The 113,214-nt window shown below is 64.9% G+C and carries 105 protein-coding genes and 1 pseudogene (2 of these 106 cut by a window edge); 52 read left to right on the top strand and 54 right to left on the bottom strand.

The annotated features are described in order from the left end of the window. From QO014_RS09115 to olsB, 3 genes are all read left to right on the top strand, one after another. Positions 1–78, top strand: the 3' portion of a protein-coding gene (locus QO014_RS09115; RefSeq protein ID WP_266348368.1) for a YifB family Mg chelatase-like AAA ATPase. Its footprint begins 1,455 nt before the window's first position; only the last 78 of its 1,533 coding nucleotides appear in the window; its start codon lies off the left edge, out of view; it ends in the stop codon at positions 76–78. Positions 79–317: 239 nt separating this feature from the next. Beyond that, complete coding sequence (locus QO014_RS09110) at positions 318–2,264, top strand: hybrid sensor histidine kinase/response regulator (protein WP_266348367.1); 1,947 nt, start codon at positions 318–320, stop codon at positions 2,262–2,264. 164 nt (positions 2,265–2,428) lie between these two features. Continuing rightward, complete coding sequence (gene olsB, locus QO014_RS09105) at positions 2,429–3,289, top strand: l-ornithine N(alpha)-acyltransferase (RefSeq protein ID WP_266348617.1); 861 nt, start codon at positions 2,429–2,431, stop codon at positions 3,287–3,289. Positions 3,290–3,319: 30 nt separating this feature from the next. Here the strand turns inward: olsB and QO014_RS09100 are convergent, their stop codons facing one another. The 10 genes from QO014_RS09100 to hisB all read right to left on the bottom strand — a co-directional run bounded on the left by QO014_RS09100 (position 3,320) and on the right by hisB (position 10,354). Next, positions 3,320–3,958 carry a trimeric intracellular cation channel family protein gene (locus QO014_RS09100; RefSeq protein WP_266348366.1) on the bottom strand — a complete coding sequence of 213 codons (639 nt, stop codon included), beginning with the start codon at positions 3,956–3,958 and terminating at the stop codon, positions 3,320–3,322. A 14-nt stretch (positions 3,959–3,972) separates the two neighbouring features. Next, positions 3,973–4,590, bottom strand: coding sequence for a nucleotide exchange factor GrpE (grpE, locus tag QO014_RS09095; protein ID WP_266348365.1), 618 nt, complete (start codon positions 4,588–4,590; stop codon positions 3,973–3,975). A gap of 146 nt (positions 4,591–4,736) precedes the next feature. Beyond that, complete coding sequence (locus QO014_RS09090) at positions 4,737–5,636, bottom strand: cation diffusion facilitator family transporter (RefSeq protein WP_266348364.1); 900 nt, start codon at positions 5,634–5,636, stop codon at positions 4,737–4,739. A 127-nt stretch (positions 5,637–5,763) separates the two neighbouring features. Continuing rightward, complete coding sequence (coaA, locus tag QO014_RS09085; RefSeq protein WP_266348363.1) at positions 5,764–6,717, bottom strand: type I pantothenate kinase; 954 nt, start codon at positions 6,715–6,717, stop codon at positions 5,764–5,766. 25 nt (positions 6,718–6,742) lie between these two features. Beyond that, on the bottom strand, positions 6,743–7,066 hold the full coding sequence (locus QO014_RS09080) for a phosphoribosyl-ATP diphosphatase (protein WP_266348362.1): 324 nt from the start codon (positions 7,064–7,066) through the stop codon (positions 6,743–6,745). 10 nt (positions 7,067–7,076) lie between these two features. Further along, positions 7,077–7,865 (bottom strand): imidazole glycerol phosphate synthase subunit HisF, encoded by a 789-nt coding sequence (hisF, locus tag QO014_RS09075; RefSeq protein WP_266348361.1) that lies wholly within the window; start codon positions 7,863–7,865, stop codon positions 7,077–7,079. Then, complete coding sequence (gene hisA / locus QO014_RS09070) at positions 7,865–8,605, bottom strand: 1-(5-phosphoribosyl)-5-[(5-phosphoribosylamino)methylideneamino]imidazole-4-carboxamide isomerase (RefSeq protein ID WP_266348360.1); 741 nt, start codon at positions 8,603–8,605, stop codon at positions 7,865–7,867. Before hisA ends, hisF begins: the two co-directional genes overlap by 1 nt. Further along, complete coding sequence (gene hisH, locus QO014_RS09065; RefSeq protein ID WP_266348359.1) at positions 8,605–9,255, bottom strand: imidazole glycerol phosphate synthase subunit HisH; 651 nt, start codon at positions 9,253–9,255, stop codon at positions 8,605–8,607. The genes hisA and hisH overlap by 1 nt, the downstream gene beginning before the upstream one ends. Further along, positions 9,252–9,752 (bottom strand): DUF2628 domain-containing protein, encoded by a 501-nt coding sequence (locus QO014_RS09060; RefSeq protein WP_266348358.1) that lies wholly within the window; start codon positions 9,750–9,752, stop codon positions 9,252–9,254. The genes hisH and QO014_RS09060 overlap by 4 nt, the downstream gene beginning before the upstream one ends. An 8-nt stretch (positions 9,753–9,760) precedes the next feature. Beyond that, positions 9,761–10,354, bottom strand: a complete 594-nt coding sequence (gene hisB / locus QO014_RS09055; RefSeq protein ID WP_266348357.1) for an imidazoleglycerol-phosphate dehydratase HisB — start codon at positions 10,352–10,354, stop codon at positions 9,761–9,763. Between the two features lie 195 nt (positions 10,355–10,549). On the opposite strand from hisB, the gene hslV reads away from it, so the two are divergent. From hslV to QO014_RS09035, 4 genes are all read left to right on the top strand, one after another. Continuing rightward, positions 10,550–11,116, top strand: a complete 567-nt coding sequence (gene hslV / locus QO014_RS09050) for an ATP-dependent protease subunit HslV (protein ID WP_266348356.1) — start codon at positions 10,550–10,552, stop codon at positions 11,114–11,116. After that, positions 11,106–11,624: a GNAT family N-acetyltransferase gene (locus tag QO014_RS09045; RefSeq protein WP_266348355.1), complete on the top strand. Its 519-nt coding sequence runs from the start codon at positions 11,106–11,108 to the stop codon at positions 11,622–11,624. The genes hslV and QO014_RS09045 overlap by 11 nt, the downstream gene beginning before the upstream one ends. After that, positions 11,621–12,925, top strand: a complete 1,305-nt coding sequence (hslU, locus tag QO014_RS09040; RefSeq protein WP_266348354.1) for an ATP-dependent protease ATPase subunit HslU — start codon at positions 11,621–11,623, stop codon at positions 12,923–12,925. The genes QO014_RS09045 and hslU overlap by 4 nt, the downstream gene beginning before the upstream one ends. 147 nt (positions 12,926–13,072) lie before the next feature. After that, positions 13,073–14,080, top strand: coding sequence for a DUF1402 family protein (locus QO014_RS09035; protein ID WP_370877120.1), 1,008 nt, complete (start codon positions 13,073–13,075; stop codon positions 14,078–14,080). Between the two features lie 80 nt (positions 14,081–14,160). On the opposite strand, the gene QO014_RS09030 is transcribed toward QO014_RS09035, so the two are convergent. From QO014_RS09030 to QO014_RS09015, 4 genes are read right to left on the bottom strand one after another with little or no spacing between them, the layout of a single operon-like run. After that, positions 14,161–14,535, bottom strand: coding sequence for a helix-turn-helix domain-containing protein (locus QO014_RS09030; RefSeq protein WP_266348352.1), 375 nt, complete (start codon positions 14,533–14,535; stop codon positions 14,161–14,163). Next, complete coding sequence (locus QO014_RS09025; protein ID WP_266348351.1) at positions 14,532–15,140, bottom strand: Smr/MutS family protein; 609 nt, start codon at positions 15,138–15,140, stop codon at positions 14,532–14,534. The genes QO014_RS09030 and QO014_RS09025 overlap by 4 nt, the downstream gene beginning before the upstream one ends. Continuing rightward, positions 15,137–16,234 carry a murein transglycosylase A gene (gene mltA, locus QO014_RS09020; RefSeq protein WP_266348350.1) on the bottom strand — a complete coding sequence of 366 codons (1,098 nt, stop codon included), beginning with the start codon at positions 16,232–16,234 and terminating at the stop codon, positions 15,137–15,139. The genes QO014_RS09025 and mltA overlap by 4 nt, the downstream gene beginning before the upstream one ends. Positions 16,235–16,249: 15 nt before the next feature. After that, positions 16,250–17,002 carry a Tim44/TimA family putative adaptor protein gene (locus tag QO014_RS09015; RefSeq protein ID WP_266348349.1) on the bottom strand — a complete coding sequence of 251 codons (753 nt, stop codon included), beginning with the start codon at positions 17,000–17,002 and terminating at the stop codon, positions 16,250–16,252. Between the two features lie 264 nt (positions 17,003–17,266). Here QO014_RS09015 and secB point away from each other — a divergent pair, with 264 nt between their 5' ends. Next, positions 17,267–17,749 carry a protein-export chaperone SecB gene (secB, locus tag QO014_RS09010; protein WP_266348348.1) on the top strand — a complete coding sequence of 161 codons (483 nt, stop codon included), beginning with the start codon at positions 17,267–17,269 and terminating at the stop codon, positions 17,747–17,749. 2 nt (positions 17,750–17,751) lie between these two features. On the opposite strand, the gene dnaQ is transcribed toward secB, so the two are convergent. From dnaQ to QO014_RS08985, 5 genes are all read right to left on the bottom strand, one after another. Then, positions 17,752–18,465, bottom strand: a complete 714-nt coding sequence (gene dnaQ, locus QO014_RS09005; protein WP_266348347.1) for a DNA polymerase III subunit epsilon — start codon at positions 18,463–18,465, stop codon at positions 17,752–17,754. Between the two features lie 98 nt (positions 18,466–18,563). Then, a complete protein-coding gene (gene coaE / locus QO014_RS09000) occupies positions 18,564–19,157 on the bottom strand; it encodes a dephospho-CoA kinase (RefSeq protein WP_266348346.1) in 594 nt (197 codons plus the stop codon). After that, the gene (locus QO014_RS08995; protein WP_266348345.1) at positions 19,154–20,002 is read right to left on the bottom strand and encodes a shikimate dehydrogenase; all 849 of its coding nucleotides are present in this window, start codon (positions 20,000–20,002) and stop codon (positions 19,154–19,156) included. Before QO014_RS08995 ends, coaE begins: the two co-directional genes overlap by 4 nt. A gap of 10 nt (positions 20,003–20,012) precedes the next feature. Next, positions 20,013–20,606, bottom strand: coding sequence for a Maf family protein (locus QO014_RS08990; protein ID WP_266348344.1), 594 nt, complete (start codon positions 20,604–20,606; stop codon positions 20,013–20,015). Then, positions 20,603–21,448 carry a pyruvate, water dikinase regulatory protein gene (locus QO014_RS08985; protein WP_266348343.1) on the bottom strand — a complete coding sequence of 282 codons (846 nt, stop codon included), beginning with the start codon at positions 21,446–21,448 and terminating at the stop codon, positions 20,603–20,605. The genes QO014_RS08990 and QO014_RS08985 overlap by 4 nt, the downstream gene beginning before the upstream one ends. A gap of 415 nt (positions 21,449–21,863) precedes the next feature. Between QO014_RS08985 and hemE the strand changes: the two genes are divergently transcribed. From hemE to rho, 3 genes are all read left to right on the top strand, one after another. After that, positions 21,864–22,910, top strand: a complete 1,047-nt coding sequence (hemE, locus tag QO014_RS08980) for a uroporphyrinogen decarboxylase (protein WP_266348342.1) — start codon at positions 21,864–21,866, stop codon at positions 22,908–22,910. Between the two features lie 13 nt (positions 22,911–22,923). Further along, positions 22,924–23,352: a protoporphyrinogen oxidase HemJ gene (gene hemJ / locus QO014_RS08975; protein ID WP_266348341.1), complete on the top strand. Its 429-nt coding sequence runs from the start codon at positions 22,924–22,926 to the stop codon at positions 23,350–23,352. A gap of 229 nt (positions 23,353–23,581) precedes the next feature. Next, entirely contained in the window at positions 23,582–24,847 is a 1,266-nt protein-coding gene (gene rho / locus QO014_RS08970; RefSeq protein WP_266348340.1) for a transcription termination factor Rho, read from the top strand. A gap of 76 nt (positions 24,848–24,923) precedes the next feature. On the opposite strand, the gene QO014_RS08965 is transcribed toward rho, so the two are convergent. Next, on the bottom strand, positions 24,924–26,966 hold the full coding sequence (locus QO014_RS08965; RefSeq protein ID WP_266348339.1) for a thioredoxin domain-containing protein: 2,043 nt from the start codon (positions 26,964–26,966) through the stop codon (positions 24,924–24,926). Between the two features lie 81 nt (positions 26,967–27,047). Between QO014_RS08965 and mnmE the strand changes: the two genes are divergently transcribed. The 5 genes from mnmE (at position 27,048) to QO014_RS08940 (ending at position 32,769) form a co-directional block, all read left to right on the top strand. Further along, positions 27,048–28,358 (top strand): tRNA uridine-5-carboxymethylaminomethyl(34) synthesis GTPase MnmE, encoded by a 1,311-nt coding sequence (gene mnmE, locus QO014_RS08960; protein ID WP_266348338.1) that lies wholly within the window; start codon positions 27,048–27,050, stop codon positions 28,356–28,358. Between the two features lie 90 nt (positions 28,359–28,448). Further along, the gene (gene mnmG / locus QO014_RS08955; protein WP_266348337.1) at positions 28,449–30,359 is read left to right on the top strand and encodes a tRNA uridine-5-carboxymethylaminomethyl(34) synthesis enzyme MnmG; all 1,911 of its coding nucleotides are present in this window, start codon (positions 28,449–28,451) and stop codon (positions 30,357–30,359) included. Then, positions 30,356–30,991, top strand: coding sequence for a 16S rRNA (guanine(527)-N(7))-methyltransferase RsmG (gene rsmG, locus QO014_RS08950; protein WP_266348336.1), 636 nt, complete (start codon positions 30,356–30,358; stop codon positions 30,989–30,991). Before mnmG ends, rsmG begins: the two co-directional genes overlap by 4 nt. A gap of 24 nt (positions 30,992–31,015) precedes the next feature. Further along, complete coding sequence (locus QO014_RS08945; protein ID WP_307257884.1) at positions 31,016–31,864, top strand: ParA family protein; 849 nt, start codon at positions 31,016–31,018, stop codon at positions 31,862–31,864. A 29-nt stretch (positions 31,865–31,893) separates the two neighbouring features. Further along, positions 31,894–32,769: a ParB/RepB/Spo0J family partition protein gene (locus QO014_RS08940; protein ID WP_266348335.1), complete on the top strand. Its 876-nt coding sequence runs from the start codon at positions 31,894–31,896 to the stop codon at positions 32,767–32,769. Between the two features lie 46 nt (positions 32,770–32,815). Here QO014_RS08940 and QO014_RS08935 read toward each other — a convergent pair whose 3' ends face one another. Then, entirely contained in the window at positions 32,816–33,544 is a 729-nt protein-coding gene (locus QO014_RS08935; protein ID WP_266348334.1) for a FadR/GntR family transcriptional regulator, read from the bottom strand. Positions 33,545–33,981: 437 nt separating this feature from the next. Here QO014_RS08935 and QO014_RS08930 point away from each other — a divergent pair, with 437 nt between their 5' ends. The 4 genes from QO014_RS08930 (at position 33,982) to arfA (ending at position 38,639) form a co-directional block, all read left to right on the top strand. Then, positions 33,982–35,259 (top strand): ABC transporter substrate-binding protein, encoded by a 1,278-nt coding sequence (locus tag QO014_RS08930; protein ID WP_266348333.1) that lies wholly within the window; start codon positions 33,982–33,984, stop codon positions 35,257–35,259. A 74-nt stretch (positions 35,260–35,333) separates the two neighbouring features. Continuing rightward, positions 35,334–36,212 carry a carbohydrate ABC transporter permease gene (locus tag QO014_RS08925; RefSeq protein ID WP_266348332.1) on the top strand — a complete coding sequence of 293 codons (879 nt, stop codon included), beginning with the start codon at positions 35,334–35,336 and terminating at the stop codon, positions 36,210–36,212. Further along, on the top strand, positions 36,209–37,036 hold the full coding sequence (locus QO014_RS08920) for a carbohydrate ABC transporter permease (protein WP_266348331.1): 828 nt from the start codon (positions 36,209–36,211) through the stop codon (positions 37,034–37,036). The genes QO014_RS08925 and QO014_RS08920 overlap by 4 nt, the downstream gene beginning before the upstream one ends. A gap of 82 nt (positions 37,037–37,118) precedes the next feature. Beyond that, positions 37,119–38,639: an arabinosylfuranosidase ArfA gene (arfA, locus tag QO014_RS08915; RefSeq protein WP_266348615.1), complete on the top strand. Its 1,521-nt coding sequence runs from the start codon at positions 37,119–37,121 to the stop codon at positions 38,637–38,639. A gap of 75 nt (positions 38,640–38,714) precedes the next feature. Here arfA and QO014_RS08910 read toward each other — a convergent pair whose 3' ends face one another. Next, entirely contained in the window at positions 38,715–39,095 is a 381-nt protein-coding gene (locus QO014_RS08910; protein ID WP_266348330.1) for a winged helix-turn-helix transcriptional regulator, read from the bottom strand. A gap of 169 nt (positions 39,096–39,264) precedes the next feature. Between QO014_RS08910 and QO014_RS08905 the strand changes: the two genes are divergently transcribed. The 4 genes from QO014_RS08905 to QO014_RS08890 all read left to right on the top strand — a co-directional run bounded on the left by QO014_RS08905 (position 39,265) and on the right by QO014_RS08890 (position 41,652). Further along, positions 39,265–40,023 (top strand): SDR family oxidoreductase, encoded by a 759-nt coding sequence (locus QO014_RS08905; RefSeq protein ID WP_266348329.1) that lies wholly within the window; start codon positions 39,265–39,267, stop codon positions 40,021–40,023. A 62-nt stretch (positions 40,024–40,085) separates the two neighbouring features. Further along, positions 40,086–40,829, top strand: coding sequence for a heme ABC transporter permease (locus tag QO014_RS08900; RefSeq protein ID WP_266348328.1), 744 nt, complete (start codon positions 40,086–40,088; stop codon positions 40,827–40,829). Next, entirely contained in the window at positions 40,826–41,008 is a 183-nt protein-coding gene (ccmD, locus tag QO014_RS08895) for a heme exporter protein CcmD (protein WP_370877113.1), read from the top strand. Before QO014_RS08900 ends, ccmD begins: the two co-directional genes overlap by 4 nt. Then, positions 41,005–41,652, top strand: coding sequence for a DsbE family thiol:disulfide interchange protein (locus tag QO014_RS08890; protein WP_266348327.1), 648 nt, complete (start codon positions 41,005–41,007; stop codon positions 41,650–41,652). The genes ccmD and QO014_RS08890 overlap by 4 nt, the downstream gene beginning before the upstream one ends. A 48-nt stretch (positions 41,653–41,700) precedes the next feature. On the opposite strand, the gene QO014_RS08885 is transcribed toward QO014_RS08890, so the two are convergent. The 4 genes from QO014_RS08885 to dapF form a co-directional block, all read right to left on the bottom strand. After that, a complete protein-coding gene (locus tag QO014_RS08885; RefSeq protein ID WP_266348326.1) occupies positions 41,701–42,300 on the bottom strand; it encodes a septation protein A in 600 nt (199 codons plus the stop codon). Positions 42,301–42,364: 64 nt separating this feature from the next. Next, the gene (gene ftsY, locus QO014_RS08880) at positions 42,365–43,486 is read right to left on the bottom strand and encodes a signal recognition particle-docking protein FtsY (RefSeq protein ID WP_266348325.1); all 1,122 of its coding nucleotides are present in this window, start codon (positions 43,484–43,486) and stop codon (positions 42,365–42,367) included. Further along, on the bottom strand, positions 43,486–44,751 hold the full coding sequence (gene mtaB / locus QO014_RS08875) for a tRNA (N(6)-L-threonylcarbamoyladenosine(37)-C(2))-methylthiotransferase MtaB (RefSeq protein ID WP_266348324.1): 1,266 nt from the start codon (positions 44,749–44,751) through the stop codon (positions 43,486–43,488). Before mtaB ends, ftsY begins: the two co-directional genes overlap by 1 nt. Positions 44,752–44,832: 81 nt before the next feature. Then, positions 44,833–45,717 carry a diaminopimelate epimerase gene (gene dapF / locus QO014_RS08870; protein ID WP_266348323.1) on the bottom strand — a complete coding sequence of 295 codons (885 nt, stop codon included), beginning with the start codon at positions 45,715–45,717 and terminating at the stop codon, positions 44,833–44,835. A 134-nt stretch (positions 45,718–45,851) separates the two neighbouring features. Between dapF and QO014_RS08865 the strand changes: the two genes are divergently transcribed. From QO014_RS08865 to QO014_RS08855, 3 genes are all read left to right on the top strand, one after another. Further along, complete coding sequence (locus tag QO014_RS08865) at positions 45,852–46,067, top strand: alkylphosphonate utilization protein (protein WP_266348322.1); 216 nt, start codon at positions 45,852–45,854, stop codon at positions 46,065–46,067. 256 nt (positions 46,068–46,323) lie between these two features. After that, a complete protein-coding gene (pncB, locus tag QO014_RS08860) occupies positions 46,324–47,640 on the top strand; it encodes a nicotinate phosphoribosyltransferase (protein WP_266348321.1) in 1,317 nt (438 codons plus the stop codon). Positions 47,641–47,727: 87 nt separating this feature from the next. Continuing rightward, positions 47,728–49,341, top strand: coding sequence for a GMC family oxidoreductase (locus QO014_RS08855; RefSeq protein ID WP_266348320.1), 1,614 nt, complete (start codon positions 47,728–47,730; stop codon positions 49,339–49,341). On the opposite strand, the gene QO014_RS08850 is transcribed toward QO014_RS08855, so the two are convergent. After that, positions 49,338–50,603: a glucoamylase family protein gene (locus tag QO014_RS08850; protein ID WP_266348319.1), complete on the bottom strand. Its 1,266-nt coding sequence runs from the start codon at positions 50,601–50,603 to the stop codon at positions 49,338–49,340. The genes QO014_RS08855 and QO014_RS08850 overlap by 4 nt on opposite strands. After that, positions 50,600–52,420 carry an ABC transporter ATP-binding protein/permease gene (locus QO014_RS08845; RefSeq protein ID WP_266348318.1) on the bottom strand — a complete coding sequence of 607 codons (1,821 nt, stop codon included), beginning with the start codon at positions 52,418–52,420 and terminating at the stop codon, positions 50,600–50,602. Before QO014_RS08845 ends, QO014_RS08850 begins: the two co-directional genes overlap by 4 nt. Positions 52,421–52,620: 200 nt before the next feature. On the opposite strand from QO014_RS08845, the gene glpD reads away from it, so the two are divergent. The 5 genes from glpD to QO014_RS08820 all read left to right on the top strand — a co-directional run bounded on the left by glpD (position 52,621) and on the right by QO014_RS08820 (position 60,061). Continuing rightward, positions 52,621–54,141 carry a glycerol-3-phosphate dehydrogenase gene (gene glpD / locus QO014_RS08840; protein WP_266348317.1) on the top strand — a complete coding sequence of 507 codons (1,521 nt, stop codon included), beginning with the start codon at positions 52,621–52,623 and terminating at the stop codon, positions 54,139–54,141. A 25-nt stretch (positions 54,142–54,166) separates the two neighbouring features. Further along, a complete protein-coding gene (gene glpK / locus QO014_RS08835) occupies positions 54,167–55,654 on the top strand; it encodes a glycerol kinase GlpK (protein ID WP_266348316.1) in 1,488 nt (495 codons plus the stop codon). A 181-nt stretch (positions 55,655–55,835) separates the two neighbouring features. Then, positions 55,836–56,990 (top strand): patatin-like phospholipase family protein, encoded by a 1,155-nt coding sequence (locus QO014_RS08830; RefSeq protein ID WP_266348315.1) that lies wholly within the window; start codon positions 55,836–55,838, stop codon positions 56,988–56,990. Positions 56,991–57,163: 173 nt separating this feature from the next. Next, positions 57,164–57,475 (top strand): hypothetical protein, encoded by a 312-nt coding sequence (locus tag QO014_RS08825; protein WP_266348314.1) that lies wholly within the window; start codon positions 57,164–57,166, stop codon positions 57,473–57,475. A 171-nt stretch (positions 57,476–57,646) separates the two neighbouring features. Then, entirely contained in the window at positions 57,647–60,061 is a 2,415-nt protein-coding gene (locus QO014_RS08820) for a carbohydrate-binding family V/XII (RefSeq protein WP_266348313.1), read from the top strand. A 173-nt stretch (positions 60,062–60,234) separates the two neighbouring features. Here the strand turns inward: QO014_RS08820 and QO014_RS08815 are convergent, their stop codons facing one another. Together QO014_RS08815 and QO014_RS08810 are read right to left on the bottom strand one after the other, a co-directional pair. Then, on the bottom strand, positions 60,235–60,711 hold the full coding sequence (locus tag QO014_RS08815) for a cyclic nucleotide-binding domain-containing protein (RefSeq protein ID WP_266348312.1): 477 nt from the start codon (positions 60,709–60,711) through the stop codon (positions 60,235–60,237). A 10-nt stretch (positions 60,712–60,721) separates the two neighbouring features. Then, on the bottom strand, positions 60,722–61,405 hold the full coding sequence (locus QO014_RS08810; RefSeq protein WP_266348311.1) for a response regulator transcription factor: 684 nt from the start codon (positions 61,403–61,405) through the stop codon (positions 60,722–60,724). A 140-nt stretch (positions 61,406–61,545) separates the two neighbouring features. Between QO014_RS08810 and QO014_RS08805 the strand changes: the two genes are divergently transcribed. Further along, positions 61,546–62,061, top strand: coding sequence for a L,D-transpeptidase family protein (locus QO014_RS08805; RefSeq protein WP_370877112.1), 516 nt, complete (start codon positions 61,546–61,548; stop codon positions 62,059–62,061). On the opposite strand, the gene QO014_RS08800 is transcribed toward QO014_RS08805, so the two are convergent. After that, positions 62,062–62,739, bottom strand: coding sequence for a YggS family pyridoxal phosphate-dependent enzyme (locus QO014_RS08800; RefSeq protein WP_266348309.1), 678 nt, complete (start codon positions 62,737–62,739; stop codon positions 62,062–62,064). It abuts the gene before it with no gap. Between the two features lie 165 nt (positions 62,740–62,904). Here QO014_RS08800 and leuS point away from each other — a divergent pair, with 165 nt between their 5' ends. The 3 genes from leuS to holA are packed head-to-tail and all read left to right on the top strand — an operon-like array spanning position 62,905 to position 67,132. Then, entirely contained in the window at positions 62,905–65,529 is a 2,625-nt protein-coding gene (leuS, locus tag QO014_RS08795) for a leucine--tRNA ligase (RefSeq protein ID WP_266348308.1), read from the top strand. Continuing rightward, on the top strand, positions 65,516–66,076 hold the full coding sequence (gene lptE / locus QO014_RS08790) for an LPS assembly lipoprotein LptE (RefSeq protein ID WP_266348307.1): 561 nt from the start codon (positions 65,516–65,518) through the stop codon (positions 66,074–66,076). The genes leuS and lptE overlap by 14 nt, the downstream gene beginning before the upstream one ends. A gap of 21 nt (positions 66,077–66,097) precedes the next feature. Beyond that, entirely contained in the window at positions 66,098–67,132 is a 1,035-nt protein-coding gene (gene holA / locus QO014_RS08785; protein WP_266348306.1) for a DNA polymerase III subunit delta, read from the top strand. A gap of 203 nt (positions 67,133–67,335) precedes the next feature. On the opposite strand, the gene QO014_RS08780 is transcribed toward holA, so the two are convergent. From QO014_RS08780 to QO014_RS08770, 3 genes are read right to left on the bottom strand one after another with little or no spacing between them, the layout of a single operon-like run. After that, positions 67,336–67,980 carry a ThuA domain-containing protein gene (locus QO014_RS08780; RefSeq protein ID WP_266348305.1) on the bottom strand — a complete coding sequence of 215 codons (645 nt, stop codon included), beginning with the start codon at positions 67,978–67,980 and terminating at the stop codon, positions 67,336–67,338. Between the two features lie 28 nt (positions 67,981–68,008). Beyond that, positions 68,009–69,109, bottom strand: coding sequence for a Gfo/Idh/MocA family protein (locus tag QO014_RS08775; protein WP_266348304.1), 1,101 nt, complete (start codon positions 69,107–69,109; stop codon positions 68,009–68,011). 37 nt (positions 69,110–69,146) lie between these two features. Then, positions 69,147–70,364 (bottom strand): ROK family transcriptional regulator, encoded by a 1,218-nt coding sequence (locus QO014_RS08770; protein ID WP_266348303.1) that lies wholly within the window; start codon positions 70,362–70,364, stop codon positions 69,147–69,149. A gap of 202 nt (positions 70,365–70,566) precedes the next feature. Between QO014_RS08770 and QO014_RS08765 the strand changes: the two genes are divergently transcribed. From QO014_RS08765 to QO014_RS08755, 3 genes are all read left to right on the top strand, one after another. Continuing rightward, positions 70,567–71,835, top strand: a complete 1,269-nt coding sequence (locus tag QO014_RS08765) for an ABC transporter substrate-binding protein (RefSeq protein ID WP_266348302.1) — start codon at positions 70,567–70,569, stop codon at positions 71,833–71,835. A gap of 91 nt (positions 71,836–71,926) precedes the next feature. Beyond that, entirely contained in the window at positions 71,927–72,820 is an 894-nt protein-coding gene (locus QO014_RS08760; protein WP_266348301.1) for a carbohydrate ABC transporter permease, read from the top strand. A 103-nt stretch (positions 72,821–72,923) separates the two neighbouring features. After that, positions 72,924–73,745 (top strand): carbohydrate ABC transporter permease, encoded by an 822-nt coding sequence (locus tag QO014_RS08755; protein ID WP_266348613.1) that lies wholly within the window; start codon positions 72,924–72,926, stop codon positions 73,743–73,745. Between the two features lie 49 nt (positions 73,746–73,794). Here QO014_RS08755 and QO014_RS08750 read toward each other — a convergent pair whose 3' ends face one another. The 6 genes and pseudogenes from QO014_RS08750 to QO014_RS08725 all read right to left on the bottom strand — a co-directional run bounded on the left by QO014_RS08750 (position 73,795) and on the right by QO014_RS08725 (position 80,607). Beyond that, entirely contained in the window at positions 73,795–74,631 is an 837-nt protein-coding gene (locus QO014_RS08750; protein WP_266348300.1) for a carbohydrate ABC transporter permease, read from the bottom strand. Then, the gene (locus QO014_RS08745) at positions 74,628–75,491 is read right to left on the bottom strand and encodes a carbohydrate ABC transporter permease (protein WP_266348299.1); all 864 of its coding nucleotides are present in this window, start codon (positions 75,489–75,491) and stop codon (positions 74,628–74,630) included. The genes QO014_RS08750 and QO014_RS08745 overlap by 4 nt, the downstream gene beginning before the upstream one ends. A gap of 194 nt (positions 75,492–75,685) precedes the next feature. Further along, a complete protein-coding gene (locus QO014_RS08740; protein WP_266348298.1) occupies positions 75,686–76,996 on the bottom strand; it encodes an extracellular solute-binding protein in 1,311 nt (436 codons plus the stop codon). A gap of 5 nt (positions 76,997–77,001) precedes the next feature. Next, a pseudogene (locus QO014_RS08735) lies at positions 77,002–78,557 on the bottom strand (putative N-acetylmannosamine-6-phosphate 2-epimerase). A 99-nt stretch (positions 78,558–78,656) separates the two neighbouring features. After that, positions 78,657–79,439: a GntR family transcriptional regulator gene (locus QO014_RS08730; RefSeq protein ID WP_266348296.1), complete on the bottom strand. Its 783-nt coding sequence runs from the start codon at positions 79,437–79,439 to the stop codon at positions 78,657–78,659. Between the two features lie 112 nt (positions 79,440–79,551). Beyond that, on the bottom strand, positions 79,552–80,607 hold the full coding sequence (locus tag QO014_RS08725; RefSeq protein WP_266348295.1) for a LacI family DNA-binding transcriptional regulator: 1,056 nt from the start codon (positions 80,605–80,607) through the stop codon (positions 79,552–79,554). 279 nt (positions 80,608–80,886) lie between these two features. On the opposite strand from QO014_RS08725, the gene QO014_RS08720 reads away from it, so the two are divergent. The 5 genes from QO014_RS08720 to QO014_RS08700 all read left to right on the top strand — a co-directional run bounded on the left by QO014_RS08720 (position 80,887) and on the right by QO014_RS08700 (position 87,782). After that, on the top strand, positions 80,887–83,232 hold the full coding sequence (locus QO014_RS08720) for a family 78 glycoside hydrolase catalytic domain (protein WP_442358273.1): 2,346 nt from the start codon (positions 80,887–80,889) through the stop codon (positions 83,230–83,232). Between the two features lie 205 nt (positions 83,233–83,437). Further along, entirely contained in the window at positions 83,438–84,736 is a 1,299-nt protein-coding gene (locus tag QO014_RS08715; RefSeq protein ID WP_266348293.1) for an ABC transporter substrate-binding protein, read from the top strand. A gap of 76 nt (positions 84,737–84,812) precedes the next feature. Continuing rightward, positions 84,813–85,724 (top strand): carbohydrate ABC transporter permease, encoded by a 912-nt coding sequence (locus tag QO014_RS08710; protein ID WP_266348292.1) that lies wholly within the window; start codon positions 84,813–84,815, stop codon positions 85,722–85,724. After that, positions 85,721–86,548: a carbohydrate ABC transporter permease gene (locus tag QO014_RS08705; RefSeq protein ID WP_266348291.1), complete on the top strand. Its 828-nt coding sequence runs from the start codon at positions 85,721–85,723 to the stop codon at positions 86,546–86,548. Before QO014_RS08710 ends, QO014_RS08705 begins: the two co-directional genes overlap by 4 nt. Positions 86,549–86,798: 250 nt before the next feature. Further along, positions 86,799–87,782 carry a formylglycine-generating enzyme family protein gene (locus QO014_RS08700; protein ID WP_266348290.1) on the top strand — a complete coding sequence of 328 codons (984 nt, stop codon included), beginning with the start codon at positions 86,799–86,801 and terminating at the stop codon, positions 87,780–87,782. Positions 87,783–87,827: 45 nt separating this feature from the next. Here the strand turns inward: QO014_RS08700 and QO014_RS08695 are convergent, their stop codons facing one another. From QO014_RS08695 to QO014_RS08655, 9 genes are all read right to left on the bottom strand, one after another. Further along, the gene (locus QO014_RS08695; RefSeq protein WP_266348289.1) at positions 87,828–89,492 is read right to left on the bottom strand and encodes a GH32 C-terminal domain-containing protein; all 1,665 of its coding nucleotides are present in this window, start codon (positions 89,490–89,492) and stop codon (positions 87,828–87,830) included. Positions 89,493–89,513: 21 nt separating this feature from the next. Beyond that, positions 89,514–90,401, bottom strand: coding sequence for a carbohydrate ABC transporter permease (locus QO014_RS08690; RefSeq protein ID WP_266348288.1), 888 nt, complete (start codon positions 90,399–90,401; stop codon positions 89,514–89,516). Further along, on the bottom strand, positions 90,398–91,333 hold the full coding sequence (locus tag QO014_RS08685; protein ID WP_266348287.1) for a carbohydrate ABC transporter permease: 936 nt from the start codon (positions 91,331–91,333) through the stop codon (positions 90,398–90,400). The genes QO014_RS08690 and QO014_RS08685 overlap by 4 nt, the downstream gene beginning before the upstream one ends. Positions 91,334–91,408: 75 nt before the next feature. Next, complete coding sequence (locus QO014_RS08680; protein WP_266348611.1) at positions 91,409–92,707, bottom strand: ABC transporter substrate-binding protein; 1,299 nt, start codon at positions 92,705–92,707, stop codon at positions 91,409–91,411. 47 nt (positions 92,708–92,754) lie between these two features. Next, a complete protein-coding gene (locus QO014_RS08675) occupies positions 92,755–93,771 on the bottom strand; it encodes a LacI family DNA-binding transcriptional regulator (RefSeq protein WP_266348286.1) in 1,017 nt (338 codons plus the stop codon). A 59-nt stretch (positions 93,772–93,830) separates the two neighbouring features. Beyond that, the gene (locus QO014_RS08670) at positions 93,831–97,028 is read right to left on the bottom strand and encodes an efflux RND transporter permease subunit (protein WP_266348285.1); all 3,198 of its coding nucleotides are present in this window, start codon (positions 97,026–97,028) and stop codon (positions 93,831–93,833) included. Next, on the bottom strand, positions 97,025–97,993 hold the full coding sequence (locus QO014_RS08665; protein WP_266348284.1) for an efflux RND transporter periplasmic adaptor subunit: 969 nt from the start codon (positions 97,991–97,993) through the stop codon (positions 97,025–97,027). Before QO014_RS08665 ends, QO014_RS08670 begins: the two co-directional genes overlap by 4 nt. A 77-nt stretch (positions 97,994–98,070) precedes the next feature. After that, entirely contained in the window at positions 98,071–98,397 is a 327-nt protein-coding gene (locus QO014_RS08660; RefSeq protein WP_266348283.1) for a rhodanese-like domain-containing protein, read from the bottom strand. Between the two features lie 4 nt (positions 98,398–98,401). Further along, positions 98,402–98,719 carry an ArsR/SmtB family transcription factor gene (locus tag QO014_RS08655; protein ID WP_266348282.1) on the bottom strand — a complete coding sequence of 106 codons (318 nt, stop codon included), beginning with the start codon at positions 98,717–98,719 and terminating at the stop codon, positions 98,402–98,404. A 110-nt stretch (positions 98,720–98,829) separates the two neighbouring features. Between QO014_RS08655 and QO014_RS08650 the strand changes: the two genes are divergently transcribed. Together QO014_RS08650 and QO014_RS08645 are read left to right on the top strand one after the other, a co-directional pair. Further along, positions 98,830–99,273, top strand: coding sequence for a thioredoxin family protein (locus QO014_RS08650; RefSeq protein ID WP_266348281.1), 444 nt, complete (start codon positions 98,830–98,832; stop codon positions 99,271–99,273). 30 nt (positions 99,274–99,303) lie between these two features. Beyond that, on the top strand, positions 99,304–99,507 hold the full coding sequence (locus QO014_RS08645) for a YgaP family membrane protein (RefSeq protein WP_266348280.1): 204 nt from the start codon (positions 99,304–99,306) through the stop codon (positions 99,505–99,507). 11 nt (positions 99,508–99,518) lie between these two features. Here the strand turns inward: QO014_RS08645 and QO014_RS08640 are convergent, their stop codons facing one another. Both QO014_RS08640 and QO014_RS08635 read right to left on the bottom strand, forming a co-directional pair. Then, a complete protein-coding gene (locus tag QO014_RS08640) occupies positions 99,519–99,839 on the bottom strand; it encodes a plasmid stabilization protein (protein WP_266348279.1) in 321 nt (106 codons plus the stop codon). A 146-nt stretch (positions 99,840–99,985) separates the two neighbouring features. Next, entirely contained in the window at positions 99,986–100,369 is a 384-nt protein-coding gene (locus QO014_RS08635) for a hypothetical protein (RefSeq protein ID WP_266348278.1), read from the bottom strand. Here QO014_RS08635 and QO014_RS08630 point away from each other — a divergent pair, their 5' ends adjacent. Together QO014_RS08630 and QO014_RS08625 are read left to right on the top strand one after the other, a co-directional pair. Continuing rightward, a complete protein-coding gene (locus tag QO014_RS08630; protein ID WP_266348277.1) occupies positions 100,370–102,019 on the top strand; it encodes an alpha-amylase family glycosyl hydrolase in 1,650 nt (549 codons plus the stop codon). A 161-nt stretch (positions 102,020–102,180) separates the two neighbouring features. Beyond that, entirely contained in the window at positions 102,181–102,987 is an 807-nt protein-coding gene (locus QO014_RS08625) for a metallophosphoesterase family protein (protein ID WP_266348276.1), read from the top strand. On the opposite strand, the gene QO014_RS08620 is transcribed toward QO014_RS08625, so the two are convergent. Together QO014_RS08620 and QO014_RS08615 are read right to left on the bottom strand one after the other, a co-directional pair. Next, complete coding sequence (locus tag QO014_RS08620; RefSeq protein WP_266348275.1) at positions 102,947–103,432, bottom strand: Crp/Fnr family transcriptional regulator; 486 nt, start codon at positions 103,430–103,432, stop codon at positions 102,947–102,949. The two genes, QO014_RS08625 and QO014_RS08620, sit on opposite strands and share 41 nt — an antisense overlap. A 123-nt stretch (positions 103,433–103,555) precedes the next feature. Next, entirely contained in the window at positions 103,556–104,761 is a 1,206-nt protein-coding gene (locus tag QO014_RS08615; RefSeq protein ID WP_266348274.1) for an MFS transporter, read from the bottom strand. A gap of 309 nt (positions 104,762–105,070) precedes the next feature. Here QO014_RS08615 and QO014_RS08610 point away from each other — a divergent pair, with 309 nt between their 5' ends. The 4 genes from QO014_RS08610 to QO014_RS08595 all read left to right on the top strand — a co-directional run bounded on the left by QO014_RS08610 (position 105,071) and on the right by QO014_RS08595 (position 111,132). Next, positions 105,071–106,000: an aldo/keto reductase gene (locus QO014_RS08610; RefSeq protein WP_266348273.1), complete on the top strand. Its 930-nt coding sequence runs from the start codon at positions 105,071–105,073 to the stop codon at positions 105,998–106,000. Between the two features lie 355 nt (positions 106,001–106,355). After that, positions 106,356–107,648 carry an ABC transporter substrate-binding protein gene (locus QO014_RS08605; RefSeq protein WP_266348272.1) on the top strand — a complete coding sequence of 431 codons (1,293 nt, stop codon included), beginning with the start codon at positions 106,356–106,358 and terminating at the stop codon, positions 107,646–107,648. A gap of 264 nt (positions 107,649–107,912) precedes the next feature. Continuing rightward, entirely contained in the window at positions 107,913–109,964 is a 2,052-nt protein-coding gene (locus tag QO014_RS08600) for a beta-galactosidase trimerization domain-containing protein (protein WP_266348271.1), read from the top strand. A 118-nt stretch (positions 109,965–110,082) separates the two neighbouring features. Further along, complete coding sequence (locus QO014_RS08595; RefSeq protein WP_266348270.1) at positions 110,083–111,132, top strand: LacI family DNA-binding transcriptional regulator; 1,050 nt, start codon at positions 110,083–110,085, stop codon at positions 111,130–111,132. 19 nt (positions 111,133–111,151) lie between these two features. Here the strand turns inward: QO014_RS08595 and QO014_RS08590 are convergent, their stop codons facing one another. Next, positions 111,152–113,214 carry the 3' portion of a glycoside hydrolase family 95 protein gene (locus QO014_RS08590; RefSeq protein ID WP_266348269.1) on the bottom strand. The gene runs 169 nt beyond the window's last position, so only the last 2,063 of its 2,232 coding nucleotides appear in the window; the start codon falls outside the window, past its right edge — the gene reads right to left on this strand; its stop codon occupies positions 111,152–111,154.

The following is a 113,214-nucleotide window of genomic DNA, read 5'->3' as shown; positions in this document are numbered from 1 at the left end:
GAAACGGTCGGCCGGCTGCACCTCGCCGAGGCGCTGAGCTATCGCACGAGCGGCGACCGGCTGAGCGCGGCAGCCTGAACGCCGGCGACAGGCTCGCCCGCTTCGACAGAGACCGGGCAGGATGGATAGGCCGGTCGCCCTGATTCGGTTGGGAACCACCGAAGCGGTTCAGCGCCATCGGGCGCCGGCCATCCACGCGACCGCCACGCGCGCAAGCATTTCGCAATCAAGATCGGGCATGATCGGCTGGCTTCGCGCCACCGACCCTTGCAGCCCTCGAGCCTTGCAGTCCTCGACCCGCCGATCAGGAAATCCGAATGTCGATCGACCCGGTCCAGCCGTCATCAGGCGCCTTGCGCCCGCCCCGGCGCGTCCGGGGCATGGCGCTCGGCATTGACGAGGGCTGGCTCGCAACGGCCGAAGGACGACGCTTCCGCCTGCACGCGGTCATCATCATTCTTCTCGCCGGCCTGCCGATCGCCGCGCTCCTTGCCGGCGCCATTGTCCGGCCCGGCTTTGCGGCTGCCGCGCTCTCGCTGGCGCTCGCGCTGATGGCGCTGGCGGTTGCGGCGGTGCTCACCCTGCGCCTGCGCGCGCTGCGTCGCGCGGCGTCCGAGCGGCTGGAAGCGCTGCAGGATGCCGTCTGGGAGCAGCATGATCGCCAGCGCGCCGACGCCAGCGCCGAGGCGGCGCGACACGAACTCGCGGCACTGCCGATCGCAACCGTCAGCCATGAGATGCGGGCGCCGCTGCATGGCATGCTCGGCCTCGCCGACCTCCTGGCCGAAACGCCGCTCTCGGCCGAGCAACTCACCTATGTCCGGGCGCTGCACGATTCCGGCGCCGCACTGGCGCGCCTCGTCGAGGACCTGCTCGATGCATCGCGGATCGCCGCCGGCCGCTTCGCGCTCGAACCCGCACCCATCGACATCGAGCCCCTCATCGAGCAGATCGCCGAATTGCTGGCGCCGCGGGCGCACGCCAAGCGCATTGGCCTCGCGACACGCGCGACCGAAGGGCTGCCGCGCGTCCTGGTCGACGAGGTTCGCCTGCGCCAGATCCTGATCAATCTGCTGAGCAATGCGATCGCCTTTACCGAGAGGGGCGCTGTCGTGCTCGCGGTCGAGGCGGCCGGGCCGCCGGTGAACCAGTCCGTCACGCTGGCCTTCACCGTCAGCGATAGCGGCCCGGGCGTGGCCCCGACCGACCGAGCGCGCATCTTCGGCGATTTCGAGCGTGCCTCGACGATGCGCGGCGGCGCCGGTCTCGGGCTCGCCATTTCGCGCCGCATCGTCGAGCGCATGGGTGGGCTGCTCACGCTCGATTCACGGCCGGGCGGCGGCTCGATTTTCGGCTTCGCGCTCGACCTACCCATCATCGAATGGAGCACCGAACAGCCCACCGCCGAGCGCCTGCCGGGGCGGAGCATGCTGATCATCGCCGAGCCGTCGCTGGAACTGGACGCGACGGCCTCCCTGCTCGAAGCGGCCGAGGCGCGTATCGCGCGCGCGGCCGATATCGCCAGCGCGGTTCGCCGCCTGGAAACCGCACGCGCCGCCAACCAGGCCTTCGACGCGGTGCTGCTCGATGCACGCATCGCCGGCGACAGGCGCGCGACTGTGGAAGCACTGCGCGAGGCGGCGGGCTTCGCGGTGCCGATCATCATCCTGATCGAGCCGGCGGCACGCGGCCAGGTCGACCAGATGCGCGGCGAAGGGCTCGACGCCTATCTGATCCGCCCCATCCGCCGGGCGTCGCTGATGCGGATCGTGGCCGAGACGATCGACAGCCGCGATGCGTTTCATGCCGATCCGCTCGATCGGGCGCGCATCCATGCCGATCGCCCCCATGAGGGCAGGCCGCTCGCCGTCCTGCTGGCCGAGGACGATCCGGTCAATGCGCTGCTCATGCGCGCGTTGCTCGAGCGGCTCGGCCATGCCGTCACCACCGCCAGCAATGCGGCGGCGGCACATGCGGCGGTCGCGCAATCGAACTTCGATCTCGTCCTCGCCGATATTCATCTGGAAGCCGATGACGGCATCGCGCTGATTCGCTCGTTGCGGCAGGATCACGATCAGCTTCCCCGGCTTACTATCGCCGGGATGAGCGCCGCCGCCGAGGGCGCGATCCGGGACGCAGCCCTTGCCGCCGGCGCGGATTTCTTTCTCGAAAAGCCCGTTTCGCCTGCCTTTCTCAGGCAGGCCGTGGACGAGGCGATCCGGCGCCGCGACGTAACCGAGTCCCTTCGTCACCAAACTGTATGATTCGCGTGGTTTACCTGTGCGATGGTAGTTTGGCCTCGCATTCCCCGAGGGGATGTGGCGCATGAGGGGATCATGTTATGATCAAGCGCGGTGGCAGTTCGGTTTTTGAACGCGGCATTCAGATGCCCGCACCCATCGCGGCGTTGCCGGATCTGTCCCGGCGCATGCTTCAGGGGTTCAGGCTGCCCATGCCGAAAGGTCTTCGTCCGGTCTCGATCCCGCCCGAACCGCTCGGCCGGATCGGTGCGCTGGAGGTGCGCCTTGCGACGACACCCCGCGAAGTGAAGAAGGCGCAGAAGCTGCGCTACAAGGTCTTCTACGAGGAAATGTCGGCGATTGCCGATATCCAGACCCAGATGTCGCGCCGCGATCGCGACGCCTTCGACGCGATCTGCGATCACCTGCTGGTCATCGACCATGATACGCGGACCAAATCGGGCGAGGCGGCCATTGTCGGCACCTATCGCCTGCTGCGCCAGGACGTCGCCGACCGCTATTCCGGCTTCTATACCGCGAACGAATTCGATGTCGGCCCGCTGGTCGCGCGCCATAACGGGCTGCGCTTCCTGGAGCTCGGCCGTTCCTGCGTGCTGCCGCCCTATCGCACCAAGCGCACGGTCGAACTGCTCTGGCACGGCATCTGGTCCTATGTCCGCGCCCACCGCATCGACGTGATGATCGGCTGTGCCTCGCTGGAGGGCACCAATCCGGATGCGCTCGCCCTGCAGCTTTCCTTCCTGCACCATCACGCGCGCGCGCCATCCGACTGGTCGGTCGGCGCCCTGCCCGGCCGCCATGTGGCGATGGACCGCCTGCCGCCGGAGGCGATCGACATGAAGAAGGCGCTGCACGCGCTGCCGCCGCTGATCAAGGGCTATCTGCGGCTCGGCGCCTATGTCGGCGAGGGCGCGGTGATCGACCGCCAGTTCGGAACGACGGATGTGCTGATCGTCATGCCCGTCGCCGCGATCAACGAGCGCTACGTCAATCATTACGGCGTCGACGCGACCCGCTACGCGGCCTGAGGCACGGCCAAGCGAACGGCGCGGGCCGGCTCAGCGCGGCGGAAATTCGCGCCCGGGGCGGGAGCGGTAGGTCGGCAGTGTCCAGCCGAAATAAAGCGCGCCGGCGCGCACGATGAAGGCCGCGATTGCGCCGAGGAAGGCCGCCGGCCAGAAGCCGAGGCCGAGCATATGGCCGCCGACGAAGAGCGCCGCGCCGACCATCGTCGCCGTCACATAGATTTCCTTGCGCAGGATGACCGAGGGTTCGCCCGCAATGATATCGCGGATGATGCCGCCGAAGGACGCCGTCATCACGCCCATCACCACTGCGCCGAACGGGCTCGCCCCGGCATCGAGCGCCCGCGCGGCGCCCATGACGCAATAGCCCGATATGCCGACCGCGTCGGCCCAGAGCAGCAGGCGATAGCGATATTCGACGAAAGGCGCGACGAAATAGACGGCGACCGCCGCGACGACGCAGAGGATGACGGGCCCGGGCTCGCGAATCCAGAACACCGGCGTCGCGCCGAGAATGACGTCGCGCAACGTGCCGCCACCGACGCCCGTGATCGCCGCGAGAAAGGCGAACCCGACCAGGTCGAGTTCCTTGCGCGAGGCGGCGAGGGCGCCGGTGATGGCGAAGACGGCGACACCGACCAGATCCAGGGCGTGGAGGAGCACTGGATCCAATCACGCCTCCTTGATCAGCTGGCCGAACCGTCCGTCGATTCGGTCTCGGGCTTGGCGGTGGGCTTCGGCTTCGGCGCGCCCTTGGCGACGCCGACCATGGCCGGGCGCAGCACGCGCTCGCCAATGACATAGCCCGACTGCATCACCTGCATGACCGTGCCGGCCGGCTTCTCCTCGGTCGGAACCTCGAAGATCGCCTGGTGCAGGTTCGGATCGAACTTCTGGCCGACCGGATCGAGCTTGCGCACGCCGTGCTTCTCGAGCGACTTCTGCAGGTCGCGTTCGGTCATCTCGACGCCATCGATCAGCGCCGTCAGCGCCTCGTTGCCGGCACGCGCGCCTTCCGGCACGGCCTCGATGGTGCGGGCCAGATTGTCGCCGGCGGTCAGCATGTCGCGGGCAAAGGCGGCGATCGCATACTGGCGCGCATCGGCGACTTCGCGCTCGGTGCGGCGGCGGAGATTCTCCATCTCGGCCATGGTGCGCAGGACGCGATCCTTGAGCTCCGTCGTCTCGGCTTCGAGCGCTGCGATGCGCGCCTCAGCTCCGCCGGCCGCCTCGCCCGCGGCGGCTGCCGACTGCGCCTCGGCAGGCGTTTCGGAACCGGGCGTGGACTGCGTATCGTTGGACATTGCGAACTCTCGCTTTTTTCTCAGGATAAGGGGTTGCGCCCGATATCGAGATTTCCGAGCGGAAAATCAAGCTTGGCGGCGCCTAAAGCGCTTTCAAGCGAAGTGGCACGCGGTTCGCGTGAAGAAAACGCGACCAGATAGATAGGCTAGAGCACCAGAACGCCGTGATGGAGCGCTTCGGCCTCCGGCTCCACATGGATCAGAACCTCGGCGCCCTCGACCGATTTTTGCAGCGCCGCCTCGAGCCGGTCGCAGATCGCATGCGCTGCCGCAACCGTCATCGAGCCGGGCACGACCAGATGGAACTCGATGAAGATAGCGCGGCCGGCGCTCCGCGTCCGCAACTCGTGCACCTCGATCGCGCCTTCCGCTTCCAGCGAGATCGTGGTGCGGATCTCGCTTTCCACGGCGGTCGAAACCGCATGATCCATCAGCCCGCCGACGGAATCGCGGATGACGCGCCAGCCCGACCAGAGAATGTTGAGGGCGACCAGCACGGCCATGGCGGGATCGAGGACGGTCCAGCCGGTGACATAGACGAGGACCAGGCCGATCAGGACTCCGGCCGAGCTGACCACGTCGCTCGTCAGGTGCCACGCCTCGGCGATGAAGGCGGGCGAGCGGCGCTGGCGGCCGAAGCGGAAGAGATAGAGCGCCCAGAGCCCGTTAATGCCGGTCGCGCCGATATTGAGCGCCATGCCGAAGCCGACATTCTCCAGTTCGCGCCGATCGGAAAAGGCGAACCAGGCCTCGCGCATGATCAGCATGGCGGCGAGCACGATCAGCACGCCTTCGAGCACGGCGGAGAAATACTCCGCCTTGTGGTGTCCGAACTGGTGGTCGCTGTCGGCCGGCTTGTTGCTGACGCGGATCGCCCAGAGGGCGGCGAGCGCCGTGATCAGGTTGACGACGCTTTCGAGCGCATCCGAATAGAGCGCGACGCTGCCCGTCTGGAGATAGGCCACATATTTGAGGGCCATCACGACGACCGCGATCACGATCGAGCCGAGCGCGACAAGCGTCCTCTTATCCGTCCAGCTCTTCATGATCGACCTTCCCGTGGCGAAGCGTCCGGGCGACCTAACACCCGCGCGGGCGCGCTTCAACGCCTATCTTCGCAACTGCGAACGAGTGGCAATCCAAGGCGGGAAAACCGCGCCGCGCCTCGCTTTCTCAGATGCGGCGCAGCGCGACTTCCTCGATGAGGTGGCGGTGGCCCTTGCGCAGGATCAGATCGGCGCGCGGCCGGGTCGGCAGGATGTTGTCGCGCAGATTGACGAGGTTGATCCGCGACCAGAGCCGCTCGGCGATCGCCAGCGCATCCTCGTCGGAAATCATCGCATAACGATGGAAATAGGAGTTGGGGTCGCGGAACGCCGTCTCGCGCAGGCGCTGGAAGCGATTGACATACCAGCGGTGAATGTCCGCCTCGGCGGCATCGATATAGATCGAGAAATCGAAGAAATCCGAGACGAAGGGCACCGCCTTGCCGTCGCGCGGCAGGCGCGGCGCCTGCAGCACGTTGAGCCCCTCGACGATCAGTATGTCCGGCCGGTCGATGATGACGCGCTCGTTCGGCACGATGTCATAGACGAGGTGGGAATAGACCGGCGCCGAGGCCTTCTCGGCGCCCGCCTTGATGTCGGACAGGAAATCGAGGAGGGCCGGGAGATCATAGCTCTCGGGGAAGCCCTTGCGTTCCATCAGCCCTTCGCGCTCGAGCACGGCGTTGGGATAGAGGAAACCATCCGTGGTGATCAGCGCCACCTTCGGCGTATTGGGCCAGCGGGTGAGCAACGCGCGCAGCACGCGGGCCGTGGTGGATTTTCCGACCGCGACCGAGCCGCCAATCCCGATGATGAAGGGCGTCTTGCCCTCGGCCGAGCCGAGAAAGGTGCGCGTCGCGTTATAGAGGCCTTGCGTCGCGGCGACGTAGAGGCTGAGCAGGCGCGACAGCGGCAGGTAGATGCTGATCACGTCACTGATCGAGATCGGGTCGTTCAGGCTTCTGAGCCGCGCCAGATCGTCTTCATCCAGCGTCAGCGGCGTGTCGGCCCTGAGGCTCGCCCATTCCTCCCGCGTGAAATAACGATGAGGGGCGTGCTCGGGGCGCGATTGCGTATCCATCAGCGACGTTCCTGCGAGCGACCGGCTATTCCGGCGGCCGCGATGCCTTTTCCTCGAGCCCGGTACGGCCGGTGCGGCCGGCGAGCTCATTCATGACGGCGTCGAGCGGTACGTCGCTCGCTTCCAGAACCACCAGCAGATGGTAGAGCACATCTGCCGCCTCTGACGTCAAGGCGGCCCTGTCCTTCTCGGCGGCGGCAATGGCGAGTTCCACCGCCTCCTCGCCGAATTTCTTCGCGGCCCGGCTCGCGCCCCTGGCGACGAGCTTGGCCGTATAGGAGCCGGGATCGCCGGAATGGGCGCGCGTCTTGATGATCGCGGCGAGGTCGGCGAGCGTGAATGAAGACAAGCTGTTCTCCTCAGCCATCGAGCCGCATCGGAATGCCGGCCGCCGCCATATGGGCCTTGACCTCGCCGATCGTGAACTGCCCGAAATGGAACACGGACGCGGCGAGCACCGCGCTCGCATGGCCGAGACGCACGCCGTCGACGAAATGATCCAGCGCGCCGACACCGCCCGACGCGACGACCGGCACGGTAACCGCATCGGCAATGGTGCGCGTCAGCGCGAGGTCGAACCCGTCGCGCGTGCCGTCGCGATCCATCGAGGTCAGCAGAATCTCGCCCGCGCCGAGCGAAGCGACCTCGATCGCATATTCGACCGCGTCGATGCCGGTCGGCTTGCGGCCGCCATGGGTGAAGATCTCCCAGCGGTCGTGATGGTCGCCGTTGAAACCGCGCCGCGCGGTCTGCTTGGCGTCGATCGCCACCACGATCGCCTGCGCGCCGAACTTCTCCGCCGCTTTCGCGACGATGGTCCGGTCAGCCACGGCAGCGCTGTTGATCGCCACCTTGTCGGCGCCGGCCAGCATCAGCGCGCGGATATCCTCCACAGCGCGCACGCCGCCGCCGACGGTGACCGGCATGAAGCAGGCCTCGGCGACACGGGCGACGACATCGAGGATCGTGCCGCGATTTTCATGCGTCGCGGTGATGTCGAGAAAGCAGAGCTCGTCGGCGCCGGCGGCGTCATAGGCCTTGGCGGCCTCGACCGGATCGCCGGCATCGATGATATCGACAAACTGCACGCCCTTGACGACACGGCCGTCCTTGACGTCGAGGCAGGGAATGACACGGGTCTTCAGCATCAGGCGAGCTCCCGCGCCCGGCGAATCAGCGCCAGCGCTTCCCTGGGGTCGAGGCGGCCATCATAGAGGGCGCGGCCGGAGATCGCGCCCTCGAGTATCGCACAGTCGGGCTCGAGCAGCCGGCGGACATCGTCGAGGGAAGCGAGGCCGCCCGAGGCGATGACGGGGATCGAGACAGCATTGGCGAGCGCCAGCGTGGACTCGATGTTGAGGCCCTTCAGCACGCCGTCGCGGTCGATATCGGTGAAGACGATCGCAGCGACGCCGGCATCCTCGAAGCGGCGGGCGAGTTCCACCGTCGAAAGTTCGGAAGTCTCCGCCCAGCCCTCGACCGCGACCTTGCCGCCGCGCGCATCGATGCCGACCGCGACGCGGCCGGGATGCGCCTTGCAGGCGGCGCGGACGAGATCGGGATCGCGCACCGCGATCGTGCCGAGGATGACACGGGCAATGCCCTTTTCGAGCCAGGCCTCGACACCGGCCATGTCCCTTATGCCGCCGCCGAGCTGCACCGGCATCTTGACCGCGCCGAGGATCGCCTCGACCGCCGCGCCATTGACCGGCTTGCCGGCAAAGGCGCCGTTCAGGTCGACGACGTGGAGATAGTCAAAGCCCTGCGCCTCGAAATCGCGCGCCTGGGCGGCCGGATCGGCGTTGAAGACCGTGGCCTGATCCATGTCGCCGAGCTTCAAGCGGACGCACTGGCCGTCCTTCAGGTCGATGGCGGGAAAGAGGATCATCAGGGCTTCCACTTCAGGAAGTTGGCGAGAAGGGCGAGACCGAGCTTCTGGCTCTTCTCGGGATGGAACTGCGTACCGGCAATATTGCCCGTCGTCACGATCGCCGTGACCGGGCCGCCATAGTCGGCGGTCGCGACGATATCGGCCGGATCATCGGCATAGAGCTGGTAGCTGTGCAGGAAATAAGCGTGCCAGCCCTGCTCGCCCAGCGGAATGCCCTCGAGCAGCGCGTGGCCGGAGGCTGCGTTCAGCGTGTTCCAGCCCATATGCGGGACCTTCAGGTGTGGATCCGTCGGGTGGATCTCACGGACCTCGCCGGCAATGCGGTCGAGCCCTTTGGTCACGCCATATTCGATGCCGCGCGTCGCGAGCAGCTGCATGCCGACGCAGATGCCGAGGAACGGGCGGCCGCGACCGTCGATCGTCTCGTTGATCGCCTCGATCATGCCGGGAACAGAATCGAGGTTGGTCCTGCAATCGGCAAAGGCGCCGTCGCCCGGCAGGATGACATGGTCGGCCTTGGCGACGAAATCCGGCTCGGAGGTGATGATGACGGCTTCCGGCCGGCCGATCTGGACGCTGGCGAGTTCCAGCGCCTTGCCGACCGAGTGAAGATTGCCGGCGCCGTAATCGATGATCGCGATCGTCATGTTTGTGTCCCTGCGGTCGGAAACAGGCCGACGATACCCGTCGGCGTTTCACGCAGCGTCGTGATGGGCAGTGTCCGGGCGGCCGGGCCTGGTGTCGGCTGTTGCGGCGCGGCGGCATGTCCGCCGACCCAGCGCGTGAAGAAGCGGATTTCCGCATCGTCGCGCCGCCGGCCTTCGGCCACGCCTTCAAGCGTGTAGCCGCGCCGGTCGAGGCTCCAACCGCGCAGCGCATTGCCCTCGAAGCCGAGCACGAAGGGCGTCAGCACGCCGAGCGCCATGGAGACCGGGGCGAGCTCGGACCCGGCCAGAAGCGCCATCGCGACGGCGGCGAGGCAATAGAAGGCGAGCACGATCCACAGGCGCCGATAGAGCATCCAGGGCAGCGGGATCAGGAACGCCGCCCAGCTGAAGCTCTCCCGGACGAAGACGAAATGCTCGGGCGAGGCCGCGCCGCCGGTCGGGGGAGCGGGCGGGGCATAGACCTTGTAGACTGCCATGATCGCCCTCAGTCGCCCAGCTTGCCCTTGGTCGACGGCACACGGTCCGCCTGGCGGGGATCGATCGCCACCGCTGCCCGCAGCGTGCGCGCGAGCGCCTTGAAGCAGGTCTCGGCGATATGGTGATTGTTCTCGCCATAGAGGTTTTCGATATGGAGCGTGATCCCGGCATTCTGCGCGAAGGCCTGGAAGAACTCCTTGAAGAGCTCCGTATCGAAATCGCCGACCTTGGGACGCGAGAATTCGACCTTCCAGACCAGATAGGGCCGGCCGGACACGTCGATGGCGCAGCGGGTCAGCGCCTCGTCCATGGCGAGATGCGTATCGGCATAGCGCGTGATGCCACGGAAATCGCCGAGCGCCTTACGGAGCGCAAGGCCGATCGCGATGCCGACATCCTCGACGGTGTGGTGCTGGTCGATATGGAGATCGCCCTTGGCCACCACCTTCAGGTCGATGAGACCGTGGCGGCCGAGCTGATCGAGCATATGATCGAAGAAGCCGATGCCCGTGGAAATCTCGGACAGGCCGGTGCCGTCGAGATCGAGCGTGACCGCGATCTCGGTTTCCTTCGTCTTGCGCTCGACCGTGGCGCTGCGCATATCAGCTTCCTTCTCACCGAAGACAGGCGGGCTTTTAGCAGGCGTTCCCTTGGAATGCCACAAGAGACCTCTCAAGCGAGGCCCCGGCTTGAGCAAGCCTTTGCAGGATGCAGCCAGGCTCCTACATATGAGCCTCGAACCAGGGATCGCCGCGGGGCCTTTCGGGACCAAGGCGATCTGCCACGAAAGCACGATATGACCCATTCCGAAAATGACAGCCCCTATGGCCCTTGGCACGGCACGACCATCATCACCGTCCGCAAGGGCGGCAAGGTGGTGATCGCCGGCGACGGCCAGGTCTCGCTCGGCCAGACGATCATCAAGGGCAATGCCCGAAAGGTGCGCCCGCTCGGCAAGGGCGGTGTGATCGCCGGTTTCGCCGGCTCGACGGCCGATGCCTTCACGCTGCTGGAGCGCCTCGAAGCCAAGCTCGAGCAATATCCCGGACAGTTGACGCGCGCCTGCGTCGAACTCGCCAAGGACTGGCGCACCGATCGTTACCTGCGCCGGCTCGAAGCCATGATGCTCGTCGCCGACAGGACGACCAGCCTGGTATTGACCGGCACCGGCGACGTGCTGGAGCCGGAAGGCGGCGTGATGGGCATCGGCTCGGGCGGCAATTACGCGCTCGCCGCCGCGCGCGCGCTGATCGATACCGACCAGAGCGCGGAGCAGATCGCCCGCAAGGCGATGGCGATCGCCGCCGATATCTGCGTCTACACCAATACGAGCGTGACGCTCGAACAGCTCGATGCCGCCTGAACCCGCCTTTCATTACGCTTTCCGGCCGATGATTTTCGCCGATCTTGACTGGATCGCGAAATGGCTGGCGAACCCGCATGTCGCGGCATGGTGGAACGACGACGTCGAGGAAGAGGTGGAGAACATCGCGGCCCATATCGGCAGCGCCTCGGTGAAGCCCTACATGCTCGAGATCGATGGCCGGACCGCCGGCTACATCCAGAGCTACGACCCGCATGCCGAGGCGGGCCACCCCTACCAGGACCAGCCGCCCGGCACGCTCGGCATCGACCAGATGATCGGCGAGCCCGATCTCGTCGGGCTCGGCCACGGGCCACGGATGATCATGGAATTTGCGCGCCTGCGCTTCGATGAAGGCGTGCCGCGCCTCATCATCGACCCGGATCCCGACAACCACCGTGCGATCCGCGCCTACACCAAGGCCGGCTTCACCATTTTCGACCGGCGCACAACGATTTACGGTCCCGCGCTCATGATGAGGCGCGACCTTGAGGACAAGACGGTATGACCAATTTCTCACCCCGCGAGATCGTGTCCGAACTCGACCGCTTCATCATCGGCCAGAATGATGCGAAGCGCGCCGTCGCGATCGCGCTGCGCAATCGCTGGCGCCGCCAGCAGCTCGAAGGCGCGATGCGCGAAGAGGTGCTGCCGAAGAACATCCTGATGATCGGGCCGACCGGCGTCGGCAAGACCGAGATCTCGCGCCGCCTGGCCAAGCTCGCCGGCGCGCCCTTCCTGAAGGTCGAGGCGACCAAGTTCACCGAGGTCGGCTATGTCGGCCGTGACGTGGAGCAGATCATCCGCGATCTCGTCGAAGTCGGCATCGGGCTGACGCGCGAGAAGAAGCGCAAGGATGTCGAGGCCAAGGCGCATCTCTCGGCCGAGGAGCGCGTGCTGAACGCGCTGGTCGGCGAATCATCGAGCCCGGCGACGCGCGAGAGCTTCCGCAAGAAGCTGCGGGCGAACGAGCTCGACGACAAGGAAATCGAGATCCAGGTCCGCGACCAGTCGAACGGCATGCCGCAATTCGAGGTTCCCGGCATGCCCGGCGCCTCGATCGGCGTGATGAATATCGGCGACATGCTGGGCAAGGCGTTCGGCGGCAAGACCAAGACGCGCCGCGTCACGGTCAAGGATTCCTACAAGGTTCTCATCGACGAGGAATCCGACAAGCTGCTCGATGACGAACAGGTCACGGCCGAGGCCATTTCGGTGGTCGAGAATGACGGCATCGTCTTCATCGACGAGATCGACAAGATCTGCGCCCGTGACGGCCGCTCCGGCGACGTCTCGCGCGAGGGCGTGCAGCGCGACCTGCTGCCGCTGATCGAGGGCACGACGGTCGCGACCAAATACGGGCCGGTGAAGACGGACCACATCCTCTTCATCGCCTCGGGCGCGTTCCATATCGCCAAGCCGTCCGACCTGCTGCCGGAACTGCAGGGCCGCCTGCCGATCCGCGTCGAGCTTTCCGCGCTGACGCAATCGGAGTTCCGCCAGATCCTGACGGAGACGGAGGCGAGCCTGATCAAGCAATATGTCGCGCTGATGCTCACCGAAGGCGTGACCCTGGAGATCACCGACGACGCGATCGATTCGATTGCGCGCATCGCGGTCGAGATCAATTCCTCGATCGAGAACATCGGCGCGCGAAGGTTGCAGACCGTTATGGAACGCATCCTGGACGAGATTTCGTTCGCGGCACCCGATCGCTCCGGCGAAACCGTGACGGTGGACGCGGCCTATATCGAGGCCCATATCGGCGATCTCTCGCGCAACATGGACCTGTCGCGCTACATCCTCTGACGACGAGGCCAACCCTTCGAAAGGCCCGGCTGCCCGTTCAGGCGGCCGGGCTTTTTCATGCCCCTATGCCGAAGGCGGCAGACACCATCGCGTGATCGTCGTCACACTTCGTTAACGATGCCATGTTGCAGGCCACATTCCGATGCTATAAGCGCCGCCTGTCGCGCCGGGCTCGCCGGTAGCATCTATCTGACCTTCCGGCGGACCGCATCAATGCGTCTACTGCGCAGCACAGCCCTTCTCCTGGCCCTTTCGATCAGCCCGGCGCTGGCCGTGGTCAACGATCCGCCCGGCAATCGTTCCAAGACGCAGCCGCCGATCGACATGAGTTCGATCAAGCGCGTCGGCGAGACGAAGGAGAGCTTCGAGGGCAAGTACCAGAAGATCTACGCCCTGCTGAAGCGCGACAAGAACCTCATCCGATCGATCAAGAAGTCCGCCGCCCAGTACGGCATCGACCCGATCCACATGATCGGCGCGATCGTGGGCGAGCACACCTACAATGTCGGCGGCCTCGACAGCGCCCAGGCCTATTATGTGAAGGGACTCGCCTATCTCGGCACCAAGGACCTCGCCTTCGGCTATGCCGGCATATCGATCGCCAGTTTCGTGGCGCGGCCGGAATTCGCCGACTGCAACGATCTCACCACCAATTACGACCTGTGGACCTGCCGCGAGAATGTCTGGGACTCGACGTTCCGTGGCAAGAGGGTCGACGGCGTCTCCTATCCGCGCGACCGCTTCTCCAAGGTGTTCTTCCAGCCGCTCTTCGCCGGCCAGACCTTCGGCCTCGGCCAGATCAATCCGCTGACGGCGCTGACCGTCACCGATATCGTGCACAGGAAGAGCGGCCTGCCGCTGCTCGACATGGACAAGGCGCCTGAGGTCTACCAGGCAATCATGGACCCGGACATTTCGCTCGACTACATGGCGGCGATCATCCGCCTGTCGATCGATGTCTATCGCGATACGGCCGGCGTCGACATTTCCGACAATCCCGGCATCACCGCGACGCTCTACAATATCGGCGACGTGAAGGTGCGCGCCCGGACGCTCGCGGCGGCGCGCAAGCGCAACAAGGCGGCCTGGCCGGAAGAGAACTATTACGGTTGGCTGATCAATGAGCGCGAGGACGAGCTGCGCAAGCTGCTCTGACGCGTTTCGCCCGGAAACGCGCTCGATCATAGTTCGCGTTTCCTTCACGCGAACCGGTGTCCACTTCGCTCGGAAACGCTCTAGGCAGCACCGTCGCGGCGCGCGGCGTCCAGCACCGCCTTCTTGATGTCGCGCAGCGATTTCGGACCGAGACGGCCGATCTTGTCGGCGATGAGATGCGCGAGCTCGGTCGCGGCGGGATCGAGCCCGGCCGTATCGACCACCACGCGCGGATGCGAGCGCTCGGCGAGGCGCTGCAACTCCTCCGCATCGTCCCAGATCACATTGAAATAGGCGATGATCCTCTGCAGCGTCAGCCAGCTCGGCGTGCCACGCCGACCATGTTCGAGCGCCGAGAGATAGGAGCTCGATACGCCGATCTCGTCGGCCATCGTCTTCAGCGACACCTTCCGCTCGGCGCGAAGCTGGCGCATGCGCTGGCCGAAGGGCGTCATGGCTCGTCGACTCCGTGGCCCCGCCGCCGACGGATGCGGACATAGAGCGCGCCGCCGCCGCCATGAGTCTGGTGGGCCTCCTCGAAACCGATGACGATCGAGCGCAGGCCCGGTTCGGCGAGCCATTGCGGCACGCGCCGGCGCAGCACGCCGCGCTCGGCGAACTCGCCATAATGCGGATCGCCGCCGGCCTTGCCCTTGCCGGTGATGACGAGAACGAGCCTGGCGCCCTGGGCCTGCGCACTGAAGAGGAAGCCGCGCAGCCGATCATGCGCGTCGAGCTGGGTCAGGCCGTGCAGGTCGATCCGCGCATCGATGCCGACCGTGCCGCGCGCGACGCGGGTCAGCGTGCGGCGCTCGATCGGATGGAGCGGGGGATGGGCGGGCGGTTGTGGCGGCGGAACCGGCCTGGGCGGCGCGGTATCCGCGCCTTTGCCGCGCAGCTTCTTGACGGGTGCGACGACCGGCGGCGGAGCGGGTTCAGGTTCCGGCTCGGGCGGCGGCTCGACGACCGCATCCTCGACACGCAGAGGCTCGACGGTACGCGCCACGGCGGCCCAGAGCGTGCGCTCTTCCCGCGAAAGGCCGCGACGACGCCGGCTCAACCGAGCCTCCGCGGCGCGAGCACCACGAACCCGCCTTTCGCCTGCGTGCGGCCGGCCACCCGGCCCGCCGCATCGCCGGAGCCGAAGAAGATGTCGCCACGTGCGGCGCCCAGAATGGCCGAGCCCGTATCCTGCGCCACCAGCAGATGGCGGAACGGCGCGCCGCCCTCCTCGGCCGGCAGCGTCGTCTCGATCCAGACCGGCATGTGGAAGGTGTGCAGCGTGCGATCGACGGCGAGGCTGCGGCCGGGCGTCAGCGGCACCTTGGCGGCGGCGATCGGCCCGAGGGAGGGATCCTGCACCGCCGCCTCGCGGAAAAAGATGAAGGAGCGGTTTTCCCACATCATGGCGCGGGCCTCGGCCGGATGGGCGCCGAGCCAGGCCCGGATGGTCTGCATCGTCACGCCACCTTTCTGCAGCGCGCCGTGCTCGATCATCACGCGGCCGATCGGCGTATAGGCATGGCCGGATTTCGCGGCATAGGTGACGCGGAGCAGGCCGCCATCGGCGAGACGCAGCCGCGCGGCGCCCTGGATGTGAATGAAGAACGCATCGACCGGATCAGCGAGAAAAGCGAGTTCCAGCCCACGGCCGGCCAGCGCGCCGCGCTCGATCTCGCCGCGCTCGAAGAACGGCTCGAACCCCGTATAGGTCTTGCGCGCAAAGCGCATGCCGGGCTCGAGGCCGGGCGGCGGATTGTGCTCGTCGATCTCGACCAGTTCGGGCGGCGCGCGATAGAGCGGCACGTCGAAGCCGGCGCCAGGGACGAGCGCAGCCTCCGCCTCGGGCTCGTAGAAGCCGGTGAAGAAGCCCTCGCCTTCATCGGGCTCGACGCGCACCGGCTGGAAATGCGTTTCGAAGAAGCGCCGCGCCGCATCGCGGTCGAGAATGACCGGCTCGGCCATGGCGGCACGCGCGATCGCGGAAAGCGCCGCGCCATCGAAACCGAGCGCGCGCGTCTTGGGCGGATGATCTGCAATATGCGCCGCGCTCAGGCGAAAGGCGCTCCAGGCGGCGGCGTGATCATCATCCGGCCAGCCGGCGAGATCGCTGAAATCAAGGGGAACGAGCCGCGCGCGCGGTGCCGTCGACACGGCGCTCTCCCCGCCTCACTCGACGGTTTCGGTCGCGACGAGCGTCCAGTTCGGGTCACGGGAATTGACGTCGCGCGCAAAGGTCCAGATGTCGGTGACATCGGCGACATGGACGGGATCGCCATCCACCACCTCGCCGGCCTTGTTGCGCGTCGCCGATACGATCTTGGAGACGAAGCGCGCCGTGATCTGCGCCGTGCCGCCCTTCTGGGTGGCTTCGGTGATTTCGGCCTTGTCGATGCCGACGAAATTGAACTCGACCGTCTCGCCGCGCTGTTCGCGCTCGCTGATCGCGGCCGCGAAACCGTCGAAGACCTCACGGCCGAGCAGCGGCTTCAGCGCCTTGCGGTCGCCGCGCGCAAAGGCGCTGACGATCATCTCGTAAGCCGTGCGGGCGCCGTCGATGAACTGCTTGGGATCGAATGTCCGATCGGCGGCCATGATCGCGACCAGACCGGCGGCGAGGGGCGAATCCGGCGGCGCGATGGCGGCGATGCGTTCATCGGCGACGGTGATCGGAGCCGGCGTCGCAGCAATGGCGGCATCGTCGCGCCGGGGCAGGCTCACAACCTTGCCGCCATTGGCGTCGGCGCCCTTGGCATCGGTACCCTTGGCATCGGTATCGTTCGCGGCCGTACGGCGCGAGAAGGGATCAAAGGGACGGCGTTCGCTGCCGGTGCGCTGGCCGAGCACGCTGCGCAGCTTGAAGAAGATCACCACCGCGAGGACGAGGAAGATCAGCGTGTAGATATCGACGAAGCCGGTCATGCCGAAGGCGTCCTGTCCTAATTCCTGCGGCCATGAGGCCAATTGCTGCCAACCAAACCACTATAGCATGTGGTCATGGTCGGTTGCCGATCCAAGGGCGTCAAGCGTTCAAGCCCGATCCCCGCCCGATCTGTCAAGGGGCACGGCCTTCCACACACGCTTCCCGGAGGCCCGCGCGCGGCTTGTATCACGCGATGGGAAGTGTTAGCGAGCCAACCGTCTGATCGGCCAGGAGCTGCCGATCGCGCAAGGGAGCGCCGCTTGATGGCCGAAAACAACGAAGACGCCCGCTCGCTGGGCCAGCCGAACCTCACGGTCCTGTTGCAGTACGTCAAGGACCTGTCGTTCGAGAACCCGGACGCGCCGCGCTCTCTGGGCCCGCGCCGGACTGCGCCGAATATCAATATCGGCATCAACGTCCAGGCCAATCCGCTCGATGCGGAGGATTTCGAGATCGAGCTCCGGCTCGAAGGCCGCGCCACCGACGGTGACCAGACGCTCTTCGTCGCCGAGCTGGTCTATGCCGGCGTGTTCCGCATCTCCAATGTGCCGAGCGAGAACCTGCCGCCGCTGCTGATGATCGAGTGCCCGCGCCTGCTGTTCCCCTTCGCGCGCCAGATCCTCGCCGACATGACCCGCAATGGCGGCTTCCCGCCGCTGCTGATCGACCCGGTCGATTTCACCGCGCTCTATCGCCAGCGCCTGATGGAATTCGCCCAGAACCAGCCGAGCGGTCGCCCGAGCTAGGACTATTCAGCGCCCTCGGCGGCATAGCTCCGCCAGAGGGCGCTTTCGCCCATCTTCGCGATGAACTGCCCATGCGCCGCGCGCTCCGCGTCGGTCACGCGCGGGGGCAGAAGCACCGAACGCGGCACGACCAACGCCGCCGCCGCCGTGAACTCGGCTTCCGCGGCCGCGACCGCTTCGTCGGTGACGAGAACCAGATCCGGCTGCCGGCCGCCGATCAGTTCGAGATAGACTTCAGCCAGCAGCTCCGAATCGACCAGGCCGCCATGGACGGTACGCTTGGCCGTATCGATGCCGTAGCGCGCGCAGAGCGCATCGAGCGAATTCGGCCCCATCGGATGCTTGCGCCGCGCGAGCACCAGCGTGTCGATGACACGCGCCGGCGCGACGGGCGGCTTGCCCAGCCGCGCGAATTCCGCATTGATGAAATTGATGTCGAAGGTGGCGTTGTGGGCAATCAGCATCGCATCGCCGATGAACGCCTCGAATTCATCGACCACCGCGCTGAAGACCGGCTTGTCGGCAAGGAACTCGTCGGAGAGGCCGTGGACGCGGAATGCCTCGGCCGGCATGGAGCGTTCCGGGTTGATATAGACGTGGTAGGTCTGCCCGGTCGGCAAATGGTTGACCAGCTCGACGCAGCCGATTTCGACCAGCCGATCGCCCTTCAAGGGATCGAGGCCCGTCGTTTCCGTATCGAAGACGATTTCGCGCACTGTCAGTTTCCGATCACATCAAGCCCGAAATATCAGGCGCTCATGGTGGGCATGGCGCGGGCGAGCCGCAAGGTCCGCCGCGCTTATCCACGATCCGTTCATGCCGCGGCGCGGGCCGCGAGCGCGCGGACGATCCCGGCCACGGTTTCCGCCGTCGCTTCGAAGCGGCCGCTGGTATCGACCACGAAATGCGCCCGCCGCCGCTTTTCGGCATCCGGCATCTGGCGGCCGAGAATCCTCTCGAACTTTTCCACCGTCATCCCCGTTCGCCGCAGCACGCGCTCGCGCTGCAATTCGGCAGCCGCCGAGGCGACCACCACGACATCGACACGGCTTTCGCCGCCGGTTTCGAGCAGCAGCGGAATATCGAGGACGATCATGCGACGCCCGGCAGCGCGGGCCTGCGCGATGCGCTCGATCTCCGCTTCATGCACCAGCGGATGGACGACTGCCTCCAATCGCTTCAGCGCGCCGGGATCGGCAGCGAGCAGGGCAGTCAGCTTGGTGCGGTCAATGGCGCCATCGACCACGGCCTCGGGGAACAGAGCGCCGACGGGCTCGACGGCCTTGCCGCGATAGAGCGCGTGCACCACGGCATCCGCATCATGGATCACGGCGCCTTCGGCCGCAAAGAACCGCGCCACGGTTGATTTGCCCATGCCGATCGAGCCGGTCAGGCCGATCCTGATCATGCGACTTGACCGATATCGGCGAGGATCAGCGCGCGCAGTTCATCCGTCACCACCGGGCGCTGGCCGAACCAATGTTCGAAGCCCGGCACCGCCTGGTGCAGAAGCATGCCGAGGCCATCGACGGTCCTGAGACCGCGCGCCTTCGCAGCCGCCAGAAGCGGCGTTTCGAGCGGGATATAGACGATATCCGTCACCAGCAGCCGATCATCGGCCGGGCCGAGGTCGATCTCGAGTGGCGGCTCGCCCTGCATGCCGAGCGAGGTCGTGTTGACGAGCAGCGCCGCATGCGGAAGCAGGGCCGGCAGGTCCTCGAAGCTCGCCGCCTCGATGCCGGGGCCGAAGCGTTCCGCCAGAGCCTCGGCGCGGGCGCGCGTGCGATTGACGACATGAACCGGCGCGAAGCCACGTGCCTTCAACGCCCAGATGACGGCGCGCGCCGCACCGCCGGCACCCAGCACGATCGCCGGGCCACCGGCGCTGTCGAAGCCCGGCGCCAACTGGTCGAGATTGGCGAGAAAGCCCGGCGCATCCGTATTGGCGCCGACAAGCGCGCCCTCTTCCAGCCAGACCGTATTGACCGCGCCGAGCGCGGTTGCGACCGCGTCGGCACGACTGACGGCGGCGAACGCTGCTTCCTTGTGCGGCACGGTGACATTGGCGCCGATGAACGGCCCCTTCGCGAAATCGCGAAAGAACGCCCCAACATCCTCCGGCGCCACGGCATGGCGGACATAGTCGCCGGCAATCCCCAATTGCTGCAGCCAGTAGCGATGAATGATCGGCGAACGGGAATGCTTGATCGGCCAGCCGATGACGCAGGCGGTCGGAATAGAAGGCGTGGTCATTGAACTCGTCTCAGTTCGAAATCGCGTCGAGGTCGCGCAGCGCGCCGAGAAGCGGCAGCAGCGGCAGGCCGAGAATGCTGAAATAGTCGCCTTCGATCGCCGAGAACAGCTGAATTCCGACGCCCTCCAGCATGTAGCCGCCAACCGACCAGAGAATGTCGTCACCCGCCGCGGCGAGATAGCGCTCGATTGCGGCCTGGTCGAGCGGGCGCATCGTCAGCGTCGCCGTATCGAGATGACGCCAGAGCACGACGCCGTCGCGCGCCAGCGTCACGGCGCTGCGCAGATGATGCGGGCGGCCGGCAAGGCGCGCGATCTGGCGGCCGGCATCGGCGAGATCGACCGGCTTCACGAACCGCTCACCATCGAGATCGAGCACCTGATCCGACCCGATCACCAGCGCACCCGGACTATGTACCGATACGCCGAGCGCCTTCGCATCGGCAAGAGCCTGGGCGATCTCCGACGGCGGCACGCCGGCTTCCAGTAGCGGCGCTTCCACGGCGCGCTCGTCGATCGGGGAGGCGACCGCCTCGAAGGCGATCCCCGCATTGGCGAGCAGCGCACGACGCGCCTTGCTCGTCGAGGCCAGAATAATCGTCATCGCGGCTGGCCTTCCTTGAGCGCGGCATTGCCCCGCCGCAATGCGAGGATTGCCGTCGCCGTCTCCTCGATCGAACGCCGCGTCACATCGATCACCGGCCAGCCATTCCGCGCGCAGATCCGGCGCGTGGTGGCGATCTCGTTGGCGACGGCGGCGCGATCGACATAGGGATCGTCGGCCGCGAAACTCGACAGCGCGAGCACGCGATTTTCGCGCATCTGCACGATGCGGTCCGCCGTCGCCACCAGCCCGACGATCAACGGCCGGCGCGCCGCCTCGAGCTGTTCGGGCAGCGGCACGCCGGGCACGATCGGTATGTTGGCGGTGCGCACGCCGCGATTGGCGAGATAGATGCTCGTCGGGGTCTTTGACGTCCGGCTGACGCCGATGATGACGATCTCGGCAAGGTCGAGTTCTTCCGGCAATTGGCCGTCGTCATGCATCATGGTGAAGGTCAGCGCCTCGATGCGGCGGAAATAGTCGCCATCGAGCGTATGTTGCGCGCCGGCCCGCCCCTCGCGCGACGCGCCGAGATAGGATTGAAACACCTGCAGCACGGGATCGAGCACGGAAAAGCAGGGAACCGCGATCTCCCGGCATCCCGCCTCGAGCGGATCGGCAATGGTTCGATCGACCAGCGTGAACAGCACGATGCCCGGTTCGCGCTCTATATCGCCCAGTATATGCTCGATCTGTTTCGGCGAGCGCACCATGGCGTGAAGGTGCTCGATGACGGTCACGCTCGGATATTGCGCCGAAGCCGCCTTGGCGGTCGTCAGCAGCGTCTCGCCGGTCGCATCGGAAACCAGATGCAGATGGAGGTGCCGCGCCTCGCTCTTCAAACTTACCCCCAGCCCTGTGGATGATGACGGGACAATGACGGTCCCGGGCGCCGATCGGGCGAACTGTCCGCGATCGCATCAAAATGATCAACAGCGGCTGAGGCTGGGGATAGAAATGTCCCCCTGTCGGCATCAGTGAGAATAAGGCCGCCTTCGCCACAATTATTAACGAGGTATTAACAACCTGGCCCGGATCGCTCAAATTTTAACGACCGTGAAAGAACTCGCCTGAATCAAGGTGCTAGCGCGGACGACCTCCGGTTTTTCCCCAGAGCCCGTTTGCGGGCCCAAAACCGTCCTTTCGCGATGGTGGCTTCGGGGTCGCATTGTGGATGAAGAGGAATGACGGTAATTCCCCCCTCAAGAAGAAGAAGAATCCAAGAATCCTCTTTCTCTTTTTATTGAGGTGGCGACGGTGCATAACGATCCGACGACACGGAAGCCGGAACAGCGCTTCCTGCGCGTTCTGGGCGGCGAAGCCCTCGCTTCCCCGCCGATCTGGCTGATGCGTCAGGCTGGGCGCTATCTTCCCGAGTATCGGGAACTGAGGGCCAGGGCCGGTTCGTTCCTCGATCTCTGCTTCTCGCCGGAGCTTGCCGCCGAGGTGACGATGCAGCCGATCCGCCGCTTCGGCTTTGATGCGGCGATCCTGTTTTCCGACATTCTCGTCATCCCGCATGCGCTCGGCCGCTCCGTTCGCTTCGTCGAAGGCGAGGGGCCGCGACTGGACCCGATCACACCCGGAGAGATCGACGGACTCGTCGTCGAAGGCGTCGCCGATCGGCTGCGGCTGGTCATGGAGACTGTAGAGCGTGTTCGGGCGGAGCTGGCCCCTGACAAGGCCCTGATCGGCTTCTGTGGCGCTCCCTGGACGGTTGCGACCTACATGATCGCCGGACGCGGAACCACGGACCAGGCGCCGGCCCGCCTTTTTGCCGCCCGCGATCCCGAGATGTTCGACCGTCTGATCGACCGTCTGGTCGCGGCGTCGACGGATTACCTCCTGGCGCAGCTGCGGGCGGGCGCCGATGCGGTCCAGATCTTCGACAGCTGGGCTGGTGTCCTGTCGCCCGAAGCCTTTGCGCGCTGGTCCTCCGGTCCGATCGCGCGTATCGTCGCCGGCATCAGGGCCGAGATTCCCGACGCGCGGATCATCGGCTTTCCCAAGGGCGCTGATCGGCAGATTTCCGCTTTCGTCGCCGAGACCGGTGTGGACGGGATCGGGGTCGACTGGACGGTTCCACTTGGAGCCATCCGCCAGGAGACAGGGGGGCGCGTCGCGCTGCAGGGCAATCTCGATCCGATGATCCTGGTCGCCGGCGGCGCCCGGCTCGATGCCGCGGTCGACGCCATACTGGCGGCGATGGAAGGCGGGCGGCTGATCTTCAATCTCGGCCATGGCATCGTGCCGGAAACGCCGATCGCGCATGTCGAACAACTCGTCGCCCGCGTGCGGCGCTGAAAGGCACGGGACGATGGCCTATTATGATTGGCTGAAAGCGCTGCACGTCATCGCGGTGATAGCGTGGATGGCGGGGATCTTCTATCTGCCGCGCCTCTTCGTCTATCACAGCCGCGCCGCGGTCGGTTCGGCGGAATCCGAGACGTTCAAGGTGATGGAGCGCAAGCTCCTGCGGCTGATCATGAACCCGGCCATGATCGTGACCTGGGTGGCCGGTCTCGCCATCGCCTATCTCGGCGGCTGGACGCAGCAGGGCTGGTTCGTCGCGAAATTCATTCTTGTGATCGCGATGAGCGCTTTCCATATGTGGCTGAGCGCGAAGCGGCGTGCCTTCGAGGCGGACCGCAACCAGCTGTCCGAGCGGACCTACAGGCTGGCGAACGAGATTCCGACCATCCTCATGATCCTCATCGTGATTTTAGTCGTGGTGAAGCCTTTCTGAGGTTTTCCAGCGATTATTGGCAGATGGCAGCGCTTGAGGCGCTTGCCGTCAGTCATTTGACCGATTATGCTGCGCCATCTTGTCGAAGCAGACGGGCGCCGATCGTTCCGCCAGGAATGAGAGATGCGTCGTGCCGGCGGCCCTTGGTCCAGCCAGGCTTAAGTTCTGCGCAATCCCCACGATTGATCCATTCGTCTTCCGTGAATCCAAACGAGATTCAAAAAAACACATGCGTGAAATGAAACTGCAGGACCTCAAGGCCAAGTCTCCCACGGAGCTGCTGGCCTTTGCCGAAGAGCTTGAGGTCGAGAATGCGAGCACGCTGCGCAAGCAGGAGCTGATGTTCGCGATCCTGAAACAGCTTGCCGACAATGATGTCGAGATCGTCGGCGAGGGTGTCGTCGAGGTTCTCCAGGACGGCTTCGGCTTTCTGCGTTCGCCGGATGCGAACTATCTCGCTGGTCCCGACGACATCTACGTCTCGCCCTCCCAGATCCGGCGCTTCTCGCTCCGCACGGGCGACACGGTCGAGGGCCACATCCGCAGCCCCAAGGATGGCGAGCGCTACTTCGCCCTCCTCAAGGTCAACACGATCAATTTCGAAGACCCCGACAAGGCGCGCCACAAGGTCCATTTCGACAATCTGACGCCGCTCTATCCCAATGAGCGCTTCAAGATGGAGCTGGACGTTCCGGCCTCGAAGGACATGACGCCACGGATCATCGATCTGGTGGCGCCGCTCGGCAAGGGCCAGCGCGCGCTGGTGACCGCGCCGCCGCGCACCGGCAAGACCGTGTTCCTGCAGAACATCGCGTCCTCGATCGCCGTCAATCACCCGGAATGCTATCTGATCGTGCTGCTCATCGACGAGCGGCCGGAAGAAGTCACCGACATGCAGCGTTCGGTGAAGGGCGAGGTCATCTCCTCGACCTTCGACGAACCGGCGACACGCCATGTCGCCGTCGCCGAGATGGTGATCGAGAAGGCCAAGCGCCTCGTCGAGCATGGCCGCGACGTCGTCATCCTGCTCGATTCGATCACCCGCCTCGGCCGCGCCTACAACACCGTCGTGCCGTCATCCGGCAAGGTGCTGACCGGTGGTGTCGACGCCAATGCGCTGCAGCGCCCGAAGCGCTTCTTTGGCGCCGCGCGTAATATCGAGGAAGGCGGCTCGCTGACGATCATCGCCACCGCGCTGATCGATACCGGCAGCCGCATGGACGAAGTCATCTTCGAAGAGTTCAAGGGCACGGGTAACTCCGAAATCATCCTCGACCGCAAGGTCGCGGACAAGCGCACCTTCCCGGCGATCGACATCACCCGCTCGGGCACGCGCAAGGAGGAACTGCTGGTTCCGCCGGACGTGCTCAAGAAGATGTATGTGCTCCGCCGCATCCTCATGCCGATGGGCACGGTCGACGCGATCGAGTTCCTGCTCGACAAGCTGCGCCAGACCAAGAGCAATGCCGATTTCTTCGATCAGATGAACACCTGATCCACCGACCAGGGCGAGGAGACCACAAGGACCCCTCGCCTTTTCCCTGCCAGGATCTTCGATCCCGCAGGATGGTTCACGCCGGCGACCAGACGGTCCCGGCCCGGCCTTCGAGCAGCGCGGCGAGATCCGCGGCCTCAGTGACCGGCAGCGAACAACGCCCCTCCTGACAGACATAGGCCGTCGCCCGGCTCTCGATCGCGCTCTTGCCGAAGGCCGGATGAGCGGGTGAGAGCAGATCGCCGTCATCGCGGAGATCGAGCACGATATCCGATCGCCAATGCGCATCGACGACGGCGCGCAGTTCACGGCCGGTCGTGCCGGGCGGTACGATGATGACGACCGTGCGGACGCGCAGGCGCAGATCGAGCGCGCCGAGCAGGCTCGCCGTGCCGAACACATTGGCCACGATATTGGCGGCGGAGCCAGCGAGGATCGCATCCGCCCGGGCGCGGAAACGGTCATCGCCGGAATAGGCCCAGAGGCGGATCAGCGTGTCGGCGGCGAGGCCGTGCGGATTGGGCGTCGCATCATCCGTCCGGTCGCTCTTCCTGATGATCACCGCCTCGCCGTCATCGGCCGTGAGATGATAGCCGCCATCGGCGGTGCGGTGATGCGCGTCGAGATCATCGAGGAAGCGAATCGCATCGGCGACATAGCGCGCGCGCTGCGTCGCCTGGTGCAGGGCGAAGGCCGCATGCGCCATGGTGGCGAGATCGGATGAGAAGCCCGGATGGACCATCTTGCCGGCGCGGAGCGCATGGCCAAGCCGACCATCCCGCGCGACCGATTCGGTTATGAAACGATAGGCCGTCTCGGCGTGGGCGACCCAGAGCGGCTCGCCCAGCAACTGCCCGGCGAGCGCTAGGCCGGCAATGGCATAGCCGTTCCAGTCGACCAGGATCTTGTCGTCGAGCGCCGGTCTCGGACGCTGGTCGCGTGCCACGCGCAGTTCGGCCAGGATCCGGCGCCGGCGGAGATCATCGGCAGCGCCGAGGCTCTCCGGCGTCGCGAGGCGGTTCGGGATCGAGACGTGCTCCCAATTGCCGGCCGGCGTGATGTCATAGAGCGCGGCGATGAAGGCGGCGTCGTCCGGCCCGAGCAGCGCGTCGAACTCGGCACGGCGCCAAACATAGAAGCGCCCCTCGCCGCCTCCGGAATCCGCGTCGAGGCTCGCCGCGAAGGCGCCGCCCTCGAGCTGCATCTCGCGCAGCAGCCAGCCGATCGTGGTTTCGATTCGGTCGCGAAACAGATCGGCGCGGGGCGAGATCCGGGTCGCGAGCGCGAGGCGTTCGAGCAGCAGGCCATTATCGCTCAGCATCTTCTCGAAATGCGGCACCAGCCATTCGGCATCGACGGAGTAGCGGGCGAAGCCGCCGCCGACATGATCGAAGATGCCGCCCTGGCTCATCCCGGCCAGCGTGGTGTCGACGATCGCGGCGAGATCGGCGCGGCCGGTGCGTTCATGGCAGCGCGCGAGAAAATCGAGTACCGGCGTGTTGGGAAATTTCGGCGCGCCGCGCGTGCCGCCCTTCTCGCGGTCCATGATGTTCAGGATGGCGTCGCCGGCGCGGTCGAGCAGTTCCTCGTCGAGCGGCACCGAGCCTGCGTCAGGACGCGGCTTGGCGAGATGGGCGGTGATGCTGTCGGCCTGGGCGAGGATGGCGTCACGGTCTTCGGCGTAGAGCCTGGCGATCTCGGTCAGCACCTGGCGGAAGGACGGCTTGCCATAGCGCGCCTCGTTCGGAAAATAGGTGCCGCCCCAGATTGGGCGTGCCGTCGGCGTCAGGAACATGGTCAGCGGCCAGCCACCCTGATCGCCGAGCGCGTGCAGCGCGGCCATGTAGATCTGGTCGATATCGGGCCGCTCCTCGCGGTCGACCTTGATGTTGACGAAGAGACGGTTCATGAGAGCCGCCGTCGCCTCGTCCTCGAACGATTCATGTGCCATGACATGGCACCAATGGCAGGCGGCATAGCCGATCGAGAGCAGGACCGGGCGATCGAGCTGCCGGGCCTCCGCGAAGGCGGCTTCGTTCCAGCCACGCCAATGAACGGGATTATCCCGATGCTGCAGCAGATAGGGGCTGGTCTCGTATTGGAGCAGATTGCCGGACATCGCGCCCTCGCTGGTCAATGAGCAGGAACCGTGGGGCGGGAACCGTAGCGCGGGTGATCGAGGGGGCAAGGGGAACGAGCCATGGATGACACGATTTTCGCGCTATCGAGCGGCGCGCCGCCCGTCGGCGTTGCGGTCATCCGCCTGAGCGGGCCGCGCGTTCGATTCGGACTCGAAATGATATTGGGCGCGGTGCCTGAGCCGCGCATCGCGACGCTGCGGGTCTTGCGCGATCCGGCCTCCGGCGAGGCGCTCGATCGCGGCCTCGTGCTGTTCTTCGCCGGACCGTCGAGCTTCACCGGCGAGGATGTGGCCGAGTTTCAGGTCCATGGCGGCCGCGCCGTCGTGGCTTCGATCCTCGCAATGCTGGCCGCCCTGCCCGGCTATCGACCGGCCGAGGCCGGCGAATTCACGCGGCGGGCCTTCGCCAATGGACGAGCGGACCTGACCGAGATTGAAGGCCTCGCCGATCTGGTGGCGGCCGAGACCGAGATGCAGCGCCGGCTGGCCTTGCGGCAGGCCGAGGGCGGGCTGCGCCGTCTCTATGATGACTGGCGCACCCGGCTGATCCGCGCCCGCGCGCTGATCGAGGCGGATCTCGATTTCAGCGACGAGGAGGATGTCCCCGACGATGTCGCCGCGCCGGCCTGGGCGTCGGCGGCCGAGGTTGCAGCGGAGATTGGCCGCCATCTCGATGATTCGCATTTCGGCGAGCGGGTGCGCTCCGGCTTTGAAGTGGTCCTGCTCGGCGCGCCGAATGTCGGCAAGTCCAGCCTTCTGAATGCCTTGATCCGGCGCGAGGCGGCGATCGTGACCGCTGAACCCGGCACGACGCGCGACCTGATCGAGGTCGCGCTCGATCTCAGGGGCCATGCCGTGACGCTGATCGATACGGCCGGGCTGCGCGAGGCGGATAATCTGGTTGAGCGTGAAGGCATACGCCGGGCACGCAAGCGCGCCGATGCCGCGGATCTGATCCTCGTCCTGACGGATGGTGGATCTGTCCCGGACGACCTGCCGGCCGACGTGCCGCGCCTGCTAGTCCGAACCAAGGCCGACCTGCTCGATTCGGACTCGAAACGAATCGATCCCGAGGCTGGTCTGCTGGTGTCATCGCAGACCGGAGCCGGTCTCGATCGGCTCGAAACCGCCATCGCGGCAGCGTTGAAGCTGGATCGTCCGATGCCGAGCGCCATGGTGACGCGAGCGCGGCAACGGCACGGACTCGAAGAGGCGCGACAGGCGCTTGCCGATATCGAGCAGGCGCATGGCATCGAGGTGAAAGCCGAAATGCTGCGACGCGCGGCTGACGCGATTGGACGGATCACCGGGCGGATCGATGTGGAGGATCTGCTCGATGTCATCTTCAGCGAATTCTGCATCGGCAAATGAGCGGCCGATGTTTCACGTGAAACAGTGTTGGGCTTTGACGTGGCGCGGCGAAGCGACTAGATCAGCGCCATCAGAATGACGAGCATCCCCATGAATGAACGGCATGATTCTTCCGGCGTCCCGGGTTCTTTCGACGTCATCGTGATCGGCGGCGGCCATGCTGGAACAGAGGCGGCCGCAGCGGCCGCCCGTCTCGGCGCGCGCACCGCGCTGGTCACGCATCAGCGCGCGACCATCGGTGTCATGTCCTGCAACCCCGCAATAGGCGGTCTCGGCAAAGGTCATCTGGTGCGCGAGGTCGATGCGCTGGATGGGCTGATGGGTCGGGTTGCTGACGCGGCCGGCATCCAGTTCCGCCTGCTCAATCGTCGCAAGGGCCCCGCCGTGCGTGGGCCGCGGGCCCAAGCCGATCGCAAGCTCTATCGCGCCGCGATGCAGGACGCGATTGCCGCAACCGATGGCCCGACTGTGGTCGAGGGCGAGGCGGATGATCTGGTGGTCGAGAATGGCCGGATCGTCGGCGTCGTGATGGCCGATGGACGGCGCATCGATTGCGGCGCGGTCGTCATCACGACGGGCACCTTCCTGCGCGGCCTGATCCATATTGGCGAGGCCAAGATTCCGGCCGGCCGAGTTGGAGAGCAGCCAGCCATGGGCCTGTCGCGGGCGCTGGAGCGGCTGTCGCTCCGCCTTGCGCGGCTGAAAACCGGCACCCCGCCGCGCCTTGATGGCCGGACCATTGATTGGTCGTCGCTGGAGCGACAGGCCGGTGACGAGCAGCCCGAGCCTTTCTCGACCCTGACGGCGGCGATCACGCGGCCCCAGGTCGATTGCTTCATTACGCGCACCACGGCCGCGACCCACGCCGTCATCCGCGCCAATCTCGCGCGCTCGCCCATGTATTCCGGCCAGATCGAAAGCCGTGGGCCGCGTTATTGCCCGAGCATTGAGGACAAGGTCGTTCGTTTCGGTGAGCGCGATGGGCACCAGATTTTCCTGGAGCCGGAGGGTCTCGACGATCCGACCGTCTATCCGAACGGCATCTCGACCTCACTGCCCGAGGATGTCCAGGCGGCGATCGTCGCCTCGATCCCGGGCCTTGAACAGGCACGGATCATTCGGCCGGGCTATGCAATCGAGTATGATCATGTCGATCCGCGTGAGCTGTCGCCGGCGCTCGAGGTGAAGCGCGTTTCGGGCCTGTTCCTGGCCGGGCAGATCAACGGCACGACGGGCTATGAAGAAGCGGCGGCGCAAGGCGTGGTCGCCGGTATCAACGCTGCGCGGCGCGCCGACGGGCAGGATGGTTTCGTCTTCAGCCGCTCAGAGAGCTATATCGGCGTGATGATCGACGATCTGGTGACGCGCGGCGTGACCGAGCCCTATCGCATGTTCACCTCTCGTGCCGAGTACAGGCTGTCCTTGCGAGCCGACAATGCCGACCAGCGGCTGACGCCGGTCGGCCTTCGCCTCGGTGTCGTCGGCGCCGAGCGCGGCGCAGCCTTTGCCTTCAAGCTTGATCAGCTGGCGGCGGCACGGGCCCGGTTCCAGGCGTTGGCGATGACGCCGAACGAGGCGAACCGGCGCGGACTTTCGGTCAATCAGGATGGCGTGCGGCGAACGGCGTTCGATCTGCTGGCCTATCCCGATATCGACCCGCTGCGCCTGATCGGCCTCTGGCCGGAGCTGGGTGGCTTCCCGCAGGCGATCCTCGACCAGATCGAGGCCGATGCGAAATATGCGGTTTATCTCGATCGGCAGCAAAGCGACATTGATTCGATCCGCCGCGATGAGGCGGTCGCGCTGGACAGCGCGCTCGACTATGCCGGGATCGCCGGCCTGTCGAACGAGCTGCGGCAGCGTTTGGCCCTGGTCCAGCCGGCAACGCTGGGCCAGGCCAGCCGTATCGAGGGCATGACGCCGGCGGCTCTGGCCTTGCTGTTGACGGCGGTTCGGCGGGGGCGGCAAGGGGCCGGGCGCCAGGAGCGAGCAAGCGCATGAGCGAGAGCATTGCGGCCGTCGAGGCCATTCTCCCTGTTTCACGTGAAACAGCGGATCGCCTGTCGCGCTATGTCGCGCTGCTGAAGCGCTGGCAGCCGGCCCAGAATTTGATCTCGCCCAAGACGCTCGATCAGATCTGGTCGCGCCATATCGCTGATTCGGCCCAGCTCGTCGCGCTCTTCCCCGGCGCATTGCGCTGGCTCGATATTGGCAGTGGCGGTGGCTTGCCCGGCATGGTCACGGCGATCCTGCTCGCCGAACGGGGCGACGGCGTCGTGCATTGCGTCGAGAGCAATCAGCGCAAATGTGCCTTCCTCCGCACGGCGATTCGCGAGACCGGCGCGCGCGCCGTCGTGCATGAGGGACGAATCGAATCGGTTCTGAAACAATGGGCGGAACCGGTCGATTTCATCAGTGCGCGCGCCCTGGCGAGCCTCGATGATCTGCTTGATCTCTCCGCGCCCGTTCTGGCGCAGGGCGCGGCGGCGGCATTTCACAAAGGTGAAGATTTCGATGTGGAATTGGCAGAAGCCTCTAAATCTTGGTCACTCGATCTGGTAAGACACAAGAGCATGATCGACGAACGCAGTTCGATCGTCGAAATTCGCCGGGCGGAGCGCCGTTCGGCGTAATCCGCGCGTTGGAAGAGGCTTCCGATGACCTATACCGACAGCTTTTCGCCCCCCTCGCTGCTGCCGCCCCTGCCGCGCGTCATCGCGCTGGCCAACCAGAAGGGTGGCGTCGGCAAGACGACGACGGCGATCAATCTCGGTACGGCGCTGGCGGCCATTGGCGAGGAAGTGCTGATCGTCGATCTCGACCCGCAGGGCAACGCCTCCACGGGCCTCGGCATCGATCGGCGCAGCCGCCTGCGCTCGACCTATGATCTGCTGGTCGGCGAATCCAATCTGGCCGAGATCGTCATGGAAACGGCCGTGCCGCGGCTGTCGGTCGCGCCGTCGACCATGGATCTGCTCGGTGTCGAGCTGGAGATCGCCGGCCGCTCCGATCGTGCCTTCCGTCTGCGGCGCGCCCTGGCGAACCATTCGCAGCGGGCGGATTCGATTCGTATCCGAAACTACAGCTATGTGCTGGTCGATTGCCCGCCTTCGCTCAACCTGCTCACGATCAATGCGCTCTCGGCGGCGCATTCGATCCTCGTGCCGCTGCAATGCGAATTCTTCGCGCTCGAGGGCCTGAGCCAGCTCTTGCAGACGGTCGACCAGGTCAAGCATGCGCTGAACCCGGAACTGTCGATCCATGGCATCGTGCTGACCATGTTCGACAGCCGCAACAATCTCGCCGGCCAGGTCGTGGCCGATGTGCGCGCCCATATGGGCGACGCAGTCTATGACACGGTGATCCCGCGCAATGTCCGGATCTCCGAGGCGCCGTCGCATGGCAAGCCGGTCCTGCTCTATGATTTCAAGAGCACGGGCAGCCAGGCCTATCTGCGGCTCGCCTCCGAGATCATCCAGCGCGAAAAGCGCCTCCGGGCGGCCTGATCGCCGACGCGTATTGAGGAGTGGTTTCGATGAGCATGGAAGACGGATCGCGCAAGCGCCTCGGCCGCGGACTGGCGGCACTGATCGGCGACGTGGATACGGAGGCGGTCGTCCATGAGCGCTCGCGCCTGTCGCGCCGCGTCCCGATCGAATATTTGCGGCCCAATCCGCGCAATCCGCGCAAATCCTTCGAGGAGGCCGATCTCGCCGACCTGACGGCCTCGATCCGCGAGAAGGGCATCGTGCAGCCGATCCTGGTCCGCACCGTGCCGGGACCGACCGAGGCCTATGAGATCATCGCCGGCGAGCGGCGCTGGCGGGCGGCGCAGCGCGCCGGGCTGCATGACGTGCCGGTGCTGGTCCACAATGTCTCGGACCAGGAAGCGCTCGAACTCGCCATCATCGAGAATGTGCAGCGCGCCGATCTGAACGTGCTCGAGGAAGCGCTCGGCTACCAGCAGCTGATCGACGAATTCTCCTATACGCAGACTGCGCTCGCCGACGTCATCGGCAAGAGCCGGCCGCATGTCGCCAATACGCTGCGGCTGCTGAAGCTGCCCGAACCCGTGCTCGGCTATCTGCGCGAGGGCAAGCTGACGGCCGGCCATGCGCGCGCGCTCGTCACGGTCGATGATCCGTCGGCGGTTGCTGCGCGCATCGTCGAGGGTGGGCTGACGGTGCGTGATGCCGAGGCGCTGACGCAGCAGGAGCCGAAGCGTGGCGGTCCCCGCCCTGCCCGGCCGGACAAGGATGCCGACACGCGCGCGCTCGAAAAGCTGCTCACCGACAGCCTCGGCCTGATCGTCCAGATCGATCACAAGACGAACGGCGCCGGCGCGGTGCAGATTCGTTATCGCACGCTCGAGCAGCTCGACGAGCTCTGCCGGCTGCTGAAGCGCGACTGAGCGATACGGGACCGGCGTCCGCGACCTGATCGCTTGACGGACGTCGCTATTCGGCGGCGTCGACCGTCAGCGGCAGGAGGCGTTCGCGCGAGGCGGCGAGGAGATATTCCATCGCGCTCGCGGCTTCTTTCGGCTTCCGCGCCACGATGGCGGTACGGACCGCATCATGCAGCGCGACATCCTCGCTCGGCCGCGTCGCGTGGCGCTGGAGCATTTCCGACGAGACGCGCAGCGCCGATTTGACCGCGCTGCCAATCGTCACGAACAGCCCGTTATGCGACGCGTTGATGATGGCGAGGTGAAATTCCAGCGCCGATTCGGAGATTGTCTTGACCGGCATGCCCTGCTCATGGGCGGCGACCAGCTCGCGAAAATGCTGCTCGATCAGCGCGTGATCCTCGGCCGTGCCGTCGCGCGCCGCGAGGAACGAAGCGCGCGGCTCGAAGCAGAGGCGCATCTCGAAGATATCCTCGACGATCTTGCCGTCGAACTGCGCCTGCAGCCGCCAGGCCAGGACTTCGCGGTCGAGCAGGTTCCATTCGGAAAAGGGCAGGACGCGCGTTCCGATCTTGGGCGAAACCTCGACCAGCCGCTTGCCGGCCAGGCTCTTCACGGCCTCGCGCACCGTGGTGCGGCTGACGCCGTAGAATTCGCACAGCTCGCTTTCGATCGGCAGGGCCGAGCCCGGCAGGAATTCACCCGAAACGATGCGCGCGCCAACGTGATTGGCGACCTGCGCACTCATTGTCCCGACTGATAATTCGCGCTCCAGCATCCCGCGCTCTCCCGACACGTGTCATCCCCTACGCGGTTTTTCTTGGATCGGCCACTGCAAACGGCAAGCCACCTGACGAGGGCGGCAAGAGGCCGTTGACAAAGGTGTCGATCAAAATCATGATCGCCGCATATGATAATACCATTGGAGCGGTGTTGGGGAGAGGGGCTTCGCGGAAATTGCGTCGGTCAGCCGATCACCGTGACATTTCACCCCGCCCCTGATCCAATTCAAGATCCATGACGCCTCTCACGCATCCGTAAGTGGATGTCATGGAACGATATGCGGTCTGCGCCCGTCGAGGAGGATAGGCGCATTCGGCAGGTGGGTCGCGCAGCGTCTCCGTAATGGGCGGTGCGCGCCGATAAGAGAATGTCGCCGGAGGACGGGTCTTGTTGGGAGATCCGAAGGTGCGACCGAAGACGGAGGAAACGACGATGCGTGGATTCATGAAGAAGGCGCTCGCGACCGCGGCGCTGCTGGCGATGACCGCCGGCGCCCAGGCCAAGGAAACCGTGGTCTGGTGGGACTTCCTGTCGGGTGGCGACGGCGTGCGCATGAAGGCGCTGCTCGACCAGTTCAACAAGGAAAACCCCGATATCGAGATCCAGGCGACGACGCTGGAATGGGGCGTGCCTTTCTACACCAAGGTGCAGACCTCGGCCGCTGTCGGCGAAGGCCCCGATGTCATGACGTACCATCTCTCGCGCCTGCCGCTCGGCGTCTCGACGGGCACGCTGCGCGAACTGACCCCGGACGAGCTGAAGGCAGCCGGCTTCTCCGGCGACAATTATGCGCCGGCTAACTGGAAGGCCGCGCAGGTCGATGGCAAGCAATACGCCATCCCCTTCGATATCCACTCGATCATCCTCTATTACAACAAGGACCTCCTGAAGAAGGCCGGCCTTCTCGGCGATGACGGCCTGCCCAAGGGCCTCGACGGCGCCGCCAATTTCGAGGCCGCGCTGAAGACGCTGACGACCGGGCCGGATCAGGTCGGCCTGTCGATCCCGACCGCCGATAACGGCACGACCTGGCGCGTCTTCTATACGCTGCTCGCCCAGCAGGGCGGCTCGTTCATCAATGACGGCAAGGTCCTGGACGGCGACAATGCCGACAAGGCCACCAAGGCGCTCGCCGAGATGGCCAAGTGGACCACCGAGGGCTGGGTGCCGAAGCAGACGGAATATCCCGCTTCGATCGCGCTCTTCACCTCGGGCAAGGCCGCGATGCACATCAACGGCGTCTGGGAAGTCCCGACGATGACCGACCTCGCCAAGAGCGGCAAGCTCGGCTTCGAATGGGGCGCGATCCAGATCCCCGTGCTGTTCGACCAGCCCGCGACCTGGGCCGATTCGCACTCCTTCGCCGTGCCGAACCGTAAGGGCAAGGAAATCAGCCCGGAGAAGCTCAAGGCCGTCCTCACCGTCATCAAGTGGATGAACGAGCACAGCATCTTCTGGGCGACCGCTGGCCACATCCCGGCCTATTTGCCGGTCACCGACAGCGACGAATTCAAGAAGATGCTGCCGAACGCGATCTATTCGACGCTCGCCAAGACCGCCACCTTCGATCCGTCCTCGACGATCGCCGGTGTCGCTTCGCCGATCTATGAAGCCGCTTCGAATTACTTCATGCCGGCCTTCAATGGCGATGGCGCGCCCGCCGACGCCATCTCCGCCGCCAAGGACGAGTTGCAGGGCCTCCTGCAGTAAGTCTCTGATCGAAAGGATCGCCCGGCCATCTCGGCCGGGCGGTTCCGCCTCCGAAGCGCGGCAAGGACAATTTCATGAAGCTCGGACGCAATCAGGCCACGGCGGCCTTCATTCTCGTCGCGCCGTTCGTGATCGCCTATCTCGTTCTGTTCATCTATCCGACCTACAAGATGGTGCAGCTGAGCTTCACCGATGCCCCGCTGATCGGCGAGGGCAACTGGATCGGCTGGGCGAACTACATCAAGCTTGCCAGCGACAAGCAGTTCTTCGCCGCGGCGCTCCATACCGGCTATTTCGTCCTGCTGACGGTGATCCCGACGACGCTGCTCGGCCTGGTGATCGCGCTGATGGTGACGCGCCTCAAGGGCTGGCTTCAGAGCCTCGTGCTCGCCGCCTTCTTCCTGCCCTACATCCTGCCGGTCACGGTGGTGTTCCTGATCTGGCAGTGGATGCTCGATCTGCAGTTCGGCATCGCCCAATATGCGATCGAGCTCTTCAACGGCTCGCGCGTCGCCGTCTTCCGCGACAAATACTGGGCGATGCCGAGCGTCGCCTTCATCACGATCTGGTGGACCAACGGCTTCAACGTGCTGCTGTTCATCGCGGGCCTGCGCAACATCTCGCAGGATCTCTATGACGCCGCGTCGCTCGACAATGCCAGCTCCTGGCAGCAGTTCCGTCATCTGACCTGGCCGCTGATCTGGCCGGTGACGGCGCTGGTGCTGACGATCCAGCTGATCCTGCAATTGAAGATCTTCGACCAGATCTACCTGTTCACGCAGGGCGGGCCGTTCAACTCGACCTATGTGATGGTCCAGTACATCTACAAATTCGCCTTCCAGCTCAATCGCGGCGGCTATGCGGCTGCCGTCGCCGTCATCCTGTTCCTGGTGATCGTGGTGGTTTCCGTGTTGCAGTATCAGGTGCTTCGGGTGCGGGGAGCGCGGTCATGAAACGTCTCAATGTCGCCTCCGGGATCATTACGGTCATCACGATCGGGTTTGCCATGCTTTGGGCGTTCCCGCTCTACTGGGCCGTGATCACGACGCTGAAGCCCGAATATGAAGTGGTCGAGCCCGGCGTCGGGCTGCTGCCGAAGATCTGGACGCTGGCCGGCTATATCTATGTCGTGCTCAACACGCAGATCGGCCGCTGGTATCTGAACTCGCTGGTGACGTCCGGCTCGGTGACGATCCTCGTCATCATGCTGAGCTCGGCCTGCGGCTATGCGCTGTCGCAATTGCGCTTTCCCGGGCGGACGATCCTCTGGCTCATGATCCTCGCCAGCTTCATGGTGCCGATCCAGACGCTGATCGTGACGCACTTCATCCTGATGAACGATTTCGGCTTCATCAATAAATGGCTCGGCGTGATCCTGCCGCAGCTCATCGTTCCGGTCGCCGTCATCGTCTACAAGCAGTTCTTCGACCAGATCCCGAAGGAGTTCCGCGAGGCGGCGCTGATCGACGGCGCGAGCGAGTTCCAGCTCTTCTTCCGCATCTTCCTGCCGATGAACTGGGGCATCTCGACCGCGCTCGCGATCATCACCTTCATTGGCGCCTGGAACAACTTCCTCTGGCCGTTCCTGGTCGTCACGCAGCAGGAGATGATGAACGTCACCGTCGGCATCACGCAGGTGAAGGATGCGTTCGGCGTGCAATATGCCCGCAACCTCTCCGGCGCCGTGCTCGCCGCGCTGCCGGTCGCCCTCGCCTATCTGATCTTCCAGCGCCGCGTGACGGAAGCGATCATGCTGTCGGCGGGCATCAAGGGCTAGCGCCGGCCGATCCAGAACAAGCGGCGCTCCGATCCGCTGGGCGCCAGACGATCAACCCAGTCTTCTCGAAAGTTCTCCCATGCTGAAAGCCCGATTGACCGTCGACCGCGATTTCGTGATCTCCGATTTGGACCGGCGGGTGTTCGGCACCTTCGTCGAACATATGGGCCGCTGCGTTTATGGCGGCATCTATGAGCCGGGTCACCCGACCGCCGACGAGGATGGCTTTCGTGGCGACGTCCTGGAGCTGACGCGGGAACTCGGCACCACCATCACCCGCTATCCCGGCGGCAATTTCCTCTCCGGCTATAATTGGGAGGATGGCGTCGGCCCGAGCGATCAGCGCCCGGTGCGCCGCGATCTCGCCTGGTTCTCGACCGAGACGAACCAGTTCGGCACCAATGAATTCATGAAATGGTCGAAGAAGGCCGGCATCGAGCCGATGTTCGGCGTCAATCTCGGCACCAAGGGACCGGACGAGGCGCGGCAGTTCCTCGAATATTGCAACCACACCGGCGGCTCGGCGCTCTCCGACCTGCGCAAGAGCCATGGTTTCGAGAAGCCGCACGACATCAAGTTCTGGTGCCTCGGCAATGAGATGGATGGCCCCTGGCAGATCTGCCACAAGACCGCCGAAGAATATGGCCGCGTCGCGCTTGAGACCGCCAAGGTCATGCGCTGGGTCGATCCGACGATCCAGCTCGCCGCCTGTGGCTCGTCGCATCGCAACATGCCGACCTATGGCTCGTGGGAATATCAGGTCCTCGATCACTGCTATGACGAGGTCGATTTCATCTCGCTGCACACCTATTTCAACAACAACGCCGATTCCGCCTCGGAATATTTCGGCGTCATCGAGCTGCTCGACGCCTTCATCAAGGAGGTCGCGGCGATCTGCGACGCGGTCGGTGCCAAGCGCCGCTCGCACAAGAAGATCATGCTGTCGCTCGACGAATGGAACGTCTGGTACAAGACCCACAAGATCGAGCACATGCGCAAGCCCGGCTGGCCCGAGGCGCCGCCGCTGATCGAGGAAGTCTACAATGCCGAGGATGCGCTGATCGTCGGCGGCGCGCTGATCGCCATGCTCAACAATGCCGACCGCGTGAAGACGGCCTGCCTCGCGCAGCTCGTCAACGTTATCGGCCCGATCATGACCGAGACCGGCGGCGCCGCCTGGCGCCAGACGATCTTCCACCCCTTCGCGCTCGCCTCGAAATATGGCCATGGCCGCGTGCTGCGCGGCGTGGTCGATTCGCCGAGCTATTCCGCCAAGGCGTTCCCTGAGATCCCCTATCTCTATTCGACGGTGATCGATAATCCGGCCGATGGCACAACGACCATCTTCGCATTGAACCGCAGCCTGTCGGATTCGATGGAGGTCGATGTCGATCTGCGCGGCCTCGGCAAGGAGCGCTCGCTCGTCGCCGCGACCGAGATCCACCATTCGAATCTGAAGGCGGTCAACACCAAGGATGCACCGAACACCGTCGCACCCAAGACCAACTCGGATGTCGTCGTCGACGGCGAAAAGCTGCGCATCAAGCTGAAGCCGGCCTCCTTCAACGTCATCACGACCAAGGCTGCGCCGCAGGTGAACTGAGCGCCCGTCGAGTCCGTCTGTCTTTAGACGGGGTCCGCCAGCGCGGGCCCCGTTTTCGTCTGGAGAATGGTCGCGTCAGGCCTGCCGCGCCTCGAAGGCCGCGCGGGCCGCCTCGATCGCGGCGCGATTGTGCGCCGCCCAGATCCAGACGCCGCAAAAAGCCTCGCCCAGGCTGAGGCCGAGGCTGGTCAGCTCATATTCGACATGGGGCGGGATCACCGGCAGCACGGTCCGCGTCACCAGCCCGTCCGCCTCCATCTGGCGCAGCGTCTTGGTCAGCATCTTCTGGCTGATGCCGCCGATCAGTTCGCCGATCCGCGTGAAGCGCTGCCGCCCATGCTCGGCCAGCACCTCCAGCGCGAGCATGGTCCATTTGTCCGCCACGCGCCCGATGATCTGCCGCACCAGCGCTTCGAGCGCGGGGTCGAGCGGATCGGGATAGGTCTCGACCCGCATGGGGCGCGCATCCCGCGGAGGGACGAGCGCCGTCGGGCCAGGTTCCTGTGGCGATGATGCCGCTATTGTCATGCCTACACTCTCCGTTCGGTAAGTATGGCTCTTTCAGGTGCCTACTTTCCACTGGTTCGTAACCACCATAGATCAGCGGCGAAGCAGGAGAAACATCATGAAGACCACCGGGAATACGATCCTGATCACGGGCGGCGGCTCGGGCATCGGACAGGCGCTGGCCGTCGCGTTCCAGGCGCTCGGCAATCAGGTCATCATCGCCGGACGCCGTCAGTCGGCGCTCGACGAGACCGTGGCAGCCCATCCGGGCCTGCACTCCGTCGTGCTCGACATCGAGGATCACCAGTCCATCCGCGCCGTGGCGACCGAACTCGCCGCAAGCCATCCCTCGCTCAATGTCGTCATTCACAATGCCGGCATCATGCGGCCGGAGGATCTGCTCGCCCAGCCGGATGATCTGACTGATGCGGAAGCGACGGTGGCGACGAACCTGCTCGGCCCGATCCGTCTGACCGCGGCGCTGCTGCCGCATCTCCTGAAGCAGGAGCATGCCGCGATCCTGACCGTGTCGTCAGGGCTCGCCTTCCTGCCGATCGCCGCGACGCCGACCTATTGCGCGACCAAGGCGGCGATCCATTCCTACAGCCAGTCGCTGCGCTATCAGCTGCGCAATACGGCCATTCAGGTGCATGAGATCGTGCCGCCCTATGTGCAGACGGAGCTGATGGGACCGGGGCAGGCGAGCGACCCCGACGCGCTGCCGCTCAAGGACTTCATCGACGAGACGATGCGCCTGCTGCAGGCTGATCCGCATGCGGACGAGATCCTGGTCGAGCGGGTCAAGCCACTGCGCTTTGCCGAGGTGGATGGCCGCTTCGGCGCGGTGTTCGACATGCTGAACGGCGGCGGCCACTGATCGGCCGCCTGCCCGGTTCGCCGCATTGCAGGCGGTCGGCACAGGCCGTATGACTTTGCGCCATGGCTCTTCTCGATCTCGCCAATCCCACGCGCTTCATGACCCTGTCCGGTCGCCTGCTGCCCTGGTTCTGGGCGGTGACGGCGGCCGTGCTCGGTGTCGGGCTCTATCTCGCGCTCTTCGTCGCGCCGCCCGACTACCAGCAGGGCGAGACGGTCAAGATCATGTTCATCCATGTGCCCGCCGCCTGGCTCGCCATGTTCGGTTATGGGCTGATGGCGGTTTCGGCGCTGGGCACGCTGGTCTGGCGCCATCCGCTGGCCGATGTCGCGGCCAAGGCGACCGCGCCGGTCGGCGCCGCCTTCACGCTGGTCGCGCTCGTCACCGGCTCGCTCTGGGGCAAGCCGATGTGGGGCACCTGGTGGGAGTGGGATGCGCGCCTCACCTCGGTGCTGGTCCTTTTTCTCATGTATCTCGGGCTGATCGCGCTCTGGAATGCGATCGAGGACCCGAACAAGGCCGGCCGCGTCGCCGCCGTGCTGATCCTGGTCGGCTCGGTCAACCTGCCGATCATCAAATTCTCGGTCGATTGGTGGAACACGCTGCATCAGGGCGCGAGCGTGTTCCGCATGGGCGGCTCGACGATCGATGCGAGCCTGCTCTATCCGCTGCTGATCTGCGCGGTCGGCGCCACCTTCCTGTTTCTGACGCTGAGCCTGATGGCGATGCGCAACGAGATATTGCGCCGGCGTATTCGAGCGCTGCAGCTCGTCGCTGTCGCGAGCGCTCCGGGGGCAGGGGCGTGATCGATCTCGGTACTCATGCGGGCTTCATTCTCGCCGCCTATGGGCTGACCGTGCTGATCGTGCTCGGCCTCGTCGCCTGGATCCTGCTCGACGGCCGCGCCCAGCGCCGGCGGCTGCGCGATCTCGAGGCGCGTGGCGTCCGCCGTCGCTCGGCCGCGCGGGGAGGTCGCTCCCGATGAGCGCAGAATCCGCAAATCGCCCGGCGAAGCCCCCGCGCTCGTTCGGCCGTAAGGTCGCCATCGCCGCGCCGCTTGTCCTGTTCGGCCTCGTCGCCATCGTCTTCCTGGTGAAGCTCGAACAGGGCGGCGACCCCTCGATCGTCCCCTCCGCGCTGGTCGGCCGACCGGCCCCGGCGACCGACCTGCCGCCGCTCGCCGGCTCCGGCGTGCCCGGGCTGCCGTCATCGCTGTTCGGCGGCAATGATGATGGCAATGCGGGTGGCAAGGCTAATGGCAACCCCGGCAAGCCGACCCTGGTCAATGTCTGGGCGTCCTGGTGCGTGCCCTGCCGCGAGGAGCATCCCGTGCTGGAGACGCTGGCGCGCGACCCGCGCATCCGCCTGGTCGGGATCAACTACAAGGATCAGCCCGAGAACGCGGCCCGCTTTCTCGGCCAGCTCGGTAATCCGTTTTCGGCGATCGGCGTCGACAAGACCGGTCGCACCGCGATCGACTGGGGCGTCTATGGCGTGCCGGAGACCTTCCTGGTCGGACCGGACGGGATCATCCGCTACAAGTTCATCGGCCCGCTCAGCCCGGAAAGCCTGGCGAAGGTGCTGATGCCGGAGATCGAAAAGCTCATCGCCCCGAGCGCCACGCCGTAGCGCCCGGTTCTTCAACGTGTTGTTCTGATTGCTCTTTTACGCGAGCCGCTATTTGGGCTGCTCGTCGGGGATGGTCGTCCGCGTGATCAGCGGCAGCTGCGACAGGGTGAAGACGAGGGTCAGCGGCATGATGCCGAAGACCTTGAACTGCACCCAGACATCGGTCGAGAACATCCGCCAGATCACTTCGTTCAGGACAGCGAGCAGCAGGAAGAATAGGCCCCAGCGGAAGGTCAGCACGCGCCAGCCTTCATCGGTCAATTTGAAAACAGAATCAAAGACATAGCCGAGAAGCGAGCGGCCGAAGAGCAACCCGCCGAGCAGCACGGCGCCAAACAGCGCGTTGACGATCGTCGGCTTCATCTTGATGAAGGTGTCGTCGTGCAGCCAGAGCGTCAGTCCGCCGAACACCACGACGACGATGCCCGTCACGAGCGGCATGATCGGCAACCGTCGCGTGATGACTAGAGAAGCTGCCAGCGCCGCGAGCGTCACGACCATGAAAGCCCCGGTCGCCCAGTAGATTCCGTATCGCGCATTGGCGAAAAAGAAGACGCCAAGCGGCCCCAGTTCGAGCAAGAGCTTCAAAATGGGGTTCAGTTCCTTGCGCTTCGGGTCGTTCGGAGCGCGTTCGATCTCGATCGTCATGGCCGGCTTTCGTCGTTCGTCATCCCGAAATAGGGCAGGAATTGCGCCGGGTCTATGGCGTCGTTCACGTCGCGAGCCCGGCGATGGCGCGGGCGAAATCCTCGGCTTCGAAGGGCTCCAAATCGTCCATGCCTTCGCCGACGCCGATGAAATGAATCGGCAGCCGGTATTTCGCGGCAATCGCCACCAGAATACCGCCGCGCGCCGTGCCGTCCAGCTTGGTCATGACGAGGCCGGTCACCCCGGCCGTCCGGCCGAAGATCTCGACCTGCTGCAAGGCGTTCTGTCCTGTGGTCGCGTCCAGCGTCAGCAGGACGGTATGGGGAGCCGTCGGGTCCTGCTTCTTGATCACGCGGATGATCTTCTCCAGCTCCGCCATGAGCTCGGTGCGGTTCTGAAGCCGCCCGGCCGTATCGATCATGAGCACGTCGGTGCCGGCAGCCTGGGCGTCGCGCAGGGCGTCGAAGGCGAGGCCGGAGGCGTCGGATCCGATCGCCCGCGCCACGACCGTGCACCCCGTGCGCTCGCCCCAGATCTTCAATTGCTCGACGGCGGCGGCGCGGAAGGTGTCGCCGGCGGCCAGCATCACCGAGCGGCCCTCCGCGCGGAGCTTGGCGGAAAGCTTGCCGATCGTTGTCGTCTTGCCGGTGCCGTTGACGCCGACCACCAGGATGACATGCGGCTTGCGGGCGGAGTCGATCACGAGGGGTATCGCCACCGGAGCGAGAACCTTGGTGACCTCCTCGGCGAGGATCGCCTTCACATCCGCGTCGTCGATTTCCTTGTCGTATCGTCCCTTGGCGAGCGCCTGGGTGATCGCGCTCGCCGTAGCGAGGCCGAGATCGGCCTGGATCAGGACATCCTCGAACTCCTCCAGCGTCGCGGCGTCCAGCTTCCGCTTGGTGAAGACGGAGGTGATGCTCTCGGACAGCGCGCTCGACGAGCGGGCGAGGCCCGCCTTGAGCCGCTGGAACCAGTTCATCCGTGGCGGGGCAGGCTGTGCCTCGATTTCGGGCTCGGGTTCAGGCGGAAGGGGCTGCGGCTCCGGCAGGACAGCGCCGAGAATCGGCACCTCTTCAATCGCGATCGCGACTTCCCGGGCGGCATGGTCTTCCGTGTCGGGTTTGGGGCTCTTGTCGCCACCACCGAAGAACCGGCGGAACAACCCCTTCTTTTCCTCTGACATCAGGCAGCCTTTTCAACGGGTTGGGCGATGAGGCCTTGTGCGGTCCGGCCGGTGATCCGTGCCTCGACCAGCGCTCCGGCGGGAACGTCCGGCATGACGACCGGTGCGAAATGCTCGGTCCGGCCGACGCCGCCCCGCTCCATCAGCACGCGGCGCCGGGCGCCGATCTCACGGTCCATATAGTGTTCGAGCGCGCTGGCGCCGCGGGCGCGCAGCCTTGCGGCGCGCTCCTTGATCGTCGCGGCGCCGATCTGCGGCATGCGGGCGGCGGGCGTGCCGGGGCGGGGCGAAAACGGGAAGACATGCAGATGCGTCAGCCCGCAATCCTCGACGAGGGCGAGCGAGTTCTGGAACATCACCTCGGTCTCGGTTGGAAAACCCGCAATGATATCGGCGCCGAAGACCGCGTCAGGCCGTGCGCGCCGGACGTCATCACAGAAGCGGACGGCATCGGCGCGCAAATGGCGCCGCTTCATCCGCTTCAGGATCATGTCGTCGCCTGCCTGCAGCGAGAGATGGAAATGCGGCATCAGCCGTTCTTCGTTCGCGATGACGCCGAGCAACGCATCGTCGACCTCGATCGTGTCGAGAGAGGAGAGGCGCAGGCGCGGCAGTTCAGGAACCAGCTTCAGGATCGTCGCGACCAGCTTGCCGAGGCTCGGCCGGCCCGGGAGATCGGCGCCATAGGCCGTGATGTCGACGCCCGTCAGCACGATTTCGGCGTGACCCGTCTGCGTCAGGTGCCGGATCTGCTCGATCACCGCACCCATCGGAACCGAGCGCGACGGGCCGCGGCCGAACGGGATGATGCAGAAGCTGCAGCGATGATCGCAGCCATTCTGGATTTCGACAAAAGCGCGCGTGTGCCCGTCCATGCCAGCGACCAGATGGCCGGCCGTCTCCGTCACCGTCATGATGTCGGCGACGCGCGCCTTCAGCGTCTCGCCAAGGCCGAAATCGCCGCCGCGATAGGCGTCGGCCGAGAGCTTTTCCTGATTGCCGAGCACTATGTCGACTTCGGGCATGGCGGCGAAGGCAGCCGGATCGACCTGGGCCGCGCAGCCGGAAACGATGATGCGCGTTCCCGGCCGCTCGCGGCGGGCACGGCGGATCGATTGCCGGGCCTGACGAACAGCTTCGGTGGTCACGGCGCAGGTGTTGAAGACGATGGCGTCGTCGAGGCCCGCCTCATGGGCGCGCGTGCGCATCACCTCGGATTCGAGCGTGTTGAGGCGGCAACCGAATGTGACGATATCGACGGTCATGAAGCCATGGGTCAGGGCCGGTGAACGGCCGGCCTGTTTCTCATGCGGTATATGGCGGAAATGGCCGGGAAAGGCCACCCGTCAGGCGCGAAGGACGACGCTTTCCGGGTTGACGGAGATCGTCAGCGGAGCGCCGAGGCTGATCACGCCCTCATGTTCGAACGCGGCCGCGCCGGTCATGAGGATATGGTCGTCATCACGCCACTGGATGTTGAGCACACCGCCGGGCAGCGTCACATCGACATTCCGGCCCGTGCGTCCCGTTCGCGCGGCGGCCACGGCGACGGCGCAGGCGGCCGAGCCGCAGGCGAGCGTCAGGCCCGCGCCGCGCTCCCAGACCCGCAGCGTGATCGCGTGGTCGGAGGTGACCGCCGCCAGCGAGATATTGGCGCGTTCGGGAAAGAGCGGATGGTGTTCGAGGATCGGTCCGATCCGGCCCAGATCGTAGGCATAGGGATCATCGACCCAGAAGATCGCATGCGGGTTGCCGACATTGACGACCGACGGCGCGCTCAGGATCGGCGCGTCGGCGGGCCCAAAGTCGAGCTCGATCGCGCGGGTATCGTCGAACGACTTCGAGAGCGGGATATCGGCCCAGCCAAAGCGTGGGGTTCCCATGTCGACGGTAATGGCGTCGGCGCCATGCGCCTGCACGTCGAGCAGGCCGGCCGATGTTTCGAGCCTGAAATCGCTCTGGCCCGATTCGCGCTGCAGGACGAGCGCGACGCAGCGCGTGCCATTGCCACAGGCGCCGGAGGTGGATCCGTCCGTATTGAAGATCGTCATGAACGCTTCGGTGCCGGCGGTGCGTGCGGGCTCGATCACCATCAACTGGTCGAAAGCCGTGCGCGGGTCGGCGGCGATGGCGCGTGCTTCGTCCGCGCCGAGCCGGCGCGAGCCGGCGCGCAGATCGAGCACGGTGATCGCGTTGCCAATGCCATTCATCTTGGCGAAGGGTGCATTCATGACAGCGTTCCAACCTCTATCCGCCTCTATATGGCGGAAGCTTCGCGCAATTAAAACACCGGCGGGGTGATGCAGCGCCGCCCGTTTGTGCTATCGGCTGCCAACTCCCCTTTCAGCAACAGAGCAAGACAGCGATGACCCCCGTCAAGGACAGCAACGGCACCACACTCAGCGACGGCGATTCGGTCACGCTGATCAAGGACCTGAAGGTCAAGGGAACGTCGACCACGCTGAAGCGCGGCACCATGATCAAGAATATCCGCCTGACCGATGACCCGGCCGAGATCGAATGCAATGCCGAGAAGATCAAGGGGCTGGTGCTTCGGACCGAATTTCTGAAGAAGGCCTGAGGCGGCGCTGGTTTCTGCCGAATTTTCGCGCGCGCTCAAGCCGTTCCGGCCGTGGCGGATCGGCAATTCCGCGAAAGCGATTGACGTATCGATCTCAGGGGCTAGCTTCGACGTCTCATCCGGGAGGAACGGACGCGAGCCATGATCGGGATTGGGCGGCTTGGCCGGAACTTCTCGGGTTCCATTTGATTGCAGCTGGAACGTGCCGACGCGGCACATGACCATGCCCCGCCCCTAGGCTCCCGCTGGACATTTCATGTCGCTCGATATCGCCACGCGCGTCTACAATCACGGCTTCCGCATCGATCCGATCGTCCGGACGCTGCTCGATACCGATTTCTACAAGTTCCTGATGCTGCAATTGATCCGCGAGACGTCCCCGGACGTCCGCGCTACATTTGGCCTGATCAACCGCACCAAATCGGTTCGCCTCGCCGACGTCATCGACGAGCGGGAGCTGCGCGACCAGCTCGACCATGCACGGACTTTGCGGTTCCAGAAGAACGAGTTGATCTGGCTCGCCGGCAATACGTTCTATGGCGTGAAGCAGATCTTCAAGCCGGATTTTCTCGAATGGCTCGAGAACTTCCAGCTGCCAGAATACGACCTTCGGCGCACCGATGACGGGCAATATGAACTGCTCTTCGAAGGGCTCTGGAGCGATACGACGCTCTGGGAGGTGCCCGCGCTCGCGATCGTGAGCGAATTGCGCGCCCGCGCCGCGATGAAGGGCATGAGCCGGTTCGAGCTCGATGTGCTCTATGCGAAGGCCAAGGCCAAGCTCTGGGGCAAGATCGAGCGGCTGCGCGTGCTCGGCCAGGAAGGACCGCTCAAGATCGCCGATTTCGGCACGCGGCGCCGACATGGCTTCCTCTGGCAGAAATGGTGCGTCGAGGCGTTGCAGGAGGGGCTCGGCGACAATTTCGTCGGTACGTCCAACGTCAAGATGGCGATGGATTCCGGCTTGGAGGCGATCGGCACCAATGCGCATGAATTGCCCATGGTCTATGCCGCGCTCGCCAATGACGATGCGGAGCTGCATCAGGCGCCCTATAACGTGTTGCGCGACTGGCAGCAGATGTATGACGGCAACCTGCTCGTCATCCTGCCAGATACCTATGGCACCGCCGATTTCTTGCGCAATGCGCCGGATTGGACACTCGCCTGGAAGGGTATCCGCCCGGATTCCCGCCCCCCCATCGAGGGCGCCGAGGAAGCGATCGCCTGGTGGGAATCGCACGGCCTCGATCCGCGTGACAAATTGATCGTGCTTTCGGACGGCATGGATATCGACATGATCGAGGAGGCGGCGCGGAAGCTGCGCGGCCGCGTCAACCTGTCGATCGGCTGGGGCACGCATGTCACCAATGACTTCCGCGACTGTGCGCCCGACGGCAAGGACGATCGGTTGCAGGCGATTTCGCTTGTCTGCAAGGTGGTGGAAGCCAATGGCCGCCCCGCGGTGAAGCTCTCGGACAATGCGAATAAGGCGACCGGACCGGCCGAGGAAATCGAACGCTACCGCCGCGTCTTCGGACAGAAAAAACTCGCGACGCAGCCCGTGCTGGTCTAGCTCCGCAGTTGCCGCCGGCTTTGATCATACAATAATATGATGAAAGCCGGTTCGGCCAAGGACCGGCGTCCGAGGGAGGACGGCGGCATGGAGTATGACTACATCATCGCGGGTGGCGGTTCGTCCGCCTGCGTGGCCGCGACGCGGCTCGTGCGCGACCATGGCGCGCGGGTGCTGCTGATCGAGCGCGGCCCGGCGCATTACGCCCGCATCATGCGCATGCCGGCCGGCTACATGAAATATCTCGGCCGCGACGATTTCCTCGAGATGCACGAGCCCGTGCCGCAGCCGCAGCTCGGCGGCCGGGCCCCGATCGTGCCACAGGCCAAGGTTCTGGGCGGCGGCTCCTCGGTCAACGCCATGGTGTATATGCGGGGCCAGCGCGAGGACTATGACGGCTGGGACGCCATGCTCGGTGGCCATTCCGGCTGGTCCTATGGCGAGATGCTGCCGCATTTTCGCGCGCTGGAGCACAATACGAAGTTCAACGACGCCTATCACGGCATTGATGGCGGGCTCTGGGTCTCCGATCCCGGCTCGACCTGCAAGATGACGGAAGCCTTCATCCTGGCGGCGCAGGGCGCGGGCATCCCCTATAATCCCGATTTCAATGGCGCGCGGCAGGCTGGCGTCGGCATCATGCAGCACACCATGGGCCGAATGCGGGGCCGGATGGAGCGCTGCGACGCCGTCACCGCCTTCCTGTCGCAGGTGATGGGTGATCCGAGGCTCACCGTGGTGACCGATGCGCTCGTCACGCGCATCATCGTCGAGAAGGGTCGCGCGGTCGGCATCGAGTACAAATTCGGCAATGCGCTTGTCACCGCGCATGCGGCCGCCGAGGTCCTCGTCGCGACGGGCAGCTACAACACCGCCAAGCTGCTGATGCTGTCCGGCATCGGCCCGGCCGACCATCTCGCCGAGCACGGCGTCAAGGTCGTCGCCGACCTGCCCGGCGTCGGGCAGAGCCTGAATGATCATCATGAAGTGCCGGTGATCTGCTCGACCAAGGGCGCCTTCGGCTATTTCGGCGAAGATACTGGCTGGCCGATGGTGAGGAACGGGCTGCAATATCTGGCCTTCGGCACCGGGCCGGTGACCACGACCGGCATCGAATCCTGCGCCTTCTATGACCCCGATGGGGGCGAGCGGCCAACGATCCAGCTCTATTGCGCGCCGATCGTCTATCTGGACCGCGACATCACCACCATGAAGCCGACGCACGGCGTCACGCTGACGTCCTGCCTGCTCCGGCCGAAGGCACGCGGCACGGTGAAGCTGCGCTCGACCGATCCGGCGGCGCGGCCGCTGGTCGATTCGAACTTCTTTGGCGATCCGGACGATCTGCGCCTGACGATCGCCTCGCTCCGCTTTGCGCGTGAACTGCTTGCGACCGCGCCGGTCGGCGCGATGATCCATGACGAGATGCTGCCGGGTGCCGGCAAGACCTCCGATGCCGAGCTCGCGGCGTTCTGCAGCCAGACGGTGAAGACGAACTATCACCCGACCGGCACGGCGCGGATGGGGCGCGATGACGACCCGATGGCGGTGCTCGATACAAGGCTGCGCGTCCGGGGCGTCGATGGCCTCAGGGTGATCGATTGCTCCGCCATGCCGGCCGTGCCGTCCGGCAATACCAATGCGCCAGTGATGGCGCTCGGCGACCGGGCTGTCGCCTTCATCACGGGCGAGGCGGTTTAAGCGGACGCCAGGCGCGGGCTGTTGAAATCGAGCGACCGCAGGCCGCGCTGTATCTGGGGATCGCGCATGACGAGGTCCCAGATCAACCCGCTGCGGTAATTCTCGATCATGATGATGATCGGGCCCTGGTCGATTGCCAGATGCGTCTTCGCATACCAGCCGACGCTTTCATTGAAGGCGTCGGTGAAGCCGTAATCGCGCCAGATGTGCGCGCCGAGATCGTCGTGGAAATGGCGGATCGCCCGCATGCTCGCTTCCGGCAGATAGGGGAAGCTCGACAGCGCCGCAGTGGGCGTGATCACGCCCAGATCATTGTCCGGCGCATGGGCGGAGTAGCCCTGGTCATTGTCGCTCGCCGTCAGGCCCCAGCAATCCGGTCCATAGCCGGCAAACTTGTTAGGGTTACGGACGCAGTGCTCGTAGTTGATGCGGGTATGGGCGACGTTCTGCGCCCAGTAGTCGGCATAGCGATCGACGAGGCCGCGCGGATCGAGACCCAGGAACGAATAATGCGCGAAGAAGAGGGGCCCGCCGCCATCAGGGCCGAGCGGCAGCTCGATATCGTAGAAGCGGCGTCGGTTCAGGAACGTCCGGCTCTGGGTGAAGCCATTGTGATAGACTGCCGGCACGATCGCATGCTGTGGCGCGCCGGCCGCCAGAACGAAGGCGATCAGGCATTCGTTCCAGCCGAGAATCTCGTGGTTCATGATCCAGCCCTGGTTCGGGCTCCAGTGCCAGTAGAGCGCTTCGCGGCCGTCGCGGGTGAACCAGTCCCATTCGACGCCGCTGCAGAGACCGTCGATCAGGCCACGGATCTGGACCTCGTCTCCTTCGCCGACGAAGTAATTGCGCGCGGCGATCAGGCCCTGCAGCAGCAGCGCGGTCTCGATGATGTCGGCGCCGTCGTCGCGACGGCCGAAGGGGAGCGTGGCGCCGGTCGTGCCGTTCAGGAAATGCGGGAAGGCGCCGTGATAGGATGGCGTGCGCCAGAGAAAGCGAACCATCTTCAGGAGCCGCTCGACAGCCGCCGCGCGGCTCACCCAGCCGCGTTCGACGGCGACGATGATCGCCATGACGCCGAAGCCGGTGCCGCCGGTCGCGCACCATTCGTCGTCCCCGAGCGTCCGGTCGCGGATGAGCCCGGAAACGGGATGGGCGAAATCCCAGAAATAGCGGAAGGTCTGGCGCTGGACGAGATCGAGCAGCGCGTCGTCCGAAAGGCGCTCCTGCTGCGCGGGCTTGGCATGCCGGCTTCGTGTCATGAGGGTGTTCCGGGCGCTGTCTCGATCGCCGCGGCGGTGTCGTCGGCAATGTGTTCAGGTTCAGCTGGTTCGACGAGAACCAGATTGGCCGTGCGATTGTAGAAATCACCGGCGGATGGGCGCGCCGAGACCGTGACCAGGGCCGATTTCGCGAGATCGGTTTCGAGGATCGAGCGGAAGATCGCGCGCTGTTCGTCGTCGAGCGTGTCGATCGACTGCTCGCTGAAGATCCATTGCGGCTTGAGCAGGAGCAGGCGCGCGAAGGTCAGGCGTTCCTCGTCGTCGGATGAGAGCTCGCGGCCCCATCGCGACTTGCGGTCCAGCGATGGCTTGAGGCGCGAGAGGCCGACGCGGTCGAGCGCGGCGCCAAGGTCGCCGTCCGAGAGGCCTGATCCCGAAGTCGGATAGGTGAGGGCGGCGCGCAGCGGTCCGTCCGGCACATAGGGGCGTTCGGGCAGGAACATCGCCTTGCTGCGGGCCGGCAGCAGGATGGTGCCGGATCCCCATGGCCAGAGGCCCGCCAGTGCCGAGAAGAGGGCGCCGCGTCCCGATCCGGTCCGATCGACGATCAGCATGCGGTCGCCGGGCAGAATGTCGATTTCCGGCTGGTCGAGCCGCGCCCTATTGTCGGTCCAGCGCACCGAGACGTCGCGCAGGGAAAGACCATCCATTGGATCGGGTTCATAGGCGATCCGACCGGCGCCGTTGCGCTGGTCTTCGAGTGACGTCAACGCCTCGCGGAAGCTCATGACGCGGGAGAGCGTCGCGCGCCAGTCGGCGATGGCGCTGAAATTGTCGACGAACCAGCGCAGTGAATTCTGCACCTGGTTGAAGGCACCGACGACCATCATCAGCTGCCCGAAGGAAAGCTGGCCGCCGAAATAGCCGGGGGCGGCGATGACGATCGGCGCCACGATGCCGACCCAGCCATAGCCGGCCGTGACCCAGGTCAGCCGCGCGATCGAATCGACGAGCCGGCGCATGACGGCGAGCAGCCGCTCGAGCTCTTCGTTGAGGCGGCCCCGTTCATCCGCCTCGCCGGCATTGAGGACGATGCCATTGGCGTTCTCGCTGACCTGGACCAGGGCGAAGCGCATGTCCGCCTCGCGCGCATAGCGTTCGACGCCGATATTGATCAGCGGCCGGCCGACGCGCCAGGACACCCAGGAGCCGGTTGCGGCATAGATCAGCGCGCACCACACCATATAGCCCGGGATGACGATGCTCATGCCGTCGATGACGAGCGCGATGCCGCTCGAAAGGCTCCAGAGCACCGTAATGAAGCTGACGAGCAGCAATGAGGACTGGAGCAGGCCGATGCCGAGCCCGGCTGTCAGCTCCGCGAGATGGCGCGCATCCTCGTGCACGCGCTGGTCCGGGTTGATGCCGATGTCGCCGGCGTCGCGGAGCAGGACCAGCCGCCGCGGCTTCAGCCATTGGCTGATCAGGTCACGCGTCAGCCATTTGCGCGACTGCAGCTTGATCATCTGGTCGAGCCAGGTCTGCGCGACATTGAGGGCGAGCAGCACGCCGGCAATGCCGCCGAACACCATCAGGTAGAACAGGAAGGACGGAACGTTCTTCTGCTCGATCGCGTCATAGAACGGCTTGTTCCAGGCATTGAGCACGATCTGCATGCCCGATGTCGCGATGATCACCGTGACCATGCCGACAGAGAGCAGCACGAAGGTGCTCCGCCCCGACGAGTGCCAGAGCGCCGACATGAAGGCGGTAAACTGTCGAATCAGCTCCTCTATCTCGCCGCGCATGTCCAGTTCAGGCGCTTCGCCAGTAGAGTCGTCGGGTCGTTCCGTCATTGAATCAGGGTCCGGATCACGTCGCCAAGCATACCAATCGGCGCGTGAAAATCTTCCTGCAATCTTTCTGGCGCTTAAATTCGATGCAGCGCCGTGATCAATTCAGCGCGTCGGCCGTGCGCGTGAGCGCCCGGCGGCGGATATCGCGGCAGGCAAATGGACGCTATAGAAGCGCGTAGTGCGGGCAGGAGAGCGGCATCGTGTCGATCTACGACATCTTCGTCATCGGTGGCGGCGTGAATGGTTGCGGCGTCGCCCGCGATGCGGTCGGGCGCGGCTATTCGGTCTTCCTGGCCGAGATGAACGATCTGGCGAGCGGCACGTCCTCGGCGGCGACCAAGCTCATCCATGGCGGGCTGCGCTATCTTGAATATTACGAGTTCCGCCTGGTGCGCGAGGCGCTGATGGAGCGCGAGGTGTTGTGGGCCAACGCGCCGCACATCATCCATCCGCTCCGCTTCGTGCTGCCGCATCACAAGGGCCTGCGCCCGGCCTGGCTGCTGCGGCTCGGGCTCTTCATCTATGACCATCTCGGCGGCCGCAAGGCGCTGCCGGCGACCCGCACGCTCGATTTGCGGTCGGACCCGGCGGGCAAGCCGCTGAAGCCGCTCTATCATCGTGCCTTCGAATATTCCGATTGCTGGGTCGACGATGCCCGGCTGGTCGCGCTCAATGCGCGCGATGCCGTCGATCGCGGCGCGATCCTGCGGACCCGGACGAGGGTCGAATCCGTCGAGCGGCGAATTGACCATTGGTCGGTCCGCATCCGCGACACGGTCTCCGGTCAGGAGGAGACGGTTCTGGCGCGCTTCGTGGTCAATGCGGCGGGGCCATGGGTCGACCGCGTGCTGCGGGCCGTCGGTAATGGCGAGACGGAGCACAATGTCCGCCTCGTCCAGGGCAGCCATATCATTGTTCCCAAGCTCTACGACCATGACCGCTGCTATTTCTTCCAGAATGCCGATAACCGCATCATCTTCGCCATTCCCTACGAGAACGATTTCACGCTGATCGGCACGACTGATCGCGACTATGCGGCCGACCCGGCCAAGGTCGCGATCAGCGATGAGGAGATCGATTATCTCTGCGCAGCGGCGAGCGAGTACTTCCGGGCGCCGATCCGGCGCGAGTCGATCGTCTGGACCTATTCCGGTGTTCGCCCGCTCTATGACGACCACGCCACCAGCGCGCAGGAGGCGACGCGCGACTATGTGCTGAAGGTCGACGGGGAGGGCGCCGAGCCCCGGATGCTGAACGTCTTCGGTGGCAAGATCACGACCTATCGTCGGCTGGCGGAGAGCGTGCTCGCCAAGATCGAGCCGATCCTTGGCCGGCGCGGCCCGGCCTGGACCGCCAAGGCAGCCCTGCCCGGCGGCGACTTTCCGATCAACGGCAAGCCCGCTCTGGTCGACACGCTCGCGCGCGACTATCCGGGCCTGCCGAGGGCGCTTCTGGTTCGTCTCGTCGGCCATTACGGCACGCGGGCGCGCATGATCCTTGGCGAGGCGCATTCGGAGGCTGATCTGGGCCGGGCCTTCGGTGCCGGCCTGTCGGAGGCGGAGGTTCGTTATCTGATCCGCGAGGAGTGGGCGCGGACCGCGACGGACGTTCTTTGGCGGCGGTCGAAGCTCGGCCTGCGGCTGTCGGCGGAGGAGGTTGCGGCACTCGAGGTCTTCATGGCCGAGATCGCCGATGAGGCGCTGAGCGCCGCCGCCCAATAAGAGACGGAATGCCCGGGAGGATTTGATGGGTGACTTTGTCCTGGCGATCGACCAGGGGACGACTTCGACGCGGGCCATCGTCTTCGATGGCGATTATCGGGTCCGTGGCATGGGCCAGCAGGAATTCCGGCAGCATTTTCCGCGCTCGGGCTGGGTCGAGCATGATCCGGAAGATATCTGGCGCACGACCGTCGAGACGTTGCGTTTCGCGCTCGCCGATGCCGCCTTGGCCATCAGCGACATAGCCGCCATCGGCATCACCAACCAGCGCGAGACGACGCTCATCTGGGACCGCGAGACCGGCAGGCCGATCCACAACGCCATTGTCTGGCAGGACCGCCGCACCGCAGATCTCTGCAACCGGCTGAAGGCGGAGGGCGCGGAAAAGACCGTGACCGAGAAGACGGGCCTGCTGCTCGATCCCTATTTCTCCGGCACCAAGATCGCCTGGATCCTCGATCATGTGGAGGGCGCACGGGCGCGGGCCGAGCAGGGGGCGCTCGCCTTCGGCACGGTCGACAGCTTCCTGCTCTGGCGCCTCACCGGCGGCGCTGTCCATGCGACCGATGCGACCAACGCCTCACGGACGTTGCTCTACAATATCGCCGCCGGCGCATGGGACGATGAGCTTCTCGACCTTTTGCGCGTGCCGCGCGCGCTGCTGCCCGACGTGCGCGATTCGGCCGCCGATTTCGGCCTGACGGATCCGGCGGTCGTCGGGGCCGCGGTACCGATCGCGGGAATCGCCGGCGACCAGCATGCCGCGACGCTCGGGCAGGCCTGCTTCGAGCCCGGCATGATGAAGTCGACCTATGGCACCGGCTGCTTCGCGCTCCTCAATACCGGGGCGGAGATGGTGCCGTCGCGCAACCGCCTGCTCACGACTATCGCCTACCAACTCGACGGCAAGCCGACCTACGCGCTGGAAGGGTCGATCTTCGTCGCTGGTGCCGCCATCCAGTGGCTGCGGGACGGGCTGCACCTGATCGAGCGGGCGGATCAATCCGGCCCGCTGGCGGAACAGGCCGATCCGCACCAGAACGTCTATCTCGTGCCGGCCTTTACGGGCCTCGGCGCCCCGTGGTGGGATGCGGATGCGCGGGCGGCACTCTTCGGCCTGACCCGCGCAACGGGCCCGGCCGAACTCGTTCGCGCCGCGCTCGAATCCGTCTGCTACCAGACATGCGACCTGCTCGACGCGATGAAGCGCGACTGGACCGGCGGCAGCGAAACCGTTCTCAGGGTCGATGGCGGCATGGTGGCGAGCGACTGGACCATGCAGCGCCTGGCCGACCTTCTCGACGCACCGGTCGACCGGCCGCTCGTCCTGGAGACGACGGCGCTCGGCGCGGCCTGGCTTGCGGCCCGCCAGCGCGGTATCTGGCCCGACAAGGACGGCTTCGCGCGGGATTGGCGCCGCGATACACGCTTCAAGCCCGGCATGAAGGCGGATGAGCGGGCCACAAAGCTCGCAGGCTGGCACGACGCCGTCCGCCGAACGCTGACGCATTGAGCGGCAAATCGGCGACGGGGCGGCTTTTGTCTTGTCTCTGCCTTCGAAACATTAAGAATGCCGGGCTATAGCTGCTGTTTCGGAAGAGCAACGGATATCGGGCCGTCAGCGGATGGCTGCCTTTTCTTGGGCTGACCGATCGGGGTTCTTCATTCATCGCGCCAATCATTCGGAGTTCGACATGGCAAGGCCGGCTACCGCCAGGAAACTGGATATTGCGGAGATCGCGAAGAAGTACGATCGGGTGGCGCTGGTCTTCCAGGGCGGCGGCGCGCTTGGCGCCTATCAGGCGGGCGTGTATCAGGCGCTGGCGGCCGCCGGCTGCGAGCCGACCTGGCTGTCCGGCGTGTCCATTGGCGCCATCAACGCCTCGATCATTGCCGGCAATCGCCCCGAGGATCGCATTCCCCGGCTGCGCGCATTTTGGGAGACGGTCTCGGGCCAGAGCATTTGGCCGATGAAGCCGCAGGGCGACATCTTCCACGACATGCGCAACCGCATCAGTTCGGCCATCACGGTCGCCTATGGCCGGCCCGGCTTCTTCCGGCCGCGCCCGGTCAATCCCTGGCTGCTGCCCGCCGGCGCCGAGGGCGCGACCAGCTTCTACGATACGGCCGATCTTCGCGCGACGCTCGAAAAGCTCATCGATTTCGACATTCTGAACGATGGTACGAAGCGGCTCAGCGTCGGCGCCGTCAATGTGCAGACCGGAAACTTCGTCTATTTCGATACGGACGAGATCGAGCTCGGGCCGGAGCACATCATGGCGAGCGGCGCGCTGCCGCCCGCTTTGCCGCCGGTCAAGATCGAGGGTGAATTCTATTGGGATGGCGGCATCGTCTCGAACACGCCGCTGCAATATCTGCTCGACCAGGACGAGGATCGAAGCTCGCTCGTGTTCCAGGTCGATCTGTTCAGTGCGCTCGGCAATCTGCCGCGCAGCATGGGGCAGGTGCTGGGGCGCCACAAGGACATCATGTATTCGAGCCGTACGCGGCAGAACACCGACAATTTCAGCCGCATCCACGGCTTGAAGCAGCATCTGCTGGATGCGCTGAAGCGCCTTCCCGACGACAAGATCACCGACGAGGAACGGGCGATGATCGCCGATTTCTCCGAGCCCGGCCTCGTCAACATCGTTCACCTGATCTACCAGCACAAGAATTACGAGGGTCAGGGCGCCGACTACGAGTTCTCGAATCTCTCGATGAACGAACATTGGGAGACAGGTCTCGAAGACACGGCCCGGACGCTGCGTCATGGTGACTGGCTGCTGCCGCCCACCCATGCGCGCGGCGTTTCCATCCATGACCTGCACCGCGACGACCCGACCTGAAGCCGTCGGATCGGCGGGGAAAAAAGGGCAGAATACCAACAAATCCAACTGTTTGGATTCTGCTTTCATCAACGATTGCGACCTAGGACTGACCGTGAAAATGCGAACCACCATTTTCAGGAGCAGTCATGAGGATGCGGCGCGAAATCGGATCTGTCGGCCAGAAACGGCCGATGGAATCCAAGCTGAAACGGCGCCGGGGGCCGGGCAGCGACCCGCGTGGCGACACCGCCAGGCTCGAGGCGCAGCGGCTCGAACTCACCGATGAGGAGCGCGCCCGCTTCGAGGGTGACGCCGGCCTGACGACGGACCTCGATGGCCACGAGGCTTTCCGGGGGCTCACCTATGCCGAATCGCTCGAATATATCGTGCTGATGCGCCGTGGCCTGGAGAATGAGGACAGCGCGTTCATGCGCTATGTCGAGCTGGGCGATCGCCATGCGGCGGCCCAGAACGCGCGGGTCCCTTCGCCCGGTACGCCCTGAGGGGGTCTTCGCGCGCTTCCCGTGCTATGAACCGCCCGACGGATGCCATGGTTCCGCCACGGATACTGGTGAGAACAGTTTCGGGAATACGCGTTGCAACTGGCAATGTATATTTGCCGGCGATGCGGGGTTATTAAGTTCTTCTGTGCTCTTGAGATTGGGGGGAGACGAATGTCTCGCTATCGTTACGCCGTCGTGCTTGCGCTCGCCGCAAGCGCCTTGTCGCCCGTTGCATTGCCGCCGTTTGCCGGCGCGGCTTTTGCGCAGGAGGCCGCCGCGCCGGCGCCGTCTGCTTCCGCCGTCCTGGCCTGGCCGCGCAGTTTCGACGTCGCGGGGAAGGTCCTGCAGGTCTACCAGCCACTGATCGAGAACTGGAACGGCGATCAGATCTCCGGCCGCGCCGCCGTGGCGCTCGGCCCCAAGGATGGCACGCCGGTCTATGGCATCGCCCGCTTCACCGCCCATGTCGAGATCGACAAGCCCTCGCGCCTCGCCGTGCTCGGCCCGATCTCGATCGACCGGGTGGACGTGCCGACCGATCAGACGCAGGACGCCACGCTGAAGAGCGCGCTCCAGTCGCGCATTCCGACCCAGGGCTGGACCGTCGCGCTCGACCATCTGCAGACGAGCTACGCCGCAGGCAAGGGCCTGACGGCCGAGATGAACGTGCCGGTCAAGAACGAGCCGCCGCACATCGTCTTCAAGGCGATGCCGACCGATCTCGTACTGATCTCCGGCAGCCCGGACCTCAAGCCCGTCGAAGGCGCCTCGACCTATCAGCGCGTCATGAACACGCGCGCGCTGATCCTGCTCAGCCCCGACAACATCTATCACGCCAATGTCGCCGGCTATTGGTACCAGTCGCCGAGCCTCGACGGATCATGGGTCTCGACGACCGAAATCCCTCAGGCGCTGGCCGATGCGGCCAAGGTGGCGAGCTCGGCCGATGCGCCGGACGCCATGCTGCCGGAAAGCGGCAAGAAGCCCGACCAGCCGCCGGCGATCCTGATCGCCACGATGCCGACCGAGCTGGTGCTGACGACCGGCGAGCCGCAAATGGTTCCGGTCGGCGGCACGTCGCTGCTGCGCATGAGCAATGCGGATCACGCCGTCTTCCTCGATCCGAACAGCAATCTCTATTACGTGCTGGTCTCGGGCCGCTGGTTCAGCGGCAATGGCGGGCCGACCGATCCGTGGAACTATGTCCCGGCCGGCAGCCTGCCGGCGGACTTCGCCAAGATATCGCCGCAGGATCCCGGTGCTACGGCGCTCGTCTCTGTGCCCGGCACGCCGCAGGCCAAGGAAGCGGCGATCGCCGCCACCATTCCGCAGACCGCGGTCGTCAAGCGTTCGACGACGCTCGACGTCCGATATGATGGCGGCACGCCGAAGTTCGTCGCCATTCCCGGTACGAGCCTCGCTTATGCCGAGAATACGGCGACGCCGGTGATCCAGCTCGATGGCGGCCGCTTCTATGCGGTCTCCGCCGGTGTCTGGTTTGTCGCGCCGACGCCGGTCGGCCCCTGGGTCGTGGCCGATGTCGTGCCGGATGCGATCTACACGATCCCGGTCTCGTCGCCGGTCCATTACGTGACCTATGTCCGCGTCTATTCCTCGACGCCCGATACCGTCGTCGTCGGCTACACGCCCGGCTATTTCGGCGTGGCGATCAACGATGGCGTCGTCGTCTATGGCACGGGCTATTCCTGCGCGGGCTATGTCGGCACGGTCTGGTATGGCTGCCCGGTCACCTATGGCTACGGCGCCAATTTCGCGCTCGATACGGCGGCCGGCTTTGCCTTCGGCTTCGCTGCCGGCGCGATCTGGGGTTCGGCTGCGCCCTATTGGGGTCCCTATTGGGGCGCCGGCCCGTGGGGCGGTTCGTGGAACCACGTCAACATCAACCAGACCAACATCTATGGCCGCTGGGGTGGCGAGGCGACCGTCAACCACGCCTGGGGCTACAATCCCGCCACCGGCAACGAATGGGCCGCCCGCTCCTATGCCGGCCACACCGCCGACGGCACCGACTTTGCCGGCCGTTCCGCTGCTGCGTTCAACCCCTATACCGGCAATGGCGCTGCCGGCCGCCAGTCGGCCAGCTACAACGCCAATACCGGCATCGGTCATGCGAGCGAATCCGGCATCACCGACAATGACGGCCATATCAGCGCGGATAGCCGCGGTGTCGCCGGCAATGCGAAGACCGGCAACGGCGTCGCCTGGAACAATGGCAATGTCTACACCGATCATAACGGCAATATTCATCAGTACAGCGATGATGGCAGCTGGCAGACCCATACGCAGAATGGCTGGCAGCCCGAGCATGATCAGGACACGTTGAACGACCTGAACAACCAGCGCAGCTTCCAGAGCGCCGGACAGGACCGCGTCGACGACTTCAGTTCGCGGGGCGGCTTCGGCGGCTTCAGCGATGGCAGTGACCATTTCGGCGGCTTCGGCGGCGGCGGATTTGGTGGTGGCGACTTCGGCGGCGGCGACCGCTTTGGCGGTGGCGGGTTCGGAGGCGGCGGCTTTGGCGGCTTCCATGGCGGCGGCTTCGGCGGCGGTGGCTTCCGCCGCTGATCGCGAAACGCGCAAGACTTCAACGCCGCTCTGGAAACAGGGCGGCGTTTTTCATGGAGTGGTCCGGCTCATCGCCGGTGAAGCGCGGAATAGGGCGGGCCGAGAGGATCCATCCATCCGACGTGTCGCGCTTTCCCTGGCGCGAAGCGGTGTCCGCCTCGCTCGGAAGCGCTCTACGGCAGTTCGGGATAATGCAGCGCGTCGAGCTTCGCGTGGACGCCAGCGAGTTCGCCCACCGTGTCGCCGAGGCGCTGGCGGAGCCTAACGAAGAGCCGTGTGGCGACTTCGGGATATTCCGTCAGCATGCGGCTCATCAGCGTGCGGTCGATCTCGACCACGACGGTATCGACCAGCGCAGTCGCCGTGGCGGGCCGCCTCGTCTCGACGAAGAGCGCTGTCTCGCCCAGCAGCGAGCCCGGACCGAACTTGCCGAGCGAGCGGACGGTCTCGCCATGATGCGCGGACATCTCGATCTCGCCGGACATGATGATGAAGCCCGACAGCGCCTTGCTGTCGGCCTTGAACAGGATCCGCCCGGCCGGAAGCTCGAGGCGGATGCCGCTGAAGGCCAGCAGGCGCAGATGATCGCTCGCCAGATCCGACAGAAGCGGCACGCGGCTCAGGAGAGAAATGTCCTCGGCGAGCGTCATAGACCCAACATCATGGAACCAGCTTGTATCCGCCGGCCTCTGTCACCAGAAGCTCGGCAATGGACGGCTCGCGCTCGATCTTCTGCCGCAGCCGGTAGATGTGTGTTTCCAGCGTATGCGTGGTAACGCCAGAATTATAGCCCCATACCTCATGCAGCAGGATATCGCGGCCCACGACCTTCTCGCCGGCGCGATAGAGGAATTTGAGGATCGAGGTCTCTTTTTCCGTCAGGCGGATCTTCTGCCCGCGCTCGTCGAGCAGCAGCTTGGCGCTCGGGCGGAAGGTGTAGCGGCCGATCGTGAAGGTCGCGTCCTCGCTCTGCTCGAACTGGCGCAGTTGGGCGCGGATGCGCGCAAGCAGGACCGCGAAGCGGAACGGCTTCGTCACATAGTCGTTCGCGCCGGATTCGAGTCCGAGAATGGTATCGGATTCGGAATCATGGCCGGTCAGCAGCACGATGGGCGCCTTGAAGCCGCCCTTGCGCAACAGCTTCACCGCCTCGCGACCATCCATGTCGGGCAGGCCGACATCCATGATCAGAAGGTCGGTCGGCTCGCTCCGGGCGCGCTGGACCCCCTTGGTGGCGGTCGCCTCTTCGGCAAGCTCGAACTCTTCGTAGAGCGAAAGCTGCTCCACCAGACTCTCGCGCAGCAAATCATCATCGTCGACAACGAGGATCCGACGTGCAGTCATATGTGTTGCCTCTGCGGTTCCTCCGGATTCCCCAGCCCATCCGAAGCACACTTATGAATCATTCCGCCAACGTTTAACCTTCTCGGGCGCCGCCGCGCAAGCAAGCCCCAACGTCAAAGCGTACCATGAGCGCCCGGAACATGACGATCATCGAAGTTCGATCCCGCCCCGGCTCGCGCACCAGGGGTCTGCTGCGGATCGGACAGGCGGTTTACCCCTGCGCGCTGGGCCGCAGCGGCCTCACCCATGGCAAGCGCGAGGGCGATGGCGGGACCCCGGCGAGCCGCATGCGCGTTGTGGAAATCCGCTATCGGCCGGATCGGGTCGCCCGTCCGCGATCGCTGCTGCCCACCCGTCCGCTCCGTGCCGATGACGGCTGGTGCGATCAGGTCTGGGACGCGAACTACAACCGGCCCGTCAAGCTGCCCTACCGCGCCAGCCATGAAGCGATGTGGCGCGCCGATCATCTCTATGACGTCGTCGTGGTGCTCGACTGGAACCTGTCGCGCCGGGCGCAGGGCAGGGGCAGCGCGATCTTCTTCCATCTCGCGCGGCCCGGCTTCTCGCCGACCGAAGGCTGCGTCGCCGTGCGCAAGGCCGACATGCTGGCCATTCTGCGCCGTCTTCGCCCGGGCGCGATCGTCTCGGTCGCCTGATCAGGCGATCGGCGGCCGATGACCGAAGATGGCGCCGCCGACGCGCATATAGGTCGCGCCGTGGGCGATCGCTGTTTCGAAATCGCTGCTCATGCCCATGGAGAGTTCGCGCAGCCCGGCCTCGGCGGCGAGCTTGGCGAGCAGCGCGAAATGCGGCCCAGGAATTTCGTTGGCGGGCGGGATGCACATCAGCCCGGCAATGGCGAGGCCGTGCTCGGCGCGGCAGCGCTCGACGAAGGCGACCGCCTCGCGCGGCGCAATGCCGGCCTTTTGTGGCTCGAGCCCGGTATTGACCTGAACGAAGAGGAGCGGCGTGCGGCCGAGCCGGGCCATTTCATCGGCGATCGCGCCGGCGATCTTGTCGCGGTCGATCGTGTGGATGGCGTCGAAGAGCGAGACTGCCTCGCGCGCCTTGTTGGATTGCAGCGGGCCGATCAGGTGCAGCTCGATATCGGTGGTCTCAGCGCGCAGCGCCGGCCATTTCGACTGCGCTTCCTGCACGCGGTTCTCGCCGAACCGGCGCTGGCCGGCCGCGATCACGGGCCGGATCGCATCGGCGTCGAAGGTCTTCGAGACCGCGATCAGTTGCGCGCTGCCGGGAGCACGCCCATATTGCGCTTCGGCAGCGCCAATGCGTTCAAGCACGGTTGCGAGACGCGCTTCGACATCGTCGGACATGGTGCCTCCGGAACAAAACGATTGTTGCGCCTAACACGCCATCAAAGCCTGCTCAACCGCTGCGGCTGCGATAGCGGTTGACCACGCGCGACCTTTCTGGTGAAGGTCGCTGCCTGTCCCAAAGGCGGCGACTGCCGCCCTTTTATCCCATTTCGACGACGGATCATGGCCATAGAACGTTACAATCCCCGCGACGCCGAACCGCGCTGGCAGCGCGTCTGGGCCGAACGCGGCATCTTCGAGACGAAGAACGACAATCCGCGTCCGAAATATTACGTGCTCGAGATGTTCCCCTATCCGTCGGGCCGGATCCATATCGGCCATGGGCGGAACTATGTCATGGGCGACGTCGTGGCCCGCTTCAAGCGGATGAAGGGCTTCAACGTCCTGCATCCGATGGGCTGGGATGCCTTTGGCCTGCCGGCGGAAAACGCCGCGATCGAGCGCAACAGCCATCCCAAGATCTGGACCTACGAGAATATCGCGACGATGAAGGAGCAGTTGAAGCTGCTCGGCCTGTCGCTCGACTGGAGCCGCGAGATCGCGACCTGCGATCCCTCCTATTATGCCGAGCAGCAGTCGATCTTCACTGATTTCTTCGGCGAAGGCCTCGTCTATCGCAAGGAGAGCGAGGTCAACTGGGACCCGATCGACAACACCGTGCTCGCCAATGAGCAGGTGATCGACGGTCGCGGCTGGCGCTCGGGTGCGCTGGTCGAGCGGCGCAAGCTGTCGCAATGGTTCTTCAAGATCACGGCGTTCGGCGAGGAACTGCTCGCGGCGCTGGACGGGCTCGACCGCTGGCCGGACAAGGTCCGCCTGATGCAGCGCAACTGGATCGGCCGGTCGGAAGGCCTGATGGTCCGCTTCGCGCTCGACGCAAAGACGGCGCCGGCCGGCGATACCGAGCTCGAGGTCTACACGACCCGGCCGGATACGCTCTATGGCGCGTCCTTCCTGGCGATCGCCGCCAATCACCCGCTGGCCGAGAAGCTCGCGGATACGAAGCCCGGTCTCGCCGATTTCATCGCCGAGTGCCGTCGCGGCGGCACGTCGGCCGAGGCGATCGAGACGCAGGAAAAGAAGGGCTTCGATACCGGCATTCGCGCCGAGCACCCGCTCGTGCCCGGCTGGTATTTGCCCGTCTATGTCGCGAACTTCATCCTGATGGATTACGGCACCGGCGCCATTTTCGGCTGCCCGGCGCATGACCAGCGCGATCTCGATTTCGCGCGCAAATATGATTTGCCGGTCAAGGCCGTGGTCCTGCCCGAAGGCGAGGATCCCGAGACCTTCGCGGTCGGCAATGTCGCCTATGACGGCGATGGGCTGCTGTTCCATTCCGATTTCATGGACGGTCTCTCGATCCCGGACGCCAAGGAAGCGATCGCCAGGCGCCTCGAGGCGCAGGATCTCGCCGGCCGGCCGCAGGGCAAGCGGCAGGTCAATTTCCGCCTGCGCGACTGGGGCATTTCGCGGCAGCGTTATTGGGGCTGCCCGATCCCGATCATCCATTGCCCGAGCTGCGGTCCGGTGCCGGTGCCGAAGGCCGACCTGCCGGTCGTGCTGCCGGACGACGTCACCTTCGACCGGCCGGGCAATCCGCTCGATCGCCATCCGACCTGGAAGCATGTGAACTGTCCGCAATGCGGCGGCGCGGCGACGCGCGAGACCGATACGATGGACACGTTCGTCGATTCGTCCTGGTATTTCGCCCGCTTCGCCAGCGCGCCCGGCGAGCAGCCGCTCTCCAAGGGCGCTGCCGATCACTGGCTGCCCGTCGACCAGTATATTGGCGGCATCGAGCATGCGATCCTGCATCTGCTCTATTCGCGCTTCTTCACCCGCGCGCTGAAGAGCGTCGGCCGCGTCTCGGTCGCCGAGCCGTTTGCCGGCCTGTTCACGCAGGGCATGATCGTCCACGAGACCTACAAGGATTCGGCCGGTAAATGGCTGTTCCCCGAAGAGGTCGAGAAGCGCGCCGATGGCACGGCGGTTCGCGTCGGCACCGATGAGCCGGTGACGGTCGGCCCGCCCGAGAAGATGTCGAAGTCGAAGCGCAATGTCGTGCCGCCGGAGATTGTCGCCGATACCTATGGTGTCGATTGCGCGCGCTGGTTCATGCTCTCCGACACGCCGCCCGAGCGCGACAGCGAATGGACGGAAGCCGGCATCGAGGGCGCGTGGCGCTTCACGCAGCGGCTGTGGCGCCTGGTCAACGAGGCCGTCGAGCTCGGCGGCGCCGAAGCCAGCGGCCTGCCAAACCAGTTCGGTCCGGAGGCGACCGCGCTCCGCCGCGCCGCGCACAAGCTCGCCGCTTCGGTCGAGGAGGACTTCGACCGGCTGCGCTTCAACGTCGCCGTCGCGCGCGTCCACGCCTTCGCCAACCAGTTCGGCGAGGCGATCGCGGCCGTGCGCAATGCCGGTGGCGCGCCGTCGGCTGATCTCGCCTTCGCGCTCAACGAGGCGGCGCGGATCGTGACCGGCGTCATTGGGCCGATGATCCCGCATCTGGCCGAGGAATGCTGGACCATTCTGGGCGGCGAAGGCCTCGCGGCCGAGGCGCCTTGGCCCGTCGTCGACCGCGCGCTGCTGGTCGAGGACGAAATGACGCTGCCGGTCCAGATCAACGGCAAGAAGCGTGCTGAACTGACGATCTCGGCAACGGCCTCCGAAGCTGATATTCAGGAGGCCGTGCTTGCGCTTGAAGGCGTCACGCGTGCGCTGGAAGGCCGGGCTCCCCGCAAGATTGTCGTGGTGCCGAAGAGGATCGTGAATGTCGTCGTCTGATCGCGAATTCCGGCCCGTACGGGCAGTCCGTTCCACCGGCCGGCTGGCCGGAATCGCGTTCGCCGTCGTGTTTCTCGGCCTTGCCGGCGCCTGCACGGTCCGCCCGGTCTACATGCCGGTCGCCAACAGCCCGAAGGTCTATGCCGACCTCTCCGCGATCGCGATCAACGGCGTTGCCGACCGGGTCGCGCAGGAGGTTCGCAACAACCTGATCGTGGCCTTCACCGGCGGCCGTGCGCCGCCGCCGGCGATCTATACGCTGTCGATGACGGTCGACACGTCGGAAGAGCGGCTCGGCTTCGAGCGCGACGATACGGCGCCGGCCTATCAGGTCACGGTCTCCGTCCGCTATGAGCTGACCGAGATCGCGTCCGGCCGCAGCATCGTGCGCACGATCGGCCGCGGCGTCGCCTCCTATGACCGTTCGAACCAGAACTTCGCCAATGTGCGCGCACGGCTCGACGCGGAAAACCGCGCCGCCCTTGCCGCGGCCGAGGAAATCCAGCTGCGCCTCGCGCTCGAGCTCGCCAACAAGAAGGCGAGCTGAGGCGCCGGCGGGTCGAGGTCGATGGTCCAGATCAAGCCGCAGGATGCGGACCGGTTCCTGAGCCGGCCCAATCCCGATGTCCGCGTGGTGCTGATCCACGGCAGCGATACCGGCCTCGTCTCCGAGCGCGCGGCGCAATTCGTCAAGACCGTGCTCGGCAAGGGCGATGATCCCTTCGCGCTCGTCCGGCTCGATTCGGCGGAGATAGCGGCCGATCCGGGCCGGCTGGCGGACGAGGCCAACACGATCGCGCTCTTCGGCGGCACGCGGGCGATCTGGGTGCGGCTCGGCGGCAACCGGCCGATCCAGGCCGCTGTCGAGGCTGTACTCGCCGCCCCGCCGCAGGATGCTTGGGTGGTGATCGAGGCCGGCGACCTGAAGAAGGGCACGGGCCTGCGCAAGGTCTGCGAGAATGCGCGCGGCGCGGCCGCGATCGCCTGCTATGCCGACAATGACATGGCGCTCGACCGGCTGATCGACGGCGAAGTGCAGGCGGCCGGTCTGACCATCGAGCCCGATGCGCGCAACCTGCTACGCGGGCTGCTCGGATCGGACCGCCTCGCGAGCCGCTCCGAGATTGCCAAACTCTGCCTTTATGCGCGCGGCGAACGCAGCATCGACATCGCCGCTGTGCGTGCGATTGTCGGCGATGCCGGCGCCTCGGCGACGGATGAGGCGGTGGACGCGATGGCGCTCGGCGACGTCAAGGAGCTCGATGTCTCCTTCCGTCGCCTGGTCGCCTCGGGCACGGCCGCCTTCGTGATCGCGGCGGCGGCGCTCCGGCATTTCCAGATGCTGCACCGGATCGCCGCGGCGATCGATAATGGCGCCACGAGCCAGGCGGCGATCGATGGCGCGTCGGGCGGATTGTTCTTCCAGCGCAAAGCCAAGCTCGAGCAGCAGGTCCGGCTCTGGACGCTGGATCGGCTGACCGCGGCGCTCGACCGGCTCGATCGCGCCATATTGGACAGCCGCCTCAAGGCGGCCATCGCAGATAGCGTGATCGCGCAGGCCCTGCTCGGCATCGCGACGCTGGCGCGCCAGCCGCGACGGTAGTCAAGGTCGTGCCGCGTGCTTTCCGCACCTGGACACGTCCCCTCCATTGCCGTCATCCCCGCGAAAGCGGGGACCCATGCAGCCTGAGACCTATCAATCGACATCAGAGCTGTATGGATCCCGGCTCGAAGCTTTGCTTCGTCCGGGATGACGGAGCGCGGGGAGGCCTGCGGGGCGCTACGGGAGCTTGAGCGACCGTGCTGTCAGCGCGCGGCCCAGAGCATGCCGCGGCGCAGGATCGTCTTCATCTCTGGCACGTCGAACTCGCTCGCGACATGGCCGAGCGATGAATAGAACACGCGCCCCTGGCCGTGCTTGCGCTTCCAGACCACCGGCATGACAACGCCGTCGATCCAATAGGCATGGTCGCCCTTGAAGGTCGTGGTCGCGAGCACCTCGTTGGAGGGGTCGACATGCATGTAATATTGCTCGGACCGGTAGGGGAAGCGCGCCGGCAGGCCCTCCATGACGGGATCGTCCGGCCGGGTGATGTCGACATGGTAGTCGATGATGTTGCCGGGATGGGCAACCCACTGGCCGCCGACCATGAACTGGTATTCGACCGCCTCGCGGAAAGCGTCGCCCATGCCGCCATGATAGCCGGCGAGGCCGACGCCGCCCTCGACCGCCTTGGTCAGGTTGGCCAGTTCTTCCTTCTCGATCTTCGACATGGTGTAGATCGGGACGATCAGGCTCATATCGGCGATGGCCGGGTCGGCGAAAGCCTCGGTCGAGTTCTCGACATAGGTCTTGAAGCCTTCCTCCTCCAGCATCGCGCTGATGATATGGGCGCCCTGTTCCGGCTCGTGGCCGCTCCAGCCACCCCAGACGATCAGTGCCTCGCGCATGGTCTCACTCCCTGTTCTGGAATTTCATTCAGCCGATGGCGCCGACGGGCACGCCGACGGCGAGGGCGGCCGGCCGCTCGGGCCGGCTTTCGATCGTGATGTGGGTGCCGGTGTCGGACGAGCGCTGGAACGCCTCCATGACTTCGAGCGCGTGGAAGGCGAGATCGCCACTGGCGCGGTGTGGCCGGCCGGTGCGGATCGCCTCCGCCATGTCGGCGACGCCGATGACGCGGAAATTGCCGTCGGCATAGCCGTGCTGGGTCGGAACCGCGTGCCAGTCCTCCGAGGCGGTCGCGAGCTTGATCTCGCCGCCGAAGAAGTTGGGATCGGGCACCAGGATCGACGCATCGGAGCCATAGAGCTCGATCGGGCTATGCAGGTGGCGCGGGACGTCGAAGCTCATGGCGATGGTGACGACGGCGCCCGAGACGAACTCCATCGTCCCGGCGACATGGGTCGCGACTTCGACCGGGATCTTCGTGCCCTTCAGCGGTTCGGACGTGATCAGCCGCTCGTCGCGCAGCTTGGTCGCGACGCCGGCGACGCGCGCGATCGGTCCGAGCAGGTTGACGAGGCTGGTGACGTAATAGGGGCCCATATCGAGCATGGGGCCGCCGCCGTTGAGATAGTAGAAGGCGGGGCTCGGATGCCAGCGCTCATGGCCCGGACACATGAAGAAGGCCGTGCCGGCGATCGGCGTTCCGATCGCGCCTTCGTCGATCAGCTTGCGGCTGGTCTGCTGCGCGCCACCGAAGAACGTATCCGGGGCGCAGCCGAGGCGCACGCCCTTCGCCTTCGCCGCCTCGACGAGCAGGCGGGCCTCGGCGGTCGAAATGCCGAGCGGCTTTTCGGAATGGACATGCTTGCCCGCCGCGACCGCCTTGAGGCCGACTTCGACATGCGCCTTGGGGATGGTGAGGTTGACGATGATGTCGATCGAGGGATCGGCGAGCAGCGCGTCGATCGAGACCGCCTTCAGGCCGAATTCGGCCGCACGGGCGCGCGCGATATCCTCGTTCAGATCGGCGACGCCCCTGATATCGAGGATCGGAAAGCCGGCCGCCGCCTTCAGATAGGCGGAGCTGATATTGCCGCAGCCGATAAACCCGATTCCAACACGTTCAACCATTCGTTCTCTCCCTGAAGCGATTTGTTCTCGTCGGCCGTCAGCGGTGGACGGCGGGTCCTGTGGTGTTCCAAGGCGCGCCATAGAGGTCGCGCAACGTCATGGCGGCGGCGCCGCGCGCCCAGATGTCGTCGCTCCAGTGATGGACGACGATATCGGCGACGTCCGCGAGGCTCGGCGGCAGCAATTCGCCCACCGTGCGCCGCAGCGGCTCGACCAGCGCATCGCCGGCGGCAAGGGTCGCCCCCGCCAGAATGACCTTGGGCGGCGCAAACAGTGTGATGAGATTGGCAATGGCGAAGCCGAGCGCTTCGCCGGCGTGCTCCAGCAGCGCCATGATATGCGGCTCGCGCGTCGTGGCCAGTTCCACGACCTTCTCCATGCCGCGCCCGAGCCGAAAGGCGTGCTCGTGCTCGGTGCCGGTAAGGCAGGCGCGTGCCTCGGCGAGGATGCTGGTCTCCGAGGCGACGCTGGCAAGGCGCGCCGATCCGTTGCCGCTCGGCGGCCGCACCATGAGATCGCCGAGATCCGGGCTCAATCCGTTCGCGCCACGGAACAGCTCGCCATTGTGCATGATGCCGAGGCCGAGGCCGAGCTCCACCGAAATGACGAGGAAATCGTCGAGGCCGCGCGCCTGGCCGAACCAGTGCTCGGCCAACGTCACCAGATTGACGTCGCTGTCGATGGTGGCGACCACGCCGCCGAGCCGGGCCGTCAGTTCGGCGGCGAAGGGCACGTCGTTCTCACCGAAGATCGGGCTGGCGCGGCAGATGCCGGCGACGCGCTCGACCACGCCGGGCAGGCCGATGCACACGCCCGAGATCTGGTCCATCGTCAGCCCGGCATCGGTGATGCAGCGGCGGATGCCGTCCTCGACGAGATCGGCGATCACCGAGACGGGCTGGCGCTGCAGGCGGATCGGCAGCATCAGGCTCGACAGCACGTCGGCGCGGAAGTTGGTGGTGGCGATGGTGATCTGGTCCGGCGCGAGCTTGACGCCGACGACATAGGCTGCCGCCGGATTGAGTTCGAGCATGACACGCGGCCGGCCGCGTGCTGCGTCGCGAATACCGCCCAGCTGATGGGTGATAATGAGGCCGTCATCGAGCAGCGCCGCCGTGATCGCCGAGACCGTCGTGGCGGAGAGTTCGGTGCGGTCGGAAATCTCAACCCGCGCGATCGGACCGAAGCGCCGAATCGCATCCATCACATGGAAGCGATTGATCGCGCGCATCAATTCGGGATCGGCGGTTTTCATTCTGGCGGGACCAATTAGTTTGGATCAGGCAGTTAATCCCACCGTGGGCGAGGGCTGTCAATGCGGGAAATCCTTGCTGCATCGCACAAACAATAGGGTCCTCTTGACAGACGGCAATTAACCGGACCAGATTTAATCCGCATCATTTACTAAATGAGTGCCCGGGCCGAGGAACCCGGTTTTGTCTGGGAGGACACAATCGATGAAGTTGAAAACGCTGATCGGCGCGTCGATCGCGCTTGCCCTTTCGGCATCGACGGCACTCGCCGACGTGACCGTGAAATGGCTGCATCTCAACACTGATCCCGGTATCGCCGCGGCCTGGGACGAGATCGTCAAGGGCTATGAGGCCGCGCATCCGGGCGTCAAGATCGAGATGCAGTTCCTTGAAAACGAGGCTTTCAAGGCCAAGCTGCCGACGCTGCTGCAATCGAACGACCCGCCGCATCTGTTCTACAGCTGGGGTGGCGGCGTGCTGGCGGCGCAGGCCGCGACGGGCGCGATCAAGGACGTCACCGAGGCGATGGACGCCGATGGCGGCAAGCTCAAGGCCGTCTACAGTCCGGCGCTCGTCAATGGCCTGACCGTCGACGGCAAGATCTACGCCGTGCCATATCAGACCGGCCTGGTCAGCTTCTACTACAACAAGAAGCTGTTCGAGAAAGCCGGCGTCGACGCCGCCTCGATCAAGACCTGGGATGATTTCCTGGCCGCGGTGAAGAAGCTCAAGGATGCCGGCATCACGCCAATCGCCGGCGGCGGCGGCGACAAGTGGCCGATCCACTTCTACTGGGGCTATCTGGCGATGCGCGAGGGCGGCAAGGCGGCGTTCGATGCGGCCAAGGCCAGCGAGGGCGACGGCTTCAAGTCCGAGGCCTTCGTCAAGGCCGGCCAGGACCTCGCCGCGCTCGGCAAGCTCGAGCCGTTCCAGCAGGGTTATCTCGGCACGAAATGGCCGATCCCGGTCGGCATGTTCGCCGACGGCAAGGCCGCCATGCTGCTCGGTTTCGATACGACACCGGTCCAGCAGCATACCCAGGCCGCCGACGGCAAGGGCCTCGACGAGGCCGATATCGGCTCCTTCCCGTTCCCGGAAGTGACAGGCGGGGCTGGCAAGCTCACCGACACGATGGGCGGCATCAATGGCTGGGTGCTGACCAAGAACGCGCCGCCGGAAGCGCTGGATTTCGCCGCCTACCTGACCAACAAGGAAAACCAGACCATGATGGCCGGCAAGGATCTGATCATCCCTGCCGCCGTCGGCGCCGCGGGCGCGATCAACCAGCCACTGGTGAAGTCGGCCGCGGAACAGCTCAGTGCCTCGACCTGGCACCAGAACTTCCTCGATCAGGATCTCGGTCCGGCGGTCGGCCGCGTCGTCAACGACGTCTCGGTCGAGATCGTCTCGGGCCAGATGTCGCCCGAAGAGGCGGCACAGCAGATCCAGGACGCGTGGGCGCTCGACCACTGACGCGCCCTCAAAGTCCCCTTGTGGGCGCCGGACCGTCTGGGCCGGCGCCCATCTCCTCTCCTGCGGAGGTGTCTGATCGATGAGTTCAACGATGACTGCCGCGTCGACCGGCCGGCGCATGGGTATTCAGGGCAAATGGCCGGTCCTGATCCTGTTCCTGCCGCCCGCCCTGTTGCTCTTCACGCTGTTCGTCATCCTGCCGATGGGCGAGGCCGCGTGGTATTCGTTCTATGACTGGAACGGCTACGGGCTGCCCGAGAAGTTTATCGGCTTCAAGAATTTCGAGACGCTCTGGCGCACCTCCGCCTTCACGACGGCGCTCGGCAACAATTTCCTGATCATCCTGGTCTCGATCCTGATCCAGCTGCCGCTCGCGCTTTGGCTCGCGACCATGGTGTCGAATCGCATTCCAGGCGCGGTCGTGTTCCGCCTGATCTTCTTCATGCCCTATGTGCTGGCGGATGTTGCCGCCGGCCTGATTTGGCGTTTCGTCTATGACGGCGACTATGGCCTCTTCGCCGCGATCGCCAGCATGTTCAACGTCGCCTCGCCCTATGTGCTGGCGGATCGCCATCTCGCGATCTATGCCGTGCTCGCCGTCATCGTCTGGAAGTATTTCGGCTTCCACATGATGCTGTTCATCGCCGGACTGCAGAATATCGACAAGAGCTATTACGAGGCCGCTGAGATCGACGGTGCTTCGCGCTGGCAGCGCTTCCGCAACATCACGCTGCCGCTGCTCGCGCCGACCATCCGCCTGTCGGTGTTCTTCTCGGTCGTCGGTTCGCTGCAGCTCTTCGACATGATCATGCCGCTCACCGGCGGCGGGCCGTCCAACTCGACGCAGACCATGGTCACCTTCCTCTATTCCTACGGCATCACGCGCATGAAGGTCGGATTCGGCAGCGCCATCGGCGTCGTGCTCTTCATCATCTGCGTCACGCTGGCCTTCGGCTACAGAAGGATCTTCATGCGCCATGACTGACCGGACCCTTGCCCCGCCCTCGACATCGACCTCGACTACGCGGGCGCCGCGCACCGCGCCCGCTGTGCCTGCCCGGCGCGCCTCGGCCTTCTCCGAGCATCGGATGAGCTTCCTGACGTGGCTCTATCTCTATGCGAGCCTGTTCCTGGTCGCAGCCGTGGTGCTGCTGCCGCTGATCACCACGGCGCTCGGTGGCTTCAAGACGCTCGGCGATCTGCGCGTGCACCCGTTCGGCCTGCCCGGCGAATGGCAATGGGCCAACTACACCGACATATTATTGAGCGCCCGCTACTGGCAGATGCTCGGCAATTCGTTCCTGATCGCGACGCTCACCGTCGCGCTGACGCTCGCCGTCGCCGCCATGGCCGCCTTCACCTTCGCCCATGTGACGTTTTTCGGCTCGGCCTTCCTGCTCAACTATTTCCTGATCGGGCTGATGTTCCCGGTCGCGACCGCGATCCTGCCGCTCTTCATCCGCATCCGCGATTTGGGCCTGCTCGATACCTATTGGGGCGTGGTGCTGCCGCAGGTCGCCTTCGGGCTCGGCATGAGCATCCTGCTCTTCCGCCGCTTCTTCCAGAACGTGCCCAAGGAGCTCTTCGACGCCGCCTTTGTCGATGGCTGCGGCTATCTCGGCTATTTCTGGCACATCACGTTGCCGCTCTCGCGGCCGATCCTGGCGACCGTCGGCATCGTCGCTTTCGTGGGCAGCTGGAACAGCTATCTGCTGCCGCTGATCCTTCTCAACTCCGACGCGAAGTATCCATGGCCGCTCGGCATCATGGTGTACCAGGGCGAGTATGCCAGCTCCTGGCAGCTCATCCTGGCCTTCATCACGCTGACCATCCTGCCGACGATCATCGTCTTCTTCGCCGCGCAGAAGCACATCGTAGCGGGACTGACGGCGGGCGCAGTCAAAGGCTAACGAAACGCAATCGAACGGCAACGGGCGTTGAGCCCGTTGCCCCCGTCTGTTACCCCTTCACGGCGCCGGCGGCGAGCGAGCGACCGATATAGCGATAGGCGACGAGGCTGATCAGAAGCGGCGGCAAAGTCGAGATGATCATCACCGCCGACGCGATGCCCCATTGCACGCCACCGCCCGAGGCCGAGAAGAAGAACGAGGCCCCGACGGTCATCGGCACCGCGTTCTGCGTCGTCAGGATCAGGCCGAACAGGAACTCGTTCCAGGAATAGATGAAGGCGAGGATCAGCGACGAGGCGATCGCCGGCAGCGCCATGGGCAGCACGATCCGCGTCAGGATCGCGAAGGTGTTGGCGCCGTCGACCCGCGCCGCCTCCTCGACCTCGATCGGCAGCGAGCGGATGCCGTTGACGATCAGCGCCAGCACCAGCGGCAGGTTGACGAGGCAGAGGATCAGGGCGAGGCCGATCTTGGTATCGAGCAGGTGAAGCTGTTGATAAACCAGATAGATCGGGATCGAAAAGATGATGAGCGGGATGGCGCGGAGGTTGGTGACCATCGGCAGCAGCCATCTCTCGCCGACCTCGTGGCGAACGATCGCATAGGCCGCCGGAAAGGCGAGCAGCGTGGCGAGCACCGCACCGACGCCGGCGGCGAACACGCTGTTGCCGAGGTAGTGGAAGATGTCGAAACGGTCGCGGATGGCGAGGATGCCGGCATAGTTCGCGAGTGTCGGCTGGTCGATCCAGAGCGCGGGATTGGCCGAGATCTCCGCATCCGACTTGAACGAGGTCAGTAGCGTCGCGATCAGCGGGAAGTTCAGCACGAACACCGCGATCGCGAAGACCACGATCCTCAGGAACATCATGAGCGGGTTCTGTCTCATGCGTGCCTCCGGCCAAGGCGCAGCAATCCGATCAGGACGAGGAAGGAAAGTGCGAGGAAAATCAAGGAGGCAGCGACCGCAAACCCGATATCGTTGCGGCGGAAGAAGGCCTCGTAGATGAAGATCGAGATCGTTGTCGTCGACCCGCCGGCGCCGCTGCCCGTCAGCACATAGACATTGTCGAAGACGCGGAATGAGTCGATGAAGCGGAAGAAGAAGGTGATGACGATGGTCGGCAGCATCAGCGGCAGGTCGATATGGCGCAGGATCTTCAGCGCGCCCGCGCCGTCGATCGCGGCGGCCTCGCGCACATCATCGGATATGCCGGCATAGGCCGAGTAGAGGATCAGCAGGGCGAACGGCGTCCATTGCAGGACCTCGATGGTGACGAGGGTCCTGAACGCGTTGGCAGCATCGAGAAAAGCCGGGCTGTCGCCCGTATAGAGGTAGAGATAATAGGGCACGACGCCGACGAATTCGTGCAGCACGAGCCGATACATCAGGCCGACCAGGGCCGGCGCCAGCATCATCGGCAGCATCAGGAGCGCCATCAGCCACGGCACCTTCTTCAGCAGAGGCGCAAGGAAAACCGCTAGAAACAGCCCGAGTACGAGCTGCGCGACCGAAGCCGCGACCGCGAATTTGAGAGAGAACCAGAGCGCCTGCCAGAAGCCGGCATCCTGGATCACGGCGACGAAATTGCCGAGGCCAATCAGTCTCGGCGCGCGCAGCGTCTCGAACGTCACGCGCGATACCGAATAGACGAGATCGATCGCGAGCGGCACGGCCAGCAGCGCCAGCAGGAACGCGGTCAGCGGCGTCACGAGCAGATAGGGAATGCGCCGGTCGGCGATTTCCATGGGGCTTGGTCCGATTGAGGGAAGATAGGCCGGGCTCGGCGTGAGCGTTCCCTCCCCTTGTGGGGAGGGACAGGGAGGGGTACCGGCTCCGTCTGTCCGGAAAGGCGCCTGATAAGCGCTAATCCCAGAATTTCGCGCTGGTACCCCCTCCCCAACCCTCCCCACAAGGGGGAGGGAGCAGAAGGTCAGGCCGCCTACTTCAGCAGCTTGGTCATGTCGGCCTGCGCCTGGGCGAGTGCTGCGTCGAGGGTCAGCGTGCCGGCCCAATAGCCGGTGAACGCCTTGGCCTGCGCCTCATAGACCGAAAGTGCATTGGCCGAGGTGGCGCCGTTCATCACGAAGCCATAGGCATTGGCGAAGGCGCCGAGCTTGGCGAGATCGGGACGCTCCGGCAGCTTGGCGGTGATCGCGTCCGAGACGGCGGGCGAGCCACCGGCCTTGGCGTAGATCTCCATCGCGTCGGCGGTTGCGAGCCAGTCGAGGAACTTGAGCGCGCTGTCCTTATGCGTCGACGCCTTGTTCAGGCCGAATCCGAGGCCGTGAATATGCGTGAAGCGACCATCCGGGCCAGCCGGCGGGGCAACGGCCTCGATCTTGCCGGCAATGGCCGGGCTCTTCGTGGCGTCGTTCAGGTCTGCCGCCGCAGCGTTCCACTGCAGGGCGGTCGCGGCCTGGCCGGAACCGAGGGCGGCGTTGGTTTCGGCGAATTCGTAGGAGAGCGAATCCTTCGGCGTCGCGCCGGCATCATAGAGCTTCTTGTAGAGCTCGAGCGCCGTGCGATAAGCGGGGCTGTCGACCGTGACATTGCCCGAGGCATCGGTCCAGTTCGCGCCATAAGAACGCGGCAGCGAGCCGAAGACCATCATGTTGAAGAGCAGGTTCTTCATCTGCAGGACGGTGCCGTAGCGGACCGGGCTCTCTGGATTCACGGCCTTGGTGAAGAAGAGCGCCGTGGCAGCCCAGTCATCCCAGGTCCACTTGTCGGGATCGACCGGCGTCAGCTTCTTGCCGAGATATTTCTCCGAGATCTCGGCGTATTTCGCCTGCCAATCCTTGTCGGTGAGCAGCTTCTCGATCAGGTCCTTGCGGTAATACATGAAATGCATGGAGAGATCGGTCGGCACGCCATACTGCTTGCCGTCGTACTGCATCGTCGTCAGCGTCTTCTCGCCGAAGACATCCTTGGCCGAGGCCGGCAGCGTGATCGGCTCCATGAACGGCGCGTATTTGCCGATCGCATAGGTGGCGAGCAGGTTGATGTCGAACTCGGTCGAGCCGGCGGCGAGATCGGCCTGGAGCTTGTCCCAGAAGCCTTCGCGGTTGAAGAATATCAGCTTCACCTTGTCGTCGGCTGCGGCGGTGCCGTTATAGGCTTCCGCCGCCTTGCGCAGACCCGCTTCTTCGGGGCCGCCGGGCCAGCCGAGTACGGTCACATCGGCGAGCGATGACGTGCTGGCCGCGGCGAGTGCGGCCAAGGCCAGCAGAACGGACTTAAGTCGCTTCATTGTCGTTACCCCTCATGCGCGTTCGTGATTATCCGGACCTGATCGGCAATGCCGACAAGGCCCGCATTCGCGCCGAGCGCGGCGGCGCGAAGGATGGGTCGAAGGTGGTCCGGCAGATCGGCGCAGGCTGCCTCGAGCCGGGCGAGATAGAAGGGCACGAGGCCCATTCCGCCGCCGATGATGAAGCAGTCCGGATCGAGCACGAGCTGGAGATTGGCGATGGCGCGGGCGACCGATGCGACGACGCGGTCGATCAGGCCCGTCGCGCGCGCATCGCCGACAGCGGCCATGGCGAAGATTGCCGGCGGATCGGCGGGCAGGCCCTCAAGAACCGCGAGCCGTGCCAGTGCCGATCCAGAGCCGAGCTCTTCGAGCAGCGCGTTGCCGATGCGGGTAACCCCGATGTGACCACCCAATCCGCTGCGACCGGTGCGAAGCTTGCCGTCGAGGACGATGCCGCCGCCGATGCCGGTCGAGATCGTCAGAAAGATCAGGTCGACGCCCTGGCCGGCGCCGAAGCGATATTCGCCCCATGCCGCCGCCTGTGCGTCATTCGCGGCGACGACCGGCACGCCGAGCCGGGCGGAGAGCTCGCGGACCAGCGGAAAACCGGGCGGAACCGGGAGCGTGGCAGGGTTGAGCGGATACCAGGCGCCGTCAGCGACGCCGCCGGTCACCGCAATGCCGGCGCTCGCATAGCGGCCATGCCAGTTGGAGACCAGTTCGGCGATATTGTCGAGCCAGGCGCCTGCGTCCGCCTGGCGCGGCGTATCGTTCCGCCGGCTATCGATGATCTCGGAGCCCGCGACGAGTGCCGCGGCCGTCTTGGTGCCGCCGAGATCGATCGCAAGGACGGGGGCCGGCACCATGGTGTTCAGGCCTCGGCGGGGGTCTTGAGCGACACGGCGTCGACGAACCAGCCGGTGATATGTTCGGGCCGGGTGATGGCCGAGCCGACGACGACGGCCCAGGCGCCAGCCTCGCGCGCCGCGCGCACTTCGCTGACGGTCCGGTATCGTCCCTCGGCGAAGACCGGCGCGCCGAGGGCGGCCGCCGCAGCGACAAAGGCGATATCCGGATCCTCCGGCACGGGCCCGCCCGTATAGCCCGACAATGTCGTGCCGATAACATCGCAGCCCGCCGCGAGTGCCGCGCGGGCATCGGCAATCGAGGCGCAATCGGCCATCGAAAGCTTGCCGGCGGCATGCGCGGTCTTGTTCAGCGTGGCCACACTTTCGGGCCTGTCGCGCAGGGTTGCGTCGAAGGCGATGATATCGGCACCGGCCTCGGCGAGGCCTTCGACATCGGCGATGGTGGCGGTGATGATGATCGGTGTCGAAGGATCGTCGCGCTTGATCAGGCCGATGATGGGCAGCTTGGTGACTGCACGGACGGCGCGCAGATTGGCCAATCCCTGGATGCGAAGCGCGCTTGCGCCGCCGGCTTCCGCGGCCAAAGCGTAGGCTGCAACGATCTCGGGTCGGTCCATCGGGCCGCCAATGACCGGTTGGCACGAGACGACGAGCCGTCCCTTGAGCGCTTCGATGATGGACACTGCCAATTCACCACTCCCTGTTCAGCAAGGGAGAGGCTAGCAACGATAATACCGGTACGCAACCAGTTTAGGACCAGTCACATGGTCTTTTTGTAAGCGCGCTCTCTAGCGGTGCAACTCGACCAGGAAATCATAGGTGTCGCCGCGATAGAGGCTGCGGCAATATTCGACCGTCTGCCCTCCCTCGAGAAAGACGCGACGCTCGATTTCGAGGATCGGTGCGCCGGGCGGAACGCCGAGGAGCTTGGCCTCGTTGCCGCCGACGATCGAGGAGCGCATGCGCTGCAGTGCGCGCGACGGACTGTGGCCGCGCTCTTCGAGCACGGTATAGAGCGAAGTTTCGACCAGATCGGGCGAGGGCAGGTAGGCGGCGGGAACGATGGAGAGTTCGAGCGCCATCGGCTGGCCGTCGGCGGTGCGCAGGCGCCTCAGCCGGCAAACTTCCGTGCCGGGCGAAAGGCCAAGTTCCATCGCCTCGGCGGGCAGGGCGACGCCCATGTCCTTGGCGAGCCAGACCGTTCCGGGCGCCAGGCCTCGGGCCAGCATGTCCTGCGAAAAGGAAGTCAGCACCGAAACCGGCTTTTCGACGCGCTCGGCGACGGCCGTGCGGGCGCCCTGCCGCTGGACGAGCAGGCGATCGTCGACGAGCGCGCGGATCGCCTTGCGGATCGTCACGCGGGAAATCGAAAGGCGTTGCGCCAGCTCGCGCTCGCCGGGAATGACGCCGCCGGGCGGCAGCACTCTGTCCCGGATCGCGCCGCGCAAGGCGTCTTCGAGGCGTTGGTAGAGCGCTGTCGGCGTGTCGGCGTCGAGCCGCGCCGTATCGCGCAGATAGGCGACGAGATCGTCCGCTTCGGTTTGAGGCTTGCTGGTTTCGATCGTATCCATGCCCGGACTTCGTCTCTCGCGAACGAGGCGCAGCCACTTCCGCGCGCCCCTTTCTAGAGCGACGGGACGATTCCGAACAGTCCTCGCTTGCCGTGACTGTCGGGCCTTGCGGTCATGCCGCGGCCGGCCCCGGCACGCTGGTGGCGACCTTGAGCGAGCTCGATCGCGCGACGAGCCGGGGCGTGAGCACCAGATGCTCAGCCTTCTCGCGGCCCTTGATCCGCTCGATCAGCAACCGCGCCGCCTGCAGGCCCAGCAATTGGCCCGACTGGTCGACGCTCGTCAGCGAGTTCTGCGCCATGTCGCAGTAGCGCGTATTGTCATAGCCGACGATGGCGACGTCGCCGGGCACCGACAGGCCAAGTTCGGTCGCCACGCTCAGCACCTCGAGCGCGATGAAATCGGTCCAGCAGAAGATCGCCTCCGGCCTCTGCCGTGACTGCAGGAGGTGGCGCGCCAATGTCCTGGCTTCGCGCGCGGTCTGGTCGGCACGGACGATCTGCGTGTAGCGCGCCAGTCCGCATTCCGCCATGGCGGTCGTGTAGCCGATCTCGCGTTGTGTCGTGATCAGCACGTCGTCCAGCGCCGGCATTTGCAGGCTCAGGAACACGATGTTGCGATGCCCGACGCCGGCCAGATGCTTGACGACGAGGTTGGCGCCCAGCACGTCATTGTCGTTGACCGTGTCGAACAGCGTCGCGCCGGGCAGATGATGGCCGATCAGGACCGAAGGGATCCGCGTCGCAACCGTATCGAGGTCGGCCGCCTTCATCCGCGGCGCGACGAGGATGAGGCCGTCCATCTGGCGGTCCTGCATCGCGTCGATCAGTTCCAGCTCGATGGACGATGCCGATTGGCTGACGCCGATCAGCGGCTGGTATTCCGTGCGCTCCAGCGCGGCATTGATGCCCGCCATGATGTCGGAGAAGAAGGGGTTGCTGATATCGGACAGCAGCACGCCGAGCGTATAGGTCTGTCCGCGCATGCCGCGCGCGGCCGCCAGTGGCCGGTAGCCCAGTTTCGCCATCGAGGCCTGGACCTTGGCGCGCAGCGCGTCGCTGACGCCATAGGCGCTGCGCAGGACCTTCGACACCGCCGCGACGGACACGCCGGCATCTTCCGCCACGGTCCGGATGGTGACGCGCTCGGTCTTCTTCTTCGTGGCCATCTCGTCCCAGCTGACATTCGCATTGTGTGAATGCCAGCTTTATCAGGCGGCCGTGCGGCGCGAAACGGCGACGAAACGCGAGCCTCTGGCTGTTTCCCGTGCGATCCAGCTGCGCATCCGCGATAGTTCATGCCCTCTTGACGTCATTCGTCGATAATGTAGAACGGTATACGTTGAACGGTTTACAGTACGGCGGATGAGGGCCGGGCGCTGGAGACAACCGTTGCAGAGGCCGGATCAACGGTCCGGGAAGAGGGAGAGACGACGATGTTTCACGCCATGCCGACGCATGCGACCAGGGTTTCGGCCGCTGTCGAGCCGATCCGCTGGACCGCCCAGATGGTCCGGCCGCTGACCGATGCCGGTGTCGGCTCGCAGGCTTCGTTTCTCCGCAAGACGTTCAATCTGGCCAGCGTCGGCGGCAGCGAACGGCTCCATATCAGCGCGCTCGGCCTCTACCGCGCCTTCATCAATGGCGAGCGTGTCGGCAATGATCTGCTGACGCCGGGCTGGACCTGCTACGACCAGCGCCTCTCCTACCAGACCTATGAGGTGGCGCCCTATCTGAAGGCCGGCGAGAATGTCATCGACATCTGGCTCGCCGATGGCTGGTACCGTTCGCAGATGATGTGGGCGAAGAACGCGATCTACAACACCTGGGGCGACAAGATTGCCGCCATCGCCGAGCTGCGCTCGGGGCCCGGCGCGGCCGAGACGCTGCTCAGGACCGATATCAGCTGGCAGAGCGGCCTGTTGCCGATCCTGAAATCCGGCATCTATTTCGGCGAGATCTATGATGCTCGCCTCGATGATCTGCAGACCCGGTCGGGCAGCGAGGTCGTGCCGTTCGATCATTCCGTGCTTCTGCCGCACGAGACGACGCCGGTACGCGAGCTCGAACCGCTCTCTGTGCAGTCGTCCTGGAAGGACAGCCAGGAGCGGACCGTCTATGATTTCGGCCAGAACAGCGGCGGTTATGTCGCCTTCTCCGTTCGTGGCGAAGAGGGCACGCGCGTGGTTGTCGAGCACGCCGAAATCCTCGATCAGGATGGCAAGTTCGACAACACCAATTACCGCACGGCGGCGGCGACGATCGAATATGTGCTGAAGGGAGAGGGCGAGGAGAGCTTCCGCCCCCATTTCACCTTCCAGGGCTTCCGCTATGCACGGGTGACGATTGCGGGCCATGGCGAGATCACGTCGATCGCCTCGATCCCGATCAGCTCGGCGCAGATCCCGACCGGTACCTTCACCTCGGGGCATCCGCTGGTGAACCGGCTGGTGCAAAACACGATCTGGTCGCAGCGGGCCAATTTCATCGAGGTGCCCACCGATTGCCCGCAGCGCGACGAGCGGCTCGGCTGGACCGGCGATGCGCAGGTCTTCGCGCCGACCGCCTGCTATCTCCACGAAAGCCACAGCTTCCTGGCCAAATGGTTGCGCGACGTGATGGCTGATCAGCGCGAAGATGGCGCCATCGCCCATGTCGTGCCCGATCCCACGCGCCTGCATCCGCAGAACTTCCCGGGCTTCTTCGGCTCGACCGGCTGGGGCGACGCGATCTGCACCATTCCGTGGACGCTCTACGAGCATTATGGCGATGCGGCCGTGCTCCAGGAGACGCTTCCGGCCATGGTCAAATGGGTCGATTTCGTCTGGTCGATCAGCGATGGCCCGATCGTCATGCCGCCAAGGCAGTGGGGCGCGCGCGGCTTCTCCTTTGGTGACTGGCTGCAGCCCAAGGGGCCGAGCGAAAAGCCATTGCCGACCATCGGCGACGATGCGGCCGCCACCATCTATCTCTACATCTCGTCGGTCGTGACGGCGAAGGCCGCGAGGGTCGTCGGCAATGTCGAAATCGCCGCGCGGATGAACGAACGGGCGGAGATCGTCAAGGCGGCTTTCGCCCGCGAGTTCATCGCGCCGTCGGGGCGGCTGGTCTATGACGACCAGACCTCCTATGCGCTGGCGATCCTGCACGACCTGATCCCGGCTGAACTGCTGCCCGCCGCCAAGGCATATTTCAAGGCGACGATCGCGCGTTCGGAAGGACGGATCGGCACCGGCTTCATCGGTACGCCGGCACTCCTCCCCGCCTTGCTCAAGATCGGCGAGCCCGAGCTTGCGGCGTCGGTCTTCCTGCAGGAGGAAGTCCCGGGCTGGCTTTACCAGATCAAGATGGGCGCCACGACGATCTGGGAGCGCTGGGATGCGCTCGACAAGAAGGGCAAGCCCTTCGATCCGGCGATGAATTCCTACAATCACTATGCCTATGGCGCAGTCTGCCAATGGCTGTTCGAGGCCGTGGCCGGGTTCAGGCCCGATGCGAACGCACCCGGCTTCGAGCATGTGATTTTCGAGCCGACCATCCTGCCGGCACTGGCGCCCGTATCCGCCCATCATGACGCGATCACCGGGCGGATCGCGGCCGGCTGGACGCTGGATGGTGATGTCGCGACCTATACGGTCTCGGTGCCTGACGGCGTATCGGGGACGCTCGTCCTCGCGCCGGGCTATGGCGATATCGTGCTCGACGGGACACCGGTGACTGCCGCTGGCAATGGCGAGCCGACCCGCGCCCCGCTCGCCGCCGGCCAGCACATAGCGACTTTCCGGATTCGCTGATCGGCGGGACGCCGTTTTGCTGCGAGCGGCCGCGCCTGATGGGAGAAGGCGCGGCCACGAGGAGTGCCGAGGAGCGACCGAACGGATTCACATCCGCATCGGGGCATCGGCAGGGTCATTCGACCGGGCACGGGATCGGTGCCTCAGGACCATGGCACTATCGTTTCGGGTCGATCCGCCCGTTTACGACACAGGGAGGAGAACAATGCCAATTCATACCACACGCCGCTTGCTGCTCGGTGCGGTCGCGGGCCTCGCGCTTTCACTGACGGCGATGGGGCCGGTCTTTGCGCAGGACCCGGTCACGCTGAGCTTCCTGATCGACAACGGGGCGCAGACCATTCCCGTGGCGCAGAAGCTCGCCGCCGCCTTCGAGGCGCAAAATCCCGGCATCAAGATCGACGTCGAGTCTCGTCCGGGCGGCACCGAGGGTGACAATCTGATCAAGACGCGTCTTGCGACCGGCGAGATGACCGATATCTTCCTCTACAATTCCGGTTCGCTCTTCCAGGCCATCAATCCGCAGCAGAACCTGGTCGATCTGACCGACGAGCCCTATGAGGCCAATGTCCTCGATTCGTTCAAGAAAGTTGTCTCGTCGGACGGCCGTGTCTATGGCGTGCCGATCCAGACGGCGATGGGCGGCGGTGTGCTCTACAACAAGAAGATCTATGCCGATCTCGGCCTTTCCGTGCCCAAGACCTGGGCCGAGTTCATGGCTAACAACGCGAAGATCAAGGCTGCCGGCAAGACGGCCGTGATCCAGACTTTCAAGGACACCTGGACCTCACAGCTGTTCGTACTGGGCGATTTCTATAACGTTCAGGCAGCCGAGCCCGATTTTGCCGAGAAGTACACGGCCAATCAGGCGAAATTCGCCACGAGCCCTGCTGCGGTCAAGGGCTTCCAGCATCAGGAAGACGTCCTCAAGGGCGGCTACCTGAACGCTGACTATGGCGCGGCGACCTACGAGGACGGCCTGCGCATGCTGTCGGCCGGCGAGGGCGCGCACTACCCGATGCTGACTTTCGCCATCGCGGCCTTGCAGCAGAATTATCCCGACAATCTGAAGGATATCGGCTTCTTCGCCTTGCCGGGTGATGACGCCGCGAAGAACGGACTGACGGCATGGATGCCGGCGGGCCTGTTCATCCCGAAGACGTCCGAGCACCAGGAAGAGGCCAAGAAGTTCCTGGCCTTCGTCGCAAGCACCGCGGGTTGCGACATCCAGACCGAAGCCGTCGGCGTGACCGGGCCCTATCTGGTCAAGGGCTGCGCCCTGCCGGCGGATGCGCCGCCTTCCGTGACGGACCTCCTGCCTTACTTCGAGAAGGCCGACGGCAATGCGCCGGCGCTCGAATTCGTCTCTCCGATCAAGGGGCCGGCCCTCGAGCAGATTACGGTCGAAGTGGGCTCGGGTATCCGCCCGCCGGCGGATGGTGCTGCGCTTTATGACGAGGATGTCAGGAAGCAGGCACAGCAGCTCGGTCTGCCGGGCTGGTAGAATCGATCCGGGGACAGTGAATTGGGCTCGGTCCGGTGAAGGCCGGATCGAGCCCGATTGTGGAGGAGATACGAGGATGGCTCTCGCAAGCCCAGCCGCCGTCGCGATTGCGGTTCCTGCCCGAAGGCCGGCCCAGAGATCGCCCTATCCGACCTGGTTCTTCCTGCCGGCCGCCATCATCTATGCCGTCCTGTTCCTCGTGCCGACGCTGGCCTCTCTGTTCTTCAGCCTGACGCGCTGGACCTTGTTCAACTGGACCTTCATCGGGCTCGACAATTTCGTCCAGTTTTTCCGCGAGCCATTCCTCGTCCAGGGCCTGATCAACACGTTGATCTATGCGGCCCTCACCTCCGGCCTCAAGGTCGTCCTCGGACTGCTCCTCGCCGTGTTCCTGACATCGGAGATCATGGCGCGTGACTTCCTGCGATCGGTCATCTTCTTCCCGGTGCTGGTCAGCACCGTCGGCGTCGGCATCACCTTCACGGTGCTGATGCATCCGACCACTGGCGCGATCAACGAGACGCTCGCGCTCTTCGGCATTAAGGGCCCCGGCTGGCTCACCGATCCGCGCCTTGCACTCATCTCGGTCGCGCTCGTCGATGTCTGGAAGGGGCTTGGCCTTGCGACGGTGATCTACATCGCCGGTATCGTGTCGATCCCGCAGGACTTCTACGAAGCGGCCAAGATCGACGGCGCCAATGCCTTCCAGCGCTTCTGGAACGTGACGCTTCCGCTGGCGCGCCCAGCGACCATCACCGTCGTGATCCTCAGCCTGATCGGTGGCTTGCGGTCATTCGACCTGATCTGGTCGATGACGCGCGGTGGTCCCGGCTTCACCTCCGATGTCCTCGCCTCGGTGATCTACAAGCAATATCAGGCCGGTTTCTACGGCCTGTCGACGGCGGGCAATGTCGTCCTCTTCATTCTGGTCGCGATCATCATCGTGCCGGTCTCGATCTTCCTCAACCGGAAGGAGCGCACGCCGTGAGGATCACCAGAAGGCACGGCCTCGGGCTCCTCGCGATCCTGGTCTCGGTCGTCATTTTCATCGTCCCCTTCGTCTTCATCCTGCTGACGGCGCTCAAGGACAAGAAGGAGGCGTCGCTGCGCGCGTTCTCCTGGCCGACGAGCTTCCATTTCTGGGATAATCTGATCCAGGTCATCCAGGCGCGCGACTACATGCTGCTGACCGCGTTCGTGAACAGCGCGATCCTGACCGTGGCGAGTGTCACCCTCCTCGTCGTGCTGGGCGCGATGGTCGGGTTCGTGCTGCAGCGCAGGCCGTCGGCCTGGACGCCGATCGCGAACTTTCTCATTCTCGCCGGCCTGATCATTCCGCCTGCCGTCGTGCCGACGATCTGGGTTCTGCAGGGCGTCGGCCTCTTCAAGACCCTGCATGGCATGATCCTGATCGAGGTCGCCTACGGCCTGTCGTTCACGGTGCTCCTCTTCCGTGCCTTCGTGGCGACGATTCCGCGCGAACTGGACGAGGCTGCCACAATCGACGGCGCCGGGCCGCTCAAGCTTTTCTTCCTGATCATCCTGCCGCTGCTGAAGCCCGTGGTCGTCACCGTGATCGTGGTCCAGTCGGTCGCGATCTTCAACGATTTCACCAATCCGCTCTATTATTTGCCCGGCAAGCAGAACGTAACGGTGCAGCTCACGCTCTATAATTTCCAGAGCATGTTCGACACGTCCTACAATCTCCTCTTCATGAACATATTGCTGATTACGATCCCGCCATTGATCGTCTTCCTGTTCTTCAATCGACAGATCGTGGCCGGCATGACGGCGGGAGCGGTCAAGGGCTGAGACGAATGGAACTCTGAGATCGGCGCGCTCTATGCGCCATCTCCGGCGCCGGGTTGGCGGTTCGCCTCCTCCCTGCTGACCCGGCGCCGTAGAACCTTTGATGCAGCACCTCGATGCTCATCGTGCGCCTTGACGGATTCAAACGGCTGCAATGGCGGGTCGTTGCGCCTTCGCAGGGCGTGCTATTATGGGGTGTCGGGCGATGCGGGCCCGGCTTGCGCTGCCCGAGAGGTCCGCCTTGAGCACCCATATGAAGTCACGGTCCGGTGACGACCGGCCGTCTGTGGCCCCAGCCCCGCCGACCGATCCGATGGTCTGGATCGAGGGCGGAACGTTCCGGATGGGTTCGGACAATCATTATGCCGAGGAAAAGCCCGTTCATCGCGTGACTGTGGACGGCTTCTATATCGATCCGACTCCGGTGACCAACGCGCAGTTCAGGGCATTTGTAGAGGCGACCGGTCATGTCACCGTCGCGGAGAAGGCGCCAGATCCGAAGGACTATCCCGGTGCGCTGCCGCATATGCTGAAAGCCGGCTCGTTGGTCTTCTCGCCCCCCGACCGTCCGGTCGATCTCAGAAACTGGGGTCAATGGTGGGACTTCCGCTTCCGCGCCAACTGGCGCCGGCCCTATGGCCCGGGAAGCTCGATCAGGGGACTCGACGATCACCCCGTTGTCCATGTCGCCTACCCCGATGCGGCTGCTTACGCCGCCTGGGCGGGCAAGTCGCTTGCGACCGAGGCGGAGTGGGAATTCGCCGCGCGGGGTGGTCTCGACGGTGCGGAATATGCCTGGGGTGACGAACTCAATCCGGGCGGGCGGCAGCTCGCCAACACCTGGCAGGGCCAGTTCCCTTCGGAGAACCTCAAGACCGACGGATATGAACGGACCTCACCGGTCAGGGCCTTCCCGCCGAACGGCTATGGCCTCTACGACATGATCGGCAATGTCTGGGAGTGGACCGATGACTGGTGGTCGGCCCATCATGAGGCCGATGCGCCCAAGGCCTGCTGTATCCCGGAGAACCCGCGCGGCGGCTCCGAGACGGCAAGCTATGACCCGACCCAGCCGCGCATCAGGATCCCGCGCAAGGTGCTGAAGGGCGGCTCCCATCTCTGCGCGCCGAACTATTGCCGGCGCTACCGCCCGTCGGCGCGTCATGCCGAGCCGATCGATACGTCGACCAGCCATGTCGGATTTCGTTGCGTCAGGCGGGGAGCCGCCCCGGCCTGATCTGCACGATTCCGCCCCGCGCCCGTCTTCTATGCGGGCGCTGATCTATGCGCGCTGCGGCCGGAGCTGCCAGAGCCGCGCGTGCGCCGGTGGCCGGCCGAGCGTGTCGAGTTCGATCGCGCTCACCGGCTCGTCGCTTTCGATGCGTTTGGTGAGGCACCAGCGGCCATCATCGACATAGATTTCGATCAGTCCGATATCGACGAATATGCGCAGCGTCTCCGGCTTGATGTCTTCGATCGTGTAGCGCGGGACGGGGCGGCTGCCCGGCGGCTTGAAATGAAGCTCGAGCGTCGAGCCGTCATAGCCGAGTTCGATCGCATGGGTTGGATGCCGGAAGGCGAGCTTGAACGGTGTGCCGGGCTCCGCCCATGCAAGCTCGATCTCGCCGAGCCCGTCCTCGAGTGACACGGGCGATGCTGCCTCCGCCAGGTTCTCGCTGGCGAGGACGGTGCGCAGCGTGGCGACGGCGTCGATCGGCGGTGTCGCGAGGCGGCCATTCCTCCAGACCAGACGGCGAGGGAAGGTCATGGCGCTCGGAAAATCACGCTCCTTGAAGACGTCGGTCCAGTTCGCTGCCCAGGCGATGCCATAGGGTCCGTCGGCGCCGACTATGCCCTGGAAGGCGTAACAATCGGTGCCGAAATCCATCTCCTCGCGCTGGATCGGCTCGAAGGTCCTGCCGTCGAATCGGCCGACAATGGCGAGCGTTATGTTGCGGCGGCGGGTGATTTCGTCGCGCGAGCCGAGCAGCCCGAAGATCAGCACATGGAGGCCGGCCCCCTCGCTATCCAGCGCCACCATGCAGGGGCATTCCGCCGGCAGTTTCTGCTGCGAAGGCTCGCGGTGGAGCACACCGACGAATTCCCAATTGCTGGCGCCTTGCGGATCGGCCGTGTCGTAGAGCAGCACGAGCGCTGCCGCATCGTCGCCGCCACCGAGCAGCATCTTCCAGCGACCGTCCGGCCCGCGGAAGACGTAGGGATCGCGAAAATCCTTGCGGTAGCCGGGCAAATCCGGCGCTGCGGTAATGACTGGCGTTGAAGGGCCGACATCGATCCAGTCATCGGAGACCGCTGTCATCTGCCATTCCCAGTTCGGCAGCCGGTCGTCCTCGCGATCAGTGTAGAACACGCGCAGGCGGCCATCCGGCAAGGGCATGGCCGAGCCCGAGAAGACGCCGCCATTCTTGTCGTCGGCGAGGAGCTCGTTCCGTGGCAGGAGGAAGACCGGCTGGTGCACCCAGTCGGTCCCGTTGCGGCTGACCGCATGTCCCCAATGCATCGTGTTCCAGCGCTGGCTGTGCGGATAGTGCTGGTAGAAGAGATGCGTCAGGCCATCTGCCTCGCAGAGGCCGTTCGGGTCGTTCATCCAGCCGAATGGCGTCTTCAGATGAAGCTTGTGCCGTGCTGCACCCGTACGGTTGGCTTCGGTCGTCCAGAGCACACGGATGCCGTTCTCTCTCACACGGGCCGGATCGAAGGCATAGGCGAGAGAGACAACGGTCGATGCCTCGTCCCAGCAGAGCGTTGCCTCGCCGCTTGCCGACGTTTCATAAGTCGTGCGGGTGAAGTCGTCCGAGGGTGGGCCGAAGAGATCCGCCTCGGCCGCGCCGGTCAGGCTCACATGAGAGGGCGAGACCTTGTCCACCGGCTTCTGGAAGACGTGCAGCACTTCGCCAGCCGCGAGCGGGAACTTGAGTTCGGTCATGTCGCTATCCGCGTCTGTGCCTCAGCCCTTGACGGCCGAGGAGATGAAGGAGCTCACGAACCATCTCTGGAACGCGAGGTAGAAGATCAGGACCGGCGCCATCATCATGACGGAGGCCGCCATGGCGCTGTTCCAGTAGACGCTGTCATGGCCGAAGAAGCTGGCAATGCCGACGGAGATCGGGCGCGCATTGTCGGTGTTCGTCACCATCAGCGGCCAGAGATACTGGTTCCAGGTCTCGATCCCGAGCAGGATCGCGACGGTCGCGAGCACGGGGCCGCTGATCGGCAGGAACACCGACCAGTAGATCCGGAACGGCGAAGCGCCATCGACGGTTGCGGCGTCATAGACGTCGCGCGGGATCTGGATGAAGAACTGGTAGATCAGGAAGATATAGAGCGGGCTCGCCATCCAGGGCAGGATCTGCGCCGCAAAGGTGTCGGAAAGCCCGGCCTTGTTCACGATCGTCAGCAGGGGCAGCACGATCGATTCCTGCGGCACGATATAGAGCGCGATGAAGGCGGTCAGGATGATCGCGCGTCCCGGCAACCGGCCCCAGGCGAGCACGAAAGCCGCCATGGAGTTGATGAAGATGCCGCCGAGAACGGTGCAGAACAGGATGACGAGCGAGTTCAGCAGATAGCGCCCGAAGGGTAGCGCACCGGAGAAGGTCGCGACGTTGCGGTAGTTGTCGAGCGAGGGGTTCGAGACCCAGAAGGCGCGAAAGCTGCCCATGTCGGCGAGGATCTGGAAGCGATCCGGCTTGAGGCTCGCGACCACCAGCAGGAAGAGTGGCGAGATCACGACGAGCGCGATCACGGTAACGGCGACGAATTTGACAATCGCGCCGACGTCCCAGCCGATCGCGGCGGTCCGGGCGGGAGTCCGGGTTTCGGAGATGGCGCTCATGACCGATCCTTCACGACGAAACGCTGGACGATCGACACCACCAGCACGATGAAGAAGAGCAGGATCGCCACGGCCGAGGCGAGGCCGAGGCGCTGGTCGACGAAGCCCGCGGTGAACATGTAGTGGACCACCGTGTCGGTGGTGCCGCGCGGACCGCCCTGAGTCAGGATGTTGACCTGTGTGAAGAGCTTGAACGCCTGGATCGTCGTGATGATCAGCACGAAGATATGTGTCTGGCGCAGTCCTGGCATGGTGACGTTCCAGAAACGCTGCCAGCGATTGGCGCCATCGAGTTCGGCCGCCTCGTAGAGCGTCTCGGGTATGCCCTGCAGGCCCGCGAGATAGACGATCATCTGGAAGCCATAGGCCTGCCAGGCCGAAAGCAGCACAATTGACGGCATGGCCCAGTTCGGGTCGCCGAGCCAGTCGATCGGCTCTGCCATGCCGAAGGAGAGGAAACCGAGGATCTGGTTGAAGGGGCCGGTCGGATATTGGAACAGCGTTGCCCAGATCACGCAGACCACCACCATCGACGTGATCGCCGGCAGGAAGAACAGGCCTCGGAAGAAGTTCCGGAAAGGCAGCTTCGAATTGAGGAGCAGGGCGATCGCAAGCGCGAAGCCGCACTGCACCGGCAGCACCATGATCGTGAAGCGGGCGACGTTCCAGAGCGCGCGCCAGAAATCATGGTCTGTCAGGATCTGTTGGAAATTGCCGAGACCGACGAAGCGCGGCGGCACCGGCCGCGGGATCAGCCGCTCATTGGTAAGCGCAATCCGGAACGAAGAGAGGAACGGCGCGAGCAGAAAGATCGTCACCAGGATAACGGCCGGCAACAGCATGCCGAGTTCCTGGATCTTGCCGCCCCAGAGCGGCGGTGACCGTCGAGAACGCGGGCGATCTTGTCCCGCAGGCAGGGATTGGGTCGACATGGCACTGAGCTCCAACAGAAGCGGACACTGCCTGCCGCGCGACGGACTGGCCGCGCGGCAGCCTGGGCGTGGCCCTTATTCGACCTTGCCGAACGGCGCGTAGCCGTCATTGTCCTCGATGTCGGCGTCGATCTTCTTCGCCGCCTTGCTCAGTTCTTCCTGCGCATCCGCGCCGTCGAAGATGTTGTTCATGGCGTTCTGGAAGGCGAGCGTGATCGTCGGATAGGCGGGATGCGGCGGACGCGGCACGGCGCTCTTGCTGGCCTGCTCGAAAGCGACCGCCATCGCGCCACCCGGCGCATAGAGCGGCGAGGCCGCAGCGAAGGACTTCAGGCCGGGGAAACCGGCATGTTCCTTATACTGCTCCCGATAGGCGGGGTCCTGCAGCATGAAGCTCAGGAACTTGCCGGCTTCTGCCGGATCAGACGCCGTCTTGGTAACGGCCCAGATCCAGGTACCGTTCGGGCTTGCACCCTTCTCGCCGAATTTCGGCAGTGGCATCACGACCACGTCGTCGCCCATCTGCGCCTTCGCTTCGGCATAGAACCAGTGTCCACCCCAGGCGAGAGCCGCCGGCCTTCCCTCGGCATAGAACTGGTTTCCGCCCGCCGATTGCGGCACGACCCAGCCCTGCTTGACCCAGTTCTGCATCTCGGTCGCGGCGGCCACGCAGGCCGCGCCGTCGAGCGTACCCGTCGCTTTCCAGCTCGTGCGGTCGATCACGTCGCAGCCCATCGAGACCAGCATTGGCTCATAGGCATAGGTGATCCACTCGGTCTTGGTGCCATAAGAACGGAAGAGGTCGATCGGCCATTTCGTGCCGGGCTGAGCGGCGAGCGTCTTCAGGACCGTCTCGAACTCGTCCTTTGTCCAGGCGTCGTCGACCGACTTGGGAATGCGGATATTGAGCGCCTCAAGCTGCTTGCGGCTGCCATAGAGCGCGACGGTGCTGTCGGTCAGGCCGATCGCATAGAGCTGCTTGTCGATCGGATAGGTGCCCTGGCTGATATTCGACGCCGTCATGTCGTCGAGCAGGGGCTTGTCGATGACGCCGCCGATCGGCTGCAGGAAGCCGGACCAGACATAGTTGGCGAGGAACGGTGCATCGAGCTGCATGATATCGGGCAGCGAACCGGCCGAGACAGCCGCGCCGACCTTTTCGTTATAGGCGTCGTGCGGCGTGTTGATCAGCTGCACCGTCGTGCCGGGATTGGCGGCTTCGAAGCGCTTGGCCACATCGGTGATGATGGTGACTTCATAGGGGTCGCCCTGAAACATCACCTTCAGTTCCGCCGCCTGCGCAACCGAAAGCCCCAGAGACGTGACCGACAGCGCCGCGGCGGTGCCGAGCACTGAAAGTAATCGTTTACCCAAGACGGTATTCATAGCATTCTCCTCCCATTGGACCGGTCCGCCGCGTCTCAGACTGAGGCGCGTTCGACAAGACGGAACGGAATTTCCTCGATAGAATTCGCCCGACGGCCCTGACCGGCCAGGATCTCGGCGGCACGACGGCCAATCGCCCGGTGCGGCAGGGCCATCGTCGTTAACGGTGGATCGAGCCGAGCAGCAATCTCGACCTGATTGTCGAAGCTGGCGACCGCGACATCCTCGGGGATGCGGGCGCCGATCCGACGGAGCGTATTGTAGGCTTCGAGCGCGACGCGGTCATTGCCGCAGAGGATCGCATCAGGCCGGACAGGACCCGACAACATCTCCTGGACATGGGCAAAGACAAGGCTGCGTGCGCGATCGGAATAAAGCGGCCCTCGCGTGGCCGGGCGAATCCAGGCCTCATTGGGAGCAAGGCCTCGGGCGGCGTGGGCTGCGCGAAAACCGTCCTCGCGCATCGTGCCGGCCAGCAGGCCCGGCAGGTTGAGGAAGGCGATGCTCTTGCGCCCGCGATCGAACAGATGGTTGACGATCGCTTCTGCGGCTTCGCGCTCCGCCGGAACCAGCGAGGCAATCTCGCCCTCGGAGTCGCGGCAGTTGATCATCAGCTTGACCGCGCCACGCGCAGCCTTGGGGAGATCGACGACCTGATGGTACATCGCGGCATAGGCGATGGCGCGTGGCATGAAGCGCTGGAGCTCGGCGACGCTCGCCTCGACGGTGCTTGGATCACCCACGCTCGTCACCACCACCGACAGGCCCTCGGTACGGACCGAATTGTCGAAAGCGCGCAGGATCTCCGTTGCGAAGGGTTGCGTGATGAGCCCGTCGGCGACGATGCCGATGATCGGCATGACACCCTGGCGCATGCCGCGGGCGACCATGTTGGGCACATAGCCGAGCTCGTCGGCGAGCGCCTTGATGCGGGCGCGCGTGCCCTCCGCCATGCGAATCGAGCCGTCGCCATGCAGGGCGCCCGAGACGGTTTTGGCGGAGACGCCAAGCCGTCTGGCTATGTCCTGCAGGGAGATCTTGGCGTCGGGCATGTGGTTTGGCGTCGCTTGGGTTATCGTTTACTCAGGAATGACCCAAAGCGTTCCCCGAGTCAATCCGGCGATCTCAGGACGACATAGATCGCCGGAATGATGAGGACGGTCAGCAGCGTCGACGAAGCGAGTCCGAAGAGGAGCGAGATGGCGAGGCCCTGGAAGATCGGGTCGGACAGGATCGTCGCCGCGCCGATCATCGCTGCGAGCGCGGTCAGGAGGATCGGCTTGAAGCGGACGGCGCCGGCCTCGATGACCACCTCCTTGAGGCTCATTCCCTCGCGCCTTCCATGGCGGATGAAATCGACGAGCAGGATCGAATTGCGCACGATGATACCGGCCAGCGCGATGAAGCCGATCATGGAGGTCGCCGTGAAGGGGGCATGGAACAGCCAGTGGCCGAGCACGATGCCGATCAGCGTGAGCGGGATCGGGGTCAGGATCACCAGCGGCAGCTTGAACGAGCCGAACTGCGCCACGACCAGAATGTAGATGCCGACGATCGCGATCGCGAAGGCGGCGCCCATGTCGCGGAAGGTCACCCAGGTGATCTCCCACTCGCCGTCCCAGAGCAGGGTCGGACGGGATTCGTCGGTCGGTTGGCCGTGCAGGCTGATGGTCGGCTTCGGCAAATTGCCCCAGTCATGGGCCTCAATCAGCTTGTCGACGGCGAGCATGCCATAGATCGGCGCTTCGAACGCGCCGGCGAGTTCAGCCGTCACCATGTCGGCAAAGCGGCCGTCGCGACGGAAGATCGCCGGCGAGCCAGCCTCCTGTCCGACCCGGACGACCTCGCCGAGCTCGACGATGGAGCGATTTCCCGGAAGCGCATTGGCAGGGACCGGGGTCGAAGCGAGACGCTCGTCCCAGGCCAGGCCGCTCTTCGGCAGGCGGATGACGATCGGCACCGGTTCGTGCCCCTCGCCACGATGGGAGTAGCCGACCGTGGTTCCGTTCAGCAGCGCCGTGAGGCTGTCATAGACGTCGGATTGTTCGACGCCGAAATATTCGAGCGCATCTTGGTCGATCGAGACGCGCAGGCGCGGCTTCGGCATGCCGATTGAATTGTCGACATCGACGATGAACGGGACCTGGCGAAAGATCGTCTCGACTTCGGCGGCGACCGCGCGGCGCGTTGCGGCATCCGGGCCGTAGATCTCGGCAAGCAGCGTCGAGAGCACGGGCGGTCCGGGCGGCACCTCCACGACCTTGACGCTGGTGCCGGAAGGCAGTTCAAGCCCCGCCAGACGCTGGCGCAGCTCGAGCGCGATCGCGTGGCTGGAACGGTCGCGGTCACCCTTGGGCGTCAGTTCGAGCGACAATTCGCCGAGCTCCGGCGAGGTGCGGAGATAAGAGTGGCGAACGAGGCCGTTGAAATTGAACGGCGCCGGCGTGCCCGCATAGGCCTGCATCGAGACGAGCTCGGGCAGCGGCCCGATCTGCTTCGCCGCCGCCAACAGGACCCGCTCCGTATCCTCGAGGCTCGCCCCCTCGGGCAGGTCCACCATGACCGAGAGTTCGGACTTGTTGTCGAACGGCAGCAGCTTCACGGTGACATGTTGCGTATAGAAGAGCGTGCACACAGCGAGGGTCGCGATGCCGACAAGAGCGATGAAGCTCCAGGCGCGTCGCTTGGTCTTCAACAGTGGCGTCGCAATGGCACGGTAGAGCCGGCCAAGCGCGCCGCCATCATGGTGCGCGGCATGGGCGCCAGTGGCAGCTTCCTTTGGTGCGAGCTTCAGCATCGCCCATGGCGCGATCGTCATGGCGACAAAGAAGGAGAACAGCATTGCCGCCGAGGCATTGGCGGGGATCGGCGCCATGTAGGGGCCCATCAGGCCCGAGACGAAAAGCATGGGCAGGAGCGCGGCGACGACGGTGAGTGTCGCGACCACGGTCGGGTTGCCGACCTCGGCCACGGCTTCGATCGCCGCCTGCAGGCGCGAACGGCCATCGGCCATGCCCCAATGGCGAGCGATATTCTCGACGACCACGATGGCGTCGTCGACGAGAATGCCGATCGAGAAGATCAACGCGAACAGGCTGACACGATTGATGGTGTAGCCCATCAGGTTGGCGGCGAAGAGGGTGAGCAGGATCGTCGTGGGGATGACGATCAGCGTCACCAGCGCCTCGCGCCAGCCGATTGCGAAGGCGATCAGGACGACGATCGAGATCGTGGCGAGGCCGAGATGGAAGAGAAGCTCGTTCGCCTTCTCATTGGCCGACTCGCCGTAATTGCGGGTGACGCGCAACTCGATATCGCCGGGGATCAGCGTGCCCTTCAGTGCCTCGACCCGTGCAACGACGTCGCTCGCCACGACGACCGCATTGGCGCCCGCACGTTTGCCGATGGCGAGGCTGATCGCAGGGACGCGCTCCAGATTGCCGTCCTTTGCCGTCGTGATGTCCCAGATCCGCTGTTCCGCCTGGCTCGATCCGGCCGTGATGGTGGCGACGTCGCGGACGTAGACCGGCCGGCCGTCACGCGTCGTCAGCAGGAGCAGGCCGATATCGGGGACGCCGGAGAGCGTCTGTCCGGCGGCCACCTCCTTGGTTTGGCCATCCTGGCGCACGGTCCCCGCGACGAAGGCGCGATTGGCTCCCTGGACCTTGGCAACCAGCTGCTGCAGCGTCACGCCATAGAGGGCGAGCTTCTCCGGATCCGGCTCGACGCGAATTTCCGGTCGATCGCCGCCCTGGATATAGGTGAGCCCGACATTGTCGACCTTCATCACTTCGGCGCGGAGCTGGTCCGCGAGAAGGAACAGGTCCTTGTCCTGCCAGCGCGCGGCTGCGTCGGGCTTCGGTGAGAGCGTCAAGGCGACGATGGCGACATCGTCTATGCCCCGCCCGACGATCTGGGGTTCCGGAATGCCGACGGGCAGGCGGTCGAGATTGGCGCGGATCTTCTCGTGGACACGCAGGATGGCGGCGTCGGACGAGGTCCCGACGAGGAAACGCGCCGTCACCATGACGTGGTCGTCCTGCGTCTGGCTGTAGACGTGCTCGACGCCGTTGATGCCCTTGACGATGGCTTCGAGCGGCTTGGTGACGAGCTCGACCGCGTCGGGCGCCTTGAGGCCATTGGCCTCGACGATGATGTCGACCATCGGCACGCTGATCTGCGGTTCCTCCTCGCGCGGGATGACCATCAGCGCGACGAGGCCCATGGCGAGCGCGGCCAGCAGCAGGAGTGGCGTCAGCGGCGAGCGGATCGTCGCCTGCGTCAGATGACCCGAGAGACCCAGCTTCATGGTTTCACCAGAACGTCGCCGGTATGCAGGCCGGACAGGATTTCCAGGCCGTTCGGAACACCCTCTGCCGTCGCCGTTGCACCGCGCTGCACCGGCACCTCGATCGTCGTGCCGTCCGTCTGCTGCAGTTGCACCGTGTCGACGCCAAAGCGCGTGGTCACATAATCGGCCGGGATGACGATGGCTGGCCTGACGCCGGCCGAGACCCAGACACGGACTCTTTCGCCGACGAAATAGTCGCCAAGGCCGGTCACGGCGGCGTCGGCGCGCACCCGCCCATCCTCGATCTGGGGATAGACGAGTTCGATCGTGCCACGGGCATCCGCGTCAACGCCGATCTGCGCGCCATCCATGCGGATCGGGTCGCCCGCCTTCAGGAAGCGCGCATGGCGTTCGGGAACTTCGAGGCGCAGGACGAAATTCTGCTCGGCGATCGTCGCCACCGTCTCGCCCGCGAGCATCACGGCACCCTCGGTGACCGGAACGCTCAGGACGCGGCCGGCGGTGGGGGCGAGGACATTGCCTTCGCTGGCCTGCTGCACAGTGACGGCGCGTGCGGCAGTCCGAGCCTTCAAATTGTTGTCGGCGATCGACAGCGCCGTCTTGGCATTGTCGAGCTGCGCCTGCGTGCTGACGCCGCGCTGCACGAGATTATCGACGCGGGCGAGATCCGTGCGGGCCTGGTCGAGGCTCGCCTGCAGTGCTGCGATCTCAGAGTCGGCAGCCTTCAATTGAAGTGCCAGCTTGTCGTCGACAATGGTCGCAATGACCGCGCCGGTCTCGACGCGGTCTCCCTCGCGCACACTGATCGCTGCGACGGTACCACCGATCCGGGTGCGGGCGGTTACCGTGCGCACGCTTTCAACCGTTGCATAAACCGCCTTCTCATCGGCCATCTCGTGGGCCGATACTGTGAGGCTCTCGGCGGCGTTGGCCGCTCCGGCGGTCGTCGCCAGAATGATCATGGCTCTCGATAGGTGACGGTACATGATCGGCCCCACTTGAAGGAAAGGTCGCATTGGTTGATTCGGGGCAGGCGGCCTCAGTCGACCGTCGGCAGACCCGCACTCATCCAGGCGCGGATGCCGCCGCGCAAATGGTGGCTATGCGGCAGGCCAGCAGCAAGGCAAGCCGCGACGGCCCTCGCCGAACGGCCTCCCGCGGCGCATTGGAAAACGATCGTGCGCCCGTCGGCATCCGGCAATGCTGCCGGGTCGAAGACCGAGAGGGGCATCAGCACGGCGCCATCAATGTGGACGGCATCGAATTCCGCTTCTTCGCGAACATCGACGAGGAGGACTTCGCCGCTCTCGAGGCGATCGGCAAGCTCGGCCGGCTCGAGTTCGATCAGGGTATTGGCTTGGCTCATGATATTACTCGTTCTGGCCGGAGGCGGCCGGGTTGCAGTCGGTCGGCTGGCAATAGACAGCCCAGAGGGATTCGAGCACGGCGCGGGCCTGTGCGCTCTCAATGCGGTACCAGATGGTCTGGCCATCCCGCCGCGCGGCCACGAGACCATCCTTCCGTAGGAGCGAAAGATGCTGCGAAACGTTGGAATCGCGAACGTCCAGAAAGGCGGCGAGTTCGCCGACGGACCGCTCGCGGTCGATCAGCTGGCACAGGATCAGAAGCCTCTGGCGATTGGAAAGCGCCTTCAGCAGCTCGACCGCAGCGCCCGCCGCGACTTCCATTTGCAAGGGATCAATTCTCATAGTTGCGTATCTACGAATATTTGAATATATAGTCAAGCATGGATTGCGTGGTCGTCAACGGGCTGCGCCTTGAACAAGGAGACAGTGCGATGGGCGATCGCCATCTCGTCTGCGGGGCCTGTGGCCAGAAGAACAGGATCAAGACCGACCGACCGGCGGCCGAGGCGCGCTGTGGCAAGTGCCACGCGCCCCTCTTCGACGGCCATCCGATCGAGGTCGACGAAGCGGGCTTCGAGCGGCATGTCGCGGGTACCGACGGTCTGATTCTCGTCGATGTATGGGCTCCCTGGTGCGGTCCTTGCCGCGTCATGGGTCCCATGTTCGAGCGTGCGGCCGCTGCGCTCCAGCCCGATGTGCGGCTGCTCAAGCTCAATGCCGACCAGGCGCCGAATGTTTCGGCCCGCTTCGGTATACGCGGCATTCCAGCACTCCTGCTCCTGCGCGACGGACGCCTGATCGGCCAGAGCGCAGGCGTCATGGAGACAGCCCGCATCATCGAATGGACGCGGCGGCAAGCCATGGCCGCCGCCTGACGCATCAATGGATCGATCGAGGACAAGACAATGAATATCGATAAGGCCGTGATGGCTTTCGCAGGCTTCGTCAATCTGGTCGGCTTGGTGCTGGCCTATTGGATGAGCCCATATTGGCTCCTCCTGAGCGCCTTTGTCAGCCTCAACCTGATTCAGGCGTCCATCACAGGTTTCTGCCCCGCAGCCATGATATTCCGCCGCCTCGGTCTGCAGGGCGGCAAGGCATTTCCGTAAGGCGGCGAGGCTCAGTGAACGGTGCGGGCTTCAGCGTTACGCTTGCGCGTGGCTGCAGCCTTCCGGGCGGATGCCGAACGGGCCTCCGCGGGGCGCTCGGCAGAGGACTGGCCACCCTTTTCTCCGCCTTTATGAGCGGCGGGATGGCCTGTCGACGTGCCGCGTCCTGAGCCGCCGGGCTTGTTGCCGCCGCCATCGTCTTTGTTGACAGTTGCCCAGGCGCGTCGTTCCGCTTCCTTTTCGGGAACGCCGCGTGCCTCGTAGCCTGTGGCGATATGATCGGCCTTGCGTTCCTGCTTGTCCGTGTATTTCGATTTGTCTCCGCGGGGCATGATTACCTCCTTTTTCTTGCCGGGTGTCCGTGACACGTGCCCGCCGCCCATCTGCGCCTCTCCCTATGTTTCGCTCGACGCGTGTTTCGCAGTCGCGCGCAGCGTGGGTACGCTGTTGACCAATGGGACGAAGCGGGGATCGTTCCTCATCTCCACCTTCCGCACCTCACCGCGTTAGCGATCCTCCTTGTCGTATAGTGTCGCGCCGCGACATTTCGGACGGCCATCAGGATTCGTCGTCCTTCGACGCAACGGCTGGCGCTGGTCGGCATTTCATCGGGCGGGGTGGTCAGCCCGAGGTCGAGATGCGGAAGGAATTTCAAATGTTCGTGGACGATGCGCCCCGTGACGAAGACACGGTCGATCAACGTCAGGCAATTGACCGCCCGATGCGTTTCGGCCCGATGCTCGATTCCGAGGGGGCCGTGTTTCGCCTCTGGGCGCCGAGTGTCGATCATGTGCAACTGATCCTTCGCGACCGCGAACCGATCGACTTGGCGCCCGTGGGAGACGGTTGGTTCGAGCGTCATGTGGCCGGAATCTTGCCCGGCCAGCATTATCGGTTTGCTACAGGCGACCTGGTTTTTGCCGATCCCGCGTCACGCGCGCAGGCTGACGACACGGATGGCTGGAGCGTGCTCGTCGCACCGATGCCAGCGGGCTCGGCCCGGTCGCGCCGTCCCTGGCATGAAGTGATCCTCGCCGAGATCCATGTCGGCACGGCGACGCCCGAAGGGACGTTCGAGGCGCTGGCCGAACGGCTGCCGCATTTTGCCGATGCCGGCTACACCGCCATTGAGCTGATGCCGATCGGTGATTTTCCCGGATCGGGCAATTGGGGGTATGACGGCGTGCTCCCCTTTGCGCCCGAGGCCAGCTACGGCAGCCCGGGCACGCTGCGCGCCCTAGTCGAGCGTGCCCATGCGCTCGGTCTCGCCGTGTTGCTCGACGTCGTCTACAATCATTTCGGGCCGATCGACAATCTTCTGCCCCACTATGCCGCCCCGTTCTTCGATGGCGGCGAGCCGACCCCCTGGGGACCGGCGATCAATCTCGCCCATCCGCTGGTTCGGCGGTTCTTCATCGAGAATGTCGCGATGTGGCTCGGCGAATATGATTTCGACGGGTTGCGTTTCGACGCGGTGCACGAGTTCAGGACCGACGGGGCTGCTGCGTTCAAGTGCGAGATCGCGGAAGCGGCTCGTGCGATCAAACCCGATGCCCTGCTCGTGCTGGAGGATCTTCACTACGAGGCGGGACTGGTGAAGCGCGACGAAGGCGGCGGCGTGCCGCTCTTCAACGCGATCTGGAACGACGATATTCATCATTCGCTGCATGTGCTCGCGACGGAGCAGAATGGTGGCTACTACCGGGCCTTTGCGGAAGAACCGATGCTACGGGCGCGACAGGCGCTCTCCGACGGCGTGCCTGGTCGCAGTGGGGAGACGGCTGGCCAGGATGACGTGGCGCATTTCCCGCCTGAGGCCTTCGTCTCCTTCATCCAGAATCACGACCAGATCGGCAATCAGCCGGATGGACGGCGGCTCGCCGAGGAGCTTGACGCGGAACGACTCGATTTCCTGCATTTCGTCATCATGCTCTCGCCGCAGATCCCGATGTTCTTCATGGGCGAGGAAGCGCATATGCGTTCGGTCTTCCCCTTCTTCGGCGATTTGAAAGGTCATTTGAGCGACGCGATCCGCGAGGGCAGGGCGCGTCAGGCCGCCGAATTCTACGACCATCGACCGGACGATACGCCGCTCCCCGATCCCGTCGCAGAAGAGACCGTGGCGATGGCCAAGCTCGATTGGGATGAGTTCGGACTTCCCGAGCGCCGTGAGGCCATGGCCCGGTTCAAGGAATTGGTGGCGCTTCGCCGCGCCCATGTCTGGCCCGTGACGGCCAGCCGATATCATGGTTCCGAAACCGTCGAGAGCGCGATGAGCCTCGCCATACGCTGGCGTTATGATGACAGGACTCTCGTGCTTGCCATGAACCCGTCGCCCCATCCCGGCGCGCTCGACCTTGTCGCCGGCGCCCCGTTCGCGACGACCGGGCAAGTCGATCCCGTCGAGCATGGCCTCGAGTTCGGCCCATGGTCGGCCGCGATCTGGATCGAACCGGCCGACGGTGTGGCCGAGAATAAGGACAGCGAGACGATTGCGGCGGCGGCTCCGTAGTCGCGCCTGACGCGCGTCGACGTGACGTTATCGGCGTGTATGTCGCCTTGGGCTGAGCAAGACATTCACACGAAATATGCTAGGCTCGGCATAGCTCAGAAACAGGCAATGCCAAGTTCGTCTGGCTCCGTTTTTCTCTGTTCCGCGAGTCGACAACGGAAATGAAATGTCTGATCGTCGCTGATCTGCACTATTCGCTGGCTCAGTACGACTGGGTGCTGAGCATGGCCGAGCGATTCGATGCCGTGATCATCGCCGGCGATCATCTTGATATTTCGTCTGCGGTCGACTGGCGGGCGCAGACCATCGTCATCCGGAAATATCTCGACCTGATCGCGGCGAGGACCCGTCTGATCACCTGCTCGGGCAATCATGATCTCGATTCACGCGATGCTTCGGGCGAGAAGGTGGCTCGTTGGGTGCGCGACTTCAGCCGGCAGGGCATTCCCTCCGACGACACGTCCTTCGTCATGGAGGACGTGCTCTTCACGATCTGTCCATGGTGGGATGGACCCAACGCTCGCGCCCGTGTGGCCGCGCAACTCGCCGCTGATGCACTGAAGCCCAAGACGCGCTGGTTCTGGCTGCATCATGCCCCGCCGGACAAATCGCCCACGAGTTGGACGGGGCAGCGCTATTTCGGCGATGTGGAGCTTGCCGAATGGATCGCGCAATATTCTCCAGACATCGTGTTCTCCGGCCATGTGCACCAGTCGCCCTTCGCGCGCGATGGCTCATGGGTCGATCGCATCAACACCACCTGGGTCTTCAATGCCGGCCACACCTTTGGCGCACCGCCACCGCACATCGTGCTCGATACCGTCAACAATGAGGCCGTCTGGCTGTCCGCGGCAGGCGTGCAAGCCGTCAGGCTCGACCAGCCGCTCGAACGGCCGGTCCCCCAACTGACCACCCTGCCGGCCTGGCTCACATCCCCGGATCGGGTTGGCGATCAGAGCCCGGCGTGAACGCCGTCTCCTGATGGTGCAGCAGGCTGGCGAGCACGTCGCTGACCATGCTGAGATGGTTGCCGTGGCTCTCGAACTGGCGCTTGAGATCGACGAGGTAGCTCGTGGCTGCGTTGAGCCGCTGTGCCAGGAGACGGGCGACCACCAGTGCCGTCTCTGGGTCATCGCGCAGGAATTTTGCGGCATCGTCGAAGGCGTAGAGGCTGGATGGTACAACCGTGCGGACCGTTGCGGTGTGGGGCACATCGAGCAAAACCGACATCTCCCCGAAGATCGCACCCGGCTCACTGATCAGCATGACCTGGGTCTCGCCGCGCACGACTTCGATCATGCCGTCGGCGAGCACATAAAGGCGGCCGGAGGTTACGCCCTCGGTCAATAGTTCGCGACCTGCCGGAACATCGATCCGGCGCGTTTCGTCATATCGAGCCAGCACGTCCAGCATGTTCTTTCCTCATCCTGGGGATTCCGCGCCATCCATTGTGCGAAGCACAACTATCGCACTTGCAGCAGGCGAACGCGACAGCGATCTGACGCGACGGGCGCGCTGCCCCAGAGGTGTGCCCGGCTATGCGACCTCGGGTCGGCTGCCGGGCCGTGCTGGGAAGGCGAACGCGATGGCGACTGCGCCGAGGCCCACGATCGACGAGCCGATGAAGAGCCAGGCATAGTCGTTGAACGTGTCGAATACCCAGCCGCCGGCCCACGGGCCAAGCGCCATCCCAACGCTCGACAGCAGGGTCGCTGCACCCAGAACGGCGCCCAGATTTCTTTGGCCGAAATAGTCGCGCGCCAGCACGGCATAAAGAGGCATCACGCCGCCATAGGCCGCGCCGAAAATGGTCGCAAGCAGATAGAACTGGCTGAGCTCGCCGATGAAGCGATAGGCCAGGATCACCAGCGCCTGAGCCAGCAGGCCGGCGATCAGAACCGGCTTAACGCCGAGCCGATCGGCGGCGACGCCGAGAAGAAGGCGCCCGCCCAGCCCGGCAAGTCCCTCGACGCTATAAATGCTGACGGCCGCCATGGGCGATACGCCGCAGACGATTGCATAGCTCACCATGTGGAAGATCGGGCCGGAATGGGCCGCGCAGCAGGCGAAGAAGGTCAGGCCCAACACCCAGAACTGAGGTGAACGGATCGCCGCCGCAGTCGACATGCCCTTGGCGTCGGCGGCAGGCCCGGTCATGCTGTGTGTGTTGGCAAGAGCAGCGGGCGGGCGCCGAACGACAAGCGCCGTTGGCAGCATGATCACCCAAGCGCCGATGCCGATTGCCAGCATGGCGAAGCGCCAGTCATAGGTCGTGATCAACCAGCGTGCGAAGGGCGAGATCGTCATGGGCGCCATGCCCATGCCGGCGGAGACAAGCGAGACGGCCAGGCTTCGGTTGGTATCGAACCACCCCGTCACCGCCGAGACCATCGGAGCGAAGAAGGCGCTCGCGGCGAGGCCGACCAGGATGCCGAAAATCAGCTGGAATGCGAGGAGGGAGGTAACACGGCTCGCGAGAACCAAGGCAAGGCCGAGCAGCACGGCTCCGATCAGCACGACAATGCGCGGGCCAAAGCGGTCGCTCGCTGCACCCCAGCCGATCCCGGCCACACCCGTGACAAGAAAGTTCAGCGTCATTGCACTCGATATGCCCGCCCGGGACCAGCCGGTATTGGCTGACATCGGGTCGAGGAAGACAGCCAGCGAAAACATCGCGCCGATCGCGACGCAGCCCATCAGGGCGCCGGCCCCGACCATGACCCAACGATAGGAAAGACCCATCTCGCTCACTCCCCAATTTGCGGATCAAGCCGTGGACGTGACGCGGCTTCATACCCAGAAAGACGAACGGACAAATCAGAACGCGACAGCGCGGCCAGGATTTTTCGCACGCATTGACCGAGCTGCATTCACAAGCGGCTGAGGCCTCCTCCGCGCACCGCCAGCGGGCGATGACGCAAAAGATACTGGAGATCGTGCGCTGGGGGGCCTATCAGCGCCTCTAGCGAGCCGATTCAGCCAACGCAGCTCTGGTCGCGACTTCCCCCTGTCGCCAGTCGATCATCAACGATCCAACGACGAGAATACATCATGCATACAATCAAGATCGCCAATTCCGACATGCTGGCGTCGCGGATCATATTGGGTTTGATGCGGATTTCGAAGCTCGAGGATCGCGCGATCCGTTCGCTCTATGAGGCGGCGCGCGCCGCCGGCGTCACGATCTTCGACCACGCCGATATCTATGGCGGTGCGCCGCATGAATGCGAAAGGCGGTTCGGGGAGGCTGTCAGCCTCACGAGCGCCGAACGCGCAGATATCATCGTGCAGAGCAAGGTCGGTATCCGGCCCGGCTATTTCGATTTTTCGAGCGAGCACATCCTGCAGACGGTCGATCGGTCGCTGGCCGCCTTGCGAACCGACTATCTGGATGTCCTGCTACTGCATCGGCCTGACGCCCTGGTCGAGCCGGAGGAGGTCGCCGGCGCGTTCGATGCCTTGCATGCCGCCGGGAAGGTGCGCCATTTCGGCGTGTCGAACCACACGCCAGGACAGATCGACCTGCTCAAGACGGCGGTCAAGCAGCCTCTGGTCATCAATCAGATCCAGCTCAGCATCACCCACGCGCCGACGATCGCGTCCGGCGTCGCTGCCAACATGGCCGATCTCGATCAATCGATCGATCGGGACAATGAGATCATCAACTACGCCCGCATCAACGGCATCACCTTGCAGGCCTGGTCGCCGTTCCAGAAGCGTTTCTTCGACGGCGTCTTCCTGGGCGACCATGAGAACTATCCGGAGCTCAATCACCAGCTCGAGCTGATGGCTTCCAAATACGCCGTCACGCCGGCCGCAATCGCCGTGGCCTGGATCGCGAGGCATCCTGCCAATATCCAGATCGTGCTCGGCACCACCAATCCGAATCGTCTCGCAGAAAGCGCCGCCGGCGCCGATATCGTGCTGGACCGGCAGGAGTGGTACCGCCTCTTTACGGCTGCCGGATACACGCTGCCGTAATGTCTTCATGAGCCTGGCGCCTTTCCTCGTCCGTTCAGGGCGAACCGGGCGTCTGTACCGCTAAGCCGAGCTTTGATCGCGGACGGGACACTGTCCGCGACGGCGCCCGCATGCGCCCGCACGATCGCGCTGGCGCTTCGATGATGCTCCTCGCAAGCCGACGCCCATCATCCATCTCGCCTGAAACTCGGACGCATCGGGCTCTCCGAGTCGCACCCGCGCTTCCCTTGCCCGCACATGATCGCTTGAACGAAATTGAGTCGGGACTTTTCAATCGGCAAGTTAGTTGATATCGTTTCATTATGAGGGTGTGAGGAGGAAGAAGCACTCTCGACAGCTTCAAGGAGGAGCGACCATGAGGATTACGAAACCCGCGATCGGGCGGAATGCTGCTGCATGGATGGCCGGATTGCTGGTCACGGCAGCGTTCGGGCCGCTCGCGCATGCCCAGGACGTCAGCGGCGAGCTGGTGTTTCTGAACTGGGAGACCGGCTCGCAGTTCCAGGTCCTGCAGGATCTCGAGGACGCGTTCACGGCCAAGAACCCGGGCGTCAAGTTCCGCAACATCAACCTGACCGTTTCTGGCGATCAGCGCGGCGCGATCCGCACCGCCCTGATCGGCGGCCAGAAGGCGGACCTCTTGACCAACACCTGGCCTGCCTTCCGCAAGGAACTGGCCGATGCCGGCATGCTGCGTCCGCTCGACCAGCAGTGGGACGCCGGCAAGTGGGGCGACAATATCCCCGATAGCTGGCGCAAGCTCGGTCAGATCGATGGCGTGACCTATGGTGTCACCTATACGTTCGGCGATCGCAGCGGCATCTTCTACCGGCCGGATACGCTGAAGAAGGCTGGCATCGACGCGGCGCCGAAGGATTGGGACGAGTTCAAGGCGAGTTTCGCGAAGCTGAATGGCATCGGCGTGACGCCGATCGCGGTTCCCGCCAAGGTCTGGGCGCAGACGGAGTGGTTTGAAAACCTGCTGCTGCGCACGGCCGGCGCCGAGGCGGCCGCGAAGCTGGCCCGTCACGAGATCCCGTGGACCGATCCGATCGTCAAGACGACGCTGCAGAAATATGCCGAGCTCCTGAAGGCGAATTGCTGTGGCGATCCCACGGTCATGCTGGCGACCGATTGGGACAATGCGGCCAACAACGTCCTCAGAGCATCGACTGCCGGCTATGAGCTGATCGGCATGTGGGTGAACGGGATGGCGAAGTCCGACTACGCGCTCAAGGAAGGTGTCGACTACTCGCTCTTCCAGTTCCCGACCATGGGCGCCGGACATGACGACGTGTCGAGCGTCGACTCCAAGGAGTTCGTCGGGCTGAGCTCGGGCGACAATCCCGCCGCGGCCGACGCGTTCCTCGCCTTCCTCGGAACGGCGGAAGCTGCCAATATCGTCGCCAAGCATGGTCTCGCCTCGCCGAGCAACAAGGTCGATGCGAGCCTCTACGGCCCGGTGACGAAGATCGCCGTCGACAATGTCGCGAAGTCGAAGGTTCAGTTCGTGCTGGGCGACCTGCTGCCGGGCGACCTGGTCGATGAATATCGCGTCCAGCTGCAGAAGTTCCTGCAGAACCCGACCGATGCGACGATCGACTCCGTGATGACCACGCTCGAGGCCAAGGCCGTCACGCTGTACTGAGCCAACTGACCTGCCCGGACCGAAGGCGACATGCTTCCCTCCCGGCATGTCGGTCGGTGCGAGCGCCGGGCGGCCAGCCAACCCTGGCCGCCCGGGCAATCTATCCTCTCCGGTCGATCCCTGATGCCAGCCCGGCTGGGCCTTCGATCGCGATGATCCGCCACCCTTGGCCGTCCGACGTCGGCGTATGACGTCCTCACCTTATCCTAGGGCCGGAGTGCGGAAGCGCCCCGGAACCCAGGAATGATCTCCCAAGGAACCAAGATGTCCGAGACGAAATTCAAGCCGCTGCGCTATCGCCAGATCCACCTGGACTTCCATACGTCGGAGCATATTCCGGATGTCGGCGCTGCGTTCGACGCTGAGGACTTCGTCGCGACCCTGAAGGCGGCGCATGTCGACTCGATCACCGTGTTTGCCAAGTGCCATCACGGCTGGTCTTACTATCCGACGAAGGTTGGCAAGCCGCACCCCAATCTGGCGCGCCCGGACCTGATGGGCGAGATGATCAGCGCCTGCGCGGCAGCGGACATCGAGACGCCCGTCTATATCTCCGTCCAGTGGGACGAGCTGTCGGCGCGCGAGCATCCGGAATGGCGCGTCATGAGCGCTACGAACCAGTTCTCGCGGGCGCTCGCGAACGACCCGTCGAGCCTCAAGCAGCTGAGCCCGGCCTGGCACACCATCTGCCTTAACCATCAGGGTGCGCGCGACTATATCCTCGACCAGGCTCGTGAAGTCGCCTCGAACTACAAGACCCAGGGCCTCTTCTTCGACATCGTCCTGACGCCCGATTGCGTCTGTTCGGCCTGCATCGACCGGATGATCGCCGAAGGCCTCGACCCCGAGAACCCCGCCGACCGGCTCAAGAACGACGAAGCCGTGAACGAGGAGTTCCGGCGCTATATTTCGGACGCACTGTTCGCGGAATATCCGGAGCAGCGCGTGTTCTATAATTGCGGCCACATCCACAAGATGGGACGGCATCGCTTCGATACCTATTCGCATCTGGAGCTCGAAAGCCTGCCGACCGGCGGCTGGGGCTATGATCATTTCCCGTCGAGCGCCCGCTATGCGGCGACGCTCGGCTTCGATTTCCTCGGGCAGACCGGCAAGTTCCATACCGCCTGGGGCGAATTTGGCGGCTTCAAGCATGCCGAGGCGCTTACCTATGAGGCGGCGCAGATGGTGGCGCTCGGGGCGAAGTGCCTTGTCGGCGACCAGCTGCATCCGAACGGCGCCATCAACCACGACACCTATCGCTCGATCGCGCCGGCCTATGAGCGGATCGAGCGGCTGGAGCCGTTCCTGAAGGGCGCGCGCCAGGTCTCTGAAGTGGCGATCCTTGCGGCCGAGTACTTCCATCCGAATGGCGACCGCAATAATGCGAGCGATGACGGCGCCGCGCAGATGCTGCAGGAGCTGAAGCTGCCCTTCGACGTGATCGATGGAACAGCCTCGTTCGAGCCCTACCGGCTGGTGATCCTGCCCGACACGATTCCGATCGATGCGGCGCTTGCCGCGCGCCTGAAGAGCTATGTCGCGGCGGGCGGACGGCTGCTCCTTTCCGGCCAGTCGGGCATTGGCGCGGATGGCTTTGCCCTCGATCTCGGCCTCGAAGCGGCCAACGGGCTGGTTGAATTCACGCCATCCTACCTCCGCGCCGATCCCGACGCGCTCGACGCCAGCCTGCCGCACTCGCCCTTCGTGATGTATGGGACCGGACAGGCGATCGTCAGCGGGGCGGCGACAGTGCTCGCCTCGGTGGTTCCGTCCTATTTCAACCGCAACTATCGCCACTTCTGTTCGCACCAGCATACGCCGGACGATCCGGCCGCGGGCACGATCGGAGCGGGCGTCACGGAATATCAGGGCATTGGTTATGTCGCGTTCCCGATCTTCCAGATGTACCACGCCTACGGACAGCCGCTTTACAAGTACATCATCCGCGGCCTGATCCGTCGCCTGATGCCGGACCCGGTCCTCGTGACCGACCTGCCGTCGGCCGCGCGCGCGACGCTGACGCGCCAGGAAGCCGAAGGCCGTCACGTGCTTCACCTGCTCTATGGCGCGCCGCAGGTGCGCGGCAAGGGCGTGCCGACCGAGGCCGGCCCGACGCGCGTGCTCGAGATGATCGAGGACGTCCCGGCAATCGGTCCGGTGACGGCAAAGGTCCGGCTCGGAAGCCGTCCTTCGCGCATCTTTGACGCCCTGACGGGCGCCGATGTCGACTGGCAGATGCTGCAGGATGGACGCGTGGAAGTGACGCTGCCGCGCCTCCACATCCACAGCGCCCTCGTGCTCGAAGGCGTCTAGCCAATCCTCGCGGGGCGCCGGCTCATGGCCGGTGCCCCGTGACGCTTGGATCGATCGGTGCGATCAGCTAGGAAGCGGCAGCATTCCTGCAACCGCAGGAATGAGAGCATGATGCACGATGTCCGACGAAGACCTGCCACAGAACGGGACCAGGCGAAGAGCCGCCACGATCGCTGACGTCGCGGAGGCGGCGGGCGTCGCCATCGGCACGGTCTCCCGCTTCCTGAACGGGCGCGAGATTCGCCGCGGAAATCGCGAGCAGATCGAGGCCGCGATCGAGAAGCTCTCCTATCGCCGCAATGCGGTTGCCGCGGCGATGAAGACCGACAAGACGCATATGATCGGTCTGCTGATCCCGACCTTCGACGAGTTCCACTCCGACATGGTGGAGCATCTCGCCAGGCTGCTGCGCACGTCCGGGCGTGCGCTGGTCATCTATTGCCACAGCCATGATGCGCGGGTGATCAACGACGCGCTCGATTTCTTCGACGCGCAGCGTGTCGATGCCCTGATCATGGACGGTGTGGCGGAGGTGCGGGCGCGGCTCGAGCAGATGACCGCCGACGGCGTCCCGATCGTGTTCTACAATAACGATATTCCGGGCATCGCCGCCGATCGCGTAATGGTCGAGAACAGCAGCGCGAGCTATCGGGCCGTCAGCCATCTGCTTGACCTCAGGCACGAACGCGTCGCCATCATTGCGGGCGCGCAGTATGATTCTTCGGGTCGCCAGCGTCTCGAAGGCTATGAGGCGGCCTTGCACGACCGGGGCATCCCGATCGACCCCGCCTATGTCGTCGAGGGCACATGGCGCCCGGATAGCGGCTATGACGCGGCGCGACAGTTGATGCAGCTGGACAAGCCGCCGACGGCGGTCTTCGTCTCGAACTACGGAATGACCATCGGCGTGCTGGAGTGGATGAGGGATAACGGGCTGCGCGTGCCCGACGATCTCTCGCTCGTCAGCTTCGACGATGTCGCGCTGTTTCGCCTGCGCGAGCCGGCGATCACGGCAATCTCCCAACCGATTGCCGCGATTGCTGAATCGATCGCGACACTGATCGTGTCGCGGCTCGATCCCGGCAAGTCGCGGCCGTTGCGATCGGTCGTGCTCAAATGCGACGTCATCCTGCGCGGCTCGACGCGCCGCTGGTCGCCGGCAGATTGAGGCGCCGGCCAGTCGCGCCTCAACCCATGTGAATGGTCCGCCTCTCGCCGGCGGATAGTTCGACCGGCAGGCTCTTGTCGGCAAACTGCACCACGAGGCGCTGCGGGAAGCGGGCCTCGATCACGATCTCGGTCGGCACACCGGCGCGCCAGCTCAGGTCGAGCGACAATCCGCCCCGCGCCCTGACTCCGGCAACGCGCCCGTCCCGCCATTGGGGTGGCAGTGCCGGCAATAGCAGCAGTTCGCCCGGTCTGGATTGCACGAGCATCTCCAGAATGCCGGTCGCTCCGCCGAAATTGCCGTCGATCTGGAATGGCGGATGGGCATCGAAGAGGTTCGGATAGGTCCGCTCGGGATGAAGCAGCATGGCGAGCACGTCATAGGCATGTGCGCCATCTCGCAGGCGGCACCAGAGATTGATGCGCCAGCCAATGCCCCAGCCGGTGGCGTCATCGCCGCGAATCTCGAGCGAGCGCTGAGCCGCCGCGGCGAGTTCCGGCGTCGTGTCGGGGTCGATCTGCCAGCTCGGATAGAGCGCGTAGAGGTGGGAGACATGCCGATGATGGATCTCTGGCGCGGCGAGATCCCAGTCTTCGAGCCATTCCTGAAGCTGGCCGGCAGCGCCGATGCGGTCGGGCGACAGGCGCGGCAATGTCTGCGCGAGCGTGGCACTGAACGGCGCATCGATACCGAGCTGCTCCGCCGTCGCGATGGTGCGCTCAAAGAGGTCGCGGGCGATCTGGCGGTCCATCGCCGGTCCGGCGCAGACCGTCGCGCCAAAGGGGTGCACATTTTCGGGTGAGACGGACGGCGATGTCACCAGTAAGTCCGTGCCCGGCAGGGGAACGAGCACGGCGAGCAGGAATTCGGCGGCCCCCTTCATCAGCGGATAGATCCGCCGCAGCAAGGCCTCATCGCCGGAATAGTCAGCGTGATCGTGCAGTTGCACGCAGAGCCAGGCGCCGCCCATCGGCCAGAGGCCCCATTGGGCGCCGTCGATCGGGCCGGTAGCGCGCCAGAGATCGGTGTTATGGTGCAGGACCCAGCCGGGGGCGTCGTAATGGGCGCGCGCCATCGTCGCGCCGGTGATGGCGAGATCCTCGACCATGGCGACCAGCGGCTCGAAGCACTCGGCCAGATTGGCGGGGTCCGGCAGCCAGTAGTTCATCTGCAGATTGATGTTGGCGGTATATTTGCTGTCCCAGGGCGGACGGACTTCCTCGTTCCAGAGGCCCTGCAGATTGGCCGGTTGGGTGCCCGGCCGGGACGAGGCGATCATCAGATAGCGGCCATATTGCAGGTAGAGCGCGGCGAGAGCCGGATCGTCGCCCTCGGCGAACAGGGCCACCCGCTCATCTGTCGGCCGTTCGGCCGCGGCGGTGGTGCCGAGGTCGATCGCGAGTGTGTCGAACAGCCGCCGGTGCTCCGTCTCATGGGCCGCGACAAGATCCGCCCAGGACAGGCCGCGACAGGCATCGAGGCCAGCATCGACACGCGCTATCGGATCGGCGCCGACTTCGTCGAAGCGCAGGAAGCTCGTCGCGGCATTGATCAGGATGACGGCCTCGGTGGCAGCCGCGACGCGAACCTCTTCCAGCGTTGTGTTGATGTTGCCATTCGTGGTCAACACCGTTGCCTTGAACGCAAATTCGAGCGCTCCGGAAATGCCATGCGCATCAGGCCCCTTTCCCCGGAGGCCGTTCCAGTCGGGACCCGGGGTCATGGCCGCGCCGGACTGCGGGCTGGTCAGGTTCAACCGAAAGGTGAGCGCTCCAGGTCGATCGGCCGTCAGCCGCATGATGATGATGTCGGAGGCAGCCGAGGCGATGATCTCGCGCGTGAAGCCGACACCGCCCGAGCGGTAGCTTGTGGTGACGATGGCCCGGTCGAGGGACAGGCTGCGACGGTAGTCCTCGATCGGACCCACATGCTCAAAGGCGATACGGACATCGCCCACCGGCTGATACGACATTTGCACGTGCGGCTTCGCCATCAGGAAGCGGTTGGCGAGGGCCTCCGCTTCGGCATAGCGGCCGGCAAAGATCAGCGCACGAACTTCGGGGAGGTATTTGAGGGCATCGG

Origin of the sequence: Kaistia dalseonensis (assembly GCF_030814715.1) — a bacterium.
GTDB lineage: Bacteria > Pseudomonadota > Alphaproteobacteria > Rhizobiales > Kaistiaceae > Kaistia > Kaistia dalseonensis.
Note: the sequence above shows the minus strand (reverse complement) of the source record. Positions and strands in the feature narration are given on the sequence as shown.

Excerpts from the sequence above, each read along its gene's own strand:
- QO014_RS09110 (WP_266348367.1), top strand. The coding sequence starts at position 318 with ATGTCGATCGACCCGGTCCAGCCGTCATCAGGCGCCTTGCGCCCGCCC.
- olsB (WP_266348617.1), top strand. The coding sequence starts at position 2,429 with ATGCTTCAGGGGTTCAGGCTGCCCATGCCGAAAGGTCTTCGTCCGGTC.
- grpE (WP_266348365.1), bottom strand. The coding sequence starts at position 4,590 with ATGTCCAACGATACGCAGTCCACGCCCGGTTCCGAAACGCCTGCCGAG.
- QO014_RS09090 (WP_266348364.1), bottom strand. The coding sequence starts at position 5,636 with ATGAAGAGCTGGACGGATAAGAGGACGCTTGTCGCGCTCGGCTCGATC.
- coaA (WP_266348363.1), bottom strand. The coding sequence starts at position 6,717 with ATGGATACGCAATCGCGCCCCGAGCACGCCCCTCATCGTTATTTCACG.
- hisF (WP_266348361.1), bottom strand. The coding sequence starts at position 7,865 with ATGCTGAAGACCCGTGTCATTCCCTGCCTCGACGTCAAGGACGGCCGT.
- hisA (WP_266348360.1), bottom strand. The coding sequence starts at position 8,605 with ATGATCCTCTTTCCCGCCATCGACCTGAAGGACGGCCAGTGCGTCCGC.
- hisH (WP_266348359.1), bottom strand. The coding sequence starts at position 9,255 with ATGACGATCGCGATCATCGATTACGGCGCCGGCAATCTTCACTCGGTC.
- QO014_RS09060 (WP_266348358.1), bottom strand. The coding sequence starts at position 9,752 with ATGGCAGTCTACAAGGTCTATGCCCCGCCCGCTCCCCCGACCGGCGGC.
- hisB (WP_266348357.1), bottom strand. The coding sequence starts at position 10,354 with ATGCGCAGCGCCACGGTCGAGCGCAAGACGAAGGAAACCGAGATCGCG.
- hslV (WP_266348356.1), top strand. The coding sequence starts at position 10,550 with ATGACCCATTCCGAAAATGACAGCCCCTATGGCCCTTGGCACGGCACG.
- QO014_RS09045 (WP_266348355.1), top strand. The coding sequence starts at position 11,106 with ATGCCGCCTGAACCCGCCTTTCATTACGCTTTCCGGCCGATGATTTTC.
- hslU (WP_266348354.1), top strand. The coding sequence starts at position 11,621 with ATGACCAATTTCTCACCCCGCGAGATCGTGTCCGAACTCGACCGCTTC.
- QO014_RS09030 (WP_266348352.1), bottom strand. The coding sequence starts at position 14,535 with ATGACGCCCTTCGGCCAGCGCATGCGCCAGCTTCGCGCCGAGCGGAAG.
- QO014_RS09015 (WP_266348349.1), bottom strand. The coding sequence starts at position 17,002 with ATGACCGGCTTCGTCGATATCTACACGCTGATCTTCCTCGTCCTCGCG.
- secB (WP_266348348.1), top strand. The coding sequence starts at position 17,267 with ATGGCCGAAAACAACGAAGACGCCCGCTCGCTGGGCCAGCCGAACCTC.
- coaE (WP_266348346.1), bottom strand. The coding sequence starts at position 19,157 with ATGATCAGGATCGGCCTGACCGGCTCGATCGGCATGGGCAAATCAACC.
- QO014_RS08995 (WP_266348345.1), bottom strand. The coding sequence starts at position 20,002 with ATGACCACGCCTTCTATTCCGACCGCCTGCGTCATCGGCTGGCCGATC.
- QO014_RS08990 (WP_266348344.1), bottom strand. The coding sequence starts at position 20,606 with ATGACGATTATTCTGGCCTCGACGAGCAAGGCGCGTCGTGCGCTGCTC.
- hemJ (WP_266348341.1), top strand. The coding sequence starts at position 22,924 with ATGGCCTATTATGATTGGCTGAAAGCGCTGCACGTCATCGCGGTGATA.
- rho (WP_266348340.1), top strand. The coding sequence starts at position 23,582 with ATGCGTGAAATGAAACTGCAGGACCTCAAGGCCAAGTCTCCCACGGAG.
- QO014_RS08965 (WP_266348339.1), bottom strand. The coding sequence starts at position 26,966 with ATGTCCGGCAATCTGCTCCAATACGAGACCAGCCCCTATCTGCTGCAG.
- mnmE (WP_266348338.1), top strand. The coding sequence starts at position 27,048 with ATGGATGACACGATTTTCGCGCTATCGAGCGGCGCGCCGCCCGTCGGC.
- mnmG (WP_266348337.1), top strand. The coding sequence starts at position 28,449 with ATGAATGAACGGCATGATTCTTCCGGCGTCCCGGGTTCTTTCGACGTC.
- rsmG (WP_266348336.1), top strand. The coding sequence starts at position 30,356 with ATGAGCGAGAGCATTGCGGCCGTCGAGGCCATTCTCCCTGTTTCACGT.
- QO014_RS08945 (WP_307257884.1), top strand. The coding sequence starts at position 31,016 with ATGACCTATACCGACAGCTTTTCGCCCCCCTCGCTGCTGCCGCCCCTG.
- QO014_RS08940 (WP_266348335.1), top strand. The coding sequence starts at position 31,894 with ATGAGCATGGAAGACGGATCGCGCAAGCGCCTCGGCCGCGGACTGGCG.
- QO014_RS08935 (WP_266348334.1), bottom strand. The coding sequence starts at position 33,544 with ATGCTGGAGCGCGAATTATCAGTCGGGACAATGAGTGCGCAGGTCGCC.
- QO014_RS08930 (WP_266348333.1), top strand. The coding sequence starts at position 33,982 with ATGCGTGGATTCATGAAGAAGGCGCTCGCGACCGCGGCGCTGCTGGCG.
- QO014_RS08925 (WP_266348332.1), top strand. The coding sequence starts at position 35,334 with ATGAAGCTCGGACGCAATCAGGCCACGGCGGCCTTCATTCTCGTCGCG.
- QO014_RS08920 (WP_266348331.1), top strand. The coding sequence starts at position 36,209 with ATGAAACGTCTCAATGTCGCCTCCGGGATCATTACGGTCATCACGATC.
- QO014_RS08910 (WP_266348330.1), bottom strand. The coding sequence starts at position 39,095 with ATGCGGGTCGAGACCTATCCCGATCCGCTCGACCCCGCGCTCGAAGCG.
- QO014_RS08905 (WP_266348329.1), top strand. The coding sequence starts at position 39,265 with ATGAAGACCACCGGGAATACGATCCTGATCACGGGCGGCGGCTCGGGC.
- QO014_RS08900 (WP_266348328.1), top strand. The coding sequence starts at position 40,086 with ATGGCTCTTCTCGATCTCGCCAATCCCACGCGCTTCATGACCCTGTCC.
- QO014_RS08890 (WP_266348327.1), top strand. The coding sequence starts at position 41,005 with ATGAGCGCAGAATCCGCAAATCGCCCGGCGAAGCCCCCGCGCTCGTTC.
- QO014_RS08885 (WP_266348326.1), bottom strand. The coding sequence starts at position 42,300 with ATGACGATCGAGATCGAACGCGCTCCGAACGACCCGAAGCGCAAGGAA.
- ftsY (WP_266348325.1), bottom strand. The coding sequence starts at position 43,486 with ATGTCAGAGGAAAAGAAGGGGTTGTTCCGCCGGTTCTTCGGTGGTGGC.
- mtaB (WP_266348324.1), bottom strand. The coding sequence starts at position 44,751 with ATGACCGTCGATATCGTCACATTCGGTTGCCGCCTCAACACGCTCGAA.
- dapF (WP_266348323.1), bottom strand. The coding sequence starts at position 45,717 with ATGAATGCACCCTTCGCCAAGATGAATGGCATTGGCAACGCGATCACC.
- QO014_RS08865 (WP_266348322.1), top strand. The coding sequence starts at position 45,852 with ATGACCCCCGTCAAGGACAGCAACGGCACCACACTCAGCGACGGCGAT.
- pncB (WP_266348321.1), top strand. The coding sequence starts at position 46,324 with ATGTCGCTCGATATCGCCACGCGCGTCTACAATCACGGCTTCCGCATC.
- QO014_RS08855 (WP_266348320.1), top strand. The coding sequence starts at position 47,728 with ATGGAGTATGACTACATCATCGCGGGTGGCGGTTCGTCCGCCTGCGTG.
- QO014_RS08850 (WP_266348319.1), bottom strand. The coding sequence starts at position 50,603 with ATGACACGAAGCCGGCATGCCAAGCCCGCGCAGCAGGAGCGCCTTTCG.
- QO014_RS08845 (WP_266348318.1), bottom strand. The coding sequence starts at position 52,420 with ATGACGGAACGACCCGACGACTCTACTGGCGAAGCGCCTGAACTGGAC.
- glpK (WP_266348316.1), top strand. The coding sequence starts at position 54,167 with ATGGGTGACTTTGTCCTGGCGATCGACCAGGGGACGACTTCGACGCGG.
- QO014_RS08830 (WP_266348315.1), top strand. The coding sequence starts at position 55,836 with ATGGCAAGGCCGGCTACCGCCAGGAAACTGGATATTGCGGAGATCGCG.
- QO014_RS08825 (WP_266348314.1), top strand. The coding sequence starts at position 57,164 with ATGGAATCCAAGCTGAAACGGCGCCGGGGGCCGGGCAGCGACCCGCGT.
- QO014_RS08820 (WP_266348313.1), top strand. The coding sequence starts at position 57,647 with ATGTCTCGCTATCGTTACGCCGTCGTGCTTGCGCTCGCCGCAAGCGCC.
- QO014_RS08815 (WP_266348312.1), bottom strand. The coding sequence starts at position 60,711 with ATGACGCTCGCCGAGGACATTTCTCTCCTGAGCCGCGTGCCGCTTCTG.
- QO014_RS08810 (WP_266348311.1), bottom strand. The coding sequence starts at position 61,405 with ATGACTGCACGTCGGATCCTCGTTGTCGACGATGATGATTTGCTGCGC.
- QO014_RS08805 (WP_370877112.1), top strand. The coding sequence starts at position 61,546 with ATGACGATCATCGAAGTTCGATCCCGCCCCGGCTCGCGCACCAGGGGT.
- QO014_RS08800 (WP_266348309.1), bottom strand. The coding sequence starts at position 62,739 with ATGTCCGACGATGTCGAAGCGCGTCTCGCAACCGTGCTTGAACGCATT.
- leuS (WP_266348308.1), top strand. The coding sequence starts at position 62,905 with ATGGCCATAGAACGTTACAATCCCCGCGACGCCGAACCGCGCTGGCAG.
- lptE (WP_266348307.1), top strand. The coding sequence starts at position 65,516 with ATGTCGTCGTCTGATCGCGAATTCCGGCCCGTACGGGCAGTCCGTTCC.
- holA (WP_266348306.1), top strand. The coding sequence starts at position 66,098 with ATGGTCCAGATCAAGCCGCAGGATGCGGACCGGTTCCTGAGCCGGCCC.
- QO014_RS08780 (WP_266348305.1), bottom strand. The coding sequence starts at position 67,980 with ATGCGCGAGGCACTGATCGTCTGGGGTGGCTGGAGCGGCCACGAGCCG.
- QO014_RS08775 (WP_266348304.1), bottom strand. The coding sequence starts at position 69,109 with ATGGTTGAACGTGTTGGAATCGGGTTTATCGGCTGCGGCAATATCAGC.
- QO014_RS08770 (WP_266348303.1), bottom strand. The coding sequence starts at position 70,364 with ATGAAAACCGCCGATCCCGAATTGATGCGCGCGATCAATCGCTTCCAT.
- QO014_RS08765 (WP_266348302.1), top strand. The coding sequence starts at position 70,567 with ATGAAGTTGAAAACGCTGATCGGCGCGTCGATCGCGCTTGCCCTTTCG.
- QO014_RS08760 (WP_266348301.1), top strand. The coding sequence starts at position 71,927 with ATGACTGCCGCGTCGACCGGCCGGCGCATGGGTATTCAGGGCAAATGG.
- QO014_RS08755 (WP_266348613.1), top strand. The coding sequence starts at position 72,924 with ATGAGCTTCCTGACGTGGCTCTATCTCTATGCGAGCCTGTTCCTGGTC.
- QO014_RS08750 (WP_266348300.1), bottom strand. The coding sequence starts at position 74,631 with ATGAGACAGAACCCGCTCATGATGTTCCTGAGGATCGTGGTCTTCGCG.
- QO014_RS08745 (WP_266348299.1), bottom strand. The coding sequence starts at position 75,491 with ATGGAAATCGCCGACCGGCGCATTCCCTATCTGCTCGTGACGCCGCTG.
- QO014_RS08740 (WP_266348298.1), bottom strand. The coding sequence starts at position 76,996 with ATGAAGCGACTTAAGTCCGTTCTGCTGGCCTTGGCCGCACTCGCCGCG.
- QO014_RS08730 (WP_266348296.1), bottom strand. The coding sequence starts at position 79,439 with ATGGATACGATCGAAACCAGCAAGCCTCAAACCGAAGCGGACGATCTC.
- QO014_RS08725 (WP_266348295.1), bottom strand. The coding sequence starts at position 80,607 with ATGGCCACGAAGAAGAAGACCGAGCGCGTCACCATCCGGACCGTGGCG.
- QO014_RS08720 (WP_442358273.1), top strand. The coding sequence starts at position 80,887 with ATGCCGACGCATGCGACCAGGGTTTCGGCCGCTGTCGAGCCGATCCGC.
- QO014_RS08715 (WP_266348293.1), top strand. The coding sequence starts at position 83,438 with ATGCCAATTCATACCACACGCCGCTTGCTGCTCGGTGCGGTCGCGGGC.
- QO014_RS08710 (WP_266348292.1), top strand. The coding sequence starts at position 84,813 with ATGGCTCTCGCAAGCCCAGCCGCCGTCGCGATTGCGGTTCCTGCCCGA.
- QO014_RS08700 (WP_266348290.1), top strand. The coding sequence starts at position 86,799 with ATGAAGTCACGGTCCGGTGACGACCGGCCGTCTGTGGCCCCAGCCCCG.
- QO014_RS08695 (WP_266348289.1), bottom strand. The coding sequence starts at position 89,492 with ATGACCGAACTCAAGTTCCCGCTCGCGGCTGGCGAAGTGCTGCACGTC.
- QO014_RS08690 (WP_266348288.1), bottom strand. The coding sequence starts at position 90,401 with ATGAGCGCCATCTCCGAAACCCGGACTCCCGCCCGGACCGCCGCGATC.
- QO014_RS08685 (WP_266348287.1), bottom strand. The coding sequence starts at position 91,333 with ATGTCGACCCAATCCCTGCCTGCGGGACAAGATCGCCCGCGTTCTCGA.
- QO014_RS08675 (WP_266348286.1), bottom strand. The coding sequence starts at position 93,771 with ATGCCCGACGCCAAGATCTCCCTGCAGGACATAGCCAGACGGCTTGGC.
- QO014_RS08670 (WP_266348285.1), bottom strand. The coding sequence starts at position 97,028 with ATGAAGCTGGGTCTCTCGGGTCATCTGACGCAGGCGACGATCCGCTCG.
- QO014_RS08665 (WP_266348284.1), bottom strand. The coding sequence starts at position 97,993 with ATGATCATTCTGGCGACGACCGCCGGAGCGGCCAACGCCGCCGAGAGC.
- QO014_RS08660 (WP_266348283.1), bottom strand. The coding sequence starts at position 98,397 with ATGAGCCAAGCCAATACCCTGATCGAACTCGAGCCGGCCGAGCTTGCC.
- QO014_RS08655 (WP_266348282.1), bottom strand. The coding sequence starts at position 98,719 with ATGGAAGTCGCGGCGGGCGCTGCGGTCGAGCTGCTGAAGGCGCTTTCC.
- QO014_RS08650 (WP_266348281.1), top strand. The coding sequence starts at position 98,830 with ATGGGCGATCGCCATCTCGTCTGCGGGGCCTGTGGCCAGAAGAACAGG.
- QO014_RS08645 (WP_266348280.1), top strand. The coding sequence starts at position 99,304 with ATGAATATCGATAAGGCCGTGATGGCTTTCGCAGGCTTCGTCAATCTG.
- QO014_RS08640 (WP_266348279.1), bottom strand. The coding sequence starts at position 99,839 with ATGCCCCGCGGAGACAAATCGAAATACACGGACAAGCAGGAACGCAAG.
- QO014_RS08635 (WP_266348278.1), bottom strand. The coding sequence starts at position 100,369 with ATGACGCTCGAACCAACCGTCTCCCACGGGCGCCAAGTCGATCGGTTC.
- QO014_RS08625 (WP_266348276.1), top strand. The coding sequence starts at position 102,181 with ATGAAATGTCTGATCGTCGCTGATCTGCACTATTCGCTGGCTCAGTAC.
- QO014_RS08620 (WP_266348275.1), bottom strand. The coding sequence starts at position 103,432 with ATGCTGGACGTGCTGGCTCGATATGACGAAACGCGCCGGATCGATGTT.
- QO014_RS08615 (WP_266348274.1), bottom strand. The coding sequence starts at position 104,761 with ATGGGTCTTTCCTATCGTTGGGTCATGGTCGGGGCCGGCGCCCTGATG.
- QO014_RS08610 (WP_266348273.1), top strand. The coding sequence starts at position 105,071 with ATGCATACAATCAAGATCGCCAATTCCGACATGCTGGCGTCGCGGATC.
- QO014_RS08605 (WP_266348272.1), top strand. The coding sequence starts at position 106,356 with ATGAGGATTACGAAACCCGCGATCGGGCGGAATGCTGCTGCATGGATG.
- QO014_RS08600 (WP_266348271.1), top strand. The coding sequence starts at position 107,913 with ATGTCCGAGACGAAATTCAAGCCGCTGCGCTATCGCCAGATCCACCTG.
- QO014_RS08595 (WP_266348270.1), top strand. The coding sequence starts at position 110,083 with ATGTCCGACGAAGACCTGCCACAGAACGGGACCAGGCGAAGAGCCGCC.